Raw genomic sequence first — 107,441 nt, forward strand, 5'->3', positions numbered from 1 at the left:
CGGCGGGCGAGCCCGCGTAGGTCAGCGGGGCGCGCACGCCGCCCGGGTTCATCAGCGCGATCTGCGCGTTGCCGCCGGTCCTGGTGCCGGCCAGCTGGGAGTCGGCGATCAGGTTGCCGAGCGGCGACTCGCCGGACGGCGCCGCGGTGTTCGTGATGTCCGCGGTGATCGTGCCGACGGGCCGGTTGGCCACCTCGGCGACGCGGTCCTTCCACGTCTGCACGAACGTGCTGATCTCCGGGTCGGGGGTGACCGTGCGGGTCACGACGTGGTTGTCGGCCACGACCGAGGCTCGGTCGATGTCGCGGGTGCGGGTGTCGACCTTGAGGTCCACCTGGGTGATGACCCGGCCGAACGAGCCGCCCTGCGAGAACAGCCGGTCACGGCCCTTCGGGTCCTTGACCGTGCACATGTACGCCTGGTGCGAGTGGCCGCTGAGCACGATGTCGATCTCGGCGTCCACCTGGGTCGCGATCCGGTTGCCCGCGCCGGGGATGGCGCTGCACGCGTCGGGCGACTGGCCCGGCGTCACCTGGTCGCCCTCGTGCACGAGCACGACCTGGGCCTTGACGCCCACCAGGGACAGCAGCTTGGAGGCCACGTTCGCGGCCTTGACCTCGTCCACGAACTTGATGTTCTTGATGCCCTCGGCGGTGACGATCGTCGGCGTGGTCTGCGTGACCAGGCCGATGAAGCCGACCGGCACCCCGTTCATGAACTTGACGCTGACCGGCGGCAGCGCGGGCACGCCCCAGTCGGCCATCAGCTTCTTGATCTTCGGGCTGGTGCCGAGGGCCGCCAGGGCGTCGGTGCGCTCGTTCCGGTTCTTGAAGAGCACGTTGGCGCCCACGTAGTCGAAGGCGGCGCCCTTCCACCTGCCGGCGGGGGAGCAGCCGTCCACCGGGTGGCAGCCGCCCTTCATGATCCGGCGCAGCTCGGCGTACCCCTCGTCGAACTCGTGGTTGCCGACCGCGGCCACCTTGAGCCCGAGCTTGCCCATCAGCTCGACCGTCGGCTCGTCGTGGAAGGCGGCCGAGATGAGCGGGGTGGCCCCGATGAGGTCGCCCTGCGCCACCGCGATCGTGTTCCTGTCGGCCAGCGCCTTCATGTGGGTGGCGACGTACGCGGCGCCCCCGGCGTCGACCGTGTTGCCGTTCTCGTCGACCATCCGGCCGGACGAACCGGTCGGGGGTTCGAGGTGGCCGTGGAAGTCGTTCAGTGCGAGCAGCCGGACGGGGACCGTCCGTGCCTTGGAGGACTGGCTCGCGTCTGCCGGTAGCCCGGCGAGCAGGATGCCGCCAGTGGCGACGGCTCCGGCCAACGCCAGCCGGAGGAGTGAACGGGACATCATGGCCCCTGACGTTACGGCGACAATCTGTTGAGCCAATGTCGCAAAGGTAACGATTCATCGGGGGCCCTGCTGGCGGTATTTGCCAGTTGTGCGCCTAGAGTGCGAGCTGTGAGTACGCGTGTGAAGATCAGAGAACGGCTGGACGACCACGAAATCGCCGATGTCCTGAGTCTCGTCGAAGCGGCGACCGAGATCGACCGGGTTCGCCCGCTCAACGAGCACGTGATGCTGCATCTGCGCTACGGGGGCGACCCGCGTGCCCGCTCGGTGCTGCTGTACGCCGACGGGCTCGCCGGCTACGCCCACGTCGACCCCACCGACGAGGTCGAGGGGCCCAGCGGCGAGCTGGTCATCCACCCGGCGCAGCGGGGCCGCGGCAACGGCAAGGAGCTGCTGCGCGCCGTGCTCGACCTGACCGGCGGCAGGCTGCGGCTCTGGGCGCACGGCGGCCACCCCGGCGCGGAGGCGCTGGCCGGGTCGCTGGGGTTCGTCCGCGCCCGCTCGCTGTGGCAGATGCGGCGTTCTCTGTACGCCCCGATCCCCGCCGCCACGCTGCCCGACGGGGTGACGCTCCGCGCGTTCATCCCCGGCCAGGACGAGGAGGCGTGGCTCAAGGTGAACGCCGCCGCCTTCGCCCACCACCCCGAGCAGGGCGCCTGGACCCTGGACGACCTGCGGCGGCGCGAGAGCGAGCCGTGGTTCGACCCCGCCGGGTTCTTCCTCGCCTTCCGCGGCGACCGGCTCGTCGGCTTCCACTGGACCAAGATCCACGGCTCCGACGAGCACGGCCACGAGCCGCTCGGCGAGGTGTACGTGGTCGGCGTCGACCCCTCCCAGCAGGGCACCGGACTGGGCAAGGCGCTCACCCTGACGGGCCTGGACCACCTGCGCTCGCGTGGCCTCGCCCAGGCGATGCTCTACGTGGACGAGACCAACACGGCGGCCATCCGCCTGTACGAGTCGCTCGGGTTCGCCCGCTGGGACGTCGACGTCATGTACGCCGCTACTCCACCGCCCAGTGCAGGGCGTAGTACGACAGAGCCGCGACCAGAGCCGCAGCCGGGATCGTGAGGACCCAGGCGGTCACGATGTTGCCCGCCACCCCCCACCGCACGGCCGACAGCCGCTTGGTGGAACCCACGCCCATGATCGCCGAGGTGATCGTGTGCGTGGTCGAGATGGGCGCGCCGAACCCGATCGCCGCCCCGTACAGGACCGTCGCCGCCGCGCTCTCGGCGGCGAAGCCCTGCGGCGGGTCGAGCGCGATGATGCGGCGGCCCAGCGTGCGCATGATGCGCCAGCCGCCCGCGTACGTGCCCAGCGAGATCGCGCCCGCCGCGGCCAGGATCACCCACTGCGGGATCTCGTCGGTCGGCGCCGCGTAGTCGCCGACCACCAGCGCCAGGAAGATCACGCCCATGGTCTTCTGCGCGTCCTGCAGGCCGTGACCGAGCGCCATCGCCGCGGCCGAGACCGTCTGCGCGTAGCGGAAGCCCCGGTTCGTCTTGCCGGGTTGCGCGTTACGGAAGATCCAGTAGATTGCGATCATGATCGTCGCGGCGAGGGTGAACCCCACGAGCGGCGACACGATCATGGGGATGACCACCTTCTCCAGCACGCCGTCCCAGTGGACCACGCTGGCCGACGCGAGCGCCGCCCCGACCAGGCCGCCGATGAGCGCGTGGCTGGAGGAGGAAGGAAGCCCGAAATACCAGGTGATGAGGTTCCAGGTGATGGCGCCGATCAGGCCCGACGCCACGATCACCAGACCGTGTGAGCCCTGAGGCGCGTCGATGATGCCTTTGCCGACCGTCTGGGCGACCTGGGTGCCCAGGTGGGCGCCGATGAAGTTCATCGCCGCCGCCATGAACAGCGCCGCCCTGGGGGTCAGCGCGCGGGTCGAGACGGAGGTCGCGATGGCGTTCGCCGCGTCGTGGAAGCCGTTGGTGTAGTCGAAGATCAACGCCACCGCGACCACGCCGATGACGAGGGCGAGCGTGAGGTCCACCGGGCCTAGCTTTCCTTGACCGCGATGGACTCGACGGTATTGGCGACGTGCTCGAAGGCATCGGCCGCCTCCTCGAGGGCGTCGATGACCTCCTTCATCTTCATGACGGTGAGCGCGTCGTACTCGCCGCTGAAGAGCTTGGCCAGCAGCCGGCGGTAGATCTGGTCGCCCTGGTTCTCCAGGCGGTTGACCTCGATCCAGTACTCGTTGAGGTTCTTCATCGACCGCAGCCGGGGCATCGCCTCCGCCGTCAGCTCAGCCGCCCGCTCCAGCACCTCCACCTGGCGCACCACGTCTTTGGGGAGGTGGTCGATCTGGTAGAGCACGATGAGGTCGGACGCCGCTTCCATGGCGTCCATCACATCGTCGAGGTTGGAGGCGAGACGGTAGATGTCTTCGCGGTCGAACGGGGTGATGAAACTCTCGTTGAGCCGGTTCATGATCGCATGAGTGCGTTCATCCCCGGCGTGCTCACATGCCCGCATCTTCTCGGCCAGGGACTCCCGGTCCGATCCGTCGCTGATGATCTCTACGAGCAAGCGAGACGCGGTGACCAGGTTGTTCGCCGAGTCGGCGAACAGGTCATAGTAGCTGTCCTCACGTGGCGTGAGCCGCAGGCGCACGTCGTTCTCCAGATGTGCGGGGATGGTCCGTGGAAAGGGTAAGGCTTACCAGGTGAAATGCGAACTTCATGTCCCCTTCTCCTAGTCGCTACCCTCCGTATGCTGTACGACACCGGGGCCAGAGTACTTTGACCGCCTTATCGCCGCGCAGGCGGGTGCTACACCTTTGTCCGATGGAAGTTCTGGAACGACCTCGACGGCGTCGGCCCGCGCTGCCCTTGGTAACGCGACCCGTACCGCTCCGACCCGTACGGGAACTCGGCCGGCGAGCTCAGCCTGAACACGCACAACTGCCCGATCTTCATCCCCGGCCACAGCTTGATCGGCAACGTCGCCACGTTGGACAACTCCAGCGTGACATGCCCGCTGAACCCAGGATCGATGAACCCGGCCGTCGAATGCGTCAGCAACCCGAGACGCCCCAGCGAGCTCTTGCCCTCCAGCCGCGAAGCCAGATGATCGGGCAACGTGATCACTTCATATGAGGAGGCGAGCACGAACTCGCCCGGATGCAGGATGAACGGCTCGTCCCCGTCAGGCTCCACCAGCCGCGTCAGATCCGGCTGCTCGCTCGACGGATCGATGTGCGGATACCTGTGGTTCTCGAACACCCGGAAGAAACGGTCAAGCCGCACGTCGATGCTGGACGGCTGGACCATGTCCCGATCGAACGGGTCCAACGCCAGCCGGCCGGCGTCGATCTCGGCGAGGATGTCGCGGTCAGATAGCAGCACGATGAGCAACCTACCCGGTGCGCCCCCGGTAAGTTGACGGCTCGGCTTGGTGAAGTGGCCGAGGTTTCCGCTAGAGTGTTGCTCGCGGCTTCGGGTCGCACGCGGGTGTAGTTCAATGGCAGAACATCAGCTTCCCAAGCTGACAGCGCGGGTTCGATTCCCGTCACCCGCTCTCGGCGAGCCCTGCTCGTTGACCTTTGGTCAACTTCGGCGGGGCTTTTGTGCTGGTCGGGGGGACGACCCCCCGAGCCCCCCGCGTGCCACCCTCTTCTCCCGGGCTTCTCGTCTCAGGGCGCGATTGCCGCTACGGGTGCCGGTTTCGGGCCTAGCCGAGCAGTAGGGCGTTCCATACCCGCTCCGCTTCGCGGATGATCATGGTCAGGTTTCGTGAACCGGTCCCCTTGCGGGCGTATGACCAGGGTCCTCAAAGCTGGCGACTACGTGATCTGAGCGAAGCAGGGTGGGAAGCATGACTCAGACCTTGATGACGGTGACGCGTCCGCCGCACAGAGCGGCGAGGTCCTCGGGGTCGGAGGTAATGACCGTGACGGGGCCAGGGGCAGCGAGGGCGGTGGCGCAGAGCATGGCATCGATGGCGTACTTGTGTCCATGCAGGCCGGCGTCGGACAAGAGTCGGGCGGCGTGGCGGGCGATTGGCTCTGTGACCGGCTCGACGACGAGGCGGGATAGCGTCCACTCCAGGGCCGGCCGGTTGATGCGGGGGTGGACCACCTCGACGAGGGTGGCGGCAGAGGTGATGACGCGGAGGTCGTCGGCACGCGCGAGAGCGAGCCATGCGGTGGCCGTACGGTCGCGCAGGACGGCCTTGGCCAGTCCCTCGCTGTCGAGGACGAGGGTGCCGCCGGGAGTGGCGGGAGAACGGGTCATGCGGCGTCGTGAGCTTGTTCCTGCCGGGCCTGGCGGAGCTGGTCGCGCAGTGCCTGGACCTCGTCGTCAGTGATAGGGCCATGCTCGGCCTCGGCGACCTGGATGAGTTCGTTGAGGTTGTCGCGCTCGATCTGGCGGGCGACGGCGGCGGTGACGTAGGCAGACAAGCCAGAAGGTCCGCTTCGGGACCGGGCGGCCTTTGCGATGTCGCGTGGCATGGTGATCGAATACTTGCCGGTAGGCTCGCTCATGCTCCTTATCCTACCCCTGATCCTCCTGGGAATCCCGCGGTCACTTTGGGCGCCGGTAGGACCGTCGTCGGCTCTGGATGGCCGATGGCGCATGCCGAAGGGCGTTGAAGGTGTGTTCCTTTCAGGCCAGGCGAGTGCCTAAGCAGGTGGGGCAAGCCGGATGATCCGGTCGTGGACGCTACCGTCAAGGTCAGCTTGGAGCAGTCCGTTGTCGATGGCCGGCTCGCAGTTCGTGACTATGGTCACGTCTGCGGGTGGCCCTTCCCGGTAGTTGAACAGCAGCCGGAACTCATCATCAGGACCGGCTCCCGTTCCCTGGCACTGGTGCGTGCTTGTTGTGGTCTCAAGGGAGTTCAGCGCCGTGGCCAAGTTTTCGGCCACCGACTCGCCGTACTCCAGCCGAGGAGATCGGACGCCGTATCGGTCGTGCCTGCACACCAGGACCTTGCCGGGTCCTTCGGGGACCATCTGCTCGTTCTGGCCCCGACGCCCGACGGATCCATGGCACGGATCTTCTGGCTGCACTAGCCGCCAGATCCCCTTCTGGTAGGCGGCTGTGATGCCTTTCCCGACATAGGAGTTAGTGAGGGCCGTGCCGTTGGTCGTCTGCACGCAGGAGTTGACCTCCTCAGCCGTGCCCACCCACAGTGCCTCCCCATTGGGATAGGCAAACCGGATCAGATAGTTCGTCATCGGCCCGCCCATCAACGTGCACAGGGGCTTGGCGGCTGTGGCAGTCACCGGGAGGTAGCTCAGATCACGCGCCATCGCCCTCGCCTGATCCGTCAAGGTTCGGGACCCGGCCAGCCGTTCGCCTCCGGGCCGTGTGTTGTCCCCAGGGTAGGCACAGATCAGAGCCTGGATCGGGTCGCCGGGCACCAGTGACTCCTCGACCCCGCCGATACCAGCAGCCGCCGGCACCCAACCGCCAGGCGCGCGGCCGCTCCACTGTTGCGGGCACGAGGACGGCACCGGCGGTGACTTGCTCGTGAACTGTGAGATCAGGACGGCCGCTGTACAGGCTGACGCCACGGCGAAACCGGCCGTGACTAAGTGGATGGGCTTCACCAATCGGTGCGATGTGCGGATTTCTCCCATCGGGACATCATCCTCGAAACGGTGTTGCTAGGTACGCATGGTGAGCCGGTGACCGACGGGCCATTAGCCAGGGCGAGAAGGGTCAACCACGGTCACTCATGACCAGCCCGAAGCCCAGGTCAGCGCCCCTACACGGGGTGATCCATGTAGTTCCCGAGCTGACAGCGCGGGTTCGATTCCGGTCACCTCCACAAGCGAAAGCCCAGTTCAGGGACATCCCCGACTGGGCCTTCTTACTGAAGCATTTTCATCCTCGTGACGGCGGTCCGCTGATCACAACATGATCGCGAGTGCGGCGTTAGCCCGAGGAAGCAAAAAACCCCTGGTAGACGGGTTGATCACCACAACCATCACCGTCGTAACCAGGGGCTCCGGATGCTGTTCTATCGTGCCGCCGTCGATTTGTCGCATCAGACGCTGAACTACGTCGCCGGGGTGATCCGGGCGCCACCGTAAGTCCAAGAGGTCGCTCTGGCGGCGGCTCAACCCCGGCCAGCAGGCGTTGCTGGTGTTGGTCTACCTGCGCAAGGGCGAGACGTTCACCGAACTCGGAGCCGGTTTCGGCGTGTCGACGGCGACCGCGTGGCGCTATGTGGAGGAGACGGTCAAGCTGCTGTCGGCCCGCTCGCCCAAGCTCGGCCAGGCGCTGCGCAAAGCCAAGCGGGACGGGCTGCACTACCTGGTGCTGGACGGCACGCTGATCCGCATCGACCGCATCGCCGCCGACCGGCCGTACTTCTCCGGCAAGCACCGCGTGCATGGGATGAACATCCAGGTCATCGCCTCCCCGGACGGAACGATCCTGTGGACCTCGGGAGCATTACCCGGCAAGGCTCACGACCTGAGCGCCGCCCGCATCTGGGGCATCCTGCGCGCGCTGGAGCAGGCCGGGATCATCACCCTGGCCGACAAGGCGTACCAGGACGCCGAGGGCCCGGTCCGTACCCCGCACAAGGGCAAGAAGAAGCCCGCCTCCCAGAAGCGCCCACGCCAAGCTCCGCGGACCCGGCGAACGCGCGAATGCCCAGCTTGAAAGCTGGAAGATCCTCCGCAAGCTACGCTGCGGCCCGTCCAAGGCCGGCCATCTCTGCAAGGCCATCGCCGTCCTTCAGAACCACCGCGTCGCCCAGGCCGTCTGAGGATGAAGGGTCAAGGACGCGCAAGTCTTACGGGTCGCATGAACGTGCCCCGGCCTTGGTGCAGGCGTTCGCGAAGCTGCGGCGACAACCCCGACCGGCTCACCTCCTCAGCGGCCTTCGCCGCCCTGTGCGGCGTCGCCCCGATTCCTGCCTCCAGCGGCAAGACCACGCGGCATCGGCTCTCGCGCGGAGGAGACCGCCAGGCCAACCGTGCCCTCTACCTCATCGTGCTCGCTCGCATGGCCTGGTGCCCCCGTACCCGCGCCTACGTCACCCGTCGCACGGCCGAGGGCAAGTCCAAGAAAGAGATTGTGGACGGACACGAGTTTCTCCTGGTAGACGGACACGGCGATCCTGGTAGACGGACAGGAGTTCTCCCGGTACGCGGTCACCAGCAAGCTGGGCTGGCGACCATGTCGATGGTGCGGTTTCGATCCTGATGGTCAGCCAGAACGCCCTACGATCCGCCATGCGGTGGCTGGTGTCGGTACATGGCTGGGGGCGATCGGCGCCGCAGGGCCTCCTTCGTCGGCCCCGCGGCATCGGGCACGGTCTTTCCGGACCTTGAGACGCTGAGCGGGGCCGCGCCGGCGAGCGCATGGAACCGAACCCGGTACGGGGAGCGGGGGATGGGTCCGGCTGCCGGGATTTTAGTGGCCGTCTGCCTGGAGCCCGTGGCCACCTACCAGGATTGTCCGTGGCCGCCGACCTGGGTTTTCTGATGACCGCTAACAGAGATCATCCGCTGCCTCGAACGCTACGTCGCCCGAGAGTTCCTCAAAGTCCTCACCAGCCCGAACGCCACAAGCAATGATCTTCGCGTCGCCGCTTGACAAACATAGGAGCATCGGGGCGATTCACACGCGCAATCGCGGGCCACGCCAGCGTCAGGCAAGGGAGGCGACTTAAGTGGCCATCGCGGCCTTCGAGAAGGGCTGCATGATTGGCATACGCCGCTTGATCATGCTTCCATGAGGAGGCTGTTGCTGATCCTTACCTTGATGGTCCTTTATGTCTTAATAGTCCGATCTGGACTCATAGAACTGGTGTCCAAGTGGCTGTATGGCCCGCTGGGATCAAGCACGACATGGGGCCCGTCGCCTCTTTCATGGTGGGGTCGAATCGGCAAGTATCTGCAGTTTCTCGGCGGCCTGGTTGCCCTCCTCGATCTGGTTGACCCCGAAAAGATCAGAGCGTCCGCCCTGAGGGCATCAATTCAGGCCGGTGAGCTACGCAAGACGCTTCAGGCGAGCAGCTATCTGTCGGATCTGCTGCGACTTGAAAGGGTCGTGCTCACAAGAACCATCCTGTCCAATCCGACAGATTGGAGGGGGTGGGCGGACCGAGCGGAGCAAGACAAGGAGGCCGAACGATGAGTACCGCCCGCCGGTGGCAGGATGTCAAGGCCGAGGCGCGCCGCCGCAATCCCGAGTTGGCGGATCCGGGACGTCAGGCCAGGGCTCGCGCTGAACTCGACGCCTACATCGCCGGCCACCACCTCAGAGAGCTCCGCAAGGCCATCGGAAAGACGCAAGCCGAGGTCGCCCAGATCCTCGGCGTATCCCAATCCCGGATCTCTCAGATCGAGAACGGCAACATCGAGGCCATGGAGTTGGAGACCCTTCGCGCCTATGCGGTCGCATTGGGCGGGCATCTCGACATCACCATCAGCGTCGGACCCCACTCGGTCAAGGTGGCATAGCCTCACTCAATGATCATGTGCGATGCCCGGCCTTGCTGTTCGCGGGATCGATGTCTAGGCGCACAAGCTCATCATCGATCCCGTAGCCGAGGGACAGATCGCTGCGCTACCCGCACCCGCGCTGGGGCCGCTCGCGGATCTGTTCGCGCTGCTGGAGACCGCTTCTTGGAGCGGAGACCCGTACAACTCCGCGAACCCCCGGGCGAACATGCTTACGCACCCGCACGGAGAGCGCGGCCTTGCCACGTACGTGGTCCTGGACCGGCAGTGTGAGGTCTACCTTGTCCATCGAATGGCCGTAAGCCGTGCCCGCTGCGTACCCGTTCTCGCAGTGTCCATCGGGGAGTCACCGGGACTCAAGGTCAATGGGCTGACAGCGCGGGTTCGATTCCCGTCACCCGGCTGCACTCCGCTTGATGACGTGGAGAGCCAGGAGCACTGCGTGAGGGTGCAGGGGTTCGCCGCGTGAACGGCCGCGTCCGCCTCTGGTGCCTGCGCCATGCCGAGTCCGAGAACGTCATCACCGGCACCGCGGGAGCCGTTCCGACCGCACCACTGACGGAGCGCGGTCACCACCAGGCCATCGACGCGGCCGGCGCGCTCGCAGCCGAGCCGATCACCAGGATCTACTCCAGCACGGCATTACGGGCACTGCAGACCGCGAAGCACCTCGCAGCTCTGTCGGACCTCGACATCAAGGCGATACCGGAGCTGGTGGAAGTCGGCATCGGCAGGCATGAGGGGACCAGCGACCCTGCGATCCGCACCCGGACAGCACAAGTGCTTCGCGCCTGGATCGTCGAGCGGGACCTCGGCCAACGGGTCGCGGACGGAGAGACGGGCCACCAGGTCGTCGCCCGTATGACGGCAGCCCTCCAGACAATCGTCAGCACGCATCCCGGCGAGACCGTCGCCGTCGTCGGTCACGTCGCCAGCCTCACCGTCGCTCTCGGACACCTCTGCGCCCTCGGTCACCACGTCTGGGGCGTGCCTCTTCCACATGCCCGCCCCTTCCTCGTCGAGTGGGACGGACACACCTGGCACTGCCAGGCGTGGCCATCAGCGGCCGGTTGACTCACATCGATCCACGGGGTCTGGACCATTACTCGGCTTCCGCCTCGCAGAGGGGTGTCGCGGGTGGCGGCGGAAGTGGCGACGCGGAGGTCGCGGTCCAGGGCGAACCATGCGGGTGAAACTCGATGGCGTCCGACTTGCGCCCACAACCATGATGTCCTGATGCGCAAGAAGACCGCTTACGACGACGCACTCGGCGACTTCTTTGCCCAGCATGCCGATACGAGCCCCTACAACGCCTACACCGACCGCCCCGCGATGCTGCAACTCGCCGGGGATGTTTCCGGAGCCAGAATCCTGGACGTCGGCTGCGGGGCAGGCCAGTACGCAGCCGAGCTCACGGCCCGCGGGGCCCACGTCGTCGGTATCGAGGGCAGCGCCACGCTGCTCCGGTACGCACGAGCACGCGTGAACGGCCAAGCAGAACTGCGCCTCCACGATCTGGACGAGCCGCTCGACTTCGCCGCTGACGCGTCATTCGACGGCGCGGTCTGCGCCCTCGTGTTCCACCACATCAAGAATCGTGAGCAGCTGCTGGGGGAACTACGTCGTGTCCTACGACCAGGTGGATGGCTCCTGATCTCGACCACCCACCCCACAGCCGATTGGCACCACTTCGGGGGCTCGTACTTCAGCCATGACTGGAGTGACTTGGCCGTCGCAGGTGGCAAGCATTCGCTCCACTACCAGCGCATGCCGTTGGAGACCTTCATAAGCGAGCTATTGGCCGCAGGGTTCGTGCTGGAGCAGCTGATCGAACCCCGGCCCACGGCCGCCTTGCGAAAGATCGACGAAGCGACCTACGACAGGCTTCACCAAGCCCCGTCCTTCCTCGCCGTGAAACTGCAGCACCCCTGATCACCTGTCGGAACCAGCGCGCCCGTCTCTGCTCACGAACGGGAAAGGATCTCAGCCTTTCGCTTTCCCGATCGCATTCATCCATTCTCGACGACGGTGGACGACGAACCTGATTCGTTCCTCACTCCGCAACCCGATTTCCAGGCCGTTCGGCACGATGGCGAGTGTGTTGACAGGTGCCGTCGAGACGATCTCCTTCAGCGGCCACGCCCAGACGCCTGTTTGGACGTTTATGGAGTGTGAACGGAAGACCAGCCACGAACTGGTCAACCAAAGCCGGCCGCCCACGGCCTCTCGGCCGCGCCACAGATTCGCGTGACCTTTGCGAAGCACTACCTCACCGGGCGTAACGATGATATCCGTGCTTTGGAACACCTTGATCAGGTCTCGTTCACCCATGACGTGTCGCTTCTCCTAGCCGTCCAACAGATCGTTCAACGATGCCCGCTCGGCTCCCTCACCTCTTTGTCGATCGCGTAGCTCGGCCATCCAGCCCGGCTCACCTCTCAATGGGGGTGGCACCAGCAGGCGAGGCCGGTTGAAAGCGTTCACGCTCGCATGCAGCAGCGCCGCAGGCAGGGTGAGAGCGAAGATGATCCACCCCGCTACCTCCATCCATGTGATCCTGAAGATAACTCCCGACACCAGAACCAAGAGGCCGCCTGTGAGAAAGTTGCACGACAGCACGTGAGGCAGAAAGCTTCTTGGGTGAACATCCATTTGGAAGATGTTCAGGTCTGACATCATTCGAAATCGCAGGATTCCGGTGCGCCACAAATGAGGCAAGCGGGGGAGGTCCCAAGCCGCCACCAGCCATATGGCTAGTAACCCGCCAACCAGCCACCACCGGCCCCAGTCCACGTTGGCTCCTCCGGTCATCCGAAGCGCTGTGGTTGACATGAAAAACGAACGGAGCTCGAACCAGGTTCCGGAAACTGCGTAGATCAGCCGCGCTGCATCAGCGTGGCATGGCTCGAGCGTGCTGTGCCGAAAGGGCCGCCCAGCGCTCGGCATCGCCTATCGGGCCGCCGGTTGACCATGTGAAATGCTCGCTCACCTGTACGTCCCTCCAGTCGCCGTCGTTCGCATCGGGCGCAGGAAGTTCTGCTCCACCGCGCTCGGCGAGCACCAGGGCCGTCGCTATGAAGCCCTCCATGAGTGAGTGCAGGATCGGATGGTTCGAACGCTCGTAACGCCCGATGAGCGCACTCACGAAAGCGGCGAAGGTGGCCAGGTCGACCTGACATTCGTCGCTCTCCATGGGGCCGAGCCCTGTCGGTAATCCCGTCTCGGGGGCCAGAGCCTCCGCTGATCGTATGAATAGACCTGCGACTCCGTTGGAGGGGTTCCAGAGGACTTGATCGCCAGCCTGGAAATACTGACTCATGCTCTCCTCGTTCCACCACGGTCTGGCGTCCTCGCCGTCAGAGATGCGCGCCGCCCCGACTTGACGTCTACGATGATCAGGCAAGGTCGCGCCGCGTGTGCGACCTGCGTCCTTCTCGCGGCGCGTGGCACCCGCTCCGGTCGCGACGTCATCCGCCGGCAGATCAGTCCTTCGCTTCGCGGACGTCCTTTCCCTGCTCGGCGAAGGCCTTGAAGTCGTGCATGTGCTGAAGTGACTGCTTGCGGAAGGCGCCGGGCATCAGGAGCCCCACCAGCCGCATCATCAGGTTGCTGAACCGGTATTCGTTCTCGCTCACCCAGAGCGTCGTCTCCGGACCGGCTTCGGTCAGCCGTTCGCGCGCGGCGTTCCACATGCCCTTGCCGACGATTTCGCGTTCGAAGTGGACGACGCTTTCTTTCGGGATCCCGTGCAGGTCTTCCGGTTCTCGGCGCGTGATGGTCTCGGTGGCCTCCATTTTCTGCTGCCCCATCTCCATCACGATCCGCGACTTGGTGCCGACATGTCCGTGCACCCCGTTCAGCGGCTCGTGCAGCACAAGACCCCGTAGCCACTTCGGCATGTGTGCCGGGTCGGCGAGCAGTTGAGCCACCTGCTCCCGCGGCCGGGCGATCTCGATCGAGACGGTGTACTTCATGGCGGAGCGCTCCAGGTTCCTGAAGGAACGGGTTTTACGCTGACAGCCACGCCTTCTTTCGAATATGAAGCAGATCGACATAGATCAAGAGGCGAAGCCGGGGGATAAGTTCGAACAGGTTATCGTGCAACGTCCGATGCTAGGAGATCGCCAATATTTTCGGAAGGGGTGAGCGCAATGCCGTCGGCAGGGCACCCTGGCGCCGGGATGGTCGTGGGCTGATCGTTATGTCAGCAGCCGGAGGAGGCTCCATCGGCTCGCCGCTCACCGAGTAGGCGTACTGCCAGCCCTGCTCCCGGACGAGATCCAGCAGGACCTGCCAGTCCTCGAGAGCCGTTCCCTCCACAACCACGTCAGGCAACGCTCCGTTGACCTCAGGGTCGAAGAGGGCCTTCACGTCATCCCACAGCAGGTCGGGCACAGCACTCATCATCCCTCCAGGCTGCGGCCTTCGGCGGTGATCGCCGCGTGGCCCTGCTCCCATGGGGCGGGTCGGCGGCACCGAACGGCCGGTGCGTGTCGCGCGCAGGTTGATCGGCGGGCCATCAAGGGCGGTAACGAGGGGTCAGGCACCGTCACTCAGGACCGGCCTTCCACGCAGCTCAGCACCCTGGTGGATTGTGCTCCACGCACTCCCGAGCTGACCGCACGGGTGCGATTTCCGTCACCCGCTCCACGCTCGAAGGCCCGGACACGGGACGCTGAGGCAGACACGAGCTCTGATCGTTTGAGACGATCTGCGGTCCCTATCGCGAGCGGTCTCATGGACAGCGCATACTGGAGGGGATGAAACAAGCCAGCGGTGCGTCCCATCGCCACCTGCCCACAAGCCCCTTCAAGCCTCCGCCTCCCGCTCCGCCTGTCGAGCGGTTCAGCGTCAACGACCAAGTGACTCATGATCGGTATGGTCTCGGTGTCGTGATCGCTGTAGAAGACGAGATCGCCGTGCTCGTCGATTTCAAATCGAGGCAGGAACGAATCACCACACCGTTCAACAAGCTGTACAGGCTCTGAGGCGCCCGCCACAGAGAGAAGCACGCAACGCGAGCGTTCCTCCGCCCAGCTCGGCCGGGCCTTTCTTCGGTATGCCTGCCTGCTCCTGAGGTGATCCTCTGGGCCGAGCAGCATGCAGGCGATGGCGTACGGGCCAGGTTCCGTTGCCGGCGTCAGAGCAGTGATCAAGCGACGGCGTAGCATGCCGCCGTACGGCCCCGGCCGCCGACCTGCCGCGCGTCCGGAGAGCCCGTCCGTGATGAGCAGCGCCGCCGCGAGGGTCGGCAAGAGGAGGCGGCCGTTCTCACGCGCGACGCGAGCGGGCAGCCATGCATGGCCGCCAGGCTTGATCGCCTCGGGTCAGATCTTGGCGGGAGCGCACCTCCCATGGCGGACCCGTACCCGCTTACGAAGCCAACGCGTCAGTGATCGGATTGATGACGGCGCGCCCAGACGCCGGCCTTCTTGCCTTTCACCCAGACGGGTGGCGACCACATGCACGGTTCATTCTGTTCTCCGATGGTGCTCACCGTGCTCCCGAGGGGCGAGATCTCGAAGTAGCCGTCATAGAAGGGATCGGCGAAGTCGCGGCCGATCGACTCCGCGAGCCATGACGCGAAGGTGATGTTCCGGCCGACAACGCCACCGGCCCAGGTCGGGATGTGCGTCCCGAGCCTGGGGCACTGGTCAGCCGGAGAACAGGTCGTGGTTTCTCCGCACGAATTCCTGCATGGAGGTCGCCGGGCGACCTGTCACCGCCTCGATCGTCGTGAAGATGTCGTCTGGTTCGTCCAGGGAGCCGTTGCGGGTGCGCTCGAAGACGTTGCGGACGCATGCCATGTAGACGGGGTCGGCCCCGGCCGCGACCATGCTTTCGTAGAACGCCTGCGGTTCCGCCGGCTCGTACCGCCACGGCCGTCCGGTGGCCTTCCCCAGCAGTTCGGTGATCTCCCTGAGCGACGCGGACTCGGAGGCCAGGTCGTACGCGCGCCCAGCGTGTGGTTCCGGATCGCACAGTACGGTGGCCGCGACCTCGGCGATGTCCGTGACGTCCACCCAGTTCGGCCGCGCCTCACCGACGAAGTGCCGGAGAACGCCCGGCGCGGTGACGCTCAGCCGCAGGTTCTGCATGAAGGCGGCGGGCCGCAGGTGCGTGTAACGCAGGGACGAGCGTTCGATGTAGGCCTCCACGAGCTGGTGCCACGCGAAATGGACGATGGTGGTGTCCTCGGTCGCCGACACCCCGACATGGGTCACATAGGAGACGCCTTCGGCCTTCGCCGCGTCCACGGCCGCCTTGGACTGGGCCAGCATCCTCACGTCGTAACCCGTGATCAGCATCAGCCGGTCGACGCCCGCGAACGCCGGTCGTACCGCCTGCAGCCCTCCGGTCTCGGCCTCGTCCAGATCAAGACGACGTACGTCGACTCCCTCCTTCCGTAACCTGTCCGCTGCGTCCGGACGGCGGGTGGTGACCACCAGGCGCAGGAGTCCCTTGCGGTGATCGGGAAGAAGCTTGTCGACGAGTGCGGAGCCGATCGCTCCGGTGGCCCCCATGACGAGAACGGTCGCCGGTGCCATGTCTCCTCCATCTTCGGGTGCGGGGTCTTCGGAAGGGAACGTAAGGCCTCACGTCAGCGTGAGGGTCAAGCGCCTAGGATCACCGGCATGCGGATCGGTGAGCTGGCGCGGCGCACCGGTGTGAGCGTGCGGGCGCTGCGCTACTACGAGGAGCAGGACCTCCTGGTGCCGGCGCGGACGGCCAACGGGTACCGCGAATACACCGAGGCGGCCGTGGACGTGGTCAGCTGCATCCAGCTGCTGTACGCGGCGGGGCTGTCGAGCGCCAAGGTCGCCGAGGTCCTGCCGGCGGCGTGCCGTGACGCCAACGGGGTCGTGTTGTCCGGCGAACTGACCGGAGAGCTCGAGGCGGTGCGGGGCCGGCTGGTCGCCGAGATCGAGGAGCGTCAGGCGTCGCTGCGCCTGCTCGACGAGGTGATCGACGCCGCGTGCTGGGACGGTGCGACCCGTTCAGACCGAGCCCGCCAGGCGTGACCGGCCTGCGATCCAGAAGCGAGGGAAAGGCGGCCGCGTCCAGCTGAGCGGGTCGTTCAGCCATAGAGTGCGTTGGCCAGCACTGTGCCCGCCCCGATCGCCAGCGGCCATAGCGGCAGAAGCCAGAGCGCCACTACGCGCGCTCTGAGTCGCCGTCGGGGAATCAGCGAGATCAACGATCCCAGCAACGTGCATCCGAGAGGGGCGAACAGCCACGCGGAGAAGAAGACGCTGCTCCTGGCTCTGAGAGAAGCGCATGCGCCGGTCTCGTCGTCCGCCGAAGGACCGAAACCGCAGGCTTCGGTCTCTAGAGAGGAGAACGACTCTACAGCCCTGGAACGGGCGGCTCCCGCACCGAACCGAGCGGGCGCCCGGCACGCCGGGTGGCAAGGGTCAGGCGTGTTCGACGGCCCAGGCGCAGATGGCCGCGAGGGGTTCCTGCAGGGACTTGCCGAGATCGGTGAGGGCGTACTCGACGTGCTGCGGCGCGGTCTCCTTGTACACGTCACGGGTGATGAGCCCGTCCGCCTCCATGCCGCGCAGCGTCTCGGTCAGCACCTTCTGGGTGATACCGGGCAAGCGGTGGCGTAGCCGAGCGGGACGCTGCGGGCCGTCCATCAGGGCGTAGATCAGCAGGATCCGCCACTTGGCCGCGAGCCGTTCCAATGCCTGGCGGGTGGCGCACGACTCCTCCAGCACGTCAGGGATCACCAGGTCCACGGGCGCCTCCGGCCAGAGGTAAGGGCACTTCGAAGTGCCTTCTGGGAGGCGGGCGTCCCGGCCCGTACGTTCGACAGCACCGCGAACGTACGGAAGAGAGACATCCACCCATGACGGACTTTCAGTGTCATGTCTACACCGCCGCAGAGCCAGGGATCTTCGCCAACAGCTACCTGCTGGAGACGGACGACGGCGTCGTGCTGATCGACGCGAACCTGCTGGTGGCCGATGCCGAGGCCCTGGCCGCCCGCCTCGCCGCGCTGCGCAAGCCGCTGCTGGCCGCTTTCGTGACCCATCCGCACCCCGACCACTTCAACGGGCTGCCGTACGTGGTGCCCGAAGACGTCCCGGTGTACGCCACCGCGGCGGTCGCCAAGGAGATCGAACAGAGCGCCGACGCGAAGCGGGAGCAATGGCAGCCTGTGTACGGCGACCAGTGGCCCGACCGCTACCGGGTGCCTGAGCACCTGCTCGCAAGCGGCGACGGCGTCGACGTCGGAGGCCTGCGGGTGACCGTGCGCGACCTCGGCCCGGCCGAGAGCCACGCCGACTCCTGCATCGTGGTCGGGGGCGGCGGCCGGCGCGCCGCGTTCATCGGGGATCTGGCATTCGGGTCGATGCACGCGTACCTGAGCGACGGCCACTCCGGGCACTGGCTGGCGGCCCTCGACCGGATCGCTCGCGACCTGCGAGGGGTGCGGCTGTTCCCCGGTCACGGGCCGTCCGGCGACGCGTCCATGCTGGACGCGCAACGCCGGTATCTGATGATGTACCGGGAAACGATCAGACGGCTCGCCCGCGGGGCCAACGGTCTCACCGACGACGACAAGCAGGAGCTCACGCGGACCATGGCGCGATTCTCGCCTGACGCGCGGCTGGACTGGCTGGTCGGGCTCGGCGCGGACGCCGTCGCCGCCGAACTGGCCGCCGAGGACCGCGCACCGGAGCGAGGGACGCGGCCGTGAAGATCGGAGTCCTGGGCACGGGAGAGGTCGGCCGCCGGCTCGCCTCCAAGCTCGCCGAACTCGGCCACCAGGTGACACTCGGCTCCCGCACGGCGGACAATCCGGTCGCCGCCGCCTGGGCGCGCGAACACCAAGGGAACCACGACACCTTCGCCGGCGCCGCCGCCCACAGCGAACTCGTCGTCAACGCCACCGGCGGGCTCGTGGCACTCGCCGCCCTGAACGCCGCGGGGACCGCCAACCTCGACGGCAAGATCGTGGTGGACGTGTCCAACCCGCTGGACTTCTCGTACGGCTTCCCGCCCCGGCTGGTCGTGCCCGCGGCGGGGAGCGTCGCCGAGCAACTGCAGCAAGCCTTCCCTCGCACCCGCATCGTCAAGACGCTCAACACGATGCACCACACCCTGATGACCGACCCGGCGCAGGTCCCGGGGCCGCACAACGTGTTCGTGTGCGGAGACGACCAGGCGGCCAAGGTGGAGGTCGCGGATCTGCTGAAGTCGTTCGGCTGGGCCGATCGGCAGATCCTCGACCTCGGCGGGTTGTCCGCCGCCCGCGGCGTGGAGCCTCTGGTACTGCTGTGGATATCCCTCAGCAGCACCCTGCAGACCTCGGACTTCAACGTCGCGATCCTGCGCTGACGTGACTTCGGCCGCCCATACCGACATCGGATCGGTGGATCTTATGGAGGCTTCGATGCCCCGTGGATCCTGTGAGCGCGACCGCCGCCGTTCCGTACGGCATCATGCGGGATGTGACCCACCCCAGTATCGAGGAGATCCGCCAGCGCAAGCGATGGGTCTTGTCCGTGATGGCGGAGCAGGGCGGAGACCGCCTGAACCTACCGCCACGCGATCAGCCGTACACGTGCCCGTGCTGCTTCCACCCCACCCTTCGGTACCGAGGTGGCTTGGGGTATTGCAAGGAATGCGATTGGGAGGACGACGGCCAGGATGATCACAACGCCGATGTCGTCATCGGTGGCCCCAACGGGTCGGACAGCTTGACCGTGGCCCGGCGGCGCTACCGCGATCTGCACGGGCTGCCGCCGCTGAACCTGTGACGGCAACGACCCGGAGGAAGGCAACCAGCGCCCACCCGGCAGCGTGGACCTCCGCCGGCCGGGGCCGATTCATCAGTCCATCCAGTGGAACCAAGCGTCGAAAACGTTGTACGGCGGGTTGCCGAGAAAGGTCTCCACCTGAAGTCCGGCCTCCAACGGCAAGCCGAGGACCTGGGAGTCGAGCAAGGCGATGTCGTGCCGTTCCAGCACCTGGCCGATCTGCCGATGCTCCTCCTCCCATCCCGGAAGAGCGGTATCCGTGACCAGCGACAGCTGCGGCAGGCCGCGACTGCCGGCGCCGTCGGGCCCCGACGACCGGATGTCGCACGTGAAGAGTGCCGCCAGCGGGGCGAGTCGGCACAGTGCCAGGGGCAACCCTTCGACGTCGGTCCAGCCGTTCTCGGAACGGCGCGTCGATCCGTCGCGCCTGGTGATGAAGACATCGACGTAGGACGCGTATCCGGAGCCGTAATGCCCGAACTCGACCCCAAGAACGCTCAACGCCGGCATGCGGTCGAGATCGGCGACGACCCACCGGAGGAACCCCTCAACAGAGGCAGTCCCACCGGCCCACGCTCCGGCCGCGCTTGCCGGTTGATCGTTGGCGGCGCGTCGGAGAGCTGCCGGGTCGGCCGCCAGTTCCCTGCTCACGGGTTCACTCCTCGGTCCGGGATCCTTCGCATGGGCCGTGAACACCGCCCGCTCCGCCGGCGTTCGTGGAGCCGTGGTCATGGGTCAGATCGGGCCCAGGGCCTCTTCTGTGCCGATGTTCAGTTCCAGGGTTTCCAGGACGGTGAGGAGTTGTCGTTCCTCGTAGCGGAAGTGGTTCTCCATGAGAGCCGCGATGCCCTCCAGGTGACGGTCGAGTTCGGCTGGTGTGGCCGAGCGTTCGACCGCGGTGCGGAGGCCGGAGAGCAGGTAGGCGAGCATGGAGTGGTCCTGTTCGAGGCGGCGCAGGACGGGGGCGAGGTGGGGGTGGGCGGCTTCGATGGCGGGGAAGAGTGTGCGGTCTTCGCCCTGGTGGTGTCCGTCGAGTGCGGTGCAGAAGCCGTGGCAGTAGAGCAGCAGGTCGCGGGTGGCGCTCTCGCCCGGGGCGCCGTCGTCGAGGGCGGCGCGGGTGATGGCCAGGGCGTCGCGCAGGCGGGCGTGCACGCGGCGCAGTTCGTGGCTCCAGGCGATCAGCCTGGTGGTTTCGCGGTCAGTCACGGAAGACTGAAGGATGTGACGAGGGCATCGTCGAGCTCCTTCGATCCGGCGCCTCCATGCCTGACACGGTCTGCCACCGGCACGCGACGCTGACACCAGGATACCGTAAAGATCACCTCATCGCTCCGGCGGGCAGGCGGGATTCGAGGTCCCGCCAGGCGACGCCTTCGCGCATCCCCTTACGCACCTGCACCAGGGCTCGGGGCCAGTTGACGACCACGGCGCCGCGGAGCCGGTCGCGGTCGTCCGCGTAGAGGGCCGCGAACCCCCGAGCGGCCGCCGGGTCGCCCAGCACGGTGGTGGCCGTGGGGCCGGAGGCGTCGCCGATCACCTGGATCTTCCAGTGGTGCTGGTCGCTCCAGACGTAGTCGACGGGCTGGTACGGGCGCGGCGCCTCCGGGTCGAGGAGGTTGTGGGCGACGCAGGCGGCCTGGTCGACCGCGTTGGTCCAGTGTTCGGCGCGGACGTACCGTCCTCGTACGAGGTCGAGCCGGCGGGCGACGTCGCCGACCGCGTAGACGTCGGTCGTCCCGAGGGCTCGGCCGTACTCGTCGCAGACCAGGCCGTCGTCGAGCTTGAGGCCCGACGTGGCCAGCCAGGCGTCGTTGGCGGCGGCGCCGATGCCGGCGACCACGGTCGCGGCCGGGAGGTCGGTGCCGTCGTCCAGGGTCACCGTCAGCCGCCCCTTGGTCCCCGAGACGCCGGACACCCCGGCGTCCATCAGGCATCGGACGCCCGCGGCCTCGTGCAGAGACAGCACCGCCCGGGCGACGTCGGGGCTCAAGGCCCTGCTCAGGGGGAGCGGCAGGGGGTCGATCAGCGTGACGTCGAGGCCGAGCCGGCGTCCTGTGGAGGCGATCTCGGCCCCGACGAAGCCGGCGCCGATCACCACCAGGGGGCCGCCGGCGGCGAGGTCGCGACGCAGGGCGACCGCGTCGGCCAGGGTGCGGACGACGTGCACGTCGTCGTTCCACGGCGGGCGGCGGGCCACGCCGCCGGTGGCGACCACGACCTGGTCGTAGCCGATCGAGGTTCCGTCGTCGAAGGAGACCACGCGGGCCTCCGGATCGAGACCGACGGCGCGGAGGCCGAGACGCAGGTCGATGCGGGCCGCGGCGGCCTGGTCCGGGGTCAGCAGGCGGATGCCGTCCGGGGTCGCGGCACCGGTCAGCAGGGCCTTGCTGAGCGGCGGCTTGTCGTAGGGCGCCTCCGCCTCCAGGTCGACGAGGACGATCTCGCCCGCGTACCCGTCGGCGCGCAGTGCCTGCGCCGTGCGGACGCCCGCGACGGAGGCCCCGACGATCAGGACGCGTGTCATGCGCCGGTCACCCTGAGCGCGGAGACCGGGCAGCTGCGCACCGCCTCCTCGACGCGCCTGCGGTCCTCGTCCGGCACCTCGGTCCTGAGGAGCACGACGACCCCGTCGTCGTCGATGTCGAAGTAGCGGTCGGCGCCGACGACGCAGTTGGCGTAGCCCTGGCACGCTTCCAGGTCGGCTTCTACGGCTGCCACGTGTATCACTCCTAGGGAAGAAGGTCGTCCGTCACCTGATGCGGATGCCGCCGTCGGAATGGGCGACGTCCCCGGTGACGCCCCGGGCTCGCCGGGAGGCCAGGTAGACGTAGCTCCAGGCGTGGTCCGTCCCCGACATGGCGATGCCCAGGGGGACCCGTCCGGCGAGTTCGGCCGCCCGGCCCGGCGTGTCGTTCAGCCGTCGGTCGTTCAGGCCGAGGGTGGAAAGGCCACGCAGGTCGGTGTTCATGGTTCCGCCGGGCGCGACCGCGTTGACCCGGATGTCGGGCGCGAGTTCGTGGGCCAGCGCGGTGACGAGGCCGCGTACGGCGTGTTTCGAGCTGACGTACAGCACGCCGCCGCGTCCGGGGTAGTAGGCGGAGGTCGACTCGGTCAGGATCACCGAGCCGCGCGTCTTGCGGAGCTCGGGCAGTGCGGCCTTCACCGCGTGGAGGTTGCTCTTGACGTTGACGGCGAAGATCTCGTCGAAGGCGTCGTCGATCTCGTCCGCGTCGAGGTCCGTCAGCCCCCGGTAGAAGTCGAAGATCCCGACGCAGCTGACCAGGACGTCGAGGCCGCCGAACTGGTGGACCGCGTCGCGTACCGCGGCCTGGTTGTCGGCGGGAACGGTCGCGTCCCCGACGGTCACGGGCACGTCGGGCAGCTCCGTCGCGAGCAGGCCGGCCTTGGCCGGGTCGCGTTCGAGCACGGCGACTCGGGCGCCTTCCGACAGGAAGGCGGCGACGACGGCGCGGCCGATCCCGGATCCGCCGCCGACGACGAGCGCGCGCTGGCCGTCCATCCAGCCGGTCATGGGGTGTCCGCCAGCAGCGGGCTGAACGGATGCCCCACCATGGCGGACAGCGTCGCCGTGTTCTGCCAGGTCAGGGCTTCGAGTTCGAGCGGGTCGAGGGTGATCCACTGGCCGGTCTTCGGGGAGTCGATCAGCAGGCGCGTGCCGTTCCTGGTGCGCACGCACACGACGTGGATCTCGGCGAACTCGTTGGCGATCACGAGGGGGTCGCCGACCGCGTTGTCGAGGAGGCGCTGCCGCCGCTCGGCGGCCGCTTCCGCGGCGCGGCGGTCTTCCGTCTCGCCCTCCCAGGTCAGGCCGCTCACAGGAAGATCGCCAGGTTCTGCATGCGGATCACCGACTCGTCGGCGGAGATCAGCCTGCGGGCCAGCTTCCACGCGCCGTCACACCGTCGCAGCAGGTCCTCGCGGCCCGCCGAGACGAGGGCGGACTCGCCGACGTCGCCTCGGCTGCGGAACAGGAGTACGGCCGACTCGACGACGAGTTCGTCGTCCCGGTCGGTGGCGAAGGTCCGCACGTTGGTGACGAAGTGACGGAGCCGGGACGGCGGGTCCTCGGTCCAGGCGTGCTCGGTGGCGAACCGGGCCACTCTTTGGCGCAGGGAGTATCGGTTCTCGTCGAAGTGGGCCATGCCGGGGGCGGTGTCGTACCCGGCGCCCAGCGCCGTGGTCACCTTCACCGGCATGTAGTAGTGGATGTCCTCGGTCATCAGGTCCAGCCAGGCCGGGTAGTCCTGCTCGTCGAGGAGATAGGCCTCGTCGACCAGCCAGCGGTGGGCGGTGAGGTGCCGGGCGTCGTCGAAGGCGAGCGAGCGGCCCACCCGGGTCGTGGTCGAGGCGTGCTTGCCGAGGGGCGACTGGCGGGAGTCGACGCGGATGTGGTGGGGGTTCACCGACCGGCCTCCTGAAGGTCGTCGTCATCGGTGGCGAGGCGCGGCGAGGTGGGCGTGCCGACCTCGACGGGGGCGTGGCGGACGGCGGGGCGTTCCAGATGGTCGGCCCAGTCCCTGAGCAGGGACCGCTGGTTGTGCTCGCCGTAGCCGACCCTGGCCACCCCGGGGCCGGCGAACTCGTCGGGCGTCAGGGGAGGGACCACGGGGCTGTCGTCGGAGTGCAGGCCCATCCGGTTGTTGAGCAGCAGCCGCCGCGCCATCGACCCGGCGGCCGTGGTGGTGAGCGAGACCCAGTTCTCCACGTCGTCCTGCTCGAACATCCCGGTGCTGCCGAAGCACATGAGGTAGGCCTTGTAGGAGAGGGCCTTGAACTCCTCGGGCGCCTCCTTGTCCACGGCGAACCACGACAGCACCTCGGTCTCGTCCGCGCTGATCGGCTGCCACTGGCGGATCGAGATGAACGGGAGCACGTCGTCGGAGTCCTCGATCTTCGGCCAGTTGTGCACGAAACTGAGGTTGGGGAACACCGACGCCGCGGAGATCATGAAGCCGTTGTCGCCGATCACCGCCAGCTGCTCCGGCGACCAGTTCGCCTTCATCCGCTCGATCATGGCGTCCGGGTATCCGACGTACCGGAGCCGCTCGTCGAGGGTGCCCGGGGGCAGCTTGTACGTGGTGCCGCCGCCGCGTCCGGCCCAGTAGGTGCAGCCGTCCTTGCGCTTCTCCGCCTTGGGCTCACGGAAGAGGCCGATCTCCACGACGCTCGCGTGGGTCTGCGGCGTGTGGTACATGTCGCCGGCGAAGTTCTCGGCGCCGATCTTCCAGTTGGCCTTGACCCGCCAGCGCTGTGGCCCCCGCAGCTCGATGCCGCTCGCCGACTGCTTGGTGTAGTAGTCCAGATAGAACGTGAAGTCGCCGAGATACTCCCGGAGCGGCGGCGCGTCGGGGTCCAGGCTGATGAAGATCAGCCCGTTGTAGGTGTCGAGCGCGGGCGCCGGCAGCAGGGCCTGGCCCTTGCGGCGGAAGCCCGCCTCGCCGCCGTACGCCTCCTTGTGGAAGGGCAGGCCGACGATCCGGCCGTCGTTGCGGTAGGACCATCCGTGGTACGGGCAGCGGAAGTGCGTGGCGTTGCCCATCTCCGCGCGGCACACCTGCATGCCCCGGTGCAGGCACATGTTGAACATGACCCTGACGTCGCCGTCGTTGCCGCGGGCGACGATGAAGGAGTCCTCCAGCACGCGGCGCACGACGTAGTCGCCCGGCTCGGGCACCTCCGACTCGTGCCCCACGAACATCCACGCCCGGCTGAACAGCCGCTCCCTCTCCAGCTCGAAGATCTCGCGGTCGTTGTAGATGTGGGCGGGAGTCATCCCGCGTCTGACGTCGTCGAGGACGGTTCCATGATCACGCATGGTGGATGAGCCTCAGTTCCTAGTTCTGTCTATCAGAGGCATTCTCTACATATAAGAGTAGAACGGCAAGCCGTGCCGCGAACTTCGGCCCCGTCCCGGCGCGGCGGCGCCCGCGGAAGCACGTCGCCCGTCGCCGTTTCAGAGATATCCTCTGCACATGAGAATCTGTCGGCCGGTGGCTCGGCGGTTCTCGGCCTGATGAGGTGGCGGGGGGCGGCCACTTCCGTGTCGGGATGCTGCAAGAACGTGCACTGACGACCCGTGTGCGGGACGACCGCACACACGTGAGAGGAGGGCGGGGGAAACGGCTCGCGAGAGCACCGCGCCCCCGGACGAGAATGGCGGACAAGCAGCAGCCGGGGCGGCCCAAAGGAACCCCGCAATATCCCATCGAGTCCGTGGACAACGCGCTGCGGCTTCTCCTCTGGTTCCGCGACCACCGCCAGATCCGGCTGACCGACGCGAGCACGCATCTCGGGGTGGCGTCGTCGACCGCGCACCGGCTGCTGGCGATGCTGCAGTATCGGGGGTTCGTCCGGCAGAATCCCGCGACCCGCGCCTACGAGCCCGGGCCGGCGTTGAGCTCGGTGGCCTCCGCCATCGTCCGGCACGTCGACGTGCGCACGCGGGTGCGGCCGGTGCTGGAGCGGCTGAACAAGGAGTTCGGCGAGACGGTGCATCTCGCCCGGCTCGAAGGGCCCAGCGTCAACTTTCTCGACGCCGTGGAGAGCACGCGCGCGGTGCGGGTCAGCTCACGGGCGGGCACCGTGGTCCCGGCGCACGCGACCTCCAGCGGGAAGGCCATGCTGAGCCGCCTGCCGATCGAGGAGCTGCGCGAGCTCTATCCGAACGAGGACCTGGAGCCGGTCACCAAGAACACCATCACCACGAGAAGCGAGCTGGAGCCGGCGGTCGAGCAGGTCCGGCGGCGGGGCTACGCGACCAGCCAGGAGGAGAGCGAGGAGGGTGTCGCCTCCGTCGCGGTCGCGATCGAGAGCCCGAGCGGCACCCTTTTCTGCCTGAACGTGTCGGTGCCGACCTACCGCATGACGGCGACCCTGAAGAAGGAGATCGCCCAGTCGCTGAAGAACGCCGCCGAAGAGCTGAGCGCCGAGCTGGTCTGACCGGTTCCCAGGGCGTACGCGGCTCCTTGAACGGCTCTTCCCCGAAGGCGTAAGCTAGCGCTCGCTAAGTTGTGGAGCTGCCCCCGGCGGAGGTGCCGATTGGCCGTTGATCTTTCCCCGGAGCCGCATGTCGCCGAGCTGGCCCGCCGCACCGCCGCGTTCGTCCGCGCGGCCGTGGTGCCGGAGGAGGAGCGGTTCGGCGGTGTCGCCGCGGCCGGCGGCGAGCAGATGCGGCAGCGGCTGCAGGCGGCGGCGAAGGACGCCGGAGTGTTCGCGCCGCACGCGCCGGTCGAGTACGGCGGGCACGGGCTGGGCATGTGCGACCGCGCGCCGGTGTTCGAGGAGGCGGGCTGGTCGCTGTTCGGGCCCCTCGCGCTGAACATCGCCGCGCCGGACGAGGGCAACATGCACATGCTCGACGTGATCGCCACCGAGGCGCAGCGGGAGCGCTACCTCCGCCCGCTGGCGACCGGAGAGATACGGTCCTGCTTCGCGATGACCGAGCCGGCTCCCGGCGCGGGCTCGGACCCGGCGGCGCTGGCCACCCGGGCCGTGAAGGTCGCGGGCGGGTGGCGGATCGACGGCCGCAAGTGGTTCATCACCGGAGCCGACGGCGCGGCGTACACGATCTGCATGGCCCGCACCTCCGGGGAACCGGGGGACCGCGACGGCGCCACCATGTTCCTCGTCGACGCCGGCAATCCCGGGATGACCGTCAGCCGGCACATCGACACGATCGACGAGAGCTTCTTCGGCGGCCACTGCGAGGTCGTCTTCGACAACTGCGTGGTGCCGGACGACGCCGTGCTCGGCGGGGTCGACCGGGGGTTCGAGTACGCCCAGGTACGGCTCGGCCCGGCCAGGATGACGCACTGCATGCGGTGGCTGGGCATCGCCCGCCGCGCGCAGGACCTGGCCGTGTCCCGCGCCGCCGAGCGGCGGCTCTTCGGCGGCAGGCTCGGTGACCTCGGCATGGCACAGGGGATGATCGCCGACTCCGAGATCGACATCGCGGCGGCCCGGGCGCTCACCCTGCAGGCGTGCTGGGAGCTGGACCAAGGGCGCTCCGGGGCCCAGTCGACGGCGATCGCGAAGACGTTCACCGCCGAGGCGGTGTGGCGGGTGGTCGACCGGTCGCTGCAGATCTGCGGCTCGCTCGGCGTGTCGGGCGACGTCCTGCTGAGCCGGTTCCTGCGGGAGGTGCGGCCGTTCCGCATCTACGACGGGCCGTCGGAGACCCACCGGTGGGCCATCGCCAGGCGGGTGCTGCGTCAGCACGCGAAGCGCCAGGAGAACGCGGGATGAGCGGGTCGCCGCCGGGCCTGGATCTGCCGGCCCTGCAGCGGTTCTTCGACGCGCGGGTCCCTGACGCCGGGACGGTCCGGGCGGAGCTGATGCACGGCGGCCGCTCCAACCTGACCTACCGGGTGACCGACGGCACCCGCGCCTGGGTGTTGCGGCGGCCGCCGCTTGGCGGGCTCACGCCGTCGGCCCATGACATGGGGCGTGAGTACCGCGTCGTCGACGCGCTGCAGGACACCGCCGTGCCGGTGGCCCGCACGGTCGCGCTGTGCGCGGACGAGTCGGTGATCGGCGTGCCGTTCTCCCTGGTCGCGCACGTGGACGGCACGGTCGTCCGCAGCCGGGATGACCTCGCGCCCTACACGCGGGACGAGATCGAACGGTGCGCGTACGGCCTGGTGCGCACCCTCGCCGCGCTGCACGCGGTGCCGTACGCCGAGGTCGGGCTCGGTGACTTCGGCCGGCCCGAGGGATACCTGGGCCGTCAGGTGCGCCGCTGGCGCGACCAGTGGAGCCGGGTCGCAACCCGTGACCTGCCCGACGTGGACGCCCTGCACGCCCGCCTGGCGGAGGCCGTGCCCGGCGAGTCGGGGGCGTCCATCGTGCACGGCGACGCCCGGATCGACAACGCCATCCTCGACGCGGCCGACATCGGCCGCATCCGTGCCCTGGTCGACTGGGAGATGGCCACGCTCGGCGACCCCCTGGCCGACCTGGGGCTGCATCTGGTCTACCGCGACCCCGCGTTCGAGCCGGTCCTCGCCGCGGGGGCGGCCTCGGTGAGCGAGCGCATGCCCACGGCGGACGCGCTCGCCGAGTGCTACGCCCGCGCCTCCGGACGCGACCTCGGCGACCTCGGGTTCTACCTGGCCCTCGGCTACTTCAAGATCGCGGTGATCGCCGAGGGCATCCACGCCCGTCATCTTCAGGGCCTGACCGTGGGCCAGGGCTTCGACACGGTCGGGGCCGCCGTGCCCGCGCTCGCCGCGGCCGGTCTCCGTACGTTCTCAGGAAGGAAGGTCCCGTGACCGATCGCCCCACCGCCCTGGTGACCGGTGCCTCGCGGGGCATCGGGTTCGCCATCGCCACCCGCCTCGCGGAAGCCGGCTACGACCTGATCATGTGTGCCCGCCGGGCGGAGACCATGGCCGAGGCCGAACGGAGACTGTCGGCGACCGGCGCGCGGGTGCACGCCGTCCAGGCCGATCTCGCCGTGGAGGAGGACGTGCGGCGGCTGATCGGGGTGTGCCAGGAGAAGTGCGACCAGCTCGACGTGCTCGTGCTCGGAGCGGGCATCGGCACCGGGGGCCCGATCGAGGAGGTGCCGCTGCGCCACTTCGACAAGCTGTTCGCGGTCAACGTCCGCGCCCCGTACACGCTCGTACAGGCCCTGCTGCCCCTGCTCCGCAAGGGGGCGGCGGCGAACCCGCGGCAGGGCGCGAAGATCATCGCGCTGGCGTCGATCACCGGCGTCTACCCCGGACCCGAGCTCGCCGCGTACGGCGCCAGCAAGGCCGCCCTGGGGGCGCTCTGCCGGTCCCTCAACGCGGAGGTCTCGGCGTCCGGGGTGTCGGCCACGGTCATCAGCCCCGGCTTCGTCGACACCGACATGACCCAGTGGGTCCGCGACGAGGTCGACCCGGCCGGGATGATCACCACGGCCGACATCGCCGAGCTGGCGATGACCGTCACCCGGCTGTCCGTGAACGCGGTCGTACCGGAGATGGTCGTGACCAGGCCGGGCGGGCAGCTGCATCGGGCGTGACGCCGGTGGCTCCCGTGGTTTGCCAGACGCGGCGGGTCGATGAGAAGGTCTGTCTCCCGGCGTGACCTCGCGGTTCGGCGGGACGTGTGCACGGTGATCAACGACGGCCCTCTCGGCAGGCTGTGATGGCGAAGAAGAACGACGAGGCGACTCCCGCGCGCAAGGACTGGCGCCACTACGAGCCGATCGAGCTGACGCCCATCCTGACGCACGCGCTGGAGGCGTTCTACGAGCACGGCTTCCACGGCACCACCGTCCGCGACATCGCACGACGGGTCGGGGTGACCGTGCCGGCGCTCTACTACCACCATGCGAACAAGGAAGCCGTTCTCGTGACCCTGCTGGAGACCGCGACCAACGACGTGATCTGGCGGGCGAGCGCGGCGGCCGAGGAGAGCGGCGACGAGCCCGAGGCGCGGCTGGCCGACGTCATCGAGGCGGTCGTGCTGCACATGACCCACCGGGTCCGGCTGGCCGCGCTCGACTCCGAGCTGCGCTATCTCCGGCCGGAGAACCGCAGGCACTACGCGGCGACCCGCAAGAAGCTGGAGAGGCTGCTCACCGAGATCATCGAGGACGGGGCCGAGCGCGGGGCGTTCACGGTGACCGTGCCCGCCGAGACGGCCAGGGCGCTGCTGGGCATGTGCCAGTCGATCGCCACGTGGTACCACGACGGCGGCCCGCTACGACCGGAGGAGATCGCCGCGCGCTACGTCGACATCGCGCTGACGACCGTGGGCGTCCGGGGCCGGCCGTCACGCGGCGGCCCCGGACACTAGGAGCTCAGGCGCCGGTCGACCCTCAGGAGCACGGTGTTGACCACGGCCGCGACGATGACCGTCACCAGGACGATCGCGAAGAGCCGCGCCGGTTCCAGCGCCGCGTACGCCGCGCTGAGCTCCACCCCGAGACCTCCGGTCGAGCCGAAGTACTCCGAGATGACGACCGAGACGAACGCGATGCCGAAGCCGAGGCGCATGCCGACCAGGAGCAGCGGCAGCGACCAGCGCAGCCTGATCTTCACGGCCATCGACCAGGGCGTCAGCTCCACGCTGCGCCCGAGCCGGACCAGTGACGTCGGCGTCGTCCGCACGCCCGCGATCACGTTGACCAGGATCGGGAAGACGGCCGCCAGGAAGCCCATCGACATCTTGGCCGCGCCGCCCGCGCCGAACAACGTCAGCAGGATCGGCAGGAAGACGATCCGCGGGATGCTCCCGTACGCCTGCACGAGCGGGTCGAACACGCGGTAGGCGAAGTCGTTGACCGCGACGGCGTACCCGATCGGCACCCCCACCGCGAGGGCGAGGACGAACCCGCCGGCGACGTGCAGCAGGGTGTCGGCGGTGGCCTCGACGAGCCAGCCTTCCCCGAGCCCCCGCCACAGCGCCTCGACCGTGGCCGCGGGCGCCCCGAGGTGGCTCGACAGGAGCGACAGGAGCTGCCAGGCCACCAGGATCAGCGCCAGCCCGGCGAGGTGGAAGAGCGCGGCCGGCGCGGACGCGCCCGTCCGCCTGCCACGGGTCGCGGGTTCCGGCTTCGATGCCACGGTCATGTCGTCACGTCCCGGCGGAGAGAGCGTTCGATGCGCGTGAGAACGACGTTGACGAGGATCGCGAGGACGCACACCACGACGATGTTGGCGTACATGCGGTCCACCGCGAACGTGTGGTAGCTCTGCCCCACCCGGTACCCCAGCCCGGCGCTCGCCACGATGAACTCCATGCCGATCGTGGTCACCAGCGCCGCGAGGAATCCGACGCGCAACCCTGGGAAGATCAGCGGGATCGCCGCGGGGAGGTACACCTTCCGGTACGCCGCGCTCCTGCTGAGCAGCAGGGAGGTGGCGAGCCGCTGCAGCCCGCGGGGGATCGCGCCCAGCCCGGCCGTGGTGTTGAGCGCGACGGGCACCGTCGTCACGGCCGCCACGACGATGATCGTCGGACCCCGGTTGAGCCCGAAGATCGTCAGCAGTACGGGGTAGAAGACGAGCAGCGGCACCGACTGGAGCGCGACGAGATAGGTGCTGACGACCGCCTGGACGCGCCGGAGCCGGGCGACCACGATGCCGATGCCGATGCCCCCGGCCGCCCCGATCAGGAACCCGACGGCGAGCGTCGTCAGGGTGGCCGCGAGGTCGTTGACGGTCTCCGGGGTGCCGACGAGGTCGACGAGCTCGGCCGCGATGACGGAGGGGCGCGACCAGGTGAGCGGGTCGAGCACGCCCACCGCTGCGCCGGCCTCCCAGAGCGCGAAGAACCCGACGACGAGGGCGGTCTGCGTGGCCGGCACCTGCCAGTCGGCGCGCGGCGGACCGTCTCGCCGCGCGCGGGGCGGGGCGCTCAATCCGCGCTCCCCACGAGCTGCCGGTTGGCCTCGTCGCGCAGCAGCTTCCAGATGATGCCGTTGAGCTCCTGGAACCGGGGATCGAGCGGGAGATCTTCGCCGCGCGGGCGCGGGATGTCGATCACCACGCGCTCCTTGATGCGCGCCGGGCGCTGCGACATCACCCAGACCTCGTCGGACAGGGCGATCGCCTCGGGGATGTCGTGCGTCACGAACAGGACGCTGCACCGGATCCGTTCCCAGATCTTGGTGAGCTCGGTCCCCATCATCATGCGCGTCTGCTGGTCGAGGGCGCCGAACGGCTCGTCCATGAGCAGGATCTCCGGATCCACCGCGAGCGCGCGGGCGATCGCGACCCGTTGCCGCATGCCGCCGGACAGATCCCCGGGGTGCTTGTCGGCGAACCCGTCGAGCCCGACCAGGTTGATCAACGAGTCGGCCCGGTCCCGGCGCTCCTTCTTCCCGACGCCCGCGGCCTCCAGCCCGAAGGCGATGTTGTCCCGCACCGTGCGCCACGGCAGCAGAGCGGCTTCCTGGAACACCATGGCCGTCGTCCGGCGCGGTCCGCGGATCTCCTCGCCGTTCAGCCGGGCCGAGCCCGAGGTGGGGGCCAGCAGCCCGCCCGCGATGTCGAGCAGCGTGCTCTTGCCGCATCCGCTGGGGCCGATCACCGAGACGAAGCGGCCTTTCGGCACGGCCGCGGTGACGCCGACGAGCGCCTCGATGGTCCCGCTGGCGGTCCGGTACGTGAGAGCCGTGTCCTCGAAGGCGAGGACCGCTTCGTCCGAGGTCGTCACAGGCGCTCCAGAACGCTCGCGTCGAGCAGCCCGGACACGTCCGCCTGCTTGGTCAGGCCGAGGCTCACGGCCGCCTCCGCGGCCGACTTGACGCCCTGCTCGTTGATCTCGACCTGCCAGGCCTCCTTGGGCACCGAGGAGAGGGCCTCCTTGGCGACGGCCGCGTCGAGCTTCAGCGCGGGCCCCCAGATGGACGCGGCGCGCTCGACGTCGTCGGTGATCAGCGTGAGGGCCGAGCGCACGGCCTCCAGCCAGCGGAGCAGGCCGTCGCGGTTGGCGTCGAGCGCCTTCTGGGTGACGCAGACGCAGACGTCGGCCCAGCCCGGGTGGAGCTCGGCCGCGGTGATCGCGACCTTGCCGGCGCCGGTCGTGACGAGCTTGCTGGACGTCGGCGGGACGAGCGCGCCCAGGTCGACGATGCCCTGTTCGACGGACGGCCAGACCGAGGCGTAGTCGCCCACACTGACGACCTCGGCGTCCTCGCCCGGCTTGAACCCGCCCTTGGTGATGGCGAGGTTGGCGAAGAACTCCACCGGGCTGCCGGTGCCGGCGATCCCGATCTTCTTGCCCTTGAGGTCCTTCGGCGAGGTGATCGTGGTGTCGGGACGCCCGACGAAGACGACGGAGGCGGCGTTGAACCCGCCGCCGATGATGCGCAGGTCCTTGGCGCCACCCTGATAGGCGAGAACGGTGGAGATCGTGGCCGCCGACCCGAAACCGGATCCCCCGCGGATCGCCCGGATCGTCTCGGTGCCGCCGGAGAGGTGGACATTGGAGATGGACAGCTGGTGCTTGGCGTAGAACTCCTGGGCGGCGATCACGTAGGGCGCCGCGGACACGATCGACTCCAGCCCGGAGATCGCGGCCTGGCCGCCGAGGTCCGCGCTCCCGGCGCTCTTGGTCGACGCGTCGTTCGATGAGGTGCAGGCGGACAGCAGGGCGACACCGCCGATCGCTGCTCCGACGCGGAGGACTTCGCGCCTGCTGAGGCGGGAAATGCGCAGAGCGTCCCCTCGAAGATTCGCCATTGGGTCCTTCTCCTGTCTCAGGAAAGCCGAAGGAACTCGGATGCCTGATTGTTTCGGTTGCGGGAGGCTAACAGAATGGAATTCTGCTGTCCAGAGTAGTTCTCACCTCGCGGGGCCTTTTCGCGTGATGTCGTCGCCCAGTGCATCGCATGGGCATGATCCGGGAATCGTCGGGGGTGTCCCAGGGAACCCGGGGCGGCCTGGCGGGTGAGTGCATTGACCGGAGGGCGCTCTCAGGGCAGAATCGTTTTCTGCTGGACAGAGTATTGTCCGCTCCTGGCCACTCGTCAACCGGTGCCGCAAGACGGCGAGGTCATGCCGGCGGGGCGCCGCGATCCCAAGGAGACGAAGGTGCTCGAACTCGGCCCGCCGCGCCGGGAGATCGCCGAAGGCTGCCGGGTCCTCGCCGCTCGGCGGCTGGCGCCCGGCATCCTCGGCCACATCAGCGTGCGGGCGGACGCCTCGCGGCTGCTGATCCGGTGCCGGGGCCCGAAGGAACGCGGCCTGGCGTACACGACCGACGAGGACGTCAGGCTCGTCGGCCCGGACGGAGGAGGGAGCGGCGACGGGTACACGCCGCCGTTCGAGCTGCCCCTGCACACCCGGATCCTGGAACGCCGGCCGGACGTCATGTGCGTCGTGCACGCGCACCCGCGCGACGTCGTCGTCGCCGACCTCGCGGGGCTGCCGATCCTGCCCGTCGTCGGCGCCTACGACATCCCCGGCGCCGCCCTGGCGGCCGACGGCGTCCCGGTGTACCCGCGCGCCGCGCTCATCCACACGCCCGGCCTCGCGGACGAGGTCGCCGACGCGCTCGGCGCGCACCACGCGGTGGTCATGCGCGGCCACGGCCTGACCACCGTCGGCGCCTCCGTGGCCGAGGCGGTGCTGCGGGCGATCTCCGTACAGTCCATCGCGTCGATCTCGCTGTCCGTCGCCGCCGCCGGCGGCACCCCGCGGCCCATCCCCGACGAGGACCTGGCCGAGCTGCCGAACCTCGGCTCCGGACTCAACCTCGGGGCGGCCTGGCGCCACGAACTCGCCCGACTCCACGAGGGAGGACTCCCGTGACCCGCCCGATCAGCCTGCCGAGCGACATCGGCGACGGCGACCTGACCGTCACCAACATCCTGCGCCACGGCTCGGCCTGGCATGCCGGGCGGTCGGTCCGCACGGTCGGCGACGACGCGTCCGAACTGCGCTACGGCGACCTCGCCGGGCAGGTCGCGGCGCTCGCGCACGGCCTGCGCTCCCTGGGCGTCCGGCCCGGGTCCGTCGTCGGCTCGCTGATGTGGAACACCCGCGAGCACCTGGAGGCGTACTTCGCGGTCCCGGCCATGGGCGCGCTGCTGCACACGATCAACCCGCGGCTCTCGGCCGAACAGCTGGTCTTCACCATCAACCACGCCGCCGACGAGGTGATCGTCGCCGACGCGTCGTTCCTCGGCCGGCTGGCCGAGATCGCCGACCGCCTGCCGACGGTGCGCACCGTCATCGTCGTCGGCTCGTACGAGGAAGCCGCGCCGGACGCCTGGCCGGGGGAGACGCTGCGCTACCGCGAGGTGGTCGCCGGGCAGCCGGCCGCCTACCCGTGGCCGGAGATCCACGAGAAGTCCGCCGCGACGCTCTGCTTCACGACCGGGACCACCGGCGACCCCAAGGGCGTCGCCTACAGCCACCGGTCGATCTGGATCCACGCCATGTCGCTGTGCACGGCCAACGCCGTCGCGCTGAGCTCGCGGGACCACGGCTACATCATCACGCCGATGTTCCACGCCAACGCGTGGGGCTACCCGTACGCGACCTTCTGGGCCGGCGGCGACCTGCTCCTGTGCAACCGCTGGGTCGACCCGGCGACGGTGGTCGACGCGGTCGCGCGCCACCGGCCGACGTTCTCCAACGGCGTGCCCACCGTGTGGAACGAGATCCTCCACTACCTCGACGCCGACCCGTCGCGCGACCTGGGGACGCTCGACCGGGTCGTCCTCGGCGGCGCGCCCATCCCGCGGACGCTGCGTACCGGGCTGAAGGAACGCTACGGCGTGCAGGCGCTGCAGGGCTGGGGCATGACGGAGACCTCGCCGCTGGTCACGCTCAACCGGCCGCCGCGGGCCGAGGAGGACGCCGACCCGGACCGCCGCGCCGACAACCAGGGCCGGGTCCTGGCCGGCGTCGAGATCCGCCTCGTCCAGCCCGACACGGGCCAGACGCTGCCCGCCGACGGGCGCGCTGTCGGCGAGTTCGAGCTGCGCGGGCCCTGGATCGCCGCCTCCTACCACCGCGCCGACGCGGGCGACAAGTTCCGCGACGGCTGGCTGCGTACGGGCGACGTCGGCACGCTGGACCCGCTCGGCTACGTGACCCTCACCGACCGGGCCAAGGACGTGATCAAGTCCGGCGGCGAATGGATCTCGTCGAACGAGCTGGAGCTCGCGGTCGCCCGGCACCCCGACGTGCTGCAGGCGGCGGTGATCGGCGTGCCCGACGAGCGCTGGGACGAGCGCCCCTGCGTCCTGGTCGTGCTGCGGGACGGCGCCCGGACGACCCTCGCGGACCTGCGTGACGCGCTGGTCGGCACGGTGCCCAAGTGGTGGGTCCCGGAGCGCTGGGTGCTGCTCGACGAGCTGCCGCTGACCAGCGTCGGCAAGTACGACAAGAAGCGGATGCGCGCGATCTACGCGAAGGGCGGGCTGGACGTCCGGCGCCTGTGACCAGGCGCCGGACGCGTTCCCTCAGGCCGGGACGGGGAACCGCTCGCCGATCCACCGTGCGATGACGTCGGCGACCCTCTCGCGGGCCCCCGGCGGGTTCTCGAAGTAGTGGTCGCCGGGCAGGTCGAGCCGCTGCTTGTCGTCGCTCGCGATGGCGGCGTACAGGCCGTCGGCGTCGCTCGGGTACACCCCCGAGTCGGCGTCCGGGTTGATGACGATCGCGGGCACCTTCACCTTGGCGAGATGCTCCTCGGCCCGGCACTGCGACTCGGCCAGGCTCCACATGCCGAGCCAGTTGCGCAGGGACGTCTCGTGCCCCAGCCCCCGGCCCGAGCGGTTCGCGACGGCCGGATCGCCCCGGTAGCAGGAGTTGTCCGGTCTGTTGGACGGGTCCAGGGACGAGTCGACCATGCGCGGGTCGGCCCACACCCGCTGCACGCTGAACGGGCGGTCCTGGAAGCCCAGGGCCTGGATCCTGGCCAGTTCGGCCTTGGCCCACGCGGTGATGCGGTGGTTGCGGGCGACCTGCGCGGCGCGGTAGCGGGTCAGGAACTCCGCCGAGTACGGCGGACCGTTCTCCGGGTCGTACAGGTCGAGCGCCGGGTCGGTCAGCGTCGGGTCGTGCTCGTCGACGACCGCCGCGTCCAGCCACGCGGTGATCACCTCCGGCCGGCCGAGGTGCGCGGCGAGCGACACGTACGCGTCGCCGGGGATCAGGTCGTCCACGCCGGGCGCCGGCGGCAGGCCGATGCCGGGGCGGATGCTCGGCTCGACGGCCTGGGCGTGGTAGGCCGCCATGAGCGACCCGCCTCCGGAGTTGCCGAGCAGGATCACGTGCTCGACGCCTTCTTCCTCCTTGAGCCGGCGCACGCCGACGCCGATGTCGACCAGGGCCCGGTCGAGGACGAACTCCGACTCGTAGCCGCGGTAGCGGGTGTTCCAGCCCAGGAAGCCGATGCCGCGCGCGGCCATGTGCTCGGCGAGGTAGTGCTCGGAGAAGTCGATCTGGTAGTGCGTGGCGATCATCGCGACACGCGGTCGTACGCCTTCGGGCGCGTAGTAGACGCCCTGGCACGGCATGCCGCCCGCGCCGGCCCGCCGCGCGCCGGGGGATTCACTGCTGACGAAGGTCTTGCTGATCATGGGGGAGAGACCGCCTCGTGGTTCTGTCGGTCATGAGCCTCCAGCTTCCTGTGGCGGTGAGCGGCCCGTCAAGAGTTAGCGCTCGCTAAGTTGATCGGGCCCTGCTGGTCGTACGGGGGAGAAACACGGGTGGTCAGGCGCCCCGGCGCACCATCTCGGCGATCCACACGGGCGCGTAAGGAGACGTGCAGCCGGGAGAGGTCGGGTAGTCCTTGAGCACCTGCAGACGTTCGCCGATGCCGATCGCGCGGGCGCGGTGCTCGGGGTGGTCGATCCCGATCTGGGCCAGGCAGTGGTTCATCGCCCACTGCAGGCGGTCGGGAGCGCCCTTCATCTCCGCCTCGATGACGTCGAGCAGCGCCACGAGGTCGAGACCGTCGGGCCTCTTCGCCACCCGCTCGGTGGTCAGCGCCCAGCCCGCGCTCGCCACCACCGGATCCGGGTCGGCGAACCAGGCCACGCGCAGCTCCTCGGCGTGCGGGCTCTTCTTCACCACGTAGTTGACGAGCCAGTCGTGCACCTTGGGCGTGCCCGCCCGGCGCACCATAGCGTCGAGCTCGTCCCGCTCGAACGCCTTGGGACGGCAGATCAGGAGCGCCAGCAGCTTCGCCGCGGTGTCGTCCTGCTGCCAGAGCCGGCGCGCGAGGTCCTGCTGCGTCTTGAGTCGCTTGGCGAGCGCGCGCAGGTGGCTGAGATTGACCCCGTGATCGTCGCCGTGCTTCTCATTCACCGCGCGGATCTTCGGGTCCTCCAGCGCTGCCAGCTCGGCCATCACCTCGGTCACCGTCGTCTCGGTCACCGCAGTCTCCCGTCGTCGCCCGTACCGGCTTCACCCTACGAGCCCAGACGCCCCTCCACCAACCGCCGCCGCCCCGGCGGGATCCCCCGCGCGGTCAGGGCCCGGTCCAGCAGCGCGGCGTCGAAGCCCCGCGCGGCCAGATGGTCCAGGAGAGGTTCGTACCGGTCGGGCCGGTCGCGCAGGAGCTCGGTGGCCAGCCGCAGTTCCAGCCGCACCACGGGCACCCGGTACGGGCCGCACCTGACCACGACGTAGTGCTCCCACGGGCCCCGGCCCACGCATTCCAGCCCGTCGGAGTCCGTCTCCTGCTCGACCGTGCTGACCTCCACGTGCACGCCGTCCACCTCATACCTGGCGAAGTACTGCGCGCTCTCGGGGAGGTAGGCCGGCGCGTACAGGCACGGGAAGGCCGAGAGCGCGGCGTCGAACGCGTCCACGTCCTCCCGCCGGGCCACCAGAAGGTCCACGTCCCCGACGGGCAGCCGGACCCCCTGCAACAGAGCGGCCCCGGTGCCGCCCACGCGATACACCGGCTCGACCCCCGCGACGCCGAGCGCGGCCAGCGTCGCCTCCAGCGCCGACGCCACGTCCACCAGCCGTAAGTTTCCAGTCCCCATGCCGATCACCGTAACCACGCCGACCACACGGGCGTCAGGGTGGACGGTGGATCACGGAAAGATTCCGAATGCTCGCTCACGGTGAACCTGCCGGTGCTTCCGGCCATCTCTCCTTCTATACGGCGTCCGCTGTGGGAGGAGCCCTCATGTCCGAGTACCGGTTCAACTCTCCCCCCGGCTGGCCGGTCGCGCCCCGCGGGTGGCGGCCTCCGCAGGGCTGGCGGCCGGACCCGTCCTGGCCGCCGGCTCCCGCGGAGTGGGAGTTCTGGATCCCCGACGAGCCGCCGCCCCCGCCGGAACGCAAGGGCGGCGGGCTCTTCGGCGGCAAGAAGCGGCTCGAAGAGGAGAACGCCCAGCTCCGCCAGTGGGTGGAGCGGCTGGGCGGGATGGACGCCATGCGGATCGCGGCGATGACCGAGGCGCTGCACGCGGAGCACAGCGGCCTGCGATCCGCCCTCGACGAGGCGACCCGGCGGCTGCGCGAGACGGAGCAGCGGATCGTGCTGACCGAGGAGACCGTCCTGCTGCAGGAGGTCGGTGTCTACGAGTACCGGCACCCGTTGAGCGACGTGGTGGCCTACAAGGCCGAACTCGCCAAGGTGAAGGCGCGGATCAAGGAGATGGCCAGGGACGGGAAGGCTGTCGTGGGCTCCAGGCACTGGCAGGTGAACGGGTCCGCGACCGAAGGGCGCAAGATGGTGCGCGACTTCTCCAAGCTGATGCTCCGCGCCTACAACGCCGAGGCGGACAACTGCGTACGGACCATGCGCCCGTACAAGCTGCAGTCGGCGATCGACCGGCTGGAGAAGGCGGTGGAGACCATCGTCAGGCTGGGCCGGACGATGCACCTGCACGTGGAGCCCGAGTATCACCGTACGCGGATCCACGAGCTGGAGCTGACCGCCGATCACCTGGCCAAGCAGGAGGAGGAGAAGGAGCTCGTCCGCGCCCGGCGCGAGCAGCAGCGTGAGGAGGAGGCCGCGCGCCGGGAGTTCGAGCGCGAGAAGGCGCGGCTGCGCAAGGAGGAGGCGCACTACCGGTCGGCGCTGGCCAAGATGCTGAAGAACGGCGCCGCGTCCGCGGAGGGCGTGGCCGAGTTGAAGGCCAAGCTGGAGGAGGTCGGCGTCGCGGTCGCTGACGTGGAGGCCCGCGAGGCGAACATCAGGGCGGGGTACGTGTACGTCATCTCCAACATCGGCGCGTTCGGCGAGAACGTCGTGAAGATCGGCATGACCCGTCGCCTGGAGCCGGAGGACCGGGTCCGCGAGCTGGGCGACGCGTCGGTGCCGTTCAGGTTCGACACGCACGCGCTGATCTTCAGCGAGGACGCCGTGGGTTTGGAGTCCCGGCTGCACGCGGAGCTGGGCGACCGGCGGCTCAACAAGGTGAACCTGCGGCGGGAGTTCTTCCGTGCCACCCCCGCCGAGGTGCGCGACCTGTTGCAGAAGATCGCCGGCCAGCACCTGCTGGAGTACCGGGACACGGCCGAGGCCCTGGAGTGGCGGCAGTCGGCCGGGGCGGCCTGAAGGGCTGGGACGCAGGCGGCCGGCGTGGGGCGGGCCGCCTGGTCGGGTGGTGGTGGGGTCAGGCGCCTGGGCCGAGGGGGCGGGGGAGCTCGCGGTTGCCGCCCCACAGGGAGCGCACCAGCAGGTCGGTGGTCTCCTGGCCGAAGAGCTTGACGCCCATCACGTTGGCGGGGTCGCGTTCGGCGATGTTCTTGCGGATGGCCAGGTCGCGTTCGGCCAGCGCGGCGCGCTCCTCGGCGGGGACGGGCTCGGCCTCGTCGACCCACCTCAGCCACTGGTCGACCCTGCGGTGCAGGACGTCGCGGACGACCTCGATGTTGGCCTGGTTGGCGGGGAAGGAGTAGCAGTAGGCCGTCGGGGAGAGGCTGGCCCGGATGAACGCGGTGGGGCTGGTGAACCAGACGAAGTCCTCGTGCTCGCGCCGGTGGCGCAGCCAGTCGGCCTCGTTGGGGGTGTAGTAGCGGTCGTAGTAGTCGGTGTCGCCGACGAGGTCGCCGCGCGGGATGGCGTCGACGTAGAACCAGCCTTCGGGCCAGAGCAGCAGCGCGATGCCGAGGTGGGGGACGCGGACGTGCGGGCCGAGCCAGGCCGTCAGGTGGAGGTTGACGAAGCTCGCCTTGGGGTTCCCGATCCAGGAGTGGACCAGCCAGTCGATCTCCGGGCCGCTGAAGCCGGCGAGCCGGCCGCCGGGGCCTTCGGGGTAGGTGCCGTACGACTCGAGGGATGCGGTGGACGGGTCGCGAGTCAGCTCGAACCGGGCCTCGATCTTGGCCATCAGCTCACCGAGCAGGTCCTGCCACTGCTGGAAGGCCTCGGTGACGTCGATGGTCGGTGACTGGCCGACCATCTCTTCCACGTTCTGGAGCGTTTCGTTCACCACGTGACTCCTGTTCGAAGCTGTGTATCCCGGAGAGGAACGAGGGCTGTTACGCGTAGAGAAACATCGTTTCCAATTGGTAGGATCTCGCGGATCCGGCGCAAATGTCCAGCGCCGGCCGGAGATTCGAAAACGTGCCGTCAGCCCTCTCCTCCATGATCCTCTAGCTGCTAGTCTCCATAGGCAAAACAGTGTTTCCTCATAGGAAACGCTCTGTGGTAGGAGGAGAGATGAGAAAGCTCCATCTGAACGTTTTCCTCATGGGTGTCGGCCATCACGAGGCCGCCTGGCGGACCAAGGGGACGGATCCCTCCCGGGTCACCGACATCAGGCACTACCAGGAGCTGGCCCAGACAGCCGAGCGGGGCAAGCTCGACTCGGTGTTCCTGGCCGACTCGCTCTCCTTCTGGGGGGACATCAAATACCACACCCTCGGCGGCCTTGAGCCGATCACGACGCTGGCCGCGATGGCGGCGGTGACCGAGCGCGTGGGTCTGATCGGCACCGTGTCCACCACCTACAACGAGCCGTTCAACGTGGCACGCAAGTTCGCGTCGCTGGACCACATCAGCAACGGCCGGGCCGGATGGAACATCGTCACCTCGGCTTTCGAGTCGGAGGCGCGCAACTTCGGCGGGGGCCTCCCGGCGCACGCCGCCCGGTACGTGAGGGCCAACGAGTTCGTCGACGTGGTCACCAAGCTCTGGGACAGCTGGACGGACGACGCCATCGTCGCCGACCAGGAGGAGGGCGTCTACGCCGACAAGGAGAAGGTCCGCGCCATCGAGCACGAGGGCGACCTGTTCCGGGTGCACGGCCCGCTGAACGTCCCCCGCCCGCCGCAGGGCCGGCCGCTGCTCGTCCAGGCGGGCTCCTCGGAGGACGGCAAGGAGTTCGCCGCCCGCTACGCCGAAGCGGTCTTCACCGCCCAGCCGGTCATCTTCTCGGCGATGGCCTTCTACGCCGACTTCAAGGGCCGGCTCGCCAAGTACGGGAGGAAGCCCGACGACGTGGCCATCCTGCCGGGCCTGTCGCCCATCATCGGCTCCACCGAGGAGGAGGCGCAGCGGCTGCGCGAGGAGCTGGGCGCGCTCGTCGTCCCCGAGTCGGCCGTCGGCGCGCTGTCCGAGGTCCTCGGCCACGACCTCACGAACCACCCCCTGGACGAGCAGCTGCCCGACATCCCGGGCGTGAACGAGGGCCAGCGCAGCCGGGCCGGGGTCGTCATGGCCATGGCCAGGCGGGAGAACCTGACCGTGCGGCAGCTGCTCGGCCGCCTGGCCGGGAACCGGGGACACCGGGTGGTCGCGGGCACCCCGGTGCAGATCGCCGACGAGATCGAGGAATGGTTCACCAAGGGCGCCTGCGACGGCTTCAACGTCATGCCTCCGACGCTGCCCGGCGGCCTGGAGGACTTCGTGGATCACGTCGTGCCGGAGCTGCAGCGCCGGGGCCTGTTCCGCACCGAGTACGACGGCGCCACCCTGCGCGAGCACTTCGGGTTCGCGCGTCCCGTGGTGACGCGGGCCTGACCGGGCGGTGTCCGGCGGTGTCTGACAGGCGCATCGGGGCCGCGGCTGTCAGACACCGCTCAGGTGCCCGGGATCGCGGCGACCAGGGCCTTGGTGTAGTCGTGCGCGGGACTGCCGAGGATCTGCTCGGCCGGACCCGTCTCGACCAGGCGGCCGGCGTGCATCACCGCGATCCGGTGGGCGACGGCGCTCACCACGGCGAGGTCGTGCGAGATGAACAGGTAGCCGAGGCCGCGTTCCTCCTGCAGGCGCAGGAGCAGGTTGATGATCTGGGCCTGTACGGAGACGTCCAGCGCGGTGACGGGCTCGTCCAGGATCAGCAGGTCGGGCGAGAGGGCCAGCGCCCTCGCGATGCCCACCCGCTGCCGCTGCCCGCCGGAGAGCTGGTGCGGGTGCCTGCCCGCGAGGCCGGGGTCCAGGCCGACCTCCGCCAGCAGGCCGGGCACGTCCCCGGTCATCCCCTGCACGCGCAGCGGCTCTCGTACGATCTCCTCGATCGTCCAGCGCGGGTTCAGCGACGTGGAGGGGTCCTGGAAGACGAGCTGGAAACGCGGCCGCAGCGGCCGCAGCCGCCGACGCGACAGAGTCGCCAGCTCCACGCCGTCCAGGCGCACGCTGCCGCTGGTGGGCTGGGCCAGCCGCGCCACACACCGGGCCACCGTCGACTTGCCCGAGCCGGACTCGCCCACGATCGCCAGCGTCTCGCCCCGGTCGACCTCCAGCGTCACGCCGTCGACCGCCCACGTCTGGCCGTAGCGCTTGCGCAGGTCGGTGACGCGCAGCAGCGGCTCAGCCATCCTGCACCGCCCAGCAGGCCACGCCGTCGACCAGCGCGGGGGTCTCCTGGGAGCACCGGGCGAGCGCGACGGGACAGCGGGGGTGGAAGGCGCAGCCGGGCGGGCGTGACTTGGGCGCGGGCGGATGGCCGGGGATCACCGGCAGCGGGCCCCGGCCGGCGCTGATCCGCGGCCGGGACCGCATGAGGGCGGCGGAGTAGGGGTGCCGGGGCGCGCCGAGGACCTCTTCCGTGGTCCCCGTCTCGACCAGGCGGCCGGAGTACATCACCGCGATCCGGTGCGCGGCCTCGGAGACGAGACCGAGATCGTGGCTGACGAGCACGGTGGCCGCTCCTGTCTCCCGCTGCGCGGCGCGCAGCACCCGCATGACCTGCTCCTGGACCGTGACGTCCAGCGCCGTGGTGGGTTCGTCCGCGATCAGCAGGGCCGGCCGGAGCGCGATGGCCATCGCGATCACGATCCGCTGCCGCATCCCGCCCGACAGCTCGTGCGGGTAGACCTTGGCCCGCTCCGGGCCGATGCCGACCTGCTCCAGCAGCTCCATGGCCCGCTGCCGCGCGGCCGTGCGGCCCGAGCCGTGGATCCGCAGCACCTCCGCGATCTGGGTGCCGACCCGCATGAGCGGGTTGAGCGACGTCGCCGGGTCCTGGAAGACGAAGCCGATCTGGCTGCCCCTGATCCGTTCCAGCCGGGACGCGGTGAGCTCGGTGCCGGCCAAGGTGGCGGTGCCTCCGGTGACCTTGGCCTGGCCGGGCAGCAGCCCGGCCACCGCGAGCATGGTCATGGTCTTGCCCGAGCCCGACTCGCCGACCATGCCGAGCACCTCGCCGGGCCGCACCTCGAAGGAGACGCCGTCGACGATCCGCACGCCCCCGGCGGTCACCGCCAGGTCCTTCACCTCAAGCATGGTTGTCCGTCCGAACGTCGAAGGTGTCACGGAGCCCGTCGCCCAGCAGGTTGACGAGCAGCACGGTCAGCGTGAGCGTCAGGCCGGGCCACAGCGGGATCCACCACGCCGTCTCCAGCAGCTCGCGCCCGTCGTTGAGGATCGTGCCCCAGGACGGGGTCGGCGGGCGCACGCCCAGGCCGAGGAACGACAGGCCGCCCTCCACGAGCACCATGGTGCCGACGCTGAAGGTCCAGATCACCAGGTTGGCGCTCGCCACCGCGGGCGTCAGGTGCCGGGTCAGCACGTTCAGGTGACCGGCGCCGGCGCCGACCGCGGCCATCACGTAGTCCTCGCCTCTGACCTGTTTGACGATCGTCCGGGTGACGCGGGCCGAGGTGACCCAGCCGGCGAGGACGAGCAGCGTGATCAAGACCGGGGTGGAGGAGCCGATGACGCCGATGGTCGCGATGGCCAGCACCAGGAAGGGGAAGGCGATCCAGAGGTCGCCCAGCCCCATGACGAGCCGGTCGACCCAGCCGCCGAGATAGCCGGCGAGCAGCCCCACCAGGATGCCCACCGCGCAGGTCAGCGTGCTGGCCACGAAGCCGACCAGCAGCGAGGTGCGGCCGCCCGCCAGGACCCGGGCCAGCAGGTCGCGGCCGAGCTGGTCGGTGCCGAGCGGATGGCCGGGCAGCGCGCCCTCCATCCAGAACGGCGGCGCCAGCTTGGCGGGCAGATCCTGCTCCAGCGGGTCGAGGCCGAGCACCAGCGGGCCGAGCATCACCGAGAGCGTGATCAGCGCCAACCCGGACAGCGCGATCCGGACCGACGTCCTCATCCGGCCGCCTCCCTTCTGACCCGCGGATCGGCGAGCGCCCCGAGCAGGTCGCCGATCGCGCTGACGGCGACGACCAGCACCGCCACCACGAACACGGTGGCCTGCACGATCGGGTAGTCCCGCTGGAAGATCGCGTCGACGAGTTGCTTGCCGATGCCGTCGTAGGCGTAGAGCTGTTCGACGATCACCGTGCTGGACAGCAGGTAGGCGCTGTCGACCACGAGGAACGCCAGCACCGGCGGGAACGCGTTGGGCAGCGCGTGCCGGGCCAGGGCACGCAGCCGGCCGCCGCCTTTCGCCCGTACGGTGCGGATGAAGTCCTGCTCGACCGCCTCCAGCAGGCCGGCCCGGACCAGCCGCACGACGCGGGCGACGGTGAAGGCGGCCAGGGTCAGCGTCGGGAGCACCGCGTGCAACGAGCTCTCGGCCCCGTAACTGGGCAGCCAGCCCAGCCACAGGGCGAAGACCAGCAGGAGCAGCAGCCCGAGCACGAAGTTCGGCATCGCCTGGGCGACCGCCGCGGCGGCGTTGACGAGGCGGCCGGAGGTGTGGCGCGACCGGGCCGCGGCGAGCATGCCGAGCGGCACGCCGATGAGCACCGCGAGGACCAGCGTGGCGCCGACGATCTGCAGGGTGAGCGGCAGCCTGGCGAGCACCGCCGAGATGGCCGGCTCTCCCGTGTGCGGGGAGACCCCGAAGTCGAGCCGGGCCACGTCGGCGAGGAAGGTGCCGTACTGGGTCCACAGGGGGAGGTCCAGGCCCAGCTCGCGCCGGACCCGGTCCATGTCCTCCGGGGTCCCGCCCGGTCCCACGAGGACCGCGGCGGGATCACCTGAAAGACGGAGGAGGAAGAAGAGCAGGGTCAGCACGCCCAGGACGGTGACGAACAGCCGTACCAACCAGACCGCGCCCGCGCGCAGAACGCGCAAGGCTGTCCGGTCTGCTCTCATATCGCCTTCCTGGATTCGGAGAGCAACACGTTGCCGTCGACGTTGAGCTTCAGGTCCGCCTTGGCCGCGTGCACGTAGACCGTCTCCGGCCAGGCGAGGAAGACGACGCCGGCCTCGTCGTGCAGCCGCTTGGCCATCGCCTTGATGGTCTCCTCGCGCTTGGCCGGGTCCATCTCGCGCGCGGCGGCGGAGAAGAGCTTGACGTACTCCTCGTCCTCCACGTGCTTCTGCACGCCCTCGGGCTGCGGGCCGAAGCGGCTGACGCCGGCGATGTCGCGCAGGTCGAAGTAGTCGGTCTGCCAGTAGATCAGCGGCGTCTCGCTCTTCTTCAGCAGCGTGGTGATGAAGGTCGAGAGGTCCTGGATGACCACCTCGGAGGTGATGCCGATCTTGGCGAGGTAACCGGCGGTGATCTCGGCCTGCTGCTTGAACAGGGCGGTGGTGGCGATGTTCAGGGTCAGGCCCTCGGCGCCGGCCTCCTTGAGCAGGGACTTGGCCCGCTCGGGGTCGTAGGGGATGGCCTCCAGCGCGGGGTCGTGGCCGACGAAGCCGGGCTGGAGCAGCTGCCCGTTGGGCACCTTGCCGTAGCCCGACAGCCCCGACTTCACGAACTCCTCGTTGTCGACGGCCAGGTTGAGCGCCAGCCTGACCCGCTTGTCGCGCAGCTTGGGCTCCACGTCGCCGATCATGCTCAGCACCGCGCAGGAGCCGGCGGTGACGGGCTTGACGGTGAACGAGTCGGTCAGCTGCGCCGCGACCGAGGGCGGCAGGCCGTAGGCGCCGTCCACCTCGCCGGTGCGGAGCGCGGTGGTCAGCGTGCCCGGGTCCGGGATGGCGACGACGCGGGCGCTCTTGACGTTCTCGGACTTCCGCCAGGACTCGGGGAACGCCTCCAGGTCGATGCTCTTGGCGGGGGTGTACGCGGCGACCTTGAAGGGGCCGGTGCCGGAGGCGACCGTGCCGGGCTTCTCCTTGAAGATGGCCGGGTCCGTCATGCTCAGCCGGACCAGGCGGTTCAGCAGGACGGGATCCGGCTCCTTGGTGATGAGCCGGACGGTCGTCGGGTTGACGACCTCGGCGCCGGACAACGTGCCCATCTGGCTCGCGCGGAAGGCGAACGCCGGCTCTCCGGAGAGCAGCCGCTCCACGTTGGCCTTGACCGCCTCGGCGTCGAAGACCCCGCCGCGGTGGAACTTCACCCCTTCGCGGAGCGTGAACTCGATCGTGCGGTCGTCGATCGAGCGCCAGGCGGTGGCCAGGGCCGGCGCGAGCTTGCCGTCGGCGTCGAAGGTGACCAGCGGGTCGTAGACCTGGGCGGTGAAGGTGGCGCCGACGTTGGAGAGCGCGGCGGCCGGGTCGAGGGAGTTGGTGATCGCGGAGGAGGCGACGATGAGCGGTGCGGCGGCGGCCCCGCCGGTCGCGCCGGTCGCTCCGGGGGTCTCCTTCTTCGGTGAGGTCGCGCATCCGGTTGCGACCGCGGCGACAGCCAGCCCGCCAATGCTTAGGACCTTTCGGCGAGTGAGTTCCACGACGCCACCCTTTCCTGTATCTCATGGAGATACGCTGTTCCGTTGAAGGAAACATAGGTGTGGGGGTCATGAGCGTCAAGAGGGATCTCTCACTCGGCTCACCGTCCGGGGGCTAACTTCCGGCATCCGGCACAGTGAGGAACTCCTCGCCGGCTCCGGTCACGTCGCACCCTGGGCCGTCGCGTTGCGGAGGTCGCGGAACGCGCGGGCGTGGTAGATGAGCGGCGCGGCCTGCCGCGGCGCGGCGGCGGCCTTCACCTCGCCGAGGATGATCGTGTGGTCGCCCGCCTCGTGTCTGGCGGATACCCGGCAGTCCAGCCAGCCGACCGCGTCCGCGAGGACCGGGGCGCCGGTCTCGGCGGTCTCCCACCGTTCCTGGCCGAAGCGATCGGCGGCCTCCGACTTGCTGCCCGCGAACCGCCGGCCGATGGGTTCGTGGTCGTGGCTCAGGATGCTGACCGTGAAGATGTCGCTCCGCTCGATCAGCCGCTGAGTGGTGCTCGTCGTCGTGAGGCAGACGGAGATCAACGGAGGGTCGAGTGCCACGGCGCTGAACGAACTGGCCGTCATGCCGTGCCGTCTGCCCGAGGTGGTCACGGTGGCGACCACCACCACGCCGCTCGCCCACTGGGCCAGCACCTCGCGCAGGAGGTTTGCGTCCAACGAGGCTACCGCCGTTCCGCTATAGGAAACGTTGTAACGCTGACGGTAACGGGGGAGATTTCAGGTGTCAACGATCTTCCAGGAGGTGTTTCCCATTGGGATACTCTGTTCCCATGTCAGGGGAGGCGGACGGTTACAGCCGGTCCATAGCGGCGGTCGAGCGGGCGATGGACGTCCTGCTGCTGTTCGGGCGGACGCCCCGGCCGGACCTGGGGGTGACCGAGATCGCCGTGGAGCTCGGCCTGACCAAGGCGGCGGTGCACCGCGTCCTCACCGCGCTGCGCAGCCGTGAGCTGGTCACCGTCGACCCCGCCAGCAGGCGCTACGCGCTCGGGCACGCCGCCATCGCCCTGGGGCGCGCCTATCTGGAGCGCACGGACCTGCGCCGTCTGGCCATCCGCGAACTGCGCGACCTGTCCGCCCTGACCGGCGAGACGGCCACCCTGTCGATCCGCCGCGGCGACACCCGGCTCTACGCCGAGCAGGTCGTGCCCACGCAGGAGCTGCGGATCGAGGTCGCCCTCGGCATCCCGTACGCGCTGTACGCGGGCAGCGCCTCCAAGGCGATCCTGGCCTTCCTCCCCCGCGAGGAGCTCGACGCCTATCTGGCCCGCCACCGCCTGGAACGGATCACCGAGGCGACCATCACCGACCCTCGCGAGCTCAGGGCGGAGCTGGCCGCGATCAGGGCCAGGGGGTACGCCACCTCGGCGGGCGAACGCCAGGTGGGCGCGGTCTCCGTCTCCGTCCCCGTCTTCGGCCACGGCGGTCACGTGATGGCGGCGATCGGCCTGTCCGGGCCGGTCACCAGGTTCGAGCCGCGCCTGACCGAGTGCGTCCGGCCGCTGCTGGACGCCGCCGCCAGGATCTCCGAGCAGCTCGGCCACCCCGGCTAGACAAGGCCGCCGGATCGGGGGTTCTTTCGCGACGTAAGGTGGAGAACCTGATCGCTGTCGGCCCGCGAGAAAGGATGGCTCGGATGGGTCTGGAGGTCGAGAGCCGGCCGTCTGATTCCCCGTACATCGAGCGGGTGTGGCGGAGCCGCAGCAGCGGGGGCGTCGACCGGATGACGGCGGTCGCCTGCGCGCGCGGTGAGCTGGTCGTCTGGGAGCACCGCGGCCGGATGTGCGCCGCGGTGCTCGGTCCGGAGTCGAAGGCGAGCCAGGCCCCGGTGCCGGAGGACGCCACGTTCTTCGGGATCACGTTCTCCCTCGGCACCTGGATGCCGCACCTGCCCTTCCATCGGCTCGTCGACCGGTCCGCCGACATCCCCGACCCGACCCGCACCTCGTTCTGGCTCAAGGGCACCACCTGGCGGCTTCCCGGCTACGACAACGCCGAGGAGTTCGTCCGGCGGCTGGTCCGCGAGGAGGTGGTCGAACGCGACCCGGTCGTCGCCGCGGTCTTCCGCGGCGAGTCGCCCGATCTGTCCGAACGCACCATCCAGCGGCATTTCGTGGCGGTCACCGGCCTCACCCGGGTCGCCGTCCGGCAGATCGACCGCGCGCGCCGGGCCGCGATCCTGCTCCAGGAGCGGACCCCGGTCCACGACGTGATCGACCGGCTCGGCTACTTCGACCAGCCGCACCTGGCGCGGTCGCTGGCCCGCTACGTCGGGCGTACCGCCACCCGGCTGGCGGAGGGCGACCCGGCCGAGCCGCTGTCGCTTCTGTACAAGACCTGACCGCCTCCGCCCGCCTAGCCTCGCTGTCGTATCGGACCGATGGCGAAGGAACCAGAACGATGGCGAAGATTATTTCGAGCTTTTTCATCTCCCTCGACGGCGTGGTCGAGTCGCCCGACCAGTGGCACTTCCCGTACTGGAACGACGAGATGGGCGCCGTGGTCGAGGCGGGCATGGGCAACCAGGCGGCGTTGCTGATGGGCCGCAAGCTGTACGAGGAGTGGTCGTCGTACTGGACCACGACCGGCGAGGACCAGGAGATCGCCGAGCTCTTCAACAACGCGCCCAAGTACGTCGTCTCCAGCACCATGGAGAAGGCCGACTGGAACAACACCACCGTGATCAACGGTGACGTCGCTGCCCAGCTGCGCGAGCTCAAGGAGCAGCTCAGCGGCGGCGACATCCAGATGTCCGGCTCGGCGACCACCGTCCGCTGGCTCCTCGCCAACGGGCTGCTCGACGAGCTGAACCTGCTCGTCCACCCGATCGCGGTCGGCCGGGGTCAGAGGCTGTTCGAGGACACCCCGACCCACCCGCTGAAGCTGGTCAAGTCCGAGACCTTCCAGACGGGCGTGCTCCACCTCGTCTACACGCCGGACACCGACTGACCGGGACGATCACCCCGGTCAGCGGAAGACCCCGCTGTAGGCGTTGAGCGCGGGCTGGCCGCCGAGGTGGGCGTACAGGACGTTGGCGTCCTCGGGGATGTCGCCGTTCCGTACGAGGTCGATGAGCCCGGCCATGGACTTGCCCTCGTAGACCGGGTCCAGGATCACGCCTTCGAGGCTGCCGGTGAGGCGGATGGCGTCGACGGTGGACTGGACGGGGACGCCGTAGAGGTCGCCGGCCCATCCTTCGAGCAGGACGATCTCGTCGTCGCGCAGGTCGCGGCCGAGGCCGATGAGCTCGGCGGTGGCGCGGGCGATCTTGGCCACCTGGGCGTGCGTCTCGGCGGGCTTAGCGGAGGCGTCGATGCCCAGGACGCGCCGGGGGCGGTCCTGGCCGGCGAAGCCGGCGATCATGCCGGCCTGGGTGCTGCCGGTGACGCTGCACACCACGACGGTGTCGAAGAAGACGCCCAGCTCCTGTTCCTGCCGCCGCACCTCGTCCGCCCAGCCGGCGAAGCCGAGCCCGCCGAGCGGGTGGTCGGAGGCGCCCGCGGGGATGGCGTACGGGGTGCCGCCGGCGGCGCGGAGGCCGTCGACGGCCTCGGTCCAGCTGTCCTTGTAGCCGATGCCGAACTCCGCCTCGACGAGCCGGACCTGGGCGCCCATGATCCTCGACAGCAGGATGTTGCCCACCTTGTCGTTGACGGCGTCCGGCCAGTCGACCCAGCTCTCCTGGACCAGCACGGCCTTGAGGCCGAGCCGGGCCGCCACCGCCGCGACCTGCCGGGTGTGGTTGGACTGCACGCCGCCGATGGTCACCAGCGTGTCGGCGCCCTGCCGGAGCGCGTCGGGGATGAGGTACTCCAGCTTGCGCGTCTTGTTGCCGCCGAAGGCCAGGCCGCTGTTGCAGTCTTCGCGCTTGGCCCAGATCCTGGCCCCGCCGAGGTGGTCGCTGAGCCGTGGCAGCGGGTGGATCGGGCTGGGGCCGAAGGTCAGGGGATAGCGCTCGAAGTCGTCGATGGACACGCCGCGGCTCCTCGGGTTGGCGATGTGCAATATATTGCATGCATCATTCGGCCAACTGTCAAGAGCGGTCTCACTCCCGCAGGATGGCCCACAGCAGGTAGACGACGCACAGCAGCCCGGGGACGGCCAGGAAGAGGATGATGACCCTGGGCAGGTCCGTCCAGGTCAGCAGGCAACTCAGGCCCACCGAACCGACCAGTCCGACCATGGCGATGGATCTGTACTTGTCCCGAGTGGGTCCGGTCACCGTTTCGTCCTTCCGGAAGCGGGTCAGAGCAGGCGCTTGATCTCGCCGTACGCACGATAGAAGCCGCCACGTCCGGCCGAGCGTACGCCGTCGACCAGATAGCGGGCTCCCGGCTCCCGGATGTCCTTGGGGAACTGCACGTTCCACGCCTCGTACCCGGGGCTGACCACGCGGACCCGCAGCCGCTCGCCGTCCCTGACGCACTCCACCACCACGCCGTCGCCCGGCCCGCCGTGATGCTCCAGAACCATCTCGTGCACGGTCTCCAGCACAGTGGACGGCTCGACCACCTCCAGCGAGGCCGCCGCCTTGACGTCCACGGGCTGCGGCACGCTGCCCTCGCGCGCCCCGGCGATGGCCGCCTCACTGGCGTCGATGCAGGCCAGCGAGCCGTCGGTGGTGACGATGTAGAGACGGTCGTCCAGGAACTGCATGGAGAACGCCGACCCGCAGCCGGTGGCGAGCTTCCACAGCCGTTCGCCCGAGGCGTCGAAACAGTAGACGGAGGAGTGGCTGTCGCCGGCGAACACGTGCCGCCCGCCTGGCGAGGTGGCACACGAGTAGACGGCGCCGTCGCACTGGTAGACCGCCTCCACCCGGCCGTCGCCCTTGGCCAGGCGGTGCACCGTGCGGCGGGCGGTGCCCGCGTACACCGCGTGCTCCTCCTGCCAGCCGAACAGCACGTCGCTCGCCGCCTTGTTCTCCCAGACGAGGGAGCCGTCGGCGTCGTAGCGGGCGACGCCGTTCGAGTGGCCGTGGTAGACGGCGTCCTCGTCGCACCGGACCATCCAGGCGGAATCGCCGGCGCCGGACCGCGCCCACTGGAACTCGTCCTCGTAGTCGATCGTGGTGATCCGCCCGGCCCGGTCGGAGACGCCGAGCACGCCGTCGTGGATGTCGAGCCAGTAGATGTCCACGTCGGCCGCGATCTCGTACGCGGACCTCGGCACCTTCCCGCTCAGGTCGTACACGCGGCCGTCGTCGCACCCGGCGTAGATCCAGAAGTCGTCGGCCACGATGCACTTGACGCCGTCGGGCAGCCGGAAGCGGCCGGTCACCGTGCCGGAGTGGGTGACGGTGTAGACGTCGCCGCGCTGGTTGCCGACCCAGCAGCGGTCGCCGTCCACGAAGATGCCGAACGCGGCCGCGCCGCTGTCGAACCGCCACAGCACCGGCGCCTGCCGGGCGGTGGAGCGGGTGCTGGCGATGGCGCGCCGGGTGACGGCCCGGCGCCGGCGCACCCCGCGCACGGCCGGCGCGTAGCCCTTCCGGGTCTTCTCGCCGATCTTCTTGTCCGCCGCGGCCTGCGCCTTGGCCTCGGTGGGGAAGGAGGAGACCTTGGTCTGCCCGGCCTCGCCGATGCGGCCGTAGGTGATCGTCACCTGCGTCCCGGCCACGGTGACCTCGTAGAACTTGTGCGCTCCGCCGCCGTCCTCCGACAGCTCCAGGTAGGTCATGTCCGCGTTTCTCCCAACAAGCCGGGTGATCAAGTGGCTCGGAGACTAGAGCAACGGGACGACAGAAATCCGGCCTATCCCGGAACCGCGAGGCCGAGGAGGCGGGCGGCGTTCTCCTTCAGGATGCGCGGGCGGACCTCCGGTCTGATGTCGAGCTTGTCAAAGTCGGCCAGCCACCGGTCGGGGGTGATGACCGGGTAGTCGGAGCCGAAGAGCACCTTGTCCCTCAACAGCGTGTTGGCGTACTGGATCAACTGCGGAGGGAAGTACTTCGGCGACCATCCCGACAGGTCGATGTACACGTACGGCTTGTGCGTGGCGACCGCGAGCGCCTCGTCCTGCCAGGGGAACGACGGGTGGGCCAGGATGATCCGCAGCTCGGGGAAGTCCACGGCCACGTCGTCGACCAGCATCGGGTTGGAGTACTTCAGCCGGATCCCGCCGCCTCCCGGCACCCCGGCGCCGATGCCGGTCTGGCCGGTGTGGAACAGCGCCGGGACGCCCAGCTCCTCGATGACCTCGTACAGGGGATAGGCGACGGGGTCGTTGGGCGCCATGCCCTGGGAACTCGGGTGGAACTTGAAGCCGCGCACCCCGTACCGCTCGACGAGCCGGCGGGCCTGGCGGGCGCCGGCACGGCCCTTCCACGGGTCGATGCTGGCGAACGGGATGAGCACGTCGGGGTGTTCGGCGCAGCTCTCGGCGACCTCCTCGTTGGGGATGGGCGGATGGCCGGTGGCGTGCTCGCTGTCGACGGTGAACACGACGGCGGCCATCCGCCGCTCGCAGTAGTAGGCGGCCATCTCGGGGATGGTCGGCCGGGGATGGTCCTTGAAGTACTTGGCGGAGGCGCGCAGCAGCTCGGGGCTGAGCGACTCGTGCCCGTCCTTCGAGACCTCGGCGTGCGTGTGGACGTCGATCGCGACGAGGTCGTCGACGTTCACGACGGCTCCGGGGCGGGGGATTCGTACGAGAGCGTGTACACGGTCATGACATACCCCTTTTGCGCACCGGAGCGTCGCGCTGTCACTGATAGATCGCGAACACCTTGTTGGAGTTGAACACCTCGGTCTCCACGAACGTCGACCACCGCGGCACCGGCCTGCCGAGCGCCTCCATGGCCGCTACCAGCGGGAACCAGTTCAGCAGCTCCTGCTGCCCGGCCCTTTCGACGTCGGCCAGCGTGGTGGCGCGCCACACGTCCAGATCGCCCTTGACCATGGCCTCGTACAGGCGCACGTCGGCGGGCGTGTCGGGCCACATCCGCCAGGTGTGGTCGCACAGGAACGCGTGCGACCAGCTGGAGGAGGCCAGCAGCGCGATCCGCCACGGCGACTCGGCGCAGATCCGCGCCACCTCCGCGCCGACCTGCATCAGCCGGGCGGGCGACGGGGAGGGCGGGTCCAGCTCGCGCTTGTCCTCGATCTCGCTCATGAAGCCGCGGTAGCTGACCACCCGCCTGCCGTAGCAGTTGATCGGGAACGGGATGACGGGATAGTCGAAGCCGGTGCGGTGGTAGTCCAGGTAGAGGATGGCGTTGAGGAACGCGTGCGGCAGCCCCGGATGGTGCGCCTGCTTGTAGGCGTAGGCCACGTCGATCCCGCTTTCCAGCAGGCCGGAGGCGAGGTGCTTGGCGATGTCGGGCCGGCCGCGCACCCGGAAGGTCGCGTCGTACGGCTCGTTCCAGATGTTCGGCTTGCCCCGCATGTCGGCCGAGTAGCCGGCCTGCGCCCAAGGACGCAGCTCCAGGTCCGGGTAGGCCAGCACCGCGTAGGGCGGGATGAGGTCCTCATGGAAGTTCTCGTACTGGTCGTCACCCCAGATCAGCACGGCGTCGGGCTCGAACGCGTCGATGGCGGCCCGGACCTGCTCGAAGCCCTTGATCAGGGCCTCGCGGTGCTCCTTGGCGCCGGCGGCGCCGCCGTCGTCGCCCCACTGACGCCGGGCCTCGGCGGTCCAGTTGGCCGGGTCCTTGACCTCGGCGGGGACGCCGGGGTCGGCCATGGTGCGCCGTAACAGGCCGGCCATGTCCGCGTCCGTGCCGCTGAACGGGGGGTAATGGGTGACGCCGACGCCCAGGACTTCGCCCATCGAGCGCTCCTCCGGAATGGGAAGTGGATCTGTATAATCATCCACCATAAATATCTACGTTTCGAATAACCAGGGGGCCGCGTGGCCGAGCAGCCCGGCTTTCAGGACGTCGACTGGCAGGTCGCCCGCGCCGCCGACGAACACGGCGCGGAGTTCGACCCCGACCTGCTGAAGCTCACCCTCACGCTCTACCGCGCGATGGCGGCGTTCGACCGGGCCGGCACGGCCGAGCTGGCGCCGCACGGGCTGACGGTCAGCCAGCTCAACATCCTCACCGTCCTCCACCGGGCCGACCGGCCGCTCAACATGGGCGAGCTCGCCCAGGCCATCTCGGTCCGCCCGGCCAACCTGACGAGCGTGGTCGACGGGCTGGTCGCGCGCTCGTACGTGGAACGCCGGGTCAACCCCGGCGACCGCCGCTCGTTCCTGGTCGCCAACACCGAGGCGGGGGAGCGGTTCCTGGCCGAGTTCCTGCCGTCGCACTGGCGCTATTTGGACGCGATCGCCTGGCAGCTGAGCGGCGACGACCGCCGCACCCTCACCGCGCTGCTGGCCAAGCTGCGCGCCTCCATCGAGAGCGCCCAGGCGGTCACGCCATGACCACTCCCGCCCTCTTACAAGGTGGTGTCCATGCCGCTCGTTGAAGTCACCCTCATCCAGGGCCGCCCTGCCGAGAGCATCCGCGCGCTCATCTCCAACGTCACCGAGGCCGTCGTCGCCTCCGTCGGCTCACCCAAGGAGAGCGTCCGCGTGATCGTACGGGAGATCCCGCCGACCCACTGGGCCGCCGGGGACGTCACCATCGAAGAGAGGGGGCCGCGCTCATGAGCGACTTCTACGGGCACGTCATCGACGGCGAGGAGACCGAGTCCCTCGACGGCCGGCGGATGCCCAGCGTGGACCCGTGGACGCGGGAGCCGTGGGCCGAGGTCGCGCTCGGCGGCACCGACGACGCCGCGCGGGCGGTGACGGCGGCCCGCCGGGCCTTCGACGAGGGGCCGTGGCCGCGGATGGGGTTCGCCGAGCGCGGCCGGATCCTGCACCGGCTCGCCGACCTGGTCGAGCAGCACCGCACCGAGCTGAGCCTGGCCGACACCCGCGACATGGGCAAGCCGGTCGCCCAGAGCGGCCACGACGTGCTGCGCGCCGCCGCCAACATCCGCTTCTTCGCCGACCACGCCCGCCTCGCGACCGGCCAGGCGCTGCCGATGGACTCCGGCCACCACGCCTACACCCGCTACGAGCCCGCCGGCGTCGCCGCCGCCATCGCGCCGTGGAACTTCCCGCTCATGCTGGAGTCCTGGAAGATCGCGCCCGCGCTGGCCTGGGGCAACACGGTCGTGCTCAAGCCCGCCGAGGACACCCCCGTCTCCGCCACCCTCCTGGCCAGGCTCGCGCTCGAAGCGGGGATGCCGCCGGGCGTGCTCAACGTCGTGCACGGCCACGGCCCCGACTCCGCGGGCCAGGCGCTCACCGAGGACCCCCGGGTGGACCGCATCACGTTCACCGGCGAGTCCGCGACCGGCCGCGCCATCACCCGCGCCGCCGCCGCCAACCTCGTCCCCGTCAGCCTGGAGCTCGGCGGCAAGGGCGCCAACCTGGTGTTCGCCGACGCCGACCTGGACAACGCCGTCCACTGGTCGGCCGAGGCCATCTTCCGCAACGCCGGTCAGGTCTGCCTGGCCGGCAGCAGGCTCTACGTCGAACGGGCCGTCTACGGCGAGTTCCTCGACAGGTTCGTCAAGAAGGCCGAGTCGCTGCGCACCGGCGACCCGAAGGACCCGGCCACCGAGCTGGGCCCGCTCGCCAGTGAGACGCACTACAGGAAGGTCCGCTCGTACGTCGAGGACGCGCCCGGCACCATGCTGACCGGCGGCCTCGGCGACGGCTGGTCGATCAGGCCGACCGTGCTCGCGGACGTCGACCCGGCCGCCCGCCACTGGCGGGAGGAGATCTTCGGCCCGGTGGTCGTCGTCCAGCCCTTCGACACCGAGGCCGAGGCCGTCGCCGCGGCCAACGCCACCCGCTACGGGCTCAACGCCATGCTGTTCACCGAGAACGTCAGCCGCGCCCACCGCGTCTCGGCGGCGCTGCGCGCGGGCACGGTCTGGCTCAACTGCTTCTTCATCAGAGACCTGCGCGCCCCGTTCGGCGGCGTCGGCGACTCGGGCATCGGCCGCGAGGGCGGCGACTTCAGCCGCGAGTTCTTCACCGAGCCCAAGGCGGTGGTCATGCAGATCTCCGACACGTGAAAGCTGTCGGAGCCCGGCGCTAGCCTCGCGTGCGTGCTCGCTCGGTGCGGGCCTCCCGGCCACCCAGGAAAGGGCGGGCATGCCTGAGACAGACGGATCCGACCTGCTGGAGCGGCACCGGACCGCCCTGACCGGCTACTGCTACCGGATGCTCGGTTCGCCGTTCGAGGCGGAGGACGCGGTGCAGGAGACGCTGGTGCGCGCCTGGCGGAGTCTCGACCGGTTCGACGAGCGCCGTGCGCCGATGCGGTCGTGGCTCTACGCCATCGCCACCAACGTCTGCCTCGACCTGCTGCGCGGCGCCCGGCGCCGGGCCCGCGCGATCGACCTCGGCCCGGCCGCGCAGGCCGGGCCTGACCTCGGCGCGCCGCTGCCGCCCAGCGCCTTCGTCCACCCCGTCCCCGACGGCCGCGCGCTGCCGGACAACGGCGACCCGGCGGAGCTGGCCGCGCAGCGCGACACGATCCGGCTGGCGTTCATCGCCGCCCTCCAGCACCTGCCGCCCCGGCAGCGCGCGGTGCTGATCCTGCGCGAGGTGCTGTGCTGCCCGGCGGACGAGGTCGCCTGGCTGCTGGACACCTCCGTCGCGTCCGTCACCAGCGCGCTGCAACGCGCCAGGACGAAGCTGAGGGCCGTCTCCCTGAGCGCCGAGGACCCGTACCACCCGATGGAGGAAGCGCAGCGGCGGCTCCTCGCCCGCTACTGCGACGCGTTCGAGCGGTACGACGTCGAGGCCATGATGGCGCTGCTGCACGAGGACGCCGTCATGTCGATGCCGCCGTTCCGGTGGTGGCTGCGCGGGCGGGCGGAGATCCGCCGGGCGCTGCTGGCCGCCGACCGCCCCTGCGCGGGCGCGCGCCTGGTGCCGTGCGCGGCCAACGGCTCGCCGGCGTTCGCCCAATACCGGCCGGGGCCTGACGGCAGGCTGGAGCCGTTCGCGCTCGTGGTCCTCACCCTGTCGGGCGGGCTGATCGCGGAGACGGCGACCTACCTCGACCCCGACCGGCTGTTCCCGCTCTTCGATCTGCCCGGCGTTCTGAAGATCCCGGCCCGGGAGCGATGAGTTCCGGGCCGCCGCTTCGTATGACCTGTGTACCCCGGTGGCGGTCACCGGGGACGCGGGACGAAGGGACGGCGACATGGCCGGATACGCGGAGCTCGACGACGTGCGGATGTGGTACGACGAGCGCGGCGAAGGCGAGCCGCTGGTGCTGCTGCACGGCGGTTTCTCCGACAGCCGGGACTTCGACGGCAACCTCGGCGGGCTGGCCGGCCGCTTCCGGCTGCTGCTGCCCGAACGCCGCGGCCACGGTCACACCGCCGACGTGCCGGGGCCGATCACGGCCGAGGTGATGGCGCAGGACACCATCGCGTTCCTCGACACGGTCGTCGGGGGGCCGGTGCGGCTGGCCGGCTACAGCGCCGGTGCGACGGTGGCGCTGTCGGTGGCGGTGCGCCGCCCCGACCTGGTCGACCGGCTCGTCCTGATCAGCGGCGCGTTCGACGCGGCGGGCCTGATCGTCGCTCCCTCCGCCGCCGGGCCGCTGCCGCCGCCCCTGGTGGAGAGGTACGCGGAGGTGTCGCCCGACGGCGCCGGCCATCTTCCGGTCGTGGTGGCCAAGATCGCGCGGGCGGTGGCGGAGGAACGCGGGCTGACGCCGGCGGACCTGCGCGCCGTGGCCTGCCCGGTGCTGGTCATGGCCGCCGACGACGACATCGTGACGCTGGAGCACACCCTGGAGTTGTACCGGAGCCTTCCCGACGGCCATCTCGCCGTCGTCCCCGGCACGTCCCACCTCCTGCTGCACGAGCGGCCCGGATGGTGCGCGGGGCTGGTGGAAGACTTCCTGACCACGGGCCCGCGGCCCACCTGGATGCCCCTGCGCCGGGCCGCCGAGCAGTGACAGCCGGAGGTCAGGCCTTGGTGGCGGCGTCGCGGATGCGGGCGGCGTAGTCGCGCCAGTAGGGGTCGTCCGGTGCGGGGAAGGAGGTGTCGCCGGGGTAGCGGCCGCCCGAGCCGTCGATGAGCTCGCGGACGATGTCGGCGTGGCCGGCGTGCCGGGACGTCTCCTGGAGCATCCGGACCACCAGTTGCCGCAGCGACGCCTCCCGCCTGCCCTCCGGCCACCAGGGGACGGTGCCGACGGCGGAGAGGTCGAGGGCCTCGATGGTCTCGTCGGCGTGCGCGCAGGCCCGGCGGTAGAGACCGGTGATGTAGGCGGTGGTCTCGCCCTCCGCCGCCCACATGTCGGCGCCCTCCCAGATGCTGTCGTCGTCGACCCAGGACATCCGCTCCGGGGCGGGCCGGCCGAAGGTCTCGCCCAGATAGCCGTACTCCAGCCCGGCCAGGTGTTTGACCAGGCCGAGCAGGTTGGTCCCTGACGGCACCATGGGCATCCGCATGGCGGTGTCGCTCAGTCCGTCGAGCTTGAACAGCATCGCGTCGCGCACCTCCTGCAGGCCGGCACGCAGAATCTCCTTCTCCGTCACCCGCTCACCGTACGGGACGCCCCTGACAAAAACGTGAGCACCTTTTCTAACGGCTGGATTTCGGAGAGATTACCCGGGTCAGGACGGAGTTTCGTCAGTCAATACCCCGGGTAAGGCCGTCGATAGCTTCTGAGTCCCATCTCTTTCAGGAGCCCCAGATGTCTCGCATCACGCTCACGACCGCCGCACACGAGTTCCTCCGCGCCGACGAAGTGATCTTCTTCGATTGGCACGTCACGGGTCTTTGCTGCGCGGACGCGGGGGAGTTCTCGGTCAGGCCGTTGCGGCGGTCCCGCCTGCCTCGAAGAGCCCGCAGGCTCGGGACCGATCTGGTGTATGCCCATCCCTCCGCCTGGGTTCATCTGGTCGAGCTGCCCGTGACGATCGACTGCCGCCTGCTCTGGCGCTGGCGGCGCTTCACCACCGATCTGCCACCGGACGCCGGACTCCGCTGTTGCCTGGGCCGTCCCATATATGGGAGGTAATCGGTGAAGGTGCGCTCCATCATCATCTGGACAGTGGTCGCCCTCGTGGGCGCCACTGGATGGGCGATCATCGCCCTGTCCAGAGGTGAGAACGTCAACGCGGTCTGGCTGCTCGCCGCCGCACTTGGCTCGTACGCCATCGCGTACCGCTTCTACGCGCGATTTATCCAGCGCAAGGTGCTGGGCGCCGACGACCGCCGGGCCACGCCCGCCGAGCGGCTCGACAACGGCATCGACTACCAGCCCACCGACCGGCGGATCCTGTTCGGTCACCACTTCGCCGCCATCGCGGGAGCCGGTCCGCTGGTCGGGCCGGTGCTGGCGGCGCAGATGGGCTACCTGCCCGGCACCATCTGGATCGTCGCGGGCGTGATCTTCGCCGGCGCGGTGCAGGACATGGTGATCCTGTTCTTCTCCATGCGCCGCAACGGGCGCAGCCTCGGCCAGATGGCCCGCGACGAGATCGGCCCGGTGGGCGGGATCGCGGCGCTCATCGCCGTCTTCGCCATCATGATCATCCTCCTCGCGGTGCTGGCCCTGGTCGTGGTCAACGCCCTGGCGCAGTCGCCGTGGGGCGTGTTCTCGATCGCGATGACGATCCCGATCGCCCTGTTCATGGGCTTCTACCTACGGGTGCTGCGGCCTGGGAAGGTCGTGGAGGTCACGGTCATCGGCGTCGCGCTGCTGCTGCTGGCCATCGCCGCCGGCGGCTGGGTGCAGGACTCGAGCTGGGCCGAGTTCTTCACGCTGAGCCCGTCGGCGCTGGCGCTGTGGCTGATCGCGTACGGGTTCATCGCCGCGGTGCTGCCGGTGTGGATGCTGCTCGCGCCGCGTGACTACCTGTCGACCTTCATGAAGATCGGCACGATCGCGCTGATGGCGATCGGCATCCTGGTCACGATGCCGGCCATGCAGAACACCGCGTTCACCGAGTTCGCGTTCAACGGCAAGGGGCCGGTGTTCGCCGGGTCGCTGTTCCCGTTCGTGTTCATCATCATCGCCTGCGGCGCGCTGTCCGGCTTCCACGCGCTGATCTCGTCCGGCACGACCCCGAAGATGATCCAGAAGGAGTCGCAGGTACGGATGATCGGCTACGGCTCCATGCTGATGGAGTCGTTCGTGGCGGTCATGGCCATCACCGCGGCGTCCATCCTCAGCCCCGGCCTCTACTTCGCGATGAACTCGCCCGCGGGGTTGCTCGGCACCACGGTCCAGTCGGCGTCCGAGGCGGTCGCCAACCTGGGCTTCGTCATCACGCCGCAGGAGTTGCAGGCCGCGGCGGCGGCGGTGCAGGAACAGACCCTGATCGCCCGTACCGGAGGGGCGCCCACGCTGGCCGTGGGCATCTCGGAGATCTTCTCCGGGTTCCTCGGCGGCGACGCGCTCAAGGCCTTCTGGTACCACTTCGCGATCATGTTCGAGGCGCTGTTCATCCTCACCACGGTCGACGCCGGCACCCGCGTGGGCCGGTTCATGCTGCAGGACACGCTCGGCAACCTGTGGAAGCCGATCAGCAGGGTGAGCTGGTGGCCGGGTCTGGTCGCGACCAGCGCCATCGTGGTGGCGGCTTGGGGCTACTTCCTCTACCAGGGCGTCAACGACCCCTTGGGCGGCATCAACCAGCTGTTCCCGTTGTTCGGCATCGCCAACCAGTTGCTCGCGGCGGTGGCGCTCACCGTCGCCACCACGCTGCTGATCAAGAGCGGGCGGCTGAAATGGGCCTGGGTGACCGGCATCCCGCTGGCCTGGGACGCCGCGGTCACGCTGACGGCGAGCTACCAGAAGGTGTTCTCGCCCGACCCGGGGCTGGGCTTCTTCGCCCAGCGCGACCGCTACCAGGCCGCGCTCGACCGGGGTGAGGTGCTCGCCCCGGCCAAGTCGATCGGCGACATGGAACGGGTCGTCTTCAACTCCACCATCGACGGCATCCTGGCCGCGCTCTTCGCGATCCTCATCATCGTCGTGATCGCCGACGCGGCCCGGGTCTGGATCAAGGCCATCCGGTCCCGCGAACCGCTGCCCGACACGGAGGCCCCGTACGAGGAGTCGAAGATCGTGGCACCGTCCGGGCTCATCGCGACGCGCGAGGAGCGCGAGCTGATGGCGGGGGCGGGAGGTCCGGCGAAGGGAGACTGACCGGAGCGGGCAGGGCGGGTGCCTACCCGGTGGTCACCCGCCCTGCCGGTCCGCTCAGCCCAGCAACTGGGCTATCTCGGCGATGGTGGCCCGCTGACTCGTGATCGTCTCCCGGGCCAGGCGCAGCGTCGGCTCGTGGGTGCCCTTCTCCAGCACCGACTCGGCCATCTCGATCCCGGCGGCCAGGTGCCTCGACAGCACCGTCAGCCAGGACTTGTCGAACTCCGCGCCCGACAGCCCCTTCAGCACCTCGATCTGCTCGGCCGACAGCATGCCCGGCATGGCGTGCGCGGCCTTCGCGTCGTCGGGCGGCACCTGCCGCTTCCACGCGCGCAGCCAGGCGGTCATCTTCTCGATGTCGGCCCGCTCGACGGCGATCAGCCGCACCCCGAGGTCGTGCACGTACAGGTTGTGCGCCCGGTCCTCGGCCAGCTCGGCGAGCTGGATGGTCTGCCGGTGGTGCGGGATCATCTCCTGGGAGAACCGGATGTCGGCCTCCCCGAGGGAGGCGTTCCCCGCCGCGGCGGCGGTCACGGGCTCTCCGGTGGCGGGCGCGCACGCGGCCGACGCGGGCACGCACAGGGCCAGGGCGGCGATCAGCAGGCGGGTCCGCACCCGCACCATCTCCCCTCAACGGTTCGATCACCGAGAGGTACGCGCCGGTCGCCGGGAAAGTTCAGGATGGGCGCGCAGCGCGCGGTGCAGCCAGTCGTAGGCGACCGCCATCGGCGACGGCTCGGGATCGAGCCCCCGGACGATCGCGACCAGCTCCCAGTAGCGGGCGGCGCGCGGGTCGTGCTCGTCGAAGGAGCGCAGGATCTCGTCGCGGTCGCCGCCCATGTGGGCGAGAAAGCGTTCGAGCAGGGGGACCGCCTCGGGCGCGGCGGGGGACAGGCCCGCCTCCGCCGCCCGCAGCGCCTCCTGCGACACGGCGGCGTTCTCCCGCTGCCACCCCCCGAAGTCGTCCTGACGCGTCCAGAAGTCCGCCGACGACTCCCGCAGGCCGCGCCGGAACCCCTCGTCGGCCAGCAGATCGAGCAGCTCCAGCCACGCGTCGAGTTGCGCGGCCGTGGGGTCGTCGGGCAGCTCGGGGGCCATGCACGCGCGCATGCCGGCCAGCCACTCGCGCTGCGCCGGGCTGTCGCCCACGTCGTCGATGAACGCGTCCAGCAGCATGCCCATCTCGGCCGTGCCCAGCCGGCCGAGCGTGTGCAGCCGGCGCAGGTCGTCGTCGCCCGGGTCATCCTTGGCGAGGGTGGCGCGCAGCACGGCCCGGGTCCGCTGCAGCGCGGTCAGCTGGGTCTCCACCGCCTCCAGATGGAGGGAGAGGACGTCCTTGAGCCCGCGCCGTCCCAGCGAGCGGATCGTGGCCAGGTCGACGCCGATCTCCCGCAGCGTGCGGACCAGCTCCAGGTGGACGCGGTGCTCGTCGGTGTAGCGGCGGTAGCCCGCGGCGGTACGGTCGGGCGGAGGCAGCACGCCCTCGTCGGAGTAGAACCGGATCGTCCTGACGGTGAGACCGGTCAGCCGCGCCAGCTTGCCGATCGAATAATCCATTTGAGTCTCCAGTTACGTGAGACTTTAGCTTAGCCCGCATGGCGAAGAACAAGGTGACCAGAGTCGTCACCATGCACCTCAACGCGGGCGAGGCCAACCCGGCGACCGTCGGCAAGGATCTCGGACCGCTCGGCATCAACCTCATGCAGTTCTGCAAGCAGTACAACGAGCTGACCTCCGGCCGGCGCGGCCACGTCGTGCCGGCCGTGGTCACCGTCCACGAGGACCGGACCTTCGACGTCACGGTCAAACAGCCCACCACGGCCTCGCTCATCCGCCAGGTGACCGGGCTGAGCGGCGGCAGCCCGCGCCCCGGCCACCACAGCGGCGGCGTCGTCACCACCGCCCAGCTCCGGCAGGTGGCCGAGGCCAAGCTGCCCGACCTCAACACCGACGACCTCGACCAGGCGGTCAAGATCGTGGCGGGCACGGCCCGGTCCATGGGACTGCAGGTCAAGGATTGATCCGCGATTCTGACGGTGCCGCCGGTTATCGTGGGCGAGGTGACCAGCGATGAGACGCGCGACGAGGTGGCGCTGACCAACCTCGATCAGCCGCTGTTCGACGGGGCCGACGCCACCAAGCGCGACCTGGTCGACTACCTCGACGCGGTGCGCGACCGCATCATCCCCGCGCTGCGCGGGCGGGCGCTGTCGGTCATGCGGGTGCGTCCGGGTCAGGCGCCCTTCATGCAGAAAAACCTGCCCAAGTACGCGCCCGGGTGGATCCGCTCGGTGACCATCTGGGCGGAGGCGTCGCACCGCCAGGTCACCTACGCGCTCTGCGACGACCGCCGGACCCTGCTGTGGTTCGCCAACCAGCGGGCCGTCGAGTTCCACCCGGCTCTGCTGGTCGGCGATCACTTCACCCACCTGGTGCTCGACCTCGACCCGCCGGAGGGCGGCGACTTCTCCCTGGTGGTCCGGGCCGCCGGGCTGATCAGGGAGGCGCTGGCCCAGGCGGGGCTGGCGGGGGCGGTCAAGACCTCCGGGGCCAAGGGAGTGCACGTGTTCGTGCCGGTGGCGGCCGGCATCCCCATGGAAGACCTGGCCGCCGCCACCCGCGCCGTCGCCGCGCGGGCCGAGCGGCTCGACCCCGACCTGGCCACCACCGCGTTCATCAGGGAAGACCGCCAGGGCAAGGTGTTCCTCGACTCGACCAGGGCCGGCGGGGCGACCGTGGTGTCCGCCTACAGCCCGCGCATCAGGCCGGGGGCGCCGGTCTCGTTCCCGGTCGCCTGGAGCGACCTCGACCGGGTGACGCCGCGCGACTTCACCATCAAGACCGCCCCGGGGCTGCTGGGCGACGGCGACCCGTGGGCCGCCCACCTGCCGGAGCCGCAGGAGCTGCCCGCCGACCTGGTCGAGGAGGGGCACACCATCCCGGTCGCCCGCGTCCAGGCCATGCACGAAGGCAAACGGCGGGCCCGCGCCAAGCGCGGCGAGTGATCGGGGCGTCCAGCGCGCCTTGTGATCAGACGTCCCGCATGCTTGGTGATCAGACATCCCGCGCGCCTTGTGATCAGGCGTCCAGCAGCCGGACCAGTTCGTCGCGTGAGGTGACGCGGACGAACCTCAGGTGCGCGTACGCCGGATCGACCGCGGCCTTGCCATACCGTTCGCGATACTCGCCGTGCTTGGTCCACGCCCAGTGCAGGATCGAGTCGTCCTTGGTGAACAGGGAGCGGAACCGCTCGCGGTTGCCGTTCCACAGCTCGGCCCCGCCGGCCATGCGGCGCAGCGTCCTGGCCGCGAGCCGGCGCATCACGGTGGCCTTCGGCGGGTCGACCCAGACCACGGTGTCGCACCGGGCCCAGACGAGGTCGCGCACGGCCGAGTAATTGCCGTCGACGACCCAGCCGTCGCCCGCGGTGAACGCGTCGACCTCGGCCCTGAACTCCTCCACCGGGCGCGGGGTCCAGCCCGGCATGTGGAAGATCGAGTCGAGCTCCAGCCAGGGCACGCCCAGCCGCCTGGACAACTCCGCGGAGATCGTCGACTTGCCCGACCCGGAGTTGCCCACGACAGAGATGCGACGCACCGCACGACTGTACTCGGGTCACCGGGTCAGCGTCGCACTGCCGTAGACCGCCCCCGCCGAGTGGTCATCTGGCCGGCCGGTGACGCGGGTGGCCTCGACGCGCAGCTTCACCAGACCGGTGACGTCGAGCGAGACGTCGGCCCGCTGCGTGTATTTCACGGTCTGGCGGTGCAGCACCTTCCCGTTCCCGGAAATGACGAACTCGACCGACGCGTCCGTGCGGAGTTCGTCATTCAGGCCGAGGGTGGCGGTGAAATTCCGGTACGTGCCGTCGAGCGTGTATTCGCGGAACGAGGTGTAACTCGGCGCCGACACCCCCAGGGCGACGCTCTGGGTGAACGGGGTGCCGTTGATGGGGAAGGTGCCGGTTCGCGCGGTGCCGTACGCGGCCGTGCGCTCCATCTCGGCCAGGTGGTCGGAGTCGCCCGTCCCGGGCTCCGGGGTGACGGGGTTCGGCGCCGGCGCCGTCACCGTCTGCCGGATCGTGTGGGTGACCGTGGTGGTGGTGGCGGCGTTGGGGGCGAACTGCTCAGCCACGTCGCGCGGGGAGAAGTAGATCGTGGCGAGCGTGCCCCCGAGGGCGACGAGTGCGGAGAGGACGGACGCCCCGGCCGCGATGAGCGTGTTGCCCCGGGCGTGCCGGCGGTCGCGCTTCTTCTCCCTGTGGTCGTTCGGTGGGGTGTCGACGGCCATTTCGCATTCTCCTCGCCTTCGTCGGGTGGCTCGTTATGAGACGCGTGGTGCGGGAGAAAGGAAGGCCGGTCCCAGTTTCGATCGAATAACGCCCGGGAGTTATTAATAAATGCTGATATAAAGGAAAATATCGGGATTAATTGACCCGGACCAGTTCCCGCTCCACCGTGACGGGCACCGGCCGGGGCCTCCTGCCGAGCGCCTGCCCCGCGACCAGGGCGCCCAGCGCGATGGTGAAGCCCGCGACCTGCCAGCCGGTGAGGGTCTGCCCGAGGATCAGGAGCCCGGCCAGGGTGGCGACCAGCGGGTTGGTCAGCCCGAGCAACGAGACGGAGGTGGGCGCCAGCCGGTCGATGCCGCGGAACCAGAGCGCGTAGGCCACCGCCGTGCCGACGATCCCGAGGTAGGCGAAGCCGAGCGCGTTGCCGGCGGTGAACGTGGCGGGGAGCCCTTCGGCGACGAGTGTGACCGGGGCCAGCACCAGGCCGCCGACGGTGAGCTGCCACCCGGTCATCACCAGTGCGGACTCGGGCGGCCCCCACTTCTTGGCCAGCACGATGGCCACGCCCATGAGGGAGGTGGCGGTCAGCATGGCGGCGATGCCCAACGGGTCGAGCCGGGCCTCGGCGGTCAGCGTCAGCAGCGCCACGCCTCCGGTGCCCGCCAGGGCCGCGAGCAGCACCGTACGGGCCGGGCGGAGGTGCAGCACCAGGAGCGACAGCAACGCCACGACCAGCGGCTGGACCGAGCCGACCGTGGCCGCCACGCCGCCCGGCAGCCGGTAGGCGCCGAAGAACAGCAACGGGAAGAACGCCCCGAAGTTGAGCATGCCGAGCACGGCGGACTTCCACCACCACGAGCCGCTGGGCAGTCGCCGGGTGACCGCGAGCAGGACCAGTCCGGCGGGCAGGGCGCGCAGGGTCGCGGCGAGCAGCGGCCGATCGGGGGGCAGCAGCGTGGTGGTGACGACATAGGTGGTGCCCCAGCTCATCGGGGCGAGGGCGGCGAGTGCGAGATCTCGCGTGGCACGGGTGGACATCTGGATTCCTTTGCCTTGATAATCTCAACGTTGAGATAACAACACACAACAGCATGCATGTCAATCTTCTTAACGTTGAGATGATGAGGGCTGAGACATGAGTGACGCGGTCGACGCGCTGACCGGGCAGTGGCGACGGGAGCGGCCGGACGTGGACGTGTGGCCGATGGAGGTCGTCGGGCGGGTGTCGCGCCTGTCCCGCCTGCTGGAACGCGGGCTGCGCGAGCTGTTCGCCGAGCACGGGCTGGAGCAGCACGAGTTCGACGTGCTGGCCACGCTGCGCCGCTCCGGGCCGCCGTACGAGCTGACGGCCGGGGCGCTGCTCAAGGCGGCGATGGTCACCTCGGGCGCGATCACCAACCGGATCGACAAGCTGGAGCGCAAGGGCCTGGTCGAGCGGCTGCGTGACAGCGGCGACCGCAGGTCCGTGCGCATCCGGCTGACCGAGGCCGGGCGCGAGCTGATCGACGAGCTGGTGCCGCGGCACGTCGCCAACGAGGCGCGGCTGCTGTCCGGGCTCGACGCCGAGGACCGCGACCACCTCGTCCGCCTGCTCCGTCAGCTCCTGGAGTCCCTCGGCGACACGTCGCTGGACTGAGACCCGTGGCTGTACCTAAGGGCCGTCAGTCGTCCAGGCCGCGGGCGCTGAGCGCCTCGCCCAGCGCGTCCGCGTGCCGCAGCGCGCCCACCACCATCGGCACCATGAACGCGCGCACGCTCCACTCGACGCCCCTGGCCCGCTGCGCCTCCCGCACCCGGGTGGCGAGCATGGCGATGACCGGGACGCTCCGGATGGTGAGCGAGAGCAGCAGCGACATCCGGAACGGGTCGAGCCCCACCCGGCGGCCCGGCCGCATGGCCCGCTCCAGCACCGCCATCATGGCCGAGGTCCTGGTCGTCAGCGTGACCAGCCCGGCCAGCGCGACCGCCAGCACGATCCTGGACGAGACGAGGGCCGCGGTCGCCGGACCGGCGAGGAAGAACTGGACCGCGAACAGCGCCGCCGCGAACCAGCGCACCGGCCGGACCTGCGCCCACGCCGCCGCCGCGCCCACCCGCGCGAACGCGTACAGCGCCGCGACCACCACGGCCGCGCCCGCCATCGCCCACAGGCCCGGCAGCAGCAGCAACGCGGTGCAGCACCCGGCCAGCCCCAGAAGCTTGACCCCGGCCGGCATCCGGTGCAGGAACGAGTCACCGGGCACGTAGGCGCCCGTCAGGCTGTTCACGTCAGCAGCCGGCGGTAGTGGCCGATCGCCTCGTCCGGCGGCGCGTCGGCCACCACCCGGCCCTCGTCCAGCACCAGGACCCGGTCGAAGTCCGTCAGCAGCGGCAGGTCGTGCGTGACCACGACCACCTGCTGGGGCAGGGCGCGCAGGTGCTCGGCCACCAGCCGGGAGTGGCGCAGGTCGAGCAGCGTCGTGGGCTCGTCCATGATCAGGATCTCCGGCTCCAGCACCAGCACCGAGCAGAGCGCCAGCAACTGCTTCTGCCCGCCGGACAGCTGGTGGGCCGGATGGTCGGCGTGCCCGGCCAGCCCGTGCCGCGCCAGCACGTCCGCGACCCTGGCCCGCACCTCGTCCGCCGGGAGCTTGTGGCGGCGCAGCGAGAACGCCACGTCCTCGGCCACGGTCGGCATCACGATCTGCGCGTCCGGGTCGGTGAACAGGAACCCCACCCGCCGCCGGATCTTCGCCGCCTGCCGCCTGGTGTCGTGGCCCAGCACGGTGACCGTGCCCGAGGTGGGCAGCGCCAGCCCGTTGAACAACCGGGCGAGCGTGCTCTTGCCCGACCCGTTCGCCCCGATGACACCGATCCGCCGCTCGGCCAGCGAGGCGGTCACGCCCCGCAGCACGTCGCGCTCCCCGAGCCGGACGTGCACGTCAGCCAACTCGATCACTCACACCACCTCGAACAGGGCGGCGACGCCCAGCCCGCCGCCGACCGCCGCCGTCGCCAGCCCGAGCGTCCCTCTCGGCGCCCCGGCCCGCACCAGCCGCGTGAACAGCCGCGTCACCACGACCGCGCCGCTGGCCCCCCACGGGTGCCCGAGCGCGATCGCCCCGCCGTCCGCGCACACCCGGCCGGCGTCCGCGCCCAGCGGGTCGAGCCCCAGCGCGTCGGTGACGGCCAGCGTCTGCGCGGCGAACGCCTCCACGATCTCCACCGCCGCCACCCGCTCCAGGTCCGTGCCGGTACGGGCGAGCAGCCGGCGCACCGCGGGCACCGGCCCCCAGCCGGGCAGCGCCGGATCGCACCCGACCACCGCGCCGGCCACCAGCCGCAGGCCCGGCCTGCCGTCGCGCAGCCGCTCGGGCACGACGGCGACCGCGGCCGCGCCGTCGCTGTTGGGCGAGCAGTTGCCCGCGGTCACCGCGCCCCCGGCCACGAACGCGGCCGGCAGCCTGGCCAGCGACGCCGGGCGCAGCGGGCGCGGCCGCTGATCCTGGTCGTGCCCCCCGACCGGGACGATCTCGGCCGCGAACCGCCCCGCCGCGCGGGCCGCCACCGCCTTGGCGTGGCTGGCCGCCGCGTAGGAGTCCTGCCGCTCGCGGCTCACGCCGCGCGCCGCGCCGAGGGCCTCCGCCGCCTCGCCCATGTCGGGATCCGGATGTCCTTCAGGGGCGAAGGGCGCGCGCTCGTACGGTGACCCGCCCCGATGCGCGCGCACCGGAGCCGTGGACGCGCTCTCGGCGCCCCCGGCGATCACGCACTCCATGTCCCCGCTCCGTACGGCCTGGGCGGCGACCAGGACGGCGGCCAGGCCGCTCCCGCACTGCCGGTCCACTGTCAGCCCGGGGACGGCGTCGCCCAGCCCGGCCCGCAGCGCCGCCACCCGCGCCATGTTCCCGCCGGGCCCCATGCAGTTGCCCAGCACCACGTCGTCGACCCCCGGCCCGCCGCCGGCGGCGAGGTCACCCGCCACAGCGGCCAGCACCGGGGCGGCGAGGGCGTCCACCGGCACGGCCTTGAAGGCGTGGCCGGCCGTGCCGATCGGGGTGCGGCGGGCGGCCACGACCACCGGGTCCAGCCAGGCCGTCACGTCAGCCGCCGCAGGGCGGGATCACCGGTGGTCAGGGCGGCCGCCACCTGGTCGCGGGCGGGCTTGCCGGTCGCGGTACGAGGCAGGGCGGCGATCGAGTACCACCGGCGTGGCCGCTGCGCGGCGGCCAGCCCGGCCCGCGCCACCGCCTCCAGCCCCGCCCTGGACGGCCCCCACCCGGCCGCGCCCCCGACCGCACCCGTCCCGACCGCACCTGTCCCGACCGCGCCCGCGCCCCCGACCGCGCCCGTCCCGACCACACCCGTCCCGACCGCGCCCGTCCCGACCGCGCCTACCTCCACCACGGCGGTCACGATCGCGCCCAGGACGGGGTGCGGCGAGCCGACGACCACCACGTCACTCACGCCGTCCGCGCGCCGGAGCACCGCCTCGACGTCCTCCGGCACCACGGTCGCGCCGCCGGTCTGGATCGCGCCGTCGCCGCGCCCGCGCAGCCGCAGCGGCTCTCCCCGCGCGTACGGGTGGGCGAGGTCGCCGACGCTCATCCACTTGTCGTCGATCTTGAGCGGCCCGGCCACCCCGCCCAGGTAGCCCTCGGCCAGCCAGGGGGACCGCACCCACACCTCGCCCGACGGCGGCCTGACCTCGATCTCCACCTCGGGGAACGGCCGCAGCCCCCCGCCGTCGGCGTCCACGGCCACGAAGGACAGCTCGGTGGCCCCGTAGTAGGCGACCACCCGCACGGCACCGGCACGTTCGCGCACCCCGGAGGGCAGCGCCGCCCCGCCCGCCACCGCCACCCGCAGCGGCGCGCCCGCGGGCAGCGCGTCCAGCACGGCGGGAAGCTGGTGCGGCACCAGATGCACCGCCGTCGCCCGCCGCAGCAGCCCCGGCAGCGCGCCCGGAGCCCACCGGCCCGGCGCGAGCACCGTGGCGCCCACGGCCAGCGCGTGCACCGCCGCGAACCCGTACAAGGAAGACACCAGCGGCCCCGGGACCAGCACCACGTCATCCGCGCCGATCCCGGTGAGAGCGCTCAGCGGCTCGAACGAGCCGGTCCAGGACGCGCGGGTGCGGACGACGGCGCGCGGCCGCCCGGTGCTCCCGGAACTGAAGCTCGCCCACGCGAGATCGCCCGGCCCCGGCACGAACGGCGCCGTCCCGGGCACGGCGCCGGTGGGGAGGGTCTCGATCAGCAGGTCCGCCGGGACGCCGTCACGCAGTGCCGGCTCGTACAGCAGGGGAACGGCCCCGGCCAGGTCGGCGGCCAGCACCGCGATCAGCTGCTCGACCGGATCCGCCAGGCAGATCCCGGCCACCCGCCGGCCCGCAGGGGACACCACAGGGAACGCCGCCGCGGTCTCGCGCGCGCGGCGGGCCAGGTCTCCGTACGTGATCGCGCCGTGCGGGCCCGACACCGCGACCCGGCCAGGGGAGACGGCGGCGTGCCGGATGACCTGCGCTGCGACTGGCATGCCCGGGTCAGTCCTCCTCGACGGGTCGGGGACGCTTCGCGTGGGCGGCGGGGATCGCGGCCGGGTAGGCGCGCTGCGTGCCCCGGGCCACCCATGCGGCCAGCGCCGACTTGGCCAGGTCGCCCGGCACGAAGATCAGGGTGGACCACGCCGCCGCGCCCAGGGAGAGACCGCCGAAGACGGCGAGCAGCGGGATGCCGAACAGGTAGACGACCCCCATGCCGCCGACCAGGCACGCTACCAGCAGGCGCGGCACGCTCGGACTGCGCCCCCCGGGCCCGCCGCGCTCCGCGATCCACCCGGTCACGAACGCGCCCGGCAGCCACCCGATCAGGAACCCCGCGGACGGCTGGGTGAAGGCGACCAGCCCGCCCCGGCCTCCGGCCAGCAGCGGCAGCCCCGTCGCGACCAGGGCCATCAGCACGGCCACGGCCAGCGCGGCCCGCCACGAGCCGAGGATCAGCCCGGCCAGCATGACGCCGAACGTCTGCAGGGTGATGGGCACCGCGCCGCCGAAGAGGTTCAGCGTGCCGGGCAGCCCCAGCACCGCGATCAGCGCGGCGAAGACGGCCACCCGGGCGACGTCTCCAGGGGAGAACCACTTCATCGCTCCTCCTAAGTAGGTGCGGCTCCGATCCCACACCACCCGGGCTCCCGGCACGCATGGAGGGTTGCCACAACGTTCCCCGCCGAGGAATGTCTCAGGTGGATGGGGGTGTGACGGATCGGGAGGAATACGCGACCCGGTACGGGCTAGAGACTACGTGCGACGAAGGGACGGGGATGACATCCAGCGGTCTGGGCGGAATCGTCGAATGGGTCACGGGTCTCATGGAAACGCTGGGCGCGCCCGGCGCCGGCATCGCGGTCGCGCTGGAGAACCTCTTCCCGCCGATCCCGAGTGAGGTCGTGCTGCCGCTGGCGGGATTCACGGTGAGCCAGGGCAATCTGGTCTTCTGGCAGGTTCTGGTGTGGACCACGCTCGGCTCGGTGGTGGGCGCGCTGGCGCTGTACGGGGTGGGGGCGCTGCTCGGCAAGGAGCGGGTGCACCGCCTGTTCGAGAAGGTGCCGCTGCTCAAGCTGGAGGACGTGCAGAAGAGCGAGGCCTGGTTCGACAGGCACGGCCGCAAGACGGTGTTCCTGGGCCGGATGGTCCCGGTGTTCCGGAGCCTCATCTCGGTCCCGGCGGGGTTCGAGCGGATGCCGCTGCCCACGTTCACCCTGTTCACCACCCTGGGCAGCCTGATCTGGAACACCGTGCTGGTGACCGCCGGCTACTTCCTGGGCGAGCAGTGGTCGATCGTGGAGACGTACGTCGGGATCTTCACGTACGTGGTGCTCGGGCTGATCGCGCTGGCCATCGGCGTCTTCGTCTGGAAGCGGCTGCGCGAGCGCCGCGAGGCCCCGCAGGACTGAGCTCAGCGGCGCTCGCCCGACCGGCCGGCGAGGGCGGCGGCAGCGGCGGCGCGGGCCGACTTGCCGTGCAGCCCGAGCTTGGCGTACACGTTCGACAGGTGCCGTTCGACCGTGCGCACCGACAGGAACAACCGGGCCGCGATCTCCTCGTTGCCCAGCCCGAGCATGACCAGGGTGAGCACCTCGCGCTCCCTGCCGGTGATCGCCTCACCCCGGCCGATCTGGGCCGGGACGCCCAGGAAGGCCCGCACCTCGGCGGAGAAGCGCAGCCAGGCCGGCTCCTCGGGCAGCATCAGGTGGTTGCGGCCGGGCAGCGCGACGAACCGGCTGTCCGGGATGAGCCCGGCCAGCGACCGCCCTTCCTCGCAGGGCGCCAGCCGGTCGCCCAGCACGTGCAGCACCAGCGCGGGCACCCGGAGCCGGCGGGCGGCCCCGGTCAGGTCGACCGGCGCCCAGGCGGCGCAGATGCGGGCCGCCTCCCGCCCGTCCGCGCTCTGCCCCATGCCCGCCACCAGCTGCTTCTTCAGCTCGCTCGACGCGTCGGGCAGCAGCAGGTCGGCGAAGACGTGCCGGAAGGCGGAGCCCACCCGGCCCCAGGCGATCTCGGTCACCCGCTCGAACAGCGCCACCTCGGCCGGGTCGCAGCCCGCCCAGTGGGCCCTGCCGCGCGCGGACGTCCCATAGAGCACGAGCCCGTTCACCCTTTCGGGATGCCGGGCGGCGTAGCCGACGGCGACGGTGCCGCCCTGGTAGGCGCCCAGCAGCGTGAACCGGTCGAGCCCGGCGGCGTCGACCACGGTCTCCAGGTCGCCCAGCCACCGGCCGAGCCCGTGCTCGGTGTCCCGGTCGGAGAGCCCGCTGCCTCGCTGGTCGTAGCGGAGCAGCGTGCGGTCGCCGGCCATGAGCTCCAGCCAGTGCCGCCAGACCGGGCTCGTCCTCTCCATCAGCAGGTGGGACATGGAGTGCGGGGCCCGGACCAGCGCCGGGCCCCGCCCGCTCACCTCGTACGCCAGCCGCACGCCGTCGGCGGTGCGGACGTGACGGATGCCTTCACCGTCGTTCATCCGTCGACGGTAATCAGGCCGGGTGGCGGTGGACCACGTACTCCTGCACACCTGTCAGTTCGAGCAGTGCGCGGCCGCGACCGCGCTCCAGTTCCCACCGGAGGGGGTGCGTTCGTGCGCGGTGACGGTGGTCCGGGTGCCCGGCTGGTTGCCGTTCACGGCCTCCGGCACCATGGCCTGCATGATGACGTCCCGGGACGAGTGGATGTTGAAGGTCCCGGCCGCCCCGGTCACCCGCATGCCCTGCGGACAGGTGGCCGTCGCGCTCTTGGGGCTCTGCGTGTCCCCGGGCGAGGTGTCGAAGTCCCGGCCGACGGACGAGAGCGGCACCTCCGCGCAGACGGCGTAGGCCGTGAGGGTCCACGGCTGGTCGTAGCCCGTGGGATCCTCCTTCGCGCTGGCGGCGGTGAAGCTGGGCGTGACCAGCGACAGCGGCCCCGTGCGGGTGACGGACACCTGGCCGCCACCGCCGGTCACGGCTGCTCCGGTCCCCATCACGACGGAGACGCCGGAGCAGGTGCTGCCCGCGCTCAGCTCGTCGGACGCCGGATCGTCCTGGATCGTGGTGCTCCGGATGACCATGCCCGGCAGCGGGTCGGAGCAGATGGCGTAACCGGTGACCGACCAGCTTCCGCTGACGCCGGTCTCGTCCTCGGCGGCGGCCACGTCGTAGCGGTCGCGGTTGTTGGTGTGCACCGGCTGCAGCCGGGTCGGGACCACGTGGGCGCCGCCGCCGTTGATCCGGAAGCCGCCGCCGGTCACCCGCTTGCCCTCGGGGCAGCGGGGCTGGGCGGTCTTCGGGGTGGTGGAGTCGAGTGCGCTGGTCACGCTGACCACCACCGCGCCCGGCAGCAGGTGGGTCTGCGGCTGGGTGGCCGCGGACACCCCCAGCAGCAGGATCGTGGCGGCCAACGCTTTCGGGATGAGCATGGCGTCTCCTGTCGAAGTCGATGCTGGACGCCATGGACGCTAGGCCGGGCGGCGCGCCGCGCTCATCCGTGACACCACCCATCCGGGGACACGTACGTGGTGGCCCCGGGCTCAGCCGAAGTGCGCGCCGAACCAGAGCCCGGCCAGGTCGGCGACCCGTTCCAGGGCGCCGGGCTCCTCGAACAGGTGGGTGGCGCCGGGGACGACCTCCAGGCGGCTCTCGCCGCCCAGCTCCCGCTGGGCCTCCCGGTTCAGCTCCAGCACCTGCTCGTCGTGGCCGCCCACGATGAGCAGGGTCGGGGCCCGTACGGACCCTAGACGGGCGCCCGCCAGGTCGGGGCGGCCGCCGCGGGACACGACGGCGGCCACTCCGGCGTCCGGCTCCGCGGCGGCCCACAGGGCGGCGGCCGCGCCGGTGCTCGCGCCGAAGTAGCCGAGCGGCAGCCGCGCCGCGGCCGGCTCCGCGCGCACCCGCCCCGTCGCCGCCAGCAGCCGGCCGGCCAGCAGCTCGATGTCGAACACGTTGGCCCGGTCGAGCTCCTCCTCCGGCGTCAGCAGGTCGAACAGGAAAGTGCCCAGGCCCGCCTCGTTCAGCGCCCCCGCCACGTACCTGTTGCGCGGGCTGCGGCTGCTGCTTCCGCTCCCGTGCACGAACACCACCATGCCGTGCGCCTCGTCCGGCACCACCAGCTGACCCGAGATCTCGGCGTCCATCCGCGCCACCTCCGCTCAAGCAGGGTGTCTACCCAGCTCGCGGGGGAGTCTTCCTGCGACGATGCCGGAGTGGGGGACCGATCGCGGCAACTGTTGCCGCCCTTCGAACGCATCGCGACGACCGGCAGGCTGATCTGGGAGCGGGCCCGCCGGCTGGGGCTGGGCGGATGGCTGCGGGCCGAGCGCGAGCCGCTGCTCCAAGGGGTGAAGGCGACGGTCGCGTCCGTGCTGGCCTGGTGGATCGCGGCGCGGGTGCTGGAGGCCAGGATGCCGGTGCTGGCCCCGATCGGGGTGCTGCTCACGATCTCGGCCACCGCCTACAGCACGGTCGTGCGGGGCGCGCAGCAGGTCGGCGCCGTGATCGTCGGGCTGGCCGGCGCCGCCGCGCTGATCTACCTGCTCGGGGTGAACGCGATCACGCTCGCCATCCTGATCGCGGGCGGGCTCGTGCTCACGCCGTTGCTCAACCTGCCCAAGCAGAACGTGCAGATCCCGATCACCGGCCTGCTGGTGTTCGCGCTGGGGGCCGGCTACAGCCTGGAGCGCCTGCTCGACCTGCTGCTGGGCGCCGTCATCGGCATCGTCGCCAACCTGGTCGTGCTGCCGCCCCGGTACGTGGAGGACGCCCGCAAGGAGCTGGCCGAGCTGGCCGGCGACATGGCGGCGCTGACGGCGGACATGGGCAAGGGGGTGCGCGGCTCGTGGGACGAGGACGCAGCGCGTCACTGGCTGGAACGCTCCCGCGAGGTGGACACCCGGCTGCGGGAGAGCCAGGAGGTCGCCGAGCAGGCCGCGGAGTCGGTCCGGCTGGTGCCGCTGGAGCGCCGCCGGCAGGACGAGCGGCTCGACCAGGTGGCCGAGGCCATGACCTGTCTGGATCACGCCTGCCTGCAGCTGCGCGCGCTCGCCCGGTCGCTCACCGACCTGGCGGCGGGGGTGCGGGGGCTGCCCGCCGAGGACGTCAACCGGGTGCCGTCGGCGCTCGGCGACGAGCTGATGGCCATCTCGCGGGCCTTCGCCGCGTTCGGGCGGCTCCAGCTGGGCCGCGGCAGTGTCAAGGACCTGGGCCGGCTGCGGACCGCGCTCCGCGAGGGCGGCGAGCATCAGGTGCTGGTCGCCGAGCGGGTCCCGGACACCGAGAACATCCGGCTCTGGTCGCTGCACGGGGCGATGCTGGACCAGTGCGCGGCCATCAGGCACGAGCTCGACCCGGAGGCCGGGCCGCACCAGGCGGCGTTTCCCGCCCGGCTCATCCCCGGCTGAGGACCGCCGCGGGGTGTCAGACGGCCGCGGTGTCGGCCCGGTCGGGGACGAAGCGGTAGCCGACGTTGCGGACGGTGCCGATCAGCGACTCGTACTCGGTGCCGAGCTTGGCCCGCAGCCGCCGCACGTGCACGTCGACGGTCCTGGTGCCGCCGAAGTAGTCGTAGCCCCAGACCTCCTGCAGCAGCTGGGCTCGGGTGAACACCCGGCCGGGGTGCTGGGCGAGGTACTTGAGCAGCTCGAACTCCTTGAACGTCAGGTCGAGCACCCGGCCGCGCAGCCGCGCCGTGTAGGTGGCCTCGTCGATCGACAGGTCGCCGCTGCGGATCTCGTCGGGGACGTCCTCGGCGGAGGCCTGCGAGATGCGGCCCACGGCCATGCGCAGCCGCGCCTCCACCTCGGCCGGGCCGGCGCTCTCCAGCAGCACGTCGTCGACCTGCCACTCGGCGGTCATGGCGGCCAGCCCGCCCTCGGTCACGACCACCAGCAGGGGACAGTCGATGCCGGTGGTGCGGATCAGCCGGCACAGGCTCTTGGCCTGCACGAGCTCTTTGCGGGCGTCGACCAGCACGGCGTCCGACGGAGGGGCGTCGATGAGCGCGGACGCCTCCGCGGGGGCGACACGGACCGAGTGGAGGAGCAACCCCAGCGCAGGGAGCACTTCGGCGGACGGCTCGAGCGCGTTGGTGAGCAGGAGCAGGTTGCTCATGTCGGCCTCCCCTTGAACAAGGAAGGACCCGGGGGCTACGTCGCCCGAGTCCTGTAGGCGAGGATAACCCACGAGCGAGACACGTCCATTGGGCGTCCGGCAGATGAACGGCAGGTCGCCTGCAACGACCGGGTAAACAGGAACGCACAATGGTGAATGACGATTGGTGAGGTGCCCATGGCCTGCGGAAAAGTGCGTTATTGGGCCGCCGCAAAGTCGGCGGCGGGAGTGGCTGAAGAGGAGTTCGAGGCCGCCACGCTGGGCGAACTCATGACGAAAATCACAGCTGATCGCGCCGAACTCGCCCGGGTGGTCGGCAGATCGTCATTTTTGATCGACGGTTCGCCCGTGGGCAGGAGGCCGCACGGCGAGGTCGAACTCCGCGACGGCGTGACGGTCGAGGTGCTCCCGCCCTTCGCGGGCGGGTGATCTTCCGGTCTGTCGGGGAATGAGCCGATAAGCTTCTTGACCCCCGGCCCGAGACAGGGAGTGCGATGCGCAAGCTGCTCGTTTTCCTGATCCTGCTCGTCGTCCTCCTCGCCGTGCTCGACCGGGTGGCGGTCGCGGGCGTGCAGCGCGATCTCGCCAACCGGATCGCCGCCGCCTCCGACGTGCAGGGCACGCCGGAGGTGGAGATCACCGGCATCCCCTTCCTGACCCAGGCGGTCTCCGGTCACTACCAGGAGGTGCGGTTCGACCTCGGCACGCTGCGTTACGGCGGGGTGCCGATCGAGAACCTCAAGGGGGCGGCGTACGACGTGACCGCGCCGCTGGCGGACCTCCTGCAGAACAGGGCCGACATCCGGGCCGGCCGGGTCGCCGTCAGCGGCACGCTGACCAACGAGACCATCGACAGGTTCGCCCCGCAGGGCGTGAAGATCAGCGGCAAGGGTGACCGGTTCGTCGCCTCGGGCGAGCTGATGGTGGGCGCCCAGAAGGTCAAGTTCAACGCGGAGATGAAGGTCGAGATGACCGAGGGAGGCGTCCGGCTGCAGGCGGAGAAGATCGAGGGAGTGCCCGCCCAGCTCGCCCGGTTCGTCAGCTACACGATCCCGTTCAAGGGGAAGCTGCCCTTCGACGTGAAGGTGACCGGGGTGAAGAGCGTGCCCGGAGGTCTGCAGATCTCCGCCGAGGCGTCTGACGTGCCGATCCGTGGATGACCGTGAACCGACTCCGCCCGTCGTACGTGATGAGGGTGTGAGCTCAGCTGGCACCGCCGACGAGGAACTCGTGAGGACCCTGTTCGACGAGCATGCCGGGCCACTGTACGGATACGTACTGCGACTGACAGGTGACTCGGGACGGGCGGAGGACGTGGTGCAGGAGACGCTGCTGCGGGCGTGGCGGCATCCCGGCGCTTTCCAGGACCGCCCGATCCGCGCCTGGCTGTTCACCGTGGCCCGCAACCTCGTCGTCGACCAGCACCGCGCCCGCAAGGCCCGACCGCCCGAGACGGGCGACGAGGCGCTGGCCGTGCTGCCCGCCGACGACGACCTGGAACGCGCGGTCGAGTCGTGGGCGGTGGCGGAGGCGTTAGCTGCGCTGCGGCCCGAGCATCGCGAGGTGCTCATGGAGGTCTACTACCGGGGGAGATCGGTGAAGGAGGCGTCGGCGAAACTGGGCATCCCGCCGGGCACGGTCAAGTCACGCACGTACTACGCGCTGCGGGCGCTCAAGCTCGCGCTGGAAGAGCGGGGGCTGGCGCCGTGATGACGTGTGAGGAGGTCCGGCTGGCGCTCGGCGCGCACGCGCTCGGCGCGCTCGACCCGCGGGAAGCGGAGGAGATCGACCTCCACCTGGCCACGTGCGAGGAGTGCGGCGGCGAACTGGAGGAACTGGCCGGCGTCGCCGGATTCCTGGGCAAGGTGTCCGAGCGGGACGTCGAGCTGGTCGCCAGCCCGCCCAGGCGGGTGCTCGAACGGCTGCTGACCGACCGCGTCAGGCGGCGCAGGCGGGCCCGCGCGCTCATGGCCGTCGCAGCCGCGGCGGCGGTGGTCGGCGTGGGCGGCGTCGTATGGTCCACCATGCCCGGAGAGAGCCCGACGGCCGCCTCCGCGCCGGTCTCCGACCACGCCGCCCAGTCCGAGCGCCAGGCCCAGCCCCAGCCGGAACCCGAGGCCGAGGCGGGCGACACGGCCCGGTCGGAGGCGGCCGAGGACGCCACCGAGCCGCAGGACGCCGAGGCGCTCTCGACCACCGGCCAGAAGCCCTTCTCCGAGGCCCGGCCCAAGGCGTCGCCCACGGGCACGCCCGCGCCGCTGCGCTCGTCCCTGGGACGCGTGTTCACCAGGTCCGCCGCCGGCCACAAGGCCACGGTGACCGCCGCGCCCGACGGCCCGCGCACCGATCTGATGGTGCGGGTCGAAGGGGTGAAGGTGGGCACCGACTGCAGGCTGGAGGTCGTCGCCCGTGACGGCTCCAGGGAGCGGACCGAGCCGTGGCGGATCAGCCGCGCGACCTACGAGGACGACGCGGTCTTCCGGTACGAGTCGAGCACGGCGATGGCCGACATCGCCGCCTTCGAGATCTTCGGCGACGACGCGCTGCTGCTGCGCATCCCGGTGACCAGGAAATAGCCGGGAAGCAATCGGCGGCGCCGGTGGTTGCACCGGAGGATGACTGGACTGTGGGTGGCGCTGGCCACGTTGGCGCTCGGAGCGGCGATCGGGGTGGTTCGGCTGCGCACGGACGGACGCGTACGCGACCGCGATCCCGGCGACCGGCTGGGCGCCGCCGAGCTGGGCGCCGAGCTGGGGGAGCGGGCCACGCTCGTGCAGTTCTCCACCGCCTTCTGCCAGCCGTGCCGGGCGACGCGGCGGATCCTCGCCGACGTGAGCGCGATGGTGCCCGGCGTGGCGCACGTGGAGATCGACGCCGAGTCCCGGCTGGACCTCGTACGGCGGCTCGACGTGATGCGCACGCCGACCGTCTTCGTGCTCGACGCGCGGGGCGCCATCGTGCGCAAGGCGGCCGGGCAGCCCAGAAAGGCCGACGTGCTGGCCGCGCTCGGCGGGGCCGTGTCTCACGATTCGTCTCACAAGCCGGACGACATGTGACAGATGTCGAGACGCCGAGTAGTCTTCTCGGCATGAACCCATCGACAGAGCTGCTCACGAAGCGGCGCGCGGTTGATTTCTGCCGCGTCGCGACCGCGCTCTGTCGCGCTGCCTGAGGACGGTCTCGCGCGGGCTTCCGGTCCGCCCCCTTTCGACCCCTTCAGGAGCATCCCACGATGCGTGCCGACCCCAGGGCGCTGCGCTTCGGCGCGGCCATCACCACTCTGATCCTCGTCCTCGTCCTGGTGACGGGCAGCGCTTGGCTGCTCGCCGCCCAGGCCGTGGTGTTCGCGTTCGGCATCGCGGGCAGATCACCGTACGGGATGCTTTTCAAGGCGCTCGTCAAGAGCGCTCCGAAGGAGACCGAAGACTCCCGCCCGCCGCGCTTCGCGCAGGGGGTGGGGCTGGTCTTCGCGGTCGCCGGGCTGGCCGGGTTCTTCGCCGGGATCACGCCGCTGGCCCTGGGGGCCACGGCTGCGGCCCTCCTCGCCGCCTTCCTCAACGCAGCCTTCGGATTCTGCCTTGGCTGCGAAATGTATCTGCTGATTCGCCGTATATTGCCCGCCGCCAACATGGAGGTACCACAATGAGCCGCTCCGCCGTCCTGGTGGATGCCGACTGGGTCGAGGCCAACCTCGACACTCCGGGTGTCGTTTTCGTCGAGGTCGACGAAGACACCAGCGCCTACGACAAGGGCCACATCCGTGGCGCAGTGAAGATCGACTGGAGGCAGGACCTGCAGGACCCGGTCCGCCGCGACTTCGTGGACAAGACCGGTTTCGAGGCTCTGCTCTCCGAGCGCGGCATCTCCAACGACGACACCGTCGTCCTCTACGGCGGCAACAACAACTGGTTCGCGGCCTACGCCTACTGGTACTTCAAGCTGTACGGCCACGACGACGTCAAGCTGCTCGACGGCGGCCGCAAGAAGTGGGAGCTGGAGTCGCGCGAGCTGGTCACCGACGTGGCCGAGCGCGCCAAGACGCAGTACGTCGTCGCCAAGGAGAACACCGGCATCCGCGCCTTCCGCGACGACGTGGTCGCCGCGATCGGCAAGCTCAACCTGGTCGACGTCCGCTCGCCCGACGAGTTCACCGGCAAGCTGCTCGCGCCCGCCCACCTGCCGCAGGAGTCGGCGCAGCGCGGCGGCCACGTGCCGACCGCCCGCAACATCCCGTGGTCCAAGGCGGCCAACGACGACGGCACCTTCAGGTCCGACGACGAGCTGCGCACCCTCTACACCGAGGCGGGCGTCGACTTCGGCAAGGACACCATCGCCTACTGCCGCATCGGCGAGCGTTCCGCCCACACCTGGTTCGTCCTGCACGAGCTGCTCGACCAGGAGAACGTGAAGAACTACGACGGTTCGTGGACCGAGTACGGCTCGCTCGTGGGCGTGCCGATCGAGCTGGGGGAGGCCCGATGAGCGCGCAGGGTTGCGGAGCGCCGGAGCAGACCATCGCGCTGCCGGCCGGGATCGATCTGTCCAACCAGGCGGTGATCCAGGGCAGGGTCACCGGCACCGGCACCGCCTACGCGCGGCTGCTCGACCACACCGGTGAGTTCACCGGCGAGGTCGTGGTGTCCGACGAGGGAGTCTTCCGCTTCTTCGCCGGTCCCGGCGACTGGACCGTACGCATCATCGCGGGCGGCGGCGTCACCCGCGACGTCCAGGTGCAGGCCAGGCTCGGCGAGGTGGCCGAGCTCGCCGTCGCCGTCTGACGAGACCACCCGCACGGGCCCGCGTCCTTCCCGGACGCGGGCCCTTCGCGTGCGGCCGGACCCGCCGCCTAGGACTCCCGGGCGCGCCGCAGCCCGAGGAACTCCAGCACCGCGTACGCGGCGACCACCGCCGCACCGGTCAGCATGAACGCCACGCCCAGGCCGGTCAGCGGCATCGCCCCCGCGAGCACCAGGACCACGAGCGCCGCGCACGACAGCGTGTTGCCCGCGACGACCAGCCCGACGTACCGGACAGGGATCCGGGGATAGCCGGCGATCAGGCCGAGGGCGGCGGCCCCGCCGAGCATGGCCACGCCCAACGGCACCGACCAGGCCGGCGGCAGCCCGAACCAGTCGCCGACCGGCCGCCAGGCGGCGAGCAGGACCACGCCGAAGACGGCGGTGCTCCAGCCGTCGACGCGCAGGATCGTCCGGAGCCGGTCCGCCGCGCCGCCGCCCACCGTGATACGCCGTTCGGCCGCCGCCCCGATCGCCGTGCTCATCCCGACCACTCCTTCGTCTCCGCTGGGATCCTCAGGGAAAGACCATGTCACCGCCCCGGTCGTGGCCTCAATGACCTCCGAGGTCATGGCGGCGCCTACCCGGCGACGGCCTAGGCTCCTTGCGCATGGACACCCGACAGTCACCGGCCGGGACGCTCCTGCGCGAATGGCGCCGCCGTCGCCGGCTCAGCCAGCTCGACCTCTCGCTCCTGGCCGACACCTCCGCCCGTCACCTGTCGTACCTGGAGACCGGCCGATCCCGCCCGAGCCAGGCGATGCTGCTGCGCCTGTCGGCCGCGCTGGACATCCCGCTGCGCGAACGCAACACCCTGCTGCTGGCCGCCGGCTACGCCCCCGCGTACCAGGAGAGCAGCCTCGACGACGCGTACATTGCCTCGATCCGGGCGGCGCTGGAGACCATGCTGGCGGCGCACGAGCCGTACCCGGCGGTCGTCGTGGACCGGCTGTGGAACGTCCTGGAGGGCAACCGCGCCATGGCCGTCCTCATGGACGGCGTCCCGCCGCACCTGCTGGAGCCGCGCCCGAACGTCTTCCGGCTGGCGCTGCACCCCGAAGGGCTCGCCGCGCGGCTGTCCAACCTGAGCGAGGTGCGCGAGCTGTTCCTGCGGCGGCTGCTGCGCCAGGTCAACGCCACCGGCGACGCCGACCTGCGCGCCCTGTACGAGGAGGTGTCCCGCTACCCCGTACCCGAAGGCGGCGACCGGTCCGGCGACGGCCCGCCTCACCGGCCGAGCCCCATCCAGGTGCCGCTGCGCTTCCGCACGCCGTTCGGCGAGCTGGCCATGTTCAGCACCATGGCCACGTTCGGCGCCCCGGCCGACGTGACGCTGTCGGAGCTGGCGATCGAGCTGTTCTACCCGCTGGACGACTTCACCGCCGGCACGCTGCGCGCCCTCGCGGGTGCTCAGAGCTCGGCCGGGTGACGCTTCGCAGGTGCTCAGGGCGTGGCCGAGTGACGCAGGAGCCTTCGCGGGCGCTCAGAGCTTGGCCGGGTAGCGCATGAGCAGGGTGGCGTGCACGACGTCGGAGCCCGTCGCGTGGTAGAGGTGCGGGACGTCCGAGCGCCACGAGATGTGCTCGCCCGGCCCCGCCGTCAGCGGCGCGTCGAGCGGCCCGGCCGCGAGCGTGCCGGTGAAGACCGTGATGTGCTCCGTCACGCCCTCCAGGTGGGCCGGTGAGCTCTGGGTGATCCCCGGCGGGACGCGCAGCCGGTAGAGCTCGTAGGTGACGTGGTCGTCCTCGAAGAGCTCCAGCAGCGCTGCCTCCACGGCGGTGCCGCGGATGTTCCGGGGCTCGGGCGGAGAGTCGAGAATCGCCCCGATCGGCACGCCGAGCTGGGCGGTGATGGCCCAGAGCGTCTCCAGGGTGGGGTTGCGGGTGCCGGTCTCGACGCCGGACAGCGTGGCCTTGCCGATGCCCGCCCGCCGGGCGAGCTCCGACAGCGAGACCCCGCGCGCCTGGCGCAGCTGCCGCACCCGCTGACCGATCACGCGCGGATCGGTGTCCAGCGCGGGCCGCGAGTCCATGGGGCCATGATGCATCCTCGGCCGACCGCCCGCGCCGGGGTTTCCGCCGGGGAGCCGGACGGGCCGGTCAACCGGTCCTGACTTGTTGTCCGGATGCTGCTGCGGCAGATCGGGGCAGGCCGCTACGATTCCACGGATGTCCGGATCAACTGGTGTGATGGCGCCGCCCCGGCCCGGCCCAGCACCGGGGCAGCGGATGCCGTCGCCGTTCTCGCTGCCCGCGCACACCCTGCGGATCGCCGGGAAATGCGCGCTGCCCCTGATCCTCTGGTTCGCCGCCGGCGAAGTGGTCCGGTACGTGCTGCTGTACGCGGGCACGGAGGTCGCCTACGGGGAATGGCGCCAGGTCCGCCTGGTCGCCGTGATGACGCTGCTCACCCTGGTGGTGCTGGCGGCCATGACCGTCACCACCGGCATGCTCCACAGCCTGCGCGGCGCGCTCTGGGAGATCCGGGCCCGAGCCGCCGACGGGATCGAGGACGAGCGCTTCTTCCGCACCCTCGACCGGATGGCGCCCGCCTTCGCGGTCCTCTACCTCGCCTGGGGCTTCCACACCGAGGACGCGCGCGACTTCCAGCAGATGGACCTGCTGCACCACTTCTACGACATGACCGAAGCCCAGTGGTTCGGCGAGGAGACCCACGTCGGCGCCAGCCTCGCCGACCTCGACTGGCGGGTCTCGCTGGGCGCGATGGGGGTCACCTTCCTGCTGAAGCTGCTCTTCGCCAAGCTGGTGGAGAAGGGCAAAGGCCGCTTCTACGGGTTCGCGGCCGCCTTCTCCGAGTTCGGCTTCGTCTTCTACGGGCTGAACGCGACGGTCGCCTTCGCCGACGCCCGCGCCGAATGGACCGACAGCCGCGCGGCCGTGGTCGGCACCAGGCAGGCGCTGGAGACGGCCAAGGAGACGGTCCCGGCCTGGGAGGCGTTCACGGACGCGTTCGGCGCCTTCTGGCCGCTGTTCCTGGACGCCGTGGCCATCCCGCTCGCCTGGCTCACCGTCGCCATGCTCGTCTTCGGCGCCTTCTCCGACGAGAAGCGCACCCTGGTCAAGGGCACACTCCTGGAGAAGGGCGTCGAACGGCTGGAAAGCAGCCACGACATCACCCAGAAGTCGTTCGACCACGTGACCAGCGGGTTCATGGACCGCTGGCTGCCGCTGGCCAACTCCTTGCGCATGATCGTCAAGGGTGGCGCGCCGCTGTTCGGCATGATGTGCCTGTGCTACGTGGTCCTCACCGTGGGCTCCCGTTACGCCGACCGCGCCGTCCGCACGCTCATCGGGTCCGAGATCGACTGGGCCTGGATGTACGTCGGCGCGCCGGTCTGGTTCCTCCGCGAACTGCTGGTCACCTCGCTGACCATGGCGCTCCTGGCTGCCACCTTCGACCTCGCCGCCACCCGCGCCCGGCTCCGCGGCGAGCCGCTCAACGCCTCTTGAACGTCAGCTCGAACAGGTTGTCGATGCTGACCGCCTCCGAGTCCCTCTTGAAGAGATCCTCGGTGGGGGTGTCGGAACGGTACGAGCTCGGCCTGAACGAGAGCTCCACCTCGTCCTTGACCGGGGTGGGCACCTTGGCCACCCCCTCCACCCGGTACTCCTTGCCCACCACCAGCCGGTCGGTCGGCCGCTCGCCCGGCACCCAGTCCACGGCCCAGCTACGGCCCGCCCTGTCGGTCAGCTTGAGCTCCGTAGGCAGCGCGGTCATGGGCGCGCTGTCCTCGTCCACGACCTTCTGCCTGACGTCGATCGCGAGATAGGTGACCTCGGGACCGTGCTTGTTGTCCTCCGGCGGATCGGTCGGGGCGACGGCGGCCTTCCACTCGATGCCGTACACCTCGTACGAACCGCCCGCCGGGACCGTCACCTGCTTCGGATACAGCCCCCTGGTGGTGACGGACTCGTAGAACTGGTAGCCGTCGAACCCCTGCGCGGCGGTGGCGAGCAAGGACGCCACGACGGCGCCCGCGGCGACGAGCACCATCCGCCCCCGCGACCTACGACCCTTCCGCGACCCCGCCCCACCGCCCGACTCCACATCCCCACCGACACCCGCGGCGCCCGCAGCTCCGGCACCCGCGACTCCGGGGGCGCCTGCGGCTCCGGCGGCTCCGGCGGCGCTCGAGGTCCCGACGCCCGCAGCACCAGCGACACCCGCAGCACCAGCGGCGCCCAACGCACCAACGGCGCCCACAGCGCCAGCTGCACCGACCGCACCGGCGGCGCCCGCAGCGCTGACCCCAGCAGCTCCCAGCGCCCCTGCGGTGCCCAGGGCTCCCGCGCCGCCTCCAGCAGCACCGGCAACGCCTCCGGCTCCAGCGCCGCCTCCGGCCCCGGCTCCAGCGCCGCCTCCGGCCCCGGCGAACCCCGGTGTCCCCGGGGCAGGAGCCGGTGCAGTCATGCCCAGCCTGGCACTCGCCGGGGCTCCCGGCGGGCCCATCCCCGCCCCAGCCGCCCCGCTCCCAGCTCCCGGCCCGGCCATACCCGGCCCGGCCGCTCCAGCCCCTGTTCCTGGCCCCTGTCCGGCCATCCCCGGCCCGCCTGCACCGGGTCCTGTTCCTGGCCCGGCCATCCCAGGCCCGGCCGTGCCGGCTCCTGGTCCCTGTCCGGCCATCCCAGGCCCGGCCACGCCGGGTCCTGATCCTGGTCCGGGCATCCCTGGTCCGGGCATCCCTGGTCCGGGCATCCCTGGTCCGGGCATCCCTGGTCCGGGCGCACCCGGCCCGGTTCCGGGCCCCGGCGTGCCGGGGGCGGGTGTGCCAGGGGTCAGGGTGGGGTCCGCGGTTCCGGTGAAGGGGCGACCCTGGGCGGTGCCGGGGGGCAGGGGCATGCCGGATCGTACGGCGGGGATGGGTTGCGTGGAGCCGATGGCTTCGCGGCGCGGCGCGGGGGGCCAGACCTGCTGGTCGGGGGGTGCGTTCCGGCCTCGGATGGGCGGCATCACGGGGATCTCGGGCTGCCCGCCAGGAGGGCCGTACGGCTGTCCACCCGGAGGTCCGTACGGCTGAGCGCCCGGTCCGTGGCCCGGCTCACCGCCCCACCCCGGCGGAGGCGCCCCGTGCCCTGGAGGCGCCTCCTGGGGACGGCCCGGCCGGGCCTGGCGTCGCGGACGCGCCGGCCGGCCCGTGGGCTGCTGGCCGGGGTGCGAAGGCTGTCCGGGACCAGGCTGCCCGGGATGCGAAGGCTGCCCGGGGTGCGAAGGCTGGCCGGGGTGCGAAGGCTGCCCTGGATCAGGCTGTCCCGGCTGGGCGTACGGGCCGGGCCGCCCCGAGGACGGCGGGTTCTGGTCCGGTTGGCCGGTGTCGGAGTTCTCAGGACGCCGGTGATCCTTCATGGGCGCGAACCAGTCGCGGTCGTCGCTGCTCATCGGATGTCCTTCGCTGAGAACCCGGGCGTCACCGAGGAAACCGAACCCGCCGCTTTCGAGCGCAGGGAGGAAGTCATCGCCGGGTCACTTCCCGGCTGTGGAGTAGACGGCCTCGGCCGAGTCGGTGAGCTTGCGCGCCGCCGCCTCGTCGAGGGCGAGGTCGATCTCGGCTTCCGGCTCGTACGGCTCGACAAGGACCGACGGCGGCAGGCCGATGACCACGCGCGAACCGGGCAGCACGGACGGGGGCACCTCGAAGAAGTAGGGCCCGCGGGTCCAAATCTCGGGCTGCGCGTACTCGGCGGTGACGGTGGCCGAGTCGTCGACCCGGTCGGTGGCGGAGAACCTCCGGCCGTCGGCGGTCAGCAGCGTGGCGGGCCCGAGCTTGTACGGCTTGCGCTTGGACTTGGCGGAGACGTCGACGACGAGGAACACCTGGTCGGTCTTGATCGTCTTGGTGAGGTGCTGGATGGACTTGGCCGCGGTCACGGAGTTGAGCCGGACGACGAGGCGGGTGGTGTCGACGTCCTCGCCCTGTTCGCCGACGTAGGTGAGGGGGGCGGTGTACTCGTTGTGGGTGAGGTCCAGCGACTGCACCCCGATCGCGGCGCCGAGGAGCACGAGCCCCACGGCCGCGTTGAGGAGCCGCGACTCGCCGCGCTTCCGGGATGACCGGTCGCGCCGGCCGGGGGCGTCGGGGCGCCGGGCGGTGGCGGTCATGCCGTGCCTCCGGCTTTGACGGGGAGGGTGACCCTGGCCTGGACGGTCGGCACGAACTTCTCACCGGCCGGTTCGCTGACCATCTGCCACCGGACGGTCTCGTCCTGGAAGCCCGGCGCGTACTCGAAGGACGCCACGTCCAGCGTCACCTGCTCGGGCGGCTGTTCGCCCGGGTCGAGCCGGAAGCGGACGATGACCTTGGTCGTCAGGCCCGGGTGGAGCTGGCTCGTCTGGTCCTCGGAGGACAGGGCGAAGACGAACGGCCCCTTGCCCTCCTTGATCGCCGGCGAGATTTTGAGCAGCGAGCCGGCGAAGCCGTATCCGAGCGAGAGCTGGTCGGGCTTGGCCGGCGGCATGCCGACGTTCGTGGTCTCGTCGCCGCGGTTGGTGACTTCGAAGACCATCTCCACGAACCGCTTGTCCTCTTCCCAGGTCTGCTGGCCCTTTTCGACGGTCACCCGCGCCTCGGCGAACTTGGTGGAGTAGAGGCCCTGGTCGAGCACGGCGCCCTGGCTCAGGGGCTTCGGCGGGACGTCGACCTCTTCCAGCCCGCCCAGCAGCGCGACGATGCCGACGACGGTCACGATCAGCAGGCCTGCGACGGGCACCGCGACCGGGCGCTTGGGCCTGCTTGGGCCGCCGGAGGGTTCCGTCATGGCTAGTGATGGTAATAGGTCAACCTTGTCCCACTCACCCCATTGCGCCCATCGGGCTGGCGGAATTGCCGATAACCCTGCCGCAGCAGGGGTTGTAGCTCATACGCTGTCACGGAGCGAAGGGGAAAACAGGCCCTGCTAACGACATAGCGCAGCCGGAGGGGGTCACGTGGCGGACGTGCATCCCGATCACGCGCAGCTCCAGGCCGACCGCATCTACCTGGGCTGGCAGTACATCCTGCCGCACCCTGACCCCGGCCCGCCGCCGAAACGGCCCTCGCCCGTCGAGGAGCCTCCCGTCACCGAGCAGGACGAGGAGGAGCGCGCCGCGCTGCTGCGCCGCGAACGGCTCCAGGAAGACATGCTGAACCGGCCGGTGCGGCTGGTGCGGATGTTCATGCTCGTGCTGGCGGTGCTGATCATCGTGCCCGCCGTGGCCGGCTACCTCGCCTGGCAGTTCGCGCTGATCGGCGTGCTGGCCACCGGCGGCGTGGCCGCCATCTGCGCGTACGCGCTCGTCCAGGGCGACCGGGCGGTCCGCTACCGCGTGTCGGAGCAGCAGGCCCGCAACGACCGCCAGCGCCAGGAACGTGACAGGGAGCTGTTCAGGGCGCAGGAGGAGCACGCCCAGCGCTACCGCGAGTGGCAGGAGGAGAAGGAGCGCTTCGAGCGCCAGCTCACCTGGTACGCGGTCGCGGTGCCCGACGAGATCGACCGGATCGACGTGGCTGGCGGCACGCTTCCCGGCTGGTCCGCGCTGATCACGCTGCTCGGCGCGACCCGGCTCTACAGCGGCGGCCACCTGACCGTGCTCGACCTGTCGGAGGGCGCGATCGCCAAGGACCTGATCGAGCTGGCCCGCAAGGGCGGCGACGACCCGCTGGTGTGGGTGCTGCCGGTCGACCTGCCCCGGCTCGACCTGGGGGCGACGCTCAAGCCGGAGGCGTTCGCCGACGTGCTGGCGCACGTGGTCAGCGTGAGCGAGGAGCACCGCACCACCCGTGACCTGAGCTTCGACAACGCGATCCTGGAACGGGTGCTGGAGGTGCTCGGCGAGAACGCCACGATCAGCCAGGTGACGGCCGCGCTGCGGGCGCTCGCGCAGGTCGGCGACCCGCGCGAGGACCTGCGCCTCGGCCTCATCACCGCCACCCAGCTGGAGCGCATCGGCACGCTGTTCGGGCGCGGGGTGAGCGACCGGGTGGTGATCGAGCGGGCCTGGGCGCTGGAGTCGCAGCTGCGCAAGCTGGAGACGCTCGGCACGCAGGCGGTCCGGCTGCCGCCCGCCCGGTTACGCGTGGTCAGCATGGACCGGCAGGCCGGGGTGTTCGGCAACCGGGTGCTCGGCACGTACGTGGCGACCGCGCTCACCCACATCCTGCGCCAGTCGCCCGCCGCCGACCGGCCGTGGTACCACACGATCATCGTGGCGGGCGCCGACAAGCTCCGCGGCGACGTGCTCGACCGGCTCATGGACGCCTGCGAGACGTCCCGTACCGGGCTGGTGCTGACCTACCGCTCGCTCACCTCGACCGTCCGCGAGCGGCTCGGCCGCGGCCACGCGGCCGTCGCGTTCATGCGGCTGGGCAACGCCGAGGACGCCCGGGTGGCCAGCGAGCACGTCGGCACCGAGCACCGGCTGGAGCTGGCCCAGCTCACCGAGACGATCAGCGAGTCGCTGCCGGGCCTGGACGGCGGCTACACCTCCACCATCGAGCAGCTCGACGACGCCGACGGGCGGCCCGACGAGAGCGGCGCCGACCTGGCCGAGGACATCACCGAGTCGACCGAGTGGGGCCGCACCGCCGACAAGATTTCGGAGAAGGAGCGGGTGCTGCAGCGCTCGCGCGAGTTCCTCGTCGAGCCGCACCAGCTCCAGCAGCTCCCCACCACGTCGGTGATCGTCACCGACGCCACCGCGCACGGCCGGCGGGTCCGGCTGGCCGACGCCAACCCGGCCATACTGACCTTCCCCAAGACGACGCTGGCCGAGCTGGAGGACGTGAGCGACACCACGCTCGCGGAGCACCGCGCGAACGGCCACCACGAGCCCCCGCCCAACCTCGGTCCGCCTCCGCCACGCCTCGACTGGCGCAAGGACAGGCAATGACAGGCAAGGAAATGGTCAATGTCCACGTGATGCGCTGGCTTTCGGCGGGAGTTTACTGACAACCGTCTGTGGGGGGATGAGATGCAGCCGAGTGTGTCGCTGAGCGGGCCGTGGTACCGGATCCAGTCGATCGCGGCGCCCTCACGCAGCTCGTCGGCCGAGTGGGACTTCGTCACCGTGCTGCCCGCCGCGCTGTCGGCCGCGGCGCGCGACAGGCCGTTCGTCATCGGCTGGCTCTCACGCGGCTCGGGCGCGCCGCTGGAGCTCATCACGAACGCGGGCCCGCTGTCGCCGCCCCGGCAGCCGCGGCGCTCGCCCGAGGCGCCCGACCGGCCCGCGGGGCCGCAGCCGCTGCTCTTCCCCGGCGGCGCGCGCGGGGTCGAGCTCGACGACGGCTATCTCGCCGACCTGGCGGACCTGGTCTGGACCCCGTGCCCGGGGCGCCAGGCGCCGCCGCTCGGCGGACGCAGGGAGCCGGACGCCGACGAGCTGAAGAGGCCGACGCTGTTCGAGGCGACGCTGGTCACGCTGATGTCGCGGCCGTTCGCGTGGCTGGTCGTGGCCGAGCCGACCGATCTGCTCGACGCCGAGGTCGCCCACCTGCGCACCCAGCTCAACGTGCTGCGGCAGTACGGCGACGCGTCCGAGCGGTCCAGGTTCGACGCCGAGCGGGCCGAGCGGCGCATGCAGGAGCTCGACGCCTTCCGCGAGGCCGGGCTCTGGAACGTCCGGGTGCTGGCCGGCGCCGCCACCTCCGACGAGCTGCGCCAGATCGCGCCCGTCCTGGTCGGGTCGGTGGAGATGAGCCATCACCCGTACCGGCTGCGCAGCGCGCACGGCGCGGTGCACCCGCTGCCTGAGGCGCTGGAGCTGACCATGCAGGACCCGGCCGACGGCGCGGCGGCCCCGTTCGCGGCCACGGCGGGCGCGCTCGCGGCCCTGGCCGGGCTGCCCAGGCGCGAGGTGCCCGGGGTGCGGGTGCTCGACGCGGGGTTCTTCGACGTGACGTCCGAGGCCGGCGAGGGCGAGCTGGAGCTGGGCGAGATCCTCGACGGCCAGGACCGGCCGGTCGGCTCGTTCCGGGTGCCGCTGGCCACGCTCAACCGGCACGCGTTCGTCACCGGCGCCACCGGCTCGGGCAAGTCGCAGACCGTCCGCCACCTGCTGGAGCAGCTCAGCCAGGCCGGCATCCCGTGGCTGGCCATCGAGGCGGCCAAGTCGGAGTACGCGGCGATGGCGGGCCGGGTGGACCCGGCGCAGGTCACGGTGATCAACCCGTCGGCGCCGGAGGGCGTGCCGTTCAGCGTGAACCCGCTGGAACCGGAGCCCGGCTACCCGGTGCAGGCGCACATCGACATGATCCGGGCGCTGTTCATGGCGGCGTTCGACGCCGAGGAGCCGTTCCCGCAGATCATGTCGCTGGCGCTGCAGCGCGTGTACGAGGCCACCGGCTGGGACGTGGTCACCGGAGGCGCGGTGCCCGGCTCGAAGGTGCCGCCCAGCGTGCCGACGCTGGAGCAGCTGCAGCAGCACGCGATGGACGTGATCCAGGAGATCGGCTACGGCCGCGAGGTGCAGGCCGACGTGGAGGGGTTCATCTCGCTGCGGCTGCGCTCGCTGCGGGTCGGCTCGGCCGGCCGGTTCTTCGAGGGCGGTCACCCGGCCGACATCGGCGGGCTGCTGCGCCGCAACGTGGTGCTGGCGATCGAGGACGTGGCCAACGACGAGGACAAGGCCTTCCTCATGGGCACGCTGATCATCCGCATCGTGGAGCACCTGCGGATGCGCGCCCGCCAGGAGAAGAGCACCGGCCTGCGGCACGTCATCGTCATCGAGGAGGCGCACCGGCTGCTGCGCGACCGCGGCACCGGCCGGGCCGCCACGCACGCGGTGGAGCTGCTGGCCGGCATGCTCGCCGAGATCAGGGCGTACGGCGAGGGCATCGTGGTGGCCGAGCAGATCCCCACCAAGCTCGTCGCCGACGTGGTCAAGAACACCGCGCTCAAGGTCGTGCACCGGCTGCCCGCCGAGGACGACCGGCAGCTCGTCGGCGCGGCGATGAACCTCAGCGAGGAGCAGTCACGCCAGGTCGTCTCGCTGCCGCCCGGCGACGCGGCCGTGTTCGCCGACGGGATGGACCGGCCGCTGCGGGTGCGCGTGCCGCTCGGCGAGGCGCGCGAGAAGGCGCTGGCCGGGCCGCCGCCGCCGATCAGGGGCCGCCGTTCCGCCGCCTGCGGCGCGCCGTGCCGCACCGGCCAGGCGTGCACGCTGGTGGAGCTGCGCGAGGCCGACGTGCTCGCCGACGCGCCCGAGTGGGCGTGGCTGCGCATCTGGTGCGACACGGTCGTGCTCGCCTTCGTCACCAACCGGCCGCTGCCCGGCGTGCCGCGCGCGCTCGCCGCCGCCTGGGGCGGGCTGCCGCCCCGGCGCGCCGAGTGCCTGCTCGCCACGCTGGTCGAGCGCTCGGTGCGGCGGCGCGCCTGGGCGCTGCGCAGCTGGTTCGACCCCGCGCTGCTCACCGAGAAGGCCGCCGCGGCCGCCACCCGCCTGCTGGGCGGCCAGGGCGGCGGCGAGCGGCCCGGCGCCTCGTGGGTGCTTCCGCAGGTGCGCTGGCTGCACGAGGTCGACAGGCTCTTCCCGTACGGGCGTCCCGCGCCGGACCTGCGCACCCCCGCCCCGCCGATGGAGTACGCGATCTTCCGCCAGAACGGCGACGGCCCCCGCCAGGAGCCGCACGGCGAACTGCTGGGCCACCGGGCCAAGGCGCTGCGCCACCACCCGCTGTCGATGGAGATGGACCACAACAGGGAGCTGGCCTGGCGGGTCATCCTCGGCGACGACGAGCTCGAAAGCGTCCGGCGCGACGTCGACGCGGTGGCCCTCGGCGTCGAGCCGCAGGCCAGGCTCCGGCACGTCGGCCAGACCATGGGCGCCGGGTGGCTCGAAGGGGTGCTGGCGTGGCCGCACCGGTTCGTGCTGCCGTTCGGGCACGACGGCGCGCCGGAGATCTCGTTCGCCGAGCCTCACCTGGCGGATCAGGCGCGGTGATCGCGAGTAAGCGGTGTGGCACGGCCGATCGCGACTAGGATTTGTCAGCATGACCCAGCTTCCACTGCGGGCTCAGCTCGCGAGCGCCCTGGGCCGCAGTGCCGCCACGCTGTCCAGGATGACCGGGCGCGGCGACGGCTCGGTGATCGGCGGGCGGGTCGGCCTGATGCTCGAGCCCGACCTGCTCCGCCAGCTTGCCCGTGACCGCAAGCTGGCCCTGGTCAGCGCGACCAACGGCAAGACCACCACGACGCGGCTGATCACCTCCGCGCTGCTGGAGCTGGGGGAGGTGGCCACCAACGCGTTCGGCGCCAACATGCCCGCCGGCCACGTCTCCGCCCTGTCCCAGCACAAGAGCGCCCCTTACGGGGTGCTGGAGGTCGACGAGAAATATCTGCCCGAGGTCCTCGACACCACCGGCGCCGGCGTCGTCTGCCTGATGAACCTCAGCCGCGACCAGATGGACCGCGCCGCGGAGATCTGGCTGCTGGCGCAGAAGTGGCGCAGGGCGCTGTCCGGCAAGCCCACCCACGTCATCGCCAACTGCGATGACCCGCTGGTCACCTGGGGCGCCTCCACGGCCGCCCAGGTCACCTGGGTCGCCGGCGGGCAGCGCTGGAAGGAAGACTCCTGGAGCTGCCCCGAGTGCGGTGGTCCGCTGGAACGCAAGGGCGTCCACTGGGCCTGCCGTGAGTGCACCTTCCACCGGCCCGAGCCGCAGTGGGTGCTCGACGACGACGCGGTGATCGACCCGCGCGGGATGCGCTGGCTGATCGACATCCAGCTCCCCGGCCTGGCCAACCGGTCCAACGCGGCGATGGCGCTGGCCGTGGCCGAGGCGTTCGGGCTGCCGGTGGAGCGGGCGCTGCCCCGGCTGCGCGAGGTCACGTCGGTGGCCGGCCGCTACACCACGGTCGAGCGCGACGGCCGGCAGGCGCGGCTGCTGCTGGCCAAGAACCCCGCGGGCTGGCTGGAGGCCTTCGACGTCTCCGACCCCGCCCAGCCGATCATCCTGTCGGTCAACGCGCAGGGCCCCGACGGCCGCGACACCTCCTGGCTGTGGGACGTCGACTACCGCATCCTGCGCGGCCGGCCCGTCTTCGTGACCGGCGAGCGCCGCCTCGACCTGGCGCTCCGGCTGGAGGTGGCCGACGTGCCGTTCGCGCTCTGCGCGTCGTTCTCGGAGGCGCTGGCCATGCAGCCGCCCGGCCGGGTCGACGTGATCGCCAACTACACCGCCTTCCAGCAGATCCGATCGGAGTTCGGCCGTGCCGTCTGACAGCGCCCTGAGCATCGTCTGGATCTATCCCGACCTGCTGAGCACCTACGGCGACCAGGGCAACGTGCTCGTCCTGGAGCACCGCGCCCAGCGCCGCGGCATCCGCACCGAGACGGTCCACGTCCGCTCCTCCGACCCGGTGCCGGAGACGGGCGACGTCTACCTCATCGGCGGCGGCGAGGACCGGCCGCAGATCCTCGCGGCCGAGCGGCTGCGCCGCGACGGCGGCCTGCAGCGCGCGGTCGCCCGCGGCGCCTCGCTGCTCGCCGTCTGCGCGGGCTACCAGATCATGGGCAGCACGTTCGGCGGCGAGGAGGGCCAGCCGGTCGACGGCATCGGCCTGCTCGACCTCGCCAGCGCCCGCGGCCCGGCGAGGGCCGTCGGCGAGCTGGTGGCCGAGGTGGACGCCGCGCTGGGCCTGCCGACCCTGACCGGGTTCGAGAACCACATGGGCGTCACCCGCCTGGGCCCCGGCGTCAAGCCGCTGTCGAAGACCGTGAAGGGCATCGGCAACGGCGACGGCTTCGAGGGCTGCTACACCGGTCACGTGGTCGGCACCTACCTCCACGGCCCGGCCCTGGCCCGCAACCCGGCGCTGGCCGACCTGCTGCTGTCGTGGCAGGTGGGCCAGCTGGGCCCGCTCGACGACACCCGCTACGAGCAGCTCCGGCAGGAGCGTCTCGCCGCGGTGATGTCTCAGTAGACGAGTGCCTGCGCGCCCTCGGTCGTCACCTCTTCGACGAACGTGGGCGCCCCGGCGATGCGCACCCCCTCGATCACGTCGTCGACCGTGATCTCGCGCCGGGCCGCGCACTGCGTGCAGAGCGTCACCCGGCCGCCGGCCAGCACCGCGTCGAACAGGTCGGCGAGCGGCACCGCGTGGGGCAGCGCGAACTCCTTGGCCCGGCCGGGGAGCGCGAACCACGCCGACTCTCCGGTCAGCCAGAGAGAGACGGGAACCCCGCTCGCGAGCGCCGCGGCCGCGACCGTGAACGCCTGGTTGCACCGCTCGGGGTCGTCGGACCCCGCCGTCACCTTGATCACCAGTGATCGTGCCATGTCCGCCACCCTAGAACGTCCCCGGCCCGCCCCGCGCCACTAGGGTTGCGCCTATGGAGGAACCACAGGTGCATGCCGCCCTGGAGCCGATCGCCTTCCTGCTCGGGCGGTGGGAAGGCGCGGGCGTCGGCGGCTACCCGACGATCGAGAGCTTCAACTTCGGCCAGGAGATCGAGTTCGGCCACAACGGCAAACCCTTCCTGACGTACGTGAGCCGCACCTGGCTGCTCGACCAGGACGGCAACCAGGTCAGGCCGCTGGCCACCGAGTCGGGCTACTGGAGGGCGCTGCCCGAGCGGCAGCTGGAGGTGGTGCTGGCGCACCCGACCGGCATCGTGGAGATCTACGTCGGCGAGGTCGTCTTCCACAAGATCGACCTGCGGACGGACGTCGTGGCGCGCACGGTCTCCGCCAAGGAGTACACAGCGGGCCGCCGACTCTACGGCCTGGTCAACGGCAACCTGATGTGGGCCTACGACATGGCCGCGGTCGGGCAGCCGCTCACGTCGCACATGTCGGCGGAGCTGAAGAAGGTCGGCTGAGAAATGAAGAAGGGCCCCAGGCGGCGCTCCGCTCGCTCAGGAACGGGCCGGATGGACCAAAGGCGGCGACAGGAGTCGCGCCCTCCGGCTGCCGGGGGCCCCGGTGGTTGCCTCGTACTCGCGAACGACTGCGAGACAACAGCCCGCGTCGTCAGCGGACAACCACCTCGCTGGTCCGACTATGACTACCCATTGTGTGGACCACCTCCTTTCCGCGTACTCATGAAGCTATGCGGTCGCGAGCGAACAGGGCAAGTGATTAAAGCCCGGCCTTAGACTCGTTGACATGACGGAGACGCAGTGGCATGAGGAGCTTCGCGCCAAGGGTTACCGGGTCACTCCGCAGCGCCAGCTCGTCCTGGAAGCGGTCAAGGAGCTGGAGCACGCCACGCCCGAGGAGATCTGCGGCAAGGTCCGCGAGACGGCTCGCGGGGTCAACATCTCCACCGTCTACCGCACGCTGGAGCTCCTCGAGGAGCTCGGCATGGTCACCCACACCCACCTCGGTCACGGCGCCCCGACCTACCACCTGGCGGCCGAGGCCGACCACGTCCACCTGGTGTGCCGGGGCTGCGGGCAGGTCATCGAGGTCCGGCCCGAGCTGGTCGAGGGGCTGGTGCGCGGGCTCGACGACGAGCTCGGGTTCGCCACCGACGTCCACCACCTGACCGTCTTCGGCCGCTGCAGCGCGTGCAGATAGCCTGAGAGGCATGCGTAGCCCACTGCTGGATCTTCCGGGAGCCGTCGCGGCCGACGCTCCCGACACCGACGTCGCGGCCCACTACGGCGACCTGTTCGCCGAGCAGCGCGCGCTGGTCAAAGGTGAGGCGGTCGTCGACCGCAGCAACCGCGAGGTGGTCCGCGTCACCGGAGCCGACCGGCTCACCTGGCTCAACGATCTCACCTCGCAGAAGCTCGACACCCTCCAGCCCGGCGAGTGGACGCAGACGCTCGTGCTCGACCCGCAGGGCCGCGTCGAGCACCACCTGACCCTGGTCGACGACGGCGAGACCGTGCTGGCCCACGTCGAGCCCGGCACCGCCGACGCGCTGATCGGCTATCTCGACCGGATGCGGTTCATGCTCCGGGTCGAGGTGTCGCGGGCCGACGACCTCGCGGTGCTGTCCACCGCCGACGGCGACGTCCACGTGCCGCGCGCCGAGCTGGGCGACCACCTGGGCAAGCCGCTCGCGGGGCTGTGGGCGTACGAGGCGCTGCGCATCGAGGCGCACCGGCCGCGGCTGGGCTTCGACACCGACCACAAGACGATCCCGCACGAGGTGGGCTGGATCGGCCCGGCCGTGCACCTCACCAAGGGCTGCTACCGCGGCCAGGAGACGGTCGCGCGCGTCCACAACCTGGGCCATCCGCCGCGCCGGCTGGTCTTCCTGCACCTCGACGGCAGCGTCGACACGCTGCCCGCGCACGGCGCGCCGGTGATCTTCGAGAGTCAGGAGGTCGGCACCGTCGGCTCGGCCGCCCGCCACCACGAGCTGGGGCCCATCGCGCTGGCCGTGATCAAGCGGACGGTGCCGGTCGACGCCCCGCTCCTGGCCGGCGGCGTGGCGGCCGCCCAGGAGGTCGTGGTGCCGCCCGACGCGGGCCGCAACGTCAGCATCGACCCGGCGCTGCGGCGGCGCGTCCGATAGCGCGCTAGACGTCCACGATCAGGGTGATCGGGCCGTCGTTGACCAGCGACACCTTCATGTCGGCGCCGAAGCGGCCCGTCTCCACCTGCGCGCCCAGCCCGCGCAGCTCCTCGACCACCGCGTCGACCAGGGGCTCGGCGACGGGCCCCGGCGCGGCGGCCTGCCAGGTGGGGCGCCGGCCCTTGCGGGCGTCGCCGTAGAGCGTGAACTGGCTGATCACCAGGAGCGGCGCGGCCACGTCGGAGCAGGACTTCTCGCCGTGCAGGATGCGCAGACCCCACAGCTTGGCGGCCAGCTTGACCGCCTCGGCCCTGCCGTCGGTGTGGGTGACGCCCACCAGGACGAGAAGGCCGGGCTCGTCGATCGCGCCGACCGTCTGCCCGTCGACGGCCACGGAGGCGGAGCTCACCCGCTGAACCACTGCTCGCATGGGATCCCATTCTGGCCCAGGGAAGGACCTCCGTAGACTCGTGACGAAAGGGGGGCGAGATGTCGCTGGTCGTGGAGGTCGTCCGGTCCGGATTCGTCGAATCCCGGCATGAGGTGCGCATGCTCGCCCTCGACACGGCGGGCACCCCCGCCGAGGCGCACGGCGCGGTCCACGTGCCGGCCTCGCCCCGCTCGACGATGAAGCCGCTGCAGGCCCTGGCCATGCTCCACAACGGCCTCAACCTCGGCGGCGAGCTGCTGGCGCTGGCCTGCGCCTCCCACGCGGGCGAGCCGTTCCACGTCGACGGCGTCAAGAAGATCCTGGCCGGGGCGGGGCTCGACGAGTCGGCGCTGCGCTGCCCGGAGGACTATCCCGAGGACCGTCGGGTCACCGACTTCGGCCGCGTTCACATGAACTGCTCCGGCAAGCACGCCGCCATGCTCGCCACCTGCGTCGCCAACGACTGGCCCACCGCCTCCTACCTGGAGGTCACCCACCCGCTGCAGCGCGCGATCCGCACCACCGTGGAGGAGCTGAGCGGGGAGCGGATCGCCGCCTCGGGCGTCGACGGGTGCGGGGCGCCGCTGTTCTTCGTCTCGATGCTGGGCGTGGCCAAGGCGTTCCGGTCGCTCGCGCTGGCCGGGGCCGACAGCCGGGAGCGGGCCGTGTTCGACGCCATGCGCGCCCATCCTGAGTGGACGTCCGGCACCCACCGGCAGGAGGCCGCGCTCATGCGGGCGCTGCCCGGCCTGATGGTGAAGGCGGGCGCGGAGGGCTTCCAGGCGTTCGCGTTCGAGGACGGCCGGGCCGGCGTGATCAAGATCGAGGACGGGTCGGGCCGGGCCCGCACCCCGCTCACCGTGATGGCGCTGCGCTCGCTCGGCCTCACCTCGCCGCCGCTCGACGCGCTCGCCACACACCACGTGCTGGGCGGCGGCGAGCCGGTGGGCGAGCTGCGCGTGCGCACCGTCCACCGCTGACTCAGAGCGTGCGAAACTGCCTGCTGGCGGAGATGGCGCCCGAGGTGGTCGTGGTGAACGTGCGCATCGACCCGGCGAACTTCGACAGGTCCCACTCCGCCGGGCCGTGATACCAGTAGAGGTTGTCGGCCTGATGGCCGTTGCCGGTCACCGACGCGACCAGCCGCGACCAGTGCTCCACCCCGTCGAAGATCACCGCGTACGGGAGATAGCGGGAGAACAACTCGACCCGGTCCTTCTCCGGCACGTTGCCCAGATCGCCGGAGAAGAGGAAGTCGCGGAAGCCGAGCGTGTGCGCCAGCGCCGCCGAGCCCTTGGCGGTCTTGGCCGGCATGTACTGCCCGCCGACGGCCAGCGCGCCGCCCGCGATGACGGCGGCCAGCCCGAGCAGCCCGTAGGAGGTGAACCAGGCGAGCGCGGCCGTGGCCAGCAGGCCCAGGACCATGAGGACGACGCCGATCGTGGTCCACCGGGTCCGCTCCGCGTCGGGACGGCGGGCGAACCAGCCCTGCCGCACCACGTCCGCGTAGAGGGCGTCGCGGACCTGGCCCAGGTGCGCGGCGAACGAGCCGGACAACTGCGACAGCAGCACCGCGTCGCGGCCCTCGAAGATGGCGTCGTAGAGCGCCTGCTCATACGGCAGCAGCGTGTGGGACGGCGCGTGCGGCAGCCGCACCAGCAGCCAGTCGGGGGCGTCGTAGGTCTGCCTCGGCTGCTCGTCGATCCGCAGGTAACCGCGCACGGCCAGGTCGACGATGGTGGCGGTCACGTCGACCACGTCGGCCTGCTCGTCCACCAGCGTGCCGATCTGGCCCGGGCGGACGCCGTCGGGCGGGGTGAAGTGACCGTTCTGCACGGGGTTGACGGCCCCCTGCTCGTGGCTGACGACGCGGGCGTCACGGCCCCGCGTCCAGTAGAGCAGCGCCACTCCGCCGAGCAGCAGCACCAGCAGGCCCGCCAGCGCGCCGCCGGTCACCATGTTCAGCGCGAACGCGTTGGCCAGAGAGAAGCGCTTGTCGAGGATCGGCCGGCCGCCGCTCGCGCCCTCGGGGAAGCCCACCACGACGGTGAGCGTCTGGCCGGGCGCGAGACCCTGCTGCTCGAAGTCGGCCTGGGCGCCGGTGTGGTCCATCGCGGCCGTGGTGCAGCCGACCGCCGAGGTCAGCTCACCGGCGAAGCACGAGAGGTTCTGCACCGGGCCGGGGCCGGTGACCTGGACCGTGGCCTTGTCGACGGAGACGTTCCAGCCGCCCACGGCGAACCAGCGCAGCTCCTCGACCTTGCCGGTCGGGGTGACCGCGCCCTTCACGTCGTACTCGACCGTCGCGGGCGCGGTGACCCTCAGCACGCCGTCGGCGTAGCCGCCGCCCTTGACGTTCGAGATCTCGAACAGGCGGTCGTTGGCGTCGTCGTGCCGGGTGCGGGTGAGGAACGTGCGCTTCAGCTCGCCCGACCCGGTGATCTTCTCCACGACGTGGAGCATGCCGCCCTTGCCCAGGGTCATGGTCACCTCGTCGGTGATCCCGGCGTTCGCCGCCATCGCGGGCGCGGTGGTCAGCGCCAGGGCGGTCGTCACCAGTGCGGCGAGCACGAGCCTGAATCCGGTCATGGCCGTGCATCGTATCGGGTCTGTCCGACGCATCCGTAGATGTCAGATCACGGGTGACGATCAGTCGGAAATCGCGATGCGCAGTCGGCGGAAGCCGCGGCCCTTGCTCTCCACCTTGGTCACCTTGATGCGGCCGATCTGCTTGGTGGAGGCGACGTGGGTGCCGCCGTCGGCCTGGGTGTCGAGGCCCACGATGTCGACGACGCGCACGTCCTCGACCTCCGGCGGCACCAGGTTGGTCGCGGTGCGGATGATGTCGGGGATCGCGAACGCCTCGTCACGCGGCAGCACCCGCACGTCGATGCGGCGGTCGGCGATGATCTCGGCGTTGCAGGCGTCTTCCACGAGCTCCTTGAAGCCGGGCGGCACCTCGGGCAGGTTGAAGTCCATCCGGGCGGTCAGCGGCTCCATGTTGCCGCCGGTGACCGGGCAGCGGAAGTCGCGGAACACGACCCCGCACAGCACGTGCAGCCCGGAGTGGGTGCGCATCAGCGCGGAGCGGCGCTCGTCCTCGACCGCGGCGCGCACGACCGTGCCCACCGGCGGGATCGGGTCGCCCTCGGCCGGGATCAGGTAGAGGTCGTCGCCCTTGCGCACGCCGACGACGCGGGTCTCGACGCCCTGCCAGATGAGCACGCCGTGGTCGGCGGGCTGGCCGCCCCCGCCGGGGTAGAAGGCCGACCGGTTGACCACGATGCCTTCGGGGGTGGCGTCGAGCACCACGGCCTCGAAGTCGCGCAGGCCCTGGTCGGAAAGTTCGAGGCGCTGGGTGCGCCCGTGCAGGTCGGTGGTCATGCGCGGGTCACCAGGGACCGTAGGGGCCGTTGTTGCCGCCCCGGCCGCCCATGCCCTTCACCGCGGGCTTGACGTCCACGATGTAGATGGCGGCGGCGATCACCGCGGCGATGGAGAAGATGCCCATCCCGATCCCCAGGAAGGCACGGCCCCAGATGATCAGGAAGTTGATCACGTACTGCCAGGCCCCGGCCGCGGAGAACAGCGTGGCCAGGATCAGGATGATCAGCCAGATGTTCTTCTGCAGCTTGCCGGCCGAGACGAACGCGTCGGCCGGCACCCGCAGGGCGTGCACCAGTGCGTATCCCGACATACCGAAAATGATCAGGGAGAGCACCGAGAACAGAAGGTTGAAGACCAGGTTGATGAATTGCATGTGTTGGCTCCGCCCAATGCCGCGATGAGTCGGCTTCAGCCTAATGGCCACCCGCGCTCCACGGGCAACGGAAACGGCAGCGGCGGCCGGAAGCTTGCCGGGCCCGGGCAGGCAGAAGGCCCGCCTCCAGGTGGAGACGGGCCTTCAGCGGCAGGTCAGGCCTTGGCCTTGGGGGCGCGGGTCTTCTTGGCCGGGGTGACCGGAGCGGCGGCGGCGGCCGGCTCGGCGGCCTCCGACACTTCCTCCAGCTCCAGGGCGGCCTCGCCGGTGGTCTTGCTGACCACCTTGCGGCCGCGCACCGCGAACTCCTCATAGACCTCGACGGCACGGTGGCCCAGCTGGTCGGCGTACTCGCGGGCCTTCTCGGGGAACTCCTTGGCGATGCCCTCGGCCTTGCCGGCGTACTCGCGGGCCTTCTCCGGCAGCTCCTTGGCGATGCCCTCCGCCTTGTCGGCGTAGGCGCGCGCCCGCACGGGGAGGTCCTTGGCCAGCTCGGCGCGGCGGGACTGCAGCTTCTGCAGCTGCTCGGGCAACTCGCGCAGCTTCTCCACGGCATAGTCGCCGGCCCCGGCGACCGCGTAGAACGGCTTGGTGTCGGTGAGCTTCTTCACTTCGGTGGCAAGCGTCATGATGGGTTAACCTTCCTTGGTTTCCTGGTTGACGGGGCCGTCGCCGTTGCTCGCCGCATAGGGCTCAAGTGCGGCGAGGAGCTCAGGCGGCAGCGGCTGTTCGTCGTCCGGTGCGGAGGCGGGCCGGGGGTGGGCGTTCTGGGAGGTCTGCTCGTCCCCGGCCGGCCCTTCCTTGCGGAACGACTCGTAAATGTCGATCAACACCTGGCGTTGCCGCTCGGTGATGTTCGGATCCTCCCGGATCGCCGTGATGACGTCGCTGGGAGGCTCGTGGTCGTCGATGAGACCGGCCTGCACGTAGAGCGCCTGCGAGGAGATGCGCAGGCCCTTGGCGATCTGGTTGAGGATCTCCGCGCTCGGTTTGCGCAGGCCGCGCTCGATCTGGCTCAGGTAGGGATTGGACACCCCCGCCGCGGCAGCCAGCTGGCGCAGCGAGATCTTCGCCTGCTGCCGCTGCTCGCGGATGTACTCGCCGATCGAGCCGACTTTGGGAAGTGCCATACCTCAAGTATGCGGCCCTCTGCTTGCAATTGCAAACGGAGTGGTTAACACCTGCAAGCGCTAGAGCTGGATGATCCAGAGAAACGGCGTCGAGGTGACCAAACTCACAGACAGCGCGATGATGCCCGCCCGGGTCCGGCGCGGCAGCTCCGGAGCCGGCTTGATCAGGCGGTCGACCCTGGCCATGACGTGGGACGCGTGCAGGCTCAGCATCCCGCTCGGCACCGGCATCGCGCCCGCCGTGCCGAACCGCAGCAGGGCCGTGGCCAGCCGGCGCGGTGAGCAGTAGCGGCGCGCCCGGTCGTCGGCGGCCATCTCGATCAGCAGCTCCACCTGCCCCTGCGCCTCGCGCACCACCTTGGCCCAGGGCAGCGCCCGGCGCAGCGCGGCGAACGGCAGCAGCACCAGGTCATGACGCTCGCGCACGTGGGCCGCCTCGTGCGCGAGCACCGCGGCCAGCTCGTCGCGCGACCACAGCCGCAGCGCGCCCTCGCTCACCACGACCTGGGAGCGCAGCCCGGGCACGCAGTAGGCCGCCGCGCTCGGATGGTCGAGCACCCGCACGCCGGGCACGCCCGGGTCGTCACGGGAGATCAGCGCGAGGAGCATGCGGTGACGCCGGCGGGCGCGCAGCGCGTGCGCCCCGGCCGAGATCAGCACCACGACGAGCACGGTCAGCGCGGTGAGCCCGGCGATCATGGCGAGGACGTGCAGCGGGTCCCACGCCTCGATGGGCGCCTCGCCCTGGACGAACGCGACCAGACCCGGCAGCACGCCGATCCCGTAAGGCTGCACGCCGAAGGCGAGCATGGACCCGGTGGTGGCCAGCCCCCACGCCACGCCCAGCGACTGCCACAGGATGATGGCCAGCCGGGGCGCGCGGGAGGTCCAGCGAGCGGTGGTGAGACGCCAGGAGCCGATCGCGCACGCCGTGGCGAGCGCGGCCAGCACCGCTGCCGTGGTCACTCTTCCTCCAGCTCCGTCAAGGCTCTGCGCAGGATCTCCGCCTCGTCACCGGAGACGGCCTGGGCGAAACGGGTCAGGGCGGCGGAACGGTCGCCCGTCATGTCGAGAGCTCCCAGCATAAGCTCAGCGATGTAGCTGTCACGGCTTTCTGCGGGTTCGTAGCGCCAGGCGCGGCCGTCACGGGTGCGCGCGAGGAAGCCCTTGCGGGTGAGCCGGTCGAGAACGGTCATGACCGTGGTCGGCGCCAGGTCACGGTCGGCGATGAGACGGCCGACCTCGCGGGCGGTCAGCGGGGTGTTCTCCGCCCACAGGATGTCCATGATGCTGCGTTCGAGCTCGCCAAGACCCTTCACACGCTCCAGAGTAGTACTACACGACGTCGAGCAGCTATCCGGGATTCTGGTGAGATGGACATCACGCTGGTGCAGGGGGATATCACCAAGCAGCGAGTGGACGCGATCGTGAACGCGGCCAACTCCTCGCTCATGGGCGGCGGCGGGGTGGACGGGGCGATCCACCGTAACGGCGGGCCGGAGATCATCGAGGAGTGCCGGAAGCTCCGCGCCTCCCGGTACGGGCGCGGCCTGCCGACCGGCGAGGCCGTCGCCACCACCGCCGGCCGGCTCCCCGCGCGCTGGGTGATCCACACGGTCGGCCCCGTGCACTCGCCGTTCGAGGACCGCTCGGAACTGCTCGCCTCCTGCTATCGGGAGTCGCTGCGGGTCGCCGAGTCGCTGGGCGCCCGGACGGTGGCGTTCCCGGCGATCGGCACGGGCATCTTCGGCTGGCCGCTGGCGGAGGGCGCCCGCGTCGCCGTCGACGCCGTACGCGCATGGAAGACCGCGTCCGCTTCGGCGGATCCCGCCGCGTCCACCTCCCAGGAACC

General features: G+C 70.6%; 121 protein-coding genes, 1 tRNA gene and 3 pseudogenes (2 of these 125 only partly in view). 55 read left to right on the forward strand and 70 right to left on the reverse strand.

Features of this window, described 5'->3' with window-relative positions; all coding sequences use genetic code 11:
- Positions 1-1,351, reverse strand: the 5' portion of a protein-coding gene (locus ACGFI7_RS00810; protein WP_393397622.1) for a bifunctional metallophosphatase/5'-nucleotidase. 437 nt of this gene lie to the left of the window's left edge; the window shows 1,351 of its 1,788 coding nt (coding positions 1-1,351); the start codon lies at positions 1,349-1,351; its stop codon lies beyond the left edge, outside the window.
- A 108-nt stretch (positions 1,352-1,459) separates the two neighbouring features.
- On the opposite strand from ACGFI7_RS00810, the gene mshD reads away from it, so the two are divergent.
- Positions 1,460-2,422 (forward strand): mycothiol synthase, encoded by a 963-nt coding sequence (gene mshD / locus ACGFI7_RS00815; RefSeq protein WP_393397624.1) that lies wholly within the window; start codon positions 1,460-1,462, stop codon positions 2,420-2,422.
- Here mshD and ACGFI7_RS00820 read toward each other — a convergent pair.
- The 3 genes from ACGFI7_RS00820 to dcd all read right to left on the reverse strand — a co-directional run bounded on the left by ACGFI7_RS00820 (position 2,355) and on the right by dcd (position 4,716).
- Positions 2,355-3,359 carry an anion permease gene (locus ACGFI7_RS00820; protein WP_393397626.1) on the reverse strand — a complete coding sequence of 335 codons (1,005 nt, stop codon included), beginning with the start codon at positions 3,357-3,359 and terminating at the stop codon, positions 2,355-2,357. The two genes, mshD and ACGFI7_RS00820, sit on opposite strands and share 68 nt — an antisense overlap.
- 5 nt (positions 3,360-3,364) lie before the next feature.
- Complete coding sequence (locus ACGFI7_RS00825; protein ID WP_393397628.1) at positions 3,365-3,982, reverse strand: DUF47 domain-containing protein; 618 nt, start codon at positions 3,980-3,982, stop codon at positions 3,365-3,367.
- Positions 3,983-4,140: 158 nt separating this feature from the next.
- Entirely contained in the window at positions 4,141-4,716 is a 576-nt protein-coding gene (gene dcd / locus ACGFI7_RS00830; protein ID WP_393397630.1) for a dCTP deaminase, read from the reverse strand.
- Between the two features lie 101 nt (positions 4,717-4,817).
- Between dcd and ACGFI7_RS00835 the strand changes: the two genes are divergently transcribed.
- Positions 4,818-4,888 (forward strand) — tRNA-Gly (locus ACGFI7_RS00835).
- 302 nt (positions 4,889-5,190) lie between these two features.
- On the opposite strand, the gene ACGFI7_RS00840 is transcribed toward ACGFI7_RS00835, so the two are convergent.
- The 3 genes from ACGFI7_RS00840 to ACGFI7_RS00850 all read right to left on the reverse strand — a co-directional run bounded on the left by ACGFI7_RS00840 (position 5,191) and on the right by ACGFI7_RS00850 (position 6,953).
- Positions 5,191-5,604: a type II toxin-antitoxin system VapC family toxin gene (locus tag ACGFI7_RS00840; RefSeq protein ID WP_393397632.1), complete on the reverse strand. Its 414-nt coding sequence runs from the start codon at positions 5,602-5,604 to the stop codon at positions 5,191-5,193.
- Positions 5,601-5,855: a CopG family transcriptional regulator gene (locus ACGFI7_RS00845; RefSeq protein WP_393397634.1), complete on the reverse strand. Its 255-nt coding sequence runs from the start codon at positions 5,853-5,855 to the stop codon at positions 5,601-5,603. Before ACGFI7_RS00845 ends, ACGFI7_RS00840 begins: the two co-directional genes overlap by 4 nt.
- Positions 5,856-5,993: 138 nt before the next feature.
- A complete protein-coding gene (locus ACGFI7_RS00850; RefSeq protein WP_393397636.1) occupies positions 5,994-6,953 on the reverse strand; it encodes a hypothetical protein in 960 nt (319 codons plus the stop codon).
- Between the two features lie 375 nt (positions 6,954-7,328).
- Here ACGFI7_RS00850 and ACGFI7_RS00855 point away from each other — a divergent pair.
- The 6 genes and pseudogenes from ACGFI7_RS00855 (at position 7,329) to ACGFI7_RS00880 (ending at position 11,726) form a co-directional block, all read left to right on the forward strand.
- Positions 7,329-8,092 (forward strand): annotated as a pseudogene (locus ACGFI7_RS00855) (transposase family protein).
- 74 nt (positions 8,093-8,166) lie between these two features.
- Positions 8,167-8,406: pseudogene (locus tag ACGFI7_RS00860) on the forward strand (transposase); the annotation flags it as partial.
- A 657-nt stretch (positions 8,407-9,063) separates the two neighbouring features.
- A complete protein-coding gene (locus ACGFI7_RS00865; RefSeq protein ID WP_393397638.1) occupies positions 9,064-9,468 on the forward strand; it encodes a hypothetical protein in 405 nt (134 codons plus the stop codon).
- A complete protein-coding gene (locus ACGFI7_RS00870) occupies positions 9,465-9,794 on the forward strand; it encodes a helix-turn-helix domain-containing protein (protein WP_393397640.1) in 330 nt (109 codons plus the stop codon). Before ACGFI7_RS00865 ends, ACGFI7_RS00870 begins: the two co-directional genes overlap by 4 nt.
- A 465-nt stretch (positions 9,795-10,259) precedes the next feature.
- Positions 10,260-10,868 carry a histidine phosphatase family protein gene (locus tag ACGFI7_RS00875; RefSeq protein ID WP_393397642.1) on the forward strand — a complete coding sequence of 203 codons (609 nt, stop codon included), beginning with the start codon at positions 10,260-10,262 and terminating at the stop codon, positions 10,866-10,868.
- A gap of 162 nt (positions 10,869-11,030) precedes the next feature.
- Positions 11,031-11,726 (forward strand): class I SAM-dependent methyltransferase, encoded by a 696-nt coding sequence (locus ACGFI7_RS00880; RefSeq protein WP_393397644.1) that lies wholly within the window; start codon positions 11,031-11,033, stop codon positions 11,724-11,726.
- 51 nt (positions 11,727-11,777) lie between these two features.
- Here the strand turns inward: ACGFI7_RS00880 and ACGFI7_RS00885 are convergent, their stop codons facing one another.
- From ACGFI7_RS00885 to ACGFI7_RS00905, 5 genes are all read right to left on the reverse strand, one after another.
- Positions 11,778-12,125, reverse strand: coding sequence for a GRAM domain-containing protein (locus ACGFI7_RS00885; RefSeq protein ID WP_393397646.1), 348 nt, complete (start codon positions 12,123-12,125; stop codon positions 11,778-11,780).
- A gap of 15 nt (positions 12,126-12,140) precedes the next feature.
- Positions 12,141-12,587, reverse strand: a complete 447-nt coding sequence (locus tag ACGFI7_RS00890) for a hypothetical protein (RefSeq protein ID WP_393397648.1) — start codon at positions 12,585-12,587, stop codon at positions 12,141-12,143.
- A gap of 97 nt (positions 12,588-12,684) precedes the next feature.
- A complete protein-coding gene (locus ACGFI7_RS00895) occupies positions 12,685-13,113 on the reverse strand; it encodes a DUF6086 family protein (protein ID WP_393397649.1) in 429 nt (142 codons plus the stop codon).
- Between the two features lie 163 nt (positions 13,114-13,276).
- The gene (locus ACGFI7_RS00900; RefSeq protein WP_393397651.1) at positions 13,277-13,768 is read right to left on the reverse strand and encodes an SRPBCC family protein; all 492 of its coding nucleotides are present in this window, start codon (positions 13,766-13,768) and stop codon (positions 13,277-13,279) included.
- A gap of 139 nt (positions 13,769-13,907) precedes the next feature.
- On the reverse strand, positions 13,908-14,189 hold the full coding sequence (locus ACGFI7_RS00905; protein WP_393397654.1) for a hypothetical protein: 282 nt from the start codon (positions 14,187-14,189) through the stop codon (positions 13,908-13,910).
- Positions 14,190-14,554: 365 nt separating this feature from the next.
- On the opposite strand from ACGFI7_RS00905, the gene ACGFI7_RS00910 reads away from it, so the two are divergent.
- Positions 14,555-14,782, forward strand: a complete 228-nt coding sequence (locus ACGFI7_RS00910) for a hypothetical protein (RefSeq protein WP_393397656.1) — start codon at positions 14,555-14,557, stop codon at positions 14,780-14,782.
- Positions 14,783-15,448: 666 nt separating this feature from the next.
- On the opposite strand, the gene ACGFI7_RS00915 is transcribed toward ACGFI7_RS00910, so the two are convergent.
- Complete coding sequence (locus tag ACGFI7_RS00915) at positions 15,449-16,342, reverse strand: NmrA family NAD(P)-binding protein (RefSeq protein ID WP_393397658.1); 894 nt, start codon at positions 16,340-16,342, stop codon at positions 15,449-15,451.
- 87 nt (positions 16,343-16,429) lie between these two features.
- Between ACGFI7_RS00915 and ACGFI7_RS00920 the strand changes: the two genes are divergently transcribed.
- Positions 16,430-16,816, forward strand: coding sequence for a MerR family transcriptional regulator (locus tag ACGFI7_RS00920; protein WP_393397660.1), 387 nt, complete (start codon positions 16,430-16,432; stop codon positions 16,814-16,816).
- Between the two features lie 393 nt (positions 16,817-17,209).
- On the opposite strand, the gene ACGFI7_RS00925 is transcribed toward ACGFI7_RS00920, so the two are convergent.
- Positions 17,210-17,536, reverse strand: coding sequence for a winged helix-turn-helix transcriptional regulator (locus ACGFI7_RS00925; protein WP_393397662.1), 327 nt, complete (start codon positions 17,534-17,536; stop codon positions 17,210-17,212).
- 110 nt (positions 17,537-17,646) lie between these two features.
- Between ACGFI7_RS00925 and ACGFI7_RS00930 the strand changes: the two genes are divergently transcribed.
- The 3 genes from ACGFI7_RS00930 to ACGFI7_RS00940 all read left to right on the forward strand — a co-directional run bounded on the left by ACGFI7_RS00930 (position 17,647) and on the right by ACGFI7_RS00940 (position 19,564).
- Positions 17,647-18,501: an MBL fold metallo-hydrolase gene (locus tag ACGFI7_RS00930; RefSeq protein WP_393397664.1), complete on the forward strand. Its 855-nt coding sequence runs from the start codon at positions 17,647-17,649 to the stop codon at positions 18,499-18,501.
- Positions 18,498-19,142 (forward strand): NADPH-dependent F420 reductase, encoded by a 645-nt coding sequence (locus ACGFI7_RS00935; RefSeq protein WP_393397666.1) that lies wholly within the window; start codon positions 18,498-18,500, stop codon positions 19,140-19,142. The genes ACGFI7_RS00930 and ACGFI7_RS00935 overlap by 4 nt, the downstream gene beginning before the upstream one ends.
- 71 nt (positions 19,143-19,213) lie before the next feature.
- Positions 19,214-19,564 carry a CPCC family cysteine-rich protein gene (locus tag ACGFI7_RS00940; protein ID WP_393397668.1) on the forward strand — a complete coding sequence of 117 codons (351 nt, stop codon included), beginning with the start codon at positions 19,214-19,216 and terminating at the stop codon, positions 19,562-19,564.
- Between the two features lie 72 nt (positions 19,565-19,636).
- On the opposite strand, the gene ACGFI7_RS00945 is transcribed toward ACGFI7_RS00940, so the two are convergent.
- The 8 genes from ACGFI7_RS00945 to ACGFI7_RS00980 all read right to left on the reverse strand — a co-directional run bounded on the left by ACGFI7_RS00945 (position 19,637) and on the right by ACGFI7_RS00980 (position 25,400).
- The gene (locus tag ACGFI7_RS00945) at positions 19,637-20,215 is read right to left on the reverse strand and encodes a hypothetical protein (RefSeq protein ID WP_393397670.1); all 579 of its coding nucleotides are present in this window, start codon (positions 20,213-20,215) and stop codon (positions 19,637-19,639) included.
- A gap of 84 nt (positions 20,216-20,299) precedes the next feature.
- Positions 20,300-20,770 carry a hemerythrin domain-containing protein gene (locus ACGFI7_RS00950; RefSeq protein ID WP_393397672.1) on the reverse strand — a complete coding sequence of 157 codons (471 nt, stop codon included), beginning with the start codon at positions 20,768-20,770 and terminating at the stop codon, positions 20,300-20,302.
- A gap of 112 nt (positions 20,771-20,882) precedes the next feature.
- The gene (locus ACGFI7_RS00955; protein WP_393397674.1) at positions 20,883-22,088 is read right to left on the reverse strand and encodes an NAD(P)/FAD-dependent oxidoreductase; all 1,206 of its coding nucleotides are present in this window, start codon (positions 22,086-22,088) and stop codon (positions 20,883-20,885) included.
- Positions 22,085-22,282 carry a ferredoxin gene (locus ACGFI7_RS00960; RefSeq protein WP_393397676.1) on the reverse strand — a complete coding sequence of 66 codons (198 nt, stop codon included), beginning with the start codon at positions 22,280-22,282 and terminating at the stop codon, positions 22,085-22,087. Before ACGFI7_RS00960 ends, ACGFI7_RS00955 begins: the two co-directional genes overlap by 4 nt.
- 31 nt (positions 22,283-22,313) lie before the next feature.
- Positions 22,314-23,096 carry a 3-(cis-5,6-dihydroxycyclohexa-1,3-dien-1-yl)propanoate dehydrogenase gene (gene hcaB, locus ACGFI7_RS00965; RefSeq protein ID WP_393397678.1) on the reverse strand — a complete coding sequence of 261 codons (783 nt, stop codon included), beginning with the start codon at positions 23,094-23,096 and terminating at the stop codon, positions 22,314-22,316.
- Positions 23,093-23,401 carry a hypothetical protein gene (locus tag ACGFI7_RS00970; RefSeq protein WP_393397680.1) on the reverse strand — a complete coding sequence of 103 codons (309 nt, stop codon included), beginning with the start codon at positions 23,399-23,401 and terminating at the stop codon, positions 23,093-23,095. Before ACGFI7_RS00970 ends, hcaB begins: the two co-directional genes overlap by 4 nt.
- Positions 23,398-23,988 (reverse strand): 3-phenylpropionate/cinnamic acid dioxygenase subunit beta, encoded by a 591-nt coding sequence (locus ACGFI7_RS00975; RefSeq protein WP_393397682.1) that lies wholly within the window; start codon positions 23,986-23,988, stop codon positions 23,398-23,400. The genes ACGFI7_RS00970 and ACGFI7_RS00975 overlap by 4 nt, the downstream gene beginning before the upstream one ends.
- Complete coding sequence (locus ACGFI7_RS00980; RefSeq protein ID WP_393397684.1) at positions 23,985-25,400, reverse strand: Rieske 2Fe-2S domain-containing protein; 1,416 nt, start codon at positions 25,398-25,400, stop codon at positions 23,985-23,987. The genes ACGFI7_RS00975 and ACGFI7_RS00980 overlap by 4 nt, the downstream gene beginning before the upstream one ends.
- A 398-nt stretch (positions 25,401-25,798) precedes the next feature.
- Between ACGFI7_RS00980 and ACGFI7_RS00985 the strand changes: the two genes are divergently transcribed.
- The 5 genes from ACGFI7_RS00985 (at position 25,799) to ACGFI7_RS01005 (ending at position 30,370) form a co-directional block, all read left to right on the forward strand.
- Positions 25,799-26,524 carry an IclR family transcriptional regulator gene (locus ACGFI7_RS00985; protein WP_393397686.1) on the forward strand — a complete coding sequence of 242 codons (726 nt, stop codon included), beginning with the start codon at positions 25,799-25,801 and terminating at the stop codon, positions 26,522-26,524.
- Between the two features lie 99 nt (positions 26,525-26,623).
- On the forward strand, positions 26,624-27,829 hold the full coding sequence (locus ACGFI7_RS00990; RefSeq protein WP_393397688.1) for an acyl-CoA dehydrogenase family protein: 1,206 nt from the start codon (positions 26,624-26,626) through the stop codon (positions 27,827-27,829).
- Positions 27,826-28,854: a phosphotransferase family protein gene (locus ACGFI7_RS00995; RefSeq protein ID WP_393397690.1), complete on the forward strand. Its 1,029-nt coding sequence runs from the start codon at positions 27,826-27,828 to the stop codon at positions 28,852-28,854. The genes ACGFI7_RS00990 and ACGFI7_RS00995 overlap by 4 nt, the downstream gene beginning before the upstream one ends.
- The gene (locus ACGFI7_RS01000) at positions 28,851-29,591 is read left to right on the forward strand and encodes an SDR family oxidoreductase (protein ID WP_393397692.1); all 741 of its coding nucleotides are present in this window, start codon (positions 28,851-28,853) and stop codon (positions 29,589-29,591) included. The genes ACGFI7_RS00995 and ACGFI7_RS01000 overlap by 4 nt, the downstream gene beginning before the upstream one ends.
- 125 nt (positions 29,592-29,716) lie before the next feature.
- The gene (locus ACGFI7_RS01005; RefSeq protein WP_393397694.1) at positions 29,717-30,370 is read left to right on the forward strand and encodes a TetR/AcrR family transcriptional regulator; all 654 of its coding nucleotides are present in this window, start codon (positions 29,717-29,719) and stop codon (positions 30,368-30,370) included.
- On the opposite strand, the gene ACGFI7_RS01010 is transcribed toward ACGFI7_RS01005, so the two are convergent.
- From ACGFI7_RS01010 to ACGFI7_RS01025, 4 genes are read right to left on the reverse strand one after another with little or no spacing between them, the layout of a single operon-like run.
- A complete protein-coding gene (locus tag ACGFI7_RS01010) occupies positions 30,367-31,146 on the reverse strand; it encodes an ABC transporter permease (RefSeq protein ID WP_393397696.1) in 780 nt (259 codons plus the stop codon). The genes ACGFI7_RS01005 and ACGFI7_RS01010 overlap by 4 nt on opposite strands.
- Entirely contained in the window at positions 31,143-31,937 is a 795-nt protein-coding gene (locus tag ACGFI7_RS01015) for an ABC transporter permease (RefSeq protein WP_393397698.1), read from the reverse strand. The genes ACGFI7_RS01010 and ACGFI7_RS01015 overlap by 4 nt, the downstream gene beginning before the upstream one ends.
- Positions 31,934-32,734 carry an ABC transporter ATP-binding protein gene (locus tag ACGFI7_RS01020; RefSeq protein ID WP_393397700.1) on the reverse strand — a complete coding sequence of 267 codons (801 nt, stop codon included), beginning with the start codon at positions 32,732-32,734 and terminating at the stop codon, positions 31,934-31,936. Before ACGFI7_RS01020 ends, ACGFI7_RS01015 begins: the two co-directional genes overlap by 4 nt.
- Complete coding sequence (locus ACGFI7_RS01025; protein WP_393397702.1) at positions 32,731-33,762, reverse strand: ABC transporter substrate-binding protein; 1,032 nt, start codon at positions 33,760-33,762, stop codon at positions 32,731-32,733. Before ACGFI7_RS01025 ends, ACGFI7_RS01020 begins: the two co-directional genes overlap by 4 nt.
- A 351-nt stretch (positions 33,763-34,113) precedes the next feature.
- Between ACGFI7_RS01025 and ACGFI7_RS01030 the strand changes: the two genes are divergently transcribed.
- Both ACGFI7_RS01030 and ACGFI7_RS01035 read left to right on the forward strand, forming a co-directional pair.
- A complete protein-coding gene (locus ACGFI7_RS01030; protein WP_393397704.1) occupies positions 34,114-34,833 on the forward strand; it encodes a class II aldolase/adducin family protein in 720 nt (239 codons plus the stop codon).
- Positions 34,830-36,473: a long-chain fatty acid--CoA ligase gene (locus tag ACGFI7_RS01035; protein WP_393397706.1), complete on the forward strand. Its 1,644-nt coding sequence runs from the start codon at positions 34,830-34,832 to the stop codon at positions 36,471-36,473. The genes ACGFI7_RS01030 and ACGFI7_RS01035 overlap by 4 nt, the downstream gene beginning before the upstream one ends.
- Before the next feature lie 21 nt (positions 36,474-36,494).
- Here the strand turns inward: ACGFI7_RS01035 and ACGFI7_RS01040 are convergent, their stop codons facing one another.
- From ACGFI7_RS01040 to ACGFI7_RS01050, 3 genes are all read right to left on the reverse strand, one after another.
- Positions 36,495-37,616: an alpha/beta hydrolase gene (locus ACGFI7_RS01040; RefSeq protein ID WP_393397708.1), complete on the reverse strand. Its 1,122-nt coding sequence runs from the start codon at positions 37,614-37,616 to the stop codon at positions 36,495-36,497.
- A 133-nt stretch (positions 37,617-37,749) separates the two neighbouring features.
- Entirely contained in the window at positions 37,750-38,388 is a 639-nt protein-coding gene (locus ACGFI7_RS01045) for a DNA alkylation repair protein (protein WP_393399562.1), read from the reverse strand.
- Between the two features lie 62 nt (positions 38,389-38,450).
- Positions 38,451-39,032: a hypothetical protein gene (locus ACGFI7_RS01050; protein ID WP_393397710.1), complete on the reverse strand. Its 582-nt coding sequence runs from the start codon at positions 39,030-39,032 to the stop codon at positions 38,451-38,453.
- A 146-nt stretch (positions 39,033-39,178) separates the two neighbouring features.
- Between ACGFI7_RS01050 and ACGFI7_RS01055 the strand changes: the two genes are divergently transcribed.
- Positions 39,179-40,558, forward strand: coding sequence for a DUF4041 domain-containing protein (locus tag ACGFI7_RS01055; protein WP_393397712.1), 1,380 nt, complete (start codon positions 39,179-39,181; stop codon positions 40,556-40,558).
- 58 nt (positions 40,559-40,616) lie between these two features.
- On the opposite strand, the gene ACGFI7_RS01060 is transcribed toward ACGFI7_RS01055, so the two are convergent.
- Complete coding sequence (locus ACGFI7_RS01060) at positions 40,617-41,435, reverse strand: oxidoreductase (RefSeq protein WP_393397713.1); 819 nt, start codon at positions 41,433-41,435, stop codon at positions 40,617-40,619.
- A gap of 230 nt (positions 41,436-41,665) precedes the next feature.
- On the opposite strand from ACGFI7_RS01060, the gene ACGFI7_RS01065 reads away from it, so the two are divergent.
- Complete coding sequence (locus ACGFI7_RS01065; protein WP_393397715.1) at positions 41,666-42,967, forward strand: LLM class flavin-dependent oxidoreductase; 1,302 nt, start codon at positions 41,666-41,668, stop codon at positions 42,965-42,967.
- Positions 42,968-43,026: 59 nt separating this feature from the next.
- Here ACGFI7_RS01065 and ACGFI7_RS01070 read toward each other — a convergent pair whose 3' ends face one another.
- The 6 genes from ACGFI7_RS01070 to ACGFI7_RS01095 all read right to left on the reverse strand — a co-directional run bounded on the left by ACGFI7_RS01070 (position 43,027) and on the right by ACGFI7_RS01095 (position 48,633).
- Complete coding sequence (locus tag ACGFI7_RS01070) at positions 43,027-43,764, reverse strand: ATP-binding cassette domain-containing protein (protein ID WP_393397717.1); 738 nt, start codon at positions 43,762-43,764, stop codon at positions 43,027-43,029.
- Complete coding sequence (locus ACGFI7_RS01075) at positions 43,757-44,671, reverse strand: ABC transporter ATP-binding protein (protein ID WP_393397719.1); 915 nt, start codon at positions 44,669-44,671, stop codon at positions 43,757-43,759. Before ACGFI7_RS01075 ends, ACGFI7_RS01070 begins: the two co-directional genes overlap by 8 nt.
- Complete coding sequence (locus ACGFI7_RS01080) at positions 44,664-45,491, reverse strand: ABC transporter permease (protein WP_393397721.1); 828 nt, start codon at positions 45,489-45,491, stop codon at positions 44,664-44,666. The genes ACGFI7_RS01075 and ACGFI7_RS01080 overlap by 8 nt, the downstream gene beginning before the upstream one ends.
- A complete protein-coding gene (locus ACGFI7_RS01085) occupies positions 45,488-46,420 on the reverse strand; it encodes an ABC transporter permease (protein WP_393397723.1) in 933 nt (310 codons plus the stop codon). The genes ACGFI7_RS01080 and ACGFI7_RS01085 overlap by 4 nt, the downstream gene beginning before the upstream one ends.
- Positions 46,421-46,437: 17 nt before the next feature.
- Positions 46,438-47,970, reverse strand: a complete 1,533-nt coding sequence (locus tag ACGFI7_RS01090) for an ABC transporter substrate-binding protein (RefSeq protein ID WP_393397725.1) — start codon at positions 47,968-47,970, stop codon at positions 46,438-46,440.
- Positions 47,971-48,129: 159 nt separating this feature from the next.
- Entirely contained in the window at positions 48,130-48,633 is a 504-nt protein-coding gene (locus tag ACGFI7_RS01095) for a flavin reductase family protein (protein WP_393397727.1), read from the reverse strand.
- A gap of 113 nt (positions 48,634-48,746) precedes the next feature.
- Between ACGFI7_RS01095 and ACGFI7_RS01100 the strand changes: the two genes are divergently transcribed.
- From ACGFI7_RS01100 to ACGFI7_RS01110, 3 genes are all read left to right on the forward strand, one after another.
- On the forward strand, positions 48,747-49,529 hold the full coding sequence (locus ACGFI7_RS01100) for an IclR family transcriptional regulator (protein ID WP_393397729.1): 783 nt from the start codon (positions 48,747-48,749) through the stop codon (positions 49,527-49,529).
- 83 nt (positions 49,530-49,612) lie between these two features.
- A complete protein-coding gene (locus tag ACGFI7_RS01105; RefSeq protein ID WP_393397731.1) occupies positions 49,613-50,317 on the forward strand; it encodes a helix-turn-helix domain-containing protein in 705 nt (234 codons plus the stop codon).
- 59 nt (positions 50,318-50,376) lie between these two features.
- Positions 50,377-50,925 (forward strand): dihydrofolate reductase family protein, encoded by a 549-nt coding sequence (locus ACGFI7_RS01110; RefSeq protein ID WP_393397733.1) that lies wholly within the window; start codon positions 50,377-50,379, stop codon positions 50,923-50,925.
- A gap of 18 nt (positions 50,926-50,943) precedes the next feature.
- Here the strand turns inward: ACGFI7_RS01110 and ACGFI7_RS01115 are convergent, their stop codons facing one another.
- From ACGFI7_RS01115 to ACGFI7_RS01135, 5 genes are all read right to left on the reverse strand, one after another.
- Positions 50,944-51,951 carry a 1-aminocyclopropane-1-carboxylate deaminase gene (locus ACGFI7_RS01115; RefSeq protein ID WP_393397735.1) on the reverse strand — a complete coding sequence of 336 codons (1,008 nt, stop codon included), beginning with the start codon at positions 51,949-51,951 and terminating at the stop codon, positions 50,944-50,946.
- Between the two features lie 70 nt (positions 51,952-52,021).
- Complete coding sequence (locus ACGFI7_RS01120) at positions 52,022-52,198, reverse strand: hypothetical protein (protein ID WP_393397737.1); 177 nt, start codon at positions 52,196-52,198, stop codon at positions 52,022-52,024.
- A 23-nt stretch (positions 52,199-52,221) separates the two neighbouring features.
- Positions 52,222-53,655, reverse strand: a complete 1,434-nt coding sequence (locus ACGFI7_RS01125; protein WP_393397739.1) for a WGR domain-containing protein — start codon at positions 53,653-53,655, stop codon at positions 52,222-52,224.
- 74 nt (positions 53,656-53,729) lie between these two features.
- The gene (locus tag ACGFI7_RS01130) at positions 53,730-54,599 is read right to left on the reverse strand and encodes an amidohydrolase family protein (protein WP_393397741.1); all 870 of its coding nucleotides are present in this window, start codon (positions 54,597-54,599) and stop codon (positions 53,730-53,732) included.
- Between the two features lie 82 nt (positions 54,600-54,681).
- A complete protein-coding gene (locus ACGFI7_RS01135) occupies positions 54,682-55,746 on the reverse strand; it encodes a hypothetical protein (RefSeq protein WP_393397743.1) in 1,065 nt (354 codons plus the stop codon).
- Positions 55,747-55,827: 81 nt separating this feature from the next.
- Between ACGFI7_RS01135 and ACGFI7_RS01140 the strand changes: the two genes are divergently transcribed.
- From ACGFI7_RS01140 to ACGFI7_RS01160, 5 genes and pseudogenes are all read left to right on the forward strand, one after another.
- Positions 55,828-56,346, forward strand: coding sequence for a MarR family winged helix-turn-helix transcriptional regulator (locus ACGFI7_RS01140; RefSeq protein ID WP_393397744.1), 519 nt, complete (start codon positions 55,828-55,830; stop codon positions 56,344-56,346).
- A gap of 30 nt (positions 56,347-56,376) precedes the next feature.
- On the forward strand, positions 56,377-56,574 hold the full coding sequence (locus tag ACGFI7_RS01145; RefSeq protein WP_393397746.1) for a 2-hydroxymuconate tautomerase: 198 nt from the start codon (positions 56,377-56,379) through the stop codon (positions 56,572-56,574).
- Positions 56,571-57,998 carry an aldehyde dehydrogenase gene (locus ACGFI7_RS01150; protein WP_393397748.1) on the forward strand — a complete coding sequence of 476 codons (1,428 nt, stop codon included), beginning with the start codon at positions 56,571-56,573 and terminating at the stop codon, positions 57,996-57,998. Before ACGFI7_RS01145 ends, ACGFI7_RS01150 begins: the two co-directional genes overlap by 4 nt.
- Positions 57,999-58,074: 76 nt before the next feature.
- Positions 58,075-59,061, forward strand: a pseudogene (locus ACGFI7_RS01155) (sigma-70 family RNA polymerase sigma factor); the annotation flags it as partial.
- Between the two features lie 76 nt (positions 59,062-59,137).
- A complete protein-coding gene (locus ACGFI7_RS01160) occupies positions 59,138-59,902 on the forward strand; it encodes an alpha/beta fold hydrolase (RefSeq protein ID WP_393397750.1) in 765 nt (254 codons plus the stop codon).
- A gap of 10 nt (positions 59,903-59,912) precedes the next feature.
- On the opposite strand, the gene ACGFI7_RS01165 is transcribed toward ACGFI7_RS01160, so the two are convergent.
- The gene (locus ACGFI7_RS01165; protein WP_393397752.1) at positions 59,913-60,488 is read right to left on the reverse strand and encodes a DinB family protein; all 576 of its coding nucleotides are present in this window, start codon (positions 60,486-60,488) and stop codon (positions 59,913-59,915) included.
- 488 nt (positions 60,489-60,976) lie between these two features.
- Between ACGFI7_RS01165 and ACGFI7_RS01170 the strand changes: the two genes are divergently transcribed.
- Entirely contained in the window at positions 60,977-63,109 is a 2,133-nt protein-coding gene (locus tag ACGFI7_RS01170) for a carbon starvation CstA family protein (protein WP_393397754.1), read from the forward strand.
- Between the two features lie 54 nt (positions 63,110-63,163).
- Here ACGFI7_RS01170 and ACGFI7_RS01175 read toward each other — a convergent pair whose 3' ends face one another.
- Together ACGFI7_RS01175 and ACGFI7_RS01180 are read right to left on the reverse strand one after the other, a co-directional pair.
- Positions 63,164-63,733 carry a DUF305 domain-containing protein gene (locus ACGFI7_RS01175; RefSeq protein WP_393397756.1) on the reverse strand — a complete coding sequence of 190 codons (570 nt, stop codon included), beginning with the start codon at positions 63,731-63,733 and terminating at the stop codon, positions 63,164-63,166.
- Between the two features lie 18 nt (positions 63,734-63,751).
- Positions 63,752-64,666: a MerR family transcriptional regulator gene (locus tag ACGFI7_RS01180; RefSeq protein ID WP_393397758.1), complete on the reverse strand. Its 915-nt coding sequence runs from the start codon at positions 64,664-64,666 to the stop codon at positions 63,752-63,754.
- Positions 64,667-64,704: 38 nt separating this feature from the next.
- On the opposite strand from ACGFI7_RS01180, the gene rplK reads away from it, so the two are divergent.
- Positions 64,705-65,130, forward strand: coding sequence for a 50S ribosomal protein L11 (gene rplK, locus ACGFI7_RS01185; protein WP_393397760.1), 426 nt, complete (start codon positions 64,705-64,707; stop codon positions 65,128-65,130).
- A gap of 39 nt (positions 65,131-65,169) precedes the next feature.
- Positions 65,170-66,114, forward strand: a complete 945-nt coding sequence (locus ACGFI7_RS01190; RefSeq protein WP_393397762.1) for a DNA polymerase domain-containing protein — start codon at positions 65,170-65,172, stop codon at positions 66,112-66,114.
- A 73-nt stretch (positions 66,115-66,187) separates the two neighbouring features.
- Here the strand turns inward: ACGFI7_RS01190 and ACGFI7_RS01195 are convergent, their stop codons facing one another.
- The 3 genes from ACGFI7_RS01195 to ACGFI7_RS01205 all read right to left on the reverse strand — a co-directional run bounded on the left by ACGFI7_RS01195 (position 66,188) and on the right by ACGFI7_RS01205 (position 68,438).
- Complete coding sequence (locus ACGFI7_RS01195; protein ID WP_393397764.1) at positions 66,188-66,706, reverse strand: hypothetical protein; 519 nt, start codon at positions 66,704-66,706, stop codon at positions 66,188-66,190.
- Between the two features lie 18 nt (positions 66,707-66,724).
- Positions 66,725-67,399: an NPCBM/NEW2 domain-containing protein gene (locus ACGFI7_RS01200; protein WP_393397766.1), complete on the reverse strand. Its 675-nt coding sequence runs from the start codon at positions 67,397-67,399 to the stop codon at positions 66,725-66,727.
- Positions 67,400-67,535: 136 nt separating this feature from the next.
- Positions 67,536-68,438, reverse strand: a complete 903-nt coding sequence (locus ACGFI7_RS01205; RefSeq protein WP_393397768.1) for an EamA family transporter — start codon at positions 68,436-68,438, stop codon at positions 67,536-67,538.
- A gap of 97 nt (positions 68,439-68,535) precedes the next feature.
- Between ACGFI7_RS01205 and ACGFI7_RS01210 the strand changes: the two genes are divergently transcribed.
- On the forward strand, positions 68,536-69,036 hold the full coding sequence (locus ACGFI7_RS01210) for a MarR family winged helix-turn-helix transcriptional regulator (RefSeq protein WP_393397770.1): 501 nt from the start codon (positions 68,536-68,538) through the stop codon (positions 69,034-69,036).
- 25 nt (positions 69,037-69,061) lie between these two features.
- Here the strand turns inward: ACGFI7_RS01210 and ACGFI7_RS01215 are convergent, their stop codons facing one another.
- From ACGFI7_RS01215 to ACGFI7_RS01235, 5 genes are read right to left on the reverse strand one after another with little or no spacing between them, the layout of a single operon-like run.
- The gene (locus tag ACGFI7_RS01215; protein ID WP_393397772.1) at positions 69,062-69,667 is read right to left on the reverse strand and encodes an energy-coupling factor transporter transmembrane component T family protein; all 606 of its coding nucleotides are present in this window, start codon (positions 69,665-69,667) and stop codon (positions 69,062-69,064) included.
- Positions 69,664-70,338, reverse strand: a complete 675-nt coding sequence (locus ACGFI7_RS01220) for an energy-coupling factor ABC transporter ATP-binding protein (RefSeq protein ID WP_393397774.1) — start codon at positions 70,336-70,338, stop codon at positions 69,664-69,666. The genes ACGFI7_RS01215 and ACGFI7_RS01220 overlap by 4 nt, the downstream gene beginning before the upstream one ends.
- Positions 70,339-71,481 carry a thiolase family protein gene (locus ACGFI7_RS01225; RefSeq protein ID WP_393397776.1) on the reverse strand — a complete coding sequence of 381 codons (1,143 nt, stop codon included), beginning with the start codon at positions 71,479-71,481 and terminating at the stop codon, positions 70,339-70,341.
- Positions 71,478-72,917: an AMP-binding protein gene (locus tag ACGFI7_RS01230; protein ID WP_393397778.1), complete on the reverse strand. Its 1,440-nt coding sequence runs from the start codon at positions 72,915-72,917 to the stop codon at positions 71,478-71,480. Before ACGFI7_RS01230 ends, ACGFI7_RS01225 begins: the two co-directional genes overlap by 4 nt.
- 7 nt (positions 72,918-72,924) lie before the next feature.
- Complete coding sequence (locus ACGFI7_RS01235; protein ID WP_393397780.1) at positions 72,925-73,524, reverse strand: biotin transporter BioY; 600 nt, start codon at positions 73,522-73,524, stop codon at positions 72,925-72,927.
- 176 nt (positions 73,525-73,700) lie between these two features.
- Between ACGFI7_RS01235 and ACGFI7_RS01240 the strand changes: the two genes are divergently transcribed.
- Complete coding sequence (locus tag ACGFI7_RS01240) at positions 73,701-74,333, forward strand: DedA family protein (RefSeq protein ID WP_393397782.1); 633 nt, start codon at positions 73,701-73,703, stop codon at positions 74,331-74,333.
- A 2-nt stretch (positions 74,334-74,335) separates the two neighbouring features.
- Here ACGFI7_RS01240 and ACGFI7_RS01245 read toward each other — a convergent pair whose 3' ends face one another.
- The 3 genes from ACGFI7_RS01245 to ACGFI7_RS01255 form a co-directional block, all read right to left on the reverse strand.
- Complete coding sequence (locus ACGFI7_RS01245) at positions 74,336-75,397, reverse strand: alpha/beta fold hydrolase (RefSeq protein ID WP_393397784.1); 1,062 nt, start codon at positions 75,395-75,397, stop codon at positions 74,336-74,338.
- Positions 75,398-75,451: 54 nt separating this feature from the next.
- Entirely contained in the window at positions 75,452-76,327 is an 876-nt protein-coding gene (locus ACGFI7_RS01250) for a hypothetical protein (RefSeq protein ID WP_393397786.1), read from the reverse strand.
- Between the two features lie 111 nt (positions 76,328-76,438).
- Positions 76,439-77,041, reverse strand: a complete 603-nt coding sequence (locus ACGFI7_RS01255) for a dienelactone hydrolase family protein (protein ID WP_393397788.1) — start codon at positions 77,039-77,041, stop codon at positions 76,439-76,441.
- A 69-nt stretch (positions 77,042-77,110) separates the two neighbouring features.
- Here ACGFI7_RS01255 and ACGFI7_RS01260 point away from each other — a divergent pair, with 69 nt between their 5' ends.
- Positions 77,111-78,304 carry an aromatic acid exporter family protein gene (locus ACGFI7_RS01260; protein ID WP_393397790.1) on the forward strand — a complete coding sequence of 398 codons (1,194 nt, stop codon included), beginning with the start codon at positions 77,111-77,113 and terminating at the stop codon, positions 78,302-78,304.
- Between the two features lie 16 nt (positions 78,305-78,320).
- Here the strand turns inward: ACGFI7_RS01260 and ACGFI7_RS01265 are convergent, their stop codons facing one another.
- A complete protein-coding gene (locus ACGFI7_RS01265) occupies positions 78,321-79,013 on the reverse strand; it encodes a winged-helix domain-containing protein (protein WP_393397792.1) in 693 nt (230 codons plus the stop codon).
- A gap of 177 nt (positions 79,014-79,190) precedes the next feature.
- Between ACGFI7_RS01265 and ACGFI7_RS01270 the strand changes: the two genes are divergently transcribed.
- The 8 genes from ACGFI7_RS01270 to ACGFI7_RS01305 all read left to right on the forward strand — a co-directional run bounded on the left by ACGFI7_RS01270 (position 79,191) and on the right by ACGFI7_RS01305 (position 83,791).
- Positions 79,191-79,442, forward strand: a complete 252-nt coding sequence (locus ACGFI7_RS01270; RefSeq protein ID WP_393399565.1) for a MoaD/ThiS family protein — start codon at positions 79,191-79,193, stop codon at positions 79,440-79,442.
- 65 nt (positions 79,443-79,507) lie between these two features.
- Positions 79,508-80,173 carry a DUF2993 domain-containing protein gene (locus tag ACGFI7_RS01275; protein ID WP_393397794.1) on the forward strand — a complete coding sequence of 222 codons (666 nt, stop codon included), beginning with the start codon at positions 79,508-79,510 and terminating at the stop codon, positions 80,171-80,173.
- Between the two features lie 37 nt (positions 80,174-80,210).
- Positions 80,211-80,723 (forward strand): sigma-70 family RNA polymerase sigma factor, encoded by a 513-nt coding sequence (locus ACGFI7_RS01280; RefSeq protein ID WP_393397796.1) that lies wholly within the window; start codon positions 80,211-80,213, stop codon positions 80,721-80,723.
- A complete protein-coding gene (locus ACGFI7_RS01285; protein ID WP_393397798.1) occupies positions 80,723-81,589 on the forward strand; it encodes a zf-HC2 domain-containing protein in 867 nt (288 codons plus the stop codon). Before ACGFI7_RS01280 ends, ACGFI7_RS01285 begins: the two co-directional genes overlap by 1 nt.
- Before the next feature lie 102 nt (positions 81,590-81,691).
- A complete protein-coding gene (locus ACGFI7_RS01290) occupies positions 81,692-82,069 on the forward strand; it encodes a TlpA family protein disulfide reductase (protein ID WP_393399568.1) in 378 nt (125 codons plus the stop codon).
- Between the two features lie 176 nt (positions 82,070-82,245).
- On the forward strand, positions 82,246-82,659 hold the full coding sequence (locus ACGFI7_RS01295; RefSeq protein WP_393397800.1) for a DUF4395 domain-containing protein: 414 nt from the start codon (positions 82,246-82,248) through the stop codon (positions 82,657-82,659).
- Entirely contained in the window at positions 82,656-83,495 is an 840-nt protein-coding gene (locus tag ACGFI7_RS01300; protein WP_393397802.1) for a sulfurtransferase, read from the forward strand. The genes ACGFI7_RS01295 and ACGFI7_RS01300 overlap by 4 nt, the downstream gene beginning before the upstream one ends.
- Positions 83,492-83,791 (forward strand): DUF1416 domain-containing protein, encoded by a 300-nt coding sequence (locus ACGFI7_RS01305; protein ID WP_393397804.1) that lies wholly within the window; start codon positions 83,492-83,494, stop codon positions 83,789-83,791. The genes ACGFI7_RS01300 and ACGFI7_RS01305 overlap by 4 nt, the downstream gene beginning before the upstream one ends.
- A gap of 68 nt (positions 83,792-83,859) precedes the next feature.
- Here ACGFI7_RS01305 and ACGFI7_RS01310 read toward each other — a convergent pair whose 3' ends face one another.
- Positions 83,860-84,294, reverse strand: coding sequence for a hypothetical protein (locus ACGFI7_RS01310; protein WP_393397806.1), 435 nt, complete (start codon positions 84,292-84,294; stop codon positions 83,860-83,862).
- Positions 84,295-84,419: 125 nt separating this feature from the next.
- On the opposite strand from ACGFI7_RS01310, the gene ACGFI7_RS01315 reads away from it, so the two are divergent.
- Positions 84,420-85,238, forward strand: coding sequence for a helix-turn-helix domain-containing protein (locus tag ACGFI7_RS01315; RefSeq protein ID WP_393397808.1), 819 nt, complete (start codon positions 84,420-84,422; stop codon positions 85,236-85,238).
- 54 nt (positions 85,239-85,292) lie between these two features.
- On the opposite strand, the gene ACGFI7_RS01320 is transcribed toward ACGFI7_RS01315, so the two are convergent.
- A complete protein-coding gene (locus ACGFI7_RS01320; protein ID WP_393397810.1) occupies positions 85,293-85,841 on the reverse strand; it encodes a helix-turn-helix domain-containing protein in 549 nt (182 codons plus the stop codon).
- Between the two features lie 136 nt (positions 85,842-85,977).
- Here ACGFI7_RS01320 and ACGFI7_RS01325 point away from each other — a divergent pair, with 136 nt between their 5' ends.
- A complete protein-coding gene (locus ACGFI7_RS01325) occupies positions 85,978-87,279 on the forward strand; it encodes a hypothetical protein (protein ID WP_393397812.1) in 1,302 nt (433 codons plus the stop codon).
- On the opposite strand, the gene ACGFI7_RS01330 is transcribed toward ACGFI7_RS01325, so the two are convergent.
- The 3 genes from ACGFI7_RS01330 to ACGFI7_RS01340 all read right to left on the reverse strand — a co-directional run bounded on the left by ACGFI7_RS01330 (position 87,266) and on the right by ACGFI7_RS01340 (position 90,582).
- Positions 87,266-87,823 (reverse strand): hypothetical protein, encoded by a 558-nt coding sequence (locus ACGFI7_RS01330; RefSeq protein WP_393397814.1) that lies wholly within the window; start codon positions 87,821-87,823, stop codon positions 87,266-87,268. The genes ACGFI7_RS01325 and ACGFI7_RS01330 overlap by 14 nt on opposite strands.
- Positions 87,824-89,290: 1,467 nt before the next feature.
- On the reverse strand, positions 89,291-89,926 hold the full coding sequence (locus ACGFI7_RS01335; RefSeq protein WP_393397816.1) for a hypothetical protein: 636 nt from the start codon (positions 89,924-89,926) through the stop codon (positions 89,291-89,293).
- Positions 89,923-90,582, reverse strand: a complete 660-nt coding sequence (locus ACGFI7_RS01340; protein WP_393397818.1) for a hypothetical protein — start codon at positions 90,580-90,582, stop codon at positions 89,923-89,925. The genes ACGFI7_RS01335 and ACGFI7_RS01340 overlap by 4 nt, the downstream gene beginning before the upstream one ends.
- 169 nt (positions 90,583-90,751) lie before the next feature.
- On the opposite strand from ACGFI7_RS01340, the gene ACGFI7_RS01345 reads away from it, so the two are divergent.
- The 4 genes from ACGFI7_RS01345 (at position 90,752) to ACGFI7_RS01360 (ending at position 97,722) form a co-directional block, all read left to right on the forward strand.
- On the forward strand, positions 90,752-92,692 hold the full coding sequence (locus ACGFI7_RS01345) for a hypothetical protein (protein ID WP_393397820.1): 1,941 nt from the start codon (positions 90,752-90,754) through the stop codon (positions 92,690-92,692).
- Positions 92,693-92,773: 81 nt separating this feature from the next.
- Positions 92,774-95,740, forward strand: a complete 2,967-nt coding sequence (locus ACGFI7_RS01350; RefSeq protein ID WP_393397822.1) for an ATP-binding protein — start codon at positions 92,774-92,776, stop codon at positions 95,738-95,740.
- Between the two features lie 49 nt (positions 95,741-95,789).
- Entirely contained in the window at positions 95,790-97,019 is a 1,230-nt protein-coding gene (locus ACGFI7_RS01355) for a MurT ligase domain-containing protein (protein WP_393397824.1), read from the forward strand.
- A complete protein-coding gene (locus tag ACGFI7_RS01360; RefSeq protein ID WP_393397826.1) occupies positions 97,009-97,722 on the forward strand; it encodes a type 1 glutamine amidotransferase in 714 nt (237 codons plus the stop codon). The genes ACGFI7_RS01355 and ACGFI7_RS01360 overlap by 11 nt, the downstream gene beginning before the upstream one ends.
- Here the strand turns inward: ACGFI7_RS01360 and ACGFI7_RS01365 are convergent.
- Complete coding sequence (locus ACGFI7_RS01365; protein ID WP_393397828.1) at positions 97,716-98,078, reverse strand: DsrE family protein; 363 nt, start codon at positions 98,076-98,078, stop codon at positions 97,716-97,718. The two genes, ACGFI7_RS01360 and ACGFI7_RS01365, sit on opposite strands and share 7 nt — an antisense overlap.
- 53 nt (positions 98,079-98,131) lie before the next feature.
- On the opposite strand from ACGFI7_RS01365, the gene ACGFI7_RS01370 reads away from it, so the two are divergent.
- The 3 genes from ACGFI7_RS01370 to ACGFI7_RS01380 all read left to right on the forward strand — a co-directional run bounded on the left by ACGFI7_RS01370 (position 98,132) and on the right by ACGFI7_RS01380 (position 100,269).
- Complete coding sequence (locus ACGFI7_RS01370) at positions 98,132-98,620, forward strand: FABP family protein (RefSeq protein WP_393397830.1); 489 nt, start codon at positions 98,132-98,134, stop codon at positions 98,618-98,620.
- A gap of 286 nt (positions 98,621-98,906) precedes the next feature.
- On the forward strand, positions 98,907-99,320 hold the full coding sequence (locus ACGFI7_RS01375) for a Fur family transcriptional regulator (protein WP_393397832.1): 414 nt from the start codon (positions 98,907-98,909) through the stop codon (positions 99,318-99,320).
- Between the two features lie 10 nt (positions 99,321-99,330).
- On the forward strand, positions 99,331-100,269 hold the full coding sequence (locus ACGFI7_RS01380; RefSeq protein WP_393397834.1) for a YgfZ/GcvT domain-containing protein: 939 nt from the start codon (positions 99,331-99,333) through the stop codon (positions 100,267-100,269).
- Between the two features lie 4 nt (positions 100,270-100,273).
- On the opposite strand, the gene dtd is transcribed toward ACGFI7_RS01380, so the two are convergent.
- On the reverse strand, positions 100,274-100,699 hold the full coding sequence (dtd, locus tag ACGFI7_RS01385) for a D-aminoacyl-tRNA deacylase (protein ID WP_393397836.1): 426 nt from the start codon (positions 100,697-100,699) through the stop codon (positions 100,274-100,276).
- A 59-nt stretch (positions 100,700-100,758) separates the two neighbouring features.
- Between dtd and ACGFI7_RS01390 the strand changes: the two genes are divergently transcribed.
- The gene (locus ACGFI7_RS01390) at positions 100,759-101,679 is read left to right on the forward strand and encodes an asparaginase (protein ID WP_393397838.1); all 921 of its coding nucleotides are present in this window, start codon (positions 100,759-100,761) and stop codon (positions 101,677-101,679) included.
- A gap of 1 nt (position 101,680) precedes the next feature.
- Here ACGFI7_RS01390 and ACGFI7_RS01395 read toward each other — a convergent pair whose 3' ends face one another.
- The 7 genes from ACGFI7_RS01395 to ACGFI7_RS01425 form a co-directional block, all read right to left on the reverse strand.
- Positions 101,681-103,288 carry a DUF2207 domain-containing protein gene (locus ACGFI7_RS01395; protein WP_393397840.1) on the reverse strand — a complete coding sequence of 536 codons (1,608 nt, stop codon included), beginning with the start codon at positions 103,286-103,288 and terminating at the stop codon, positions 101,681-101,683.
- Positions 103,289-103,348: 60 nt separating this feature from the next.
- A complete protein-coding gene (locus tag ACGFI7_RS01400) occupies positions 103,349-104,083 on the reverse strand; it encodes an alanyl-tRNA editing protein (RefSeq protein WP_393397842.1) in 735 nt (244 codons plus the stop codon).
- A 7-nt stretch (positions 104,084-104,090) separates the two neighbouring features.
- Entirely contained in the window at positions 104,091-104,459 is a 369-nt protein-coding gene (locus ACGFI7_RS01405) for a DUF2516 family protein (protein ID WP_393397844.1), read from the reverse strand.
- Positions 104,460-104,614: 155 nt separating this feature from the next.
- A complete protein-coding gene (locus tag ACGFI7_RS01410) occupies positions 104,615-105,088 on the reverse strand; it encodes a hypothetical protein (RefSeq protein WP_393397846.1) in 474 nt (157 codons plus the stop codon).
- A gap of 6 nt (positions 105,089-105,094) precedes the next feature.
- The gene (locus ACGFI7_RS01415) at positions 105,095-105,589 is read right to left on the reverse strand and encodes a helix-turn-helix domain-containing protein (RefSeq protein ID WP_393397847.1); all 495 of its coding nucleotides are present in this window, start codon (positions 105,587-105,589) and stop codon (positions 105,095-105,097) included.
- A 60-nt stretch (positions 105,590-105,649) separates the two neighbouring features.
- Positions 105,650-106,555, reverse strand: coding sequence for a M56 family metallopeptidase (locus ACGFI7_RS01420; RefSeq protein WP_393397849.1), 906 nt, complete (start codon positions 106,553-106,555; stop codon positions 105,650-105,652).
- Positions 106,552-106,908 carry a BlaI/MecI/CopY family transcriptional regulator gene (locus tag ACGFI7_RS01425; protein WP_393397851.1) on the reverse strand — a complete coding sequence of 119 codons (357 nt, stop codon included), beginning with the start codon at positions 106,906-106,908 and terminating at the stop codon, positions 106,552-106,554. The genes ACGFI7_RS01420 and ACGFI7_RS01425 overlap by 4 nt, the downstream gene beginning before the upstream one ends.
- Positions 106,909-106,962: 54 nt before the next feature.
- On the opposite strand from ACGFI7_RS01425, the gene ACGFI7_RS01430 reads away from it, so the two are divergent.
- Positions 106,963-107,441 carry the 5' portion of an O-acetyl-ADP-ribose deacetylase gene (locus tag ACGFI7_RS01430; RefSeq protein WP_393397853.1) on the forward strand. The gene runs 94 nt beyond the window's last position, so the window shows 479 of its 573 coding nt (coding positions 1-479); it begins with the start codon at positions 106,963-106,965; its stop codon lies beyond the right edge, outside the window.

The organism is Nonomuraea sp. NPDC048826 (assembly GCF_043198225.1).
Classification (GTDB): Bacteria; Actinomycetota; Actinomycetes; order Streptosporangiales; family Streptosporangiaceae; genus Nonomuraea.

What these genes read in the sequence shown, in the direction of transcription:
- ACGFI7_RS01175 (WP_393397756.1), bottom strand. Translation starts at nt 63,733, where the DNA reads ATGGTGCGGGTGCGGACCCGCCTGCTGATCGCCGCCCTGGCCCTGTGC.
- hcaB (WP_393397678.1), bottom strand. Translation starts at nt 23,096, where the DNA reads ATGACCGGCTGGATGGACGGCCAGCGCGCGCTCGTCGTCGGCGGCGGA.
- ACGFI7_RS00920 (WP_393397660.1), top strand. Translation starts at nt 16,430, where the DNA reads ATGCGGATCGGTGAGCTGGCGCGGCGCACCGGTGTGAGCGTGCGGGCG.
- ACGFI7_RS01300 (WP_393397802.1), top strand. Translation starts at nt 82,656, where the DNA reads ATGAGCCGCTCCGCCGTCCTGGTGGATGCCGACTGGGTCGAGGCCAAC.
- ACGFI7_RS01365 (WP_393397828.1), bottom strand. Translation starts at nt 98,078, where the DNA reads ATGGCACGATCACTGGTGATCAAGGTGACGGCGGGGTCCGACGACCCC.
- ACGFI7_RS01285 (WP_393397798.1), top strand. Translation starts at nt 80,723, where the DNA reads ATGACGTGTGAGGAGGTCCGGCTGGCGCTCGGCGCGCACGCGCTCGGC.
- ACGFI7_RS00980 (WP_393397684.1), bottom strand. Translation starts at nt 25,400, where the DNA reads ATGCGTGATCATGGAACCGTCCTCGACGACGTCAGACGCGGGATGACT.
- ACGFI7_RS01415 (WP_393397847.1), bottom strand. Translation starts at nt 105,589, where the DNA reads ATGGCACTTCCCAAAGTCGGCTCGATCGGCGAGTACATCCGCGAGCAG.
- ACGFI7_RS00895 (WP_393397649.1), bottom strand. Translation starts at nt 13,113, where the DNA reads ATGAGTCAGTATTTCCAGGCTGGCGATCAAGTCCTCTGGAACCCCTCC.
- ACGFI7_RS01315 (WP_393397808.1), top strand. Translation starts at nt 84,420, where the DNA reads ATGGACACCCGACAGTCACCGGCCGGGACGCTCCTGCGCGAATGGCGC.
- ACGFI7_RS00915 (WP_393397658.1), bottom strand. Translation starts at nt 16,342, where the DNA reads ATGGCACCGGCGACCGTTCTCGTCATGGGGGCCACCGGAGCGATCGGC.
- ACGFI7_RS00865 (WP_393397638.1), top strand. Translation starts at nt 9,064, where the DNA reads ATGAGGAGGCTGTTGCTGATCCTTACCTTGATGGTCCTTTATGTCTTA.
- ACGFI7_RS01275 (WP_393397794.1), top strand. Translation starts at nt 79,508, where the DNA reads ATGCGCAAGCTGCTCGTTTTCCTGATCCTGCTCGTCGTCCTCCTCGCC.
- ACGFI7_RS01070 (WP_393397717.1), bottom strand. Translation starts at nt 43,764, where the DNA reads ATGGCTGAGCCGCTGCTGCGCGTCACCGACCTGCGCAAGCGCTACGGC.
- ACGFI7_RS01055 (WP_393397712.1), top strand. Translation starts at nt 39,179, where the DNA reads ATGTCCGAGTACCGGTTCAACTCTCCCCCCGGCTGGCCGGTCGCGCCC.
- ACGFI7_RS01100 (WP_393397729.1), top strand. Translation starts at nt 48,747, where the DNA reads ATGTCAGGGGAGGCGGACGGTTACAGCCGGTCCATAGCGGCGGTCGAG.
- ACGFI7_RS00880 (WP_393397644.1), top strand. Translation starts at nt 11,031, where the DNA reads ATGCGCAAGAAGACCGCTTACGACGACGCACTCGGCGACTTCTTTGCC.
- ACGFI7_RS01245 (WP_393397784.1), bottom strand. Translation starts at nt 75,397, where the DNA reads ATGAACGACGGTGAAGGCATCCGTCACGTCCGCACCGCCGACGGCGTG.
- ACGFI7_RS01105 (WP_393397731.1), top strand. Translation starts at nt 49,613, where the DNA reads ATGGGTCTGGAGGTCGAGAGCCGGCCGTCTGATTCCCCGTACATCGAG.
- ACGFI7_RS01355 (WP_393397824.1), top strand. Translation starts at nt 95,790, where the DNA reads ATGACCCAGCTTCCACTGCGGGCTCAGCTCGCGAGCGCCCTGGGCCGC.
- ACGFI7_RS01110 (WP_393397733.1), top strand. Translation starts at nt 50,377, where the DNA reads ATGGCGAAGATTATTTCGAGCTTTTTCATCTCCCTCGACGGCGTGGTC.
- ACGFI7_RS00995 (WP_393397690.1), top strand. Translation starts at nt 27,826, where the DNA reads ATGAGCGGGTCGCCGCCGGGCCTGGATCTGCCGGCCCTGCAGCGGTTC.
- ACGFI7_RS01390 (WP_393397838.1), top strand. Translation starts at nt 100,759, where the DNA reads ATGTCGCTGGTCGTGGAGGTCGTCCGGTCCGGATTCGTCGAATCCCGG.
- ACGFI7_RS01040 (WP_393397708.1), bottom strand. Translation starts at nt 37,616, where the DNA reads ATGATCAGCAAGACCTTCGTCAGCAGTGAATCCCCCGGCGCGCGGCGG.
- ACGFI7_RS01320 (WP_393397810.1), bottom strand. Translation starts at nt 85,841, where the DNA reads ATGGACTCGCGGCCCGCGCTGGACACCGATCCGCGCGTGATCGGTCAG.
- ACGFI7_RS01405 (WP_393397844.1), bottom strand. Translation starts at nt 104,459, where the DNA reads ATGCAATTCATCAACCTGGTCTTCAACCTTCTGTTCTCGGTGCTCTCC.
- ACGFI7_RS01325 (WP_393397812.1), top strand. Translation starts at nt 85,978, where the DNA reads ATGTCCGGATCAACTGGTGTGATGGCGCCGCCCCGGCCCGGCCCAGCA.
- ACGFI7_RS00850 (WP_393397636.1), bottom strand. Translation starts at nt 6,953, where the DNA reads ATGGGAGAAATCCGCACATCGCACCGATTGGTGAAGCCCATCCACTTA.
- ACGFI7_RS01210 (WP_393397770.1), top strand. Translation starts at nt 68,536, where the DNA reads ATGAGTGACGCGGTCGACGCGCTGACCGGGCAGTGGCGACGGGAGCGG.
- ACGFI7_RS01410 (WP_393397846.1), bottom strand. Translation starts at nt 105,088, where the DNA reads ATGACGCTTGCCACCGAAGTGAAGAAGCTCACCGACACCAAGCCGTTC.
- ACGFI7_RS01330 (WP_393397814.1), bottom strand. Translation starts at nt 87,823, where the DNA reads ATGGTGCTCGTCGCCGCGGGCGCCGTCGTGGCGTCCTTGCTCGCCACC.
- ACGFI7_RS01270 (WP_393399565.1), top strand. Translation starts at nt 79,191, where the DNA reads ATGGCCTGCGGAAAAGTGCGTTATTGGGCCGCCGCAAAGTCGGCGGCG.
- ACGFI7_RS01075 (WP_393397719.1), bottom strand. Translation starts at nt 44,671, where the DNA reads ATGCTTGAGGTGAAGGACCTGGCGGTGACCGCCGGGGGCGTGCGGATC.
- ACGFI7_RS01310 (WP_393397806.1), bottom strand. Translation starts at nt 84,294, where the DNA reads ATGAGCACGGCGATCGGGGCGGCGGCCGAACGGCGTATCACGGTGGGC.
- ACGFI7_RS01370 (WP_393397830.1), top strand. Translation starts at nt 98,132, where the DNA reads ATGGAGGAACCACAGGTGCATGCCGCCCTGGAGCCGATCGCCTTCCTG.
- ACGFI7_RS00955 (WP_393397674.1), bottom strand. Translation starts at nt 22,088, where the DNA reads ATGACACGCGTCCTGATCGTCGGGGCCTCCGTCGCGGGCGTCCGCACG.
- ACGFI7_RS01265 (WP_393397792.1), bottom strand. Translation starts at nt 79,013, where the DNA reads ATGAGCAACCTGCTCCTGCTCACCAACGCGCTCGAGCCGTCCGCCGAA.
- ACGFI7_RS01160 (WP_393397750.1), top strand. Translation starts at nt 59,138, where the DNA reads ATGGCCGGATACGCGGAGCTCGACGACGTGCGGATGTGGTACGACGAG.
- ACGFI7_RS01080 (WP_393397721.1), bottom strand. Translation starts at nt 45,491, where the DNA reads ATGAGGACGTCGGTCCGGATCGCGCTGTCCGGGTTGGCGCTGATCACG.
- ACGFI7_RS00885 (WP_393397646.1), bottom strand. Translation starts at nt 12,125, where the DNA reads ATGGGTGAACGAGACCTGATCAAGGTGTTCCAAAGCACGGATATCATC.
- ACGFI7_RS01180 (WP_393397758.1), bottom strand. Translation starts at nt 64,666, where the DNA reads ATGGATTATTCGATCGGCAAGCTGGCGCGGCTGACCGGTCTCACCGTC.
- ACGFI7_RS01135 (WP_393397743.1), bottom strand. Translation starts at nt 55,746, where the DNA reads ATGGGCGAAGTCCTGGGCGTCGGCGTCACCCATTACCCCCCGTTCAGC.
- ACGFI7_RS01380 (WP_393397834.1), top strand. Translation starts at nt 99,331, where the DNA reads ATGCGTAGCCCACTGCTGGATCTTCCGGGAGCCGTCGCGGCCGACGCT.
- ACGFI7_RS01400 (WP_393397842.1), bottom strand. Translation starts at nt 104,083, where the DNA reads ATGACCACCGACCTGCACGGGCGCACCCAGCGCCTCGAACTTTCCGAC.
- ACGFI7_RS01255 (WP_393397788.1), bottom strand. Translation starts at nt 77,041, where the DNA reads ATGGACGCCGAGATCTCGGGTCAGCTGGTGGTGCCGGACGAGGCGCAC.
- ACGFI7_RS00845 (WP_393397634.1), bottom strand. Translation starts at nt 5,855, where the DNA reads ATGAGCGAGCCTACCGGCAAGTATTCGATCACCATGCCACGCGACATC.
- ACGFI7_RS00870 (WP_393397640.1), top strand. Translation starts at nt 9,465, where the DNA reads ATGAGTACCGCCCGCCGGTGGCAGGATGTCAAGGCCGAGGCGCGCCGC.
- ACGFI7_RS01235 (WP_393397780.1), bottom strand. Translation starts at nt 73,524, where the DNA reads ATGAAGTGGTTCTCCCCTGGAGACGTCGCCCGGGTGGCCGTCTTCGCC.
- ACGFI7_RS01025 (WP_393397702.1), bottom strand. Translation starts at nt 33,762, where the DNA reads ATGGCGAATCTTCGAGGGGACGCTCTGCGCATTTCCCGCCTCAGCAGG.
- ACGFI7_RS01295 (WP_393397800.1), top strand. Translation starts at nt 82,246, where the DNA reads ATGCGTGCCGACCCCAGGGCGCTGCGCTTCGGCGCGGCCATCACCACT.
- ACGFI7_RS01065 (WP_393397715.1), top strand. Translation starts at nt 41,666, where the DNA reads ATGAGAAAGCTCCATCTGAACGTTTTCCTCATGGGTGTCGGCCATCAC.
- ACGFI7_RS01005 (WP_393397694.1), top strand. Translation starts at nt 29,717, where the DNA reads ATGGCGAAGAAGAACGACGAGGCGACTCCCGCGCGCAAGGACTGGCGC.
- ACGFI7_RS01150 (WP_393397748.1), top strand. Translation starts at nt 56,571, where the DNA reads ATGAGCGACTTCTACGGGCACGTCATCGACGGCGAGGAGACCGAGTCC.
- ACGFI7_RS01375 (WP_393397832.1), top strand. Translation starts at nt 98,907, where the DNA reads ATGACGGAGACGCAGTGGCATGAGGAGCTTCGCGCCAAGGGTTACCGG.
- ACGFI7_RS01205 (WP_393397768.1), bottom strand. Translation starts at nt 68,438, where the DNA reads ATGTCCACCCGTGCCACGCGAGATCTCGCACTCGCCGCCCTCGCCCCG.
- ACGFI7_RS01250 (WP_393397786.1), bottom strand. Translation starts at nt 76,327, where the DNA reads ATGCTCATCCCGAAAGCGTTGGCCGCCACGATCCTGCTGCTGGGGGTG.
- ACGFI7_RS01395 (WP_393397840.1), bottom strand. Translation starts at nt 103,288, where the DNA reads ATGACCGGATTCAGGCTCGTGCTCGCCGCACTGGTGACGACCGCCCTG.
- ACGFI7_RS01335 (WP_393397816.1), bottom strand. Translation starts at nt 89,926, where the DNA reads ATGACCGCCACCGCCCGGCGCCCCGACGCCCCCGGCCGGCGCGACCGG.
- ACGFI7_RS01230 (WP_393397778.1), bottom strand. Translation starts at nt 72,917, where the DNA reads ATGCCAGTCGCAGCGCAGGTCATCCGGCACGCCGCCGTCTCCCCTGGC.
- ACGFI7_RS00840 (WP_393397632.1), bottom strand. Translation starts at nt 5,604, where the DNA reads ATGACCCGTTCTCCCGCCACTCCCGGCGGCACCCTCGTCCTCGACAGC.
- ACGFI7_RS00910 (WP_393397656.1), top strand. Translation starts at nt 14,555, where the DNA reads ATGAAACAAGCCAGCGGTGCGTCCCATCGCCACCTGCCCACAAGCCCC.
- ACGFI7_RS01340 (WP_393397818.1), bottom strand. Translation starts at nt 90,582, where the DNA reads ATGACGGAACCCTCCGGCGGCCCAAGCAGGCCCAAGCGCCCGGTCGCG.
- ACGFI7_RS01200 (WP_393397766.1), bottom strand. Translation starts at nt 67,399, where the DNA reads ATGGCCGTCGACACCCCACCGAACGACCACAGGGAGAAGAAGCGCGAC.
- rplK (WP_393397760.1), top strand. Translation starts at nt 64,705, where the DNA reads ATGGCGAAGAACAAGGTGACCAGAGTCGTCACCATGCACCTCAACGCG.
- ACGFI7_RS01305 (WP_393397804.1), top strand. Translation starts at nt 83,492, where the DNA reads ATGAGCGCGCAGGGTTGCGGAGCGCCGGAGCAGACCATCGCGCTGCCG.
- ACGFI7_RS01125 (WP_393397739.1), bottom strand. Translation starts at nt 53,655, where the DNA reads ATGACCTACCTGGAGCTGTCGGAGGACGGCGGCGGAGCGCACAAGTTC.
- ACGFI7_RS01045 (WP_393399562.1), bottom strand. Translation starts at nt 38,388, where the DNA reads ATGGCCGAGCTGGCAGCGCTGGAGGACCCGAAGATCCGCGCGGTGAAT.
- ACGFI7_RS00900 (WP_393397651.1), bottom strand. Translation starts at nt 13,768, where the DNA reads ATGAAGTACACCGTCTCGATCGAGATCGCCCGGCCGCGGGAGCAGGTG.
- ACGFI7_RS01010 (WP_393397696.1), bottom strand. Translation starts at nt 31,146, where the DNA reads ATGACCGTGGCATCGAAGCCGGAACCCGCGACCCGTGGCAGGCGGACG.
- ACGFI7_RS01145 (WP_393397746.1), top strand. Translation starts at nt 56,377, where the DNA reads ATGCCGCTCGTTGAAGTCACCCTCATCCAGGGCCGCCCTGCCGAGAGC.
- ACGFI7_RS00930 (WP_393397664.1), top strand. Translation starts at nt 17,647, where the DNA reads ATGACGGACTTTCAGTGTCATGTCTACACCGCCGCAGAGCCAGGGATC.
- ACGFI7_RS01240 (WP_393397782.1), top strand. Translation starts at nt 73,701, where the DNA reads ATGACATCCAGCGGTCTGGGCGGAATCGTCGAATGGGTCACGGGTCTC.
- dtd (WP_393397836.1), bottom strand. Translation starts at nt 100,699, where the DNA reads ATGCGAGCAGTGGTTCAGCGGGTGAGCTCCGCCTCCGTGGCCGTCGAC.
- ACGFI7_RS01350 (WP_393397822.1), top strand. Translation starts at nt 92,774, where the DNA reads ATGCAGCCGAGTGTGTCGCTGAGCGGGCCGTGGTACCGGATCCAGTCG.
- ACGFI7_RS01050 (WP_393397710.1), bottom strand. Translation starts at nt 39,032, where the DNA reads ATGGGGACTGGAAACTTACGGCTGGTGGACGTGGCGTCGGCGCTGGAG.